At 60.8% G+C, this 113,132-nt stretch carries 106 protein-coding genes, 1 tRNA gene and 7 pseudogenes (1 of these 114 running past the window's edge); 61 read left to right on the top strand and 53 right to left on the bottom strand.

The genetic code is table 11. The features are described 5' to 3' along the window. A protein-coding gene (gene clpA / locus JQ641_RS11150; RefSeq protein WP_211996002.1) for an ATP-dependent Clp protease ATP-binding subunit ClpA crosses the window boundary here: on the top strand, window positions 1-80 show its 3' portion. 2,335 nt of this gene lie to the left of the window's left edge; the window shows 80 of its 2,415 coding nt (coding positions 2,336-2,415); its start codon lies off the left edge, out of view; it ends in the stop codon at window positions 78-80. A 78-nt stretch (window positions 81-158) separates the two neighbouring features. On the opposite strand, the gene JQ641_RS11155 is transcribed toward clpA, so the two are convergent. Further along, entirely contained in the window at window positions 159-515 is a 357-nt protein-coding gene (locus JQ641_RS11155) for a PilZ domain-containing protein (protein WP_211996003.1), read from the bottom strand. A 275-nt stretch (window positions 516-790) separates the two neighbouring features. Here JQ641_RS11155 and JQ641_RS11160 point away from each other — a divergent pair, with 275 nt between their 5' ends. The 9 genes from JQ641_RS11160 to tsaA all read left to right on the top strand — a co-directional run bounded on the left by JQ641_RS11160 (window position 791) and on the right by tsaA (window position 9,150). Continuing rightward, the gene (locus JQ641_RS11160) at window positions 791-2,026 is read left to right on the top strand and encodes a tetratricopeptide repeat protein (RefSeq protein ID WP_211996004.1); all 1,236 of its coding nucleotides are present in this window, start codon (window positions 791-793) and stop codon (window positions 2,024-2,026) included. 167 nt (window positions 2,027-2,193) lie between these two features. Continuing rightward, window positions 2,194-3,123 (top strand): tetratricopeptide repeat protein, encoded by a 930-nt coding sequence (locus tag JQ641_RS11165; RefSeq protein ID WP_211996005.1) that lies wholly within the window; start codon window positions 2,194-2,196, stop codon window positions 3,121-3,123. Between the two features lie 782 nt (window positions 3,124-3,905). Further along, complete coding sequence (locus JQ641_RS11170) at window positions 3,906-4,877, top strand: lytic transglycosylase domain-containing protein (protein ID WP_211996006.1); 972 nt, start codon at window positions 3,906-3,908, stop codon at window positions 4,875-4,877. Window positions 4,878-4,879: 2 nt separating this feature from the next. Then, on the top strand, window positions 4,880-5,881 hold the full coding sequence (locus tag JQ641_RS11175) for a phosphotransferase (RefSeq protein WP_211996007.1): 1,002 nt from the start codon (window positions 4,880-4,882) through the stop codon (window positions 5,879-5,881). 105 nt (window positions 5,882-5,986) lie between these two features. Continuing rightward, window positions 5,987-6,418 (top strand): nuclear transport factor 2 family protein, encoded by a 432-nt coding sequence (locus tag JQ641_RS11180; protein ID WP_211996008.1) that lies wholly within the window; start codon window positions 5,987-5,989, stop codon window positions 6,416-6,418. Window positions 6,419-6,523: 105 nt separating this feature from the next. Continuing rightward, entirely contained in the window at window positions 6,524-7,261 is a 738-nt protein-coding gene (locus JQ641_RS11185) for an AzlC family ABC transporter permease (RefSeq protein WP_349628534.1), read from the top strand. Next, window positions 7,258-7,626, top strand: coding sequence for an AzlD domain-containing protein (locus JQ641_RS11190; RefSeq protein WP_211996010.1), 369 nt, complete (start codon window positions 7,258-7,260; stop codon window positions 7,624-7,626). Before JQ641_RS11185 ends, JQ641_RS11190 begins: the two co-directional genes overlap by 4 nt. 58 nt (window positions 7,627-7,684) lie before the next feature. Continuing rightward, complete coding sequence (locus JQ641_RS11195) at window positions 7,685-8,656, top strand: Bug family tripartite tricarboxylate transporter substrate binding protein (RefSeq protein ID WP_211996011.1); 972 nt, start codon at window positions 7,685-7,687, stop codon at window positions 8,654-8,656. A 2-nt stretch (window positions 8,657-8,658) separates the two neighbouring features. Further along, window positions 8,659-9,150 (top strand): tRNA (N6-threonylcarbamoyladenosine(37)-N6)-methyltransferase TrmO, encoded by a 492-nt coding sequence (gene tsaA / locus JQ641_RS11200; protein ID WP_211996012.1) that lies wholly within the window; start codon window positions 8,659-8,661, stop codon window positions 9,148-9,150. Window positions 9,151-9,244: 94 nt separating this feature from the next. On the opposite strand, the gene JQ641_RS11205 is transcribed toward tsaA, so the two are convergent. The 4 genes from JQ641_RS11205 to JQ641_RS11220 all read right to left on the bottom strand — a co-directional run bounded on the left by JQ641_RS11205 (window position 9,245) and on the right by JQ641_RS11220 (window position 12,352). Continuing rightward, the gene (locus tag JQ641_RS11205) at window positions 9,245-9,673 is read right to left on the bottom strand and encodes an HIT family protein (protein ID WP_211996013.1); all 429 of its coding nucleotides are present in this window, start codon (window positions 9,671-9,673) and stop codon (window positions 9,245-9,247) included. A 47-nt stretch (window positions 9,674-9,720) separates the two neighbouring features. Next, window positions 9,721-10,968, bottom strand: a complete 1,248-nt coding sequence (locus JQ641_RS11210; RefSeq protein ID WP_211996014.1) for a GNAT family N-acetyltransferase — start codon at window positions 10,966-10,968, stop codon at window positions 9,721-9,723. 155 nt (window positions 10,969-11,123) lie between these two features. After that, window positions 11,124-11,870, bottom strand: coding sequence for a glycerophosphodiester phosphodiesterase (locus JQ641_RS11215; protein WP_211996015.1), 747 nt, complete (start codon window positions 11,868-11,870; stop codon window positions 11,124-11,126). A gap of 14 nt (window positions 11,871-11,884) precedes the next feature. Beyond that, window positions 11,885-12,352, bottom strand: a complete 468-nt coding sequence (locus JQ641_RS11220) for a RidA family protein (RefSeq protein ID WP_192733716.1) — start codon at window positions 12,350-12,352, stop codon at window positions 11,885-11,887. A gap of 249 nt (window positions 12,353-12,601) precedes the next feature. Here JQ641_RS11220 and JQ641_RS11225 point away from each other — a divergent pair, with 249 nt between their 5' ends. Then, entirely contained in the window at window positions 12,602-13,471 is an 870-nt protein-coding gene (locus tag JQ641_RS11225) for a cell envelope integrity EipB family protein (RefSeq protein ID WP_211996016.1), read from the top strand. Between the two features lie 101 nt (window positions 13,472-13,572). On the opposite strand, the gene JQ641_RS11230 is transcribed toward JQ641_RS11225, so the two are convergent. Both JQ641_RS11230 and JQ641_RS11235 read right to left on the bottom strand, forming a co-directional pair. Further along, a complete protein-coding gene (locus JQ641_RS11230; RefSeq protein ID WP_249150339.1) occupies window positions 13,573-14,898 on the bottom strand; it encodes a DNA polymerase IV in 1,326 nt (441 codons plus the stop codon). Continuing rightward, window positions 14,877-15,176 carry a DUF3572 domain-containing protein gene (locus JQ641_RS11235; RefSeq protein WP_211996128.1) on the bottom strand — a complete coding sequence of 100 codons (300 nt, stop codon included), beginning with the start codon at window positions 15,174-15,176 and terminating at the stop codon, window positions 14,877-14,879. The genes JQ641_RS11230 and JQ641_RS11235 overlap by 22 nt, the downstream gene beginning before the upstream one ends. Before the next feature lie 266 nt (window positions 15,177-15,442). Here JQ641_RS11235 and JQ641_RS11240 point away from each other — a divergent pair, with 266 nt between their 5' ends. Both JQ641_RS11240 and JQ641_RS11245 read left to right on the top strand, forming a co-directional pair. Next, complete coding sequence (locus tag JQ641_RS11240; protein ID WP_027538546.1) at window positions 15,443-15,808, top strand: response regulator; 366 nt, start codon at window positions 15,443-15,445, stop codon at window positions 15,806-15,808. A 15-nt stretch (window positions 15,809-15,823) separates the two neighbouring features. Then, the gene (locus tag JQ641_RS11245) at window positions 15,824-17,200 is read left to right on the top strand and encodes a PleD family two-component system response regulator (protein WP_211996018.1); all 1,377 of its coding nucleotides are present in this window, start codon (window positions 15,824-15,826) and stop codon (window positions 17,198-17,200) included. Window positions 17,201-17,351: 151 nt separating this feature from the next. Here JQ641_RS11245 and JQ641_RS11250 read toward each other — a convergent pair whose 3' ends face one another. Together JQ641_RS11250 and JQ641_RS11255 are read right to left on the bottom strand one after the other, a co-directional pair. Beyond that, window positions 17,352-18,557 (bottom strand): serine hydrolase domain-containing protein, encoded by a 1,206-nt coding sequence (locus JQ641_RS11250; RefSeq protein ID WP_249150340.1) that lies wholly within the window; start codon window positions 18,555-18,557, stop codon window positions 17,352-17,354. Window positions 18,558-18,646: 89 nt separating this feature from the next. Continuing rightward, window positions 18,647-19,228, bottom strand: coding sequence for a TetR/AcrR family transcriptional regulator (locus JQ641_RS11255; RefSeq protein WP_211996019.1), 582 nt, complete (start codon window positions 19,226-19,228; stop codon window positions 18,647-18,649). Between the two features lie 134 nt (window positions 19,229-19,362). Here JQ641_RS11255 and JQ641_RS11260 point away from each other — a divergent pair, with 134 nt between their 5' ends. Next, window positions 19,363-20,595, top strand: coding sequence for an MFS transporter (locus JQ641_RS11260; RefSeq protein ID WP_211996020.1), 1,233 nt, complete (start codon window positions 19,363-19,365; stop codon window positions 20,593-20,595). 138 nt (window positions 20,596-20,733) lie between these two features. Beyond that, window positions 20,734-21,708 (top strand): hypothetical protein, encoded by a 975-nt coding sequence (locus JQ641_RS11265; RefSeq protein WP_211996021.1) that lies wholly within the window; start codon window positions 20,734-20,736, stop codon window positions 21,706-21,708. A gap of 114 nt (window positions 21,709-21,822) precedes the next feature. On the opposite strand, the gene rpmG is transcribed toward JQ641_RS11265, so the two are convergent. From rpmG to topA, 6 genes and pseudogenes are all read right to left on the bottom strand, one after another. Beyond that, on the bottom strand, window positions 21,823-21,990 hold the full coding sequence (gene rpmG, locus JQ641_RS11270; RefSeq protein ID WP_027537094.1) for a 50S ribosomal protein L33: 168 nt from the start codon (window positions 21,988-21,990) through the stop codon (window positions 21,823-21,825). A 125-nt stretch (window positions 21,991-22,115) separates the two neighbouring features. Continuing rightward, window positions 22,116-23,441, bottom strand: a complete 1,326-nt coding sequence (locus JQ641_RS11275) for an LLM class flavin-dependent oxidoreductase (RefSeq protein WP_211996022.1) — start codon at window positions 23,439-23,441, stop codon at window positions 22,116-22,118. Between the two features lie 258 nt (window positions 23,442-23,699). Next, window positions 23,700-24,438: pseudogene (locus tag JQ641_RS11280) on the bottom strand (NUDIX hydrolase). A gap of 37 nt (window positions 24,439-24,475) precedes the next feature. After that, the gene (locus tag JQ641_RS11285; protein WP_211996023.1) at window positions 24,476-24,916 is read right to left on the bottom strand and encodes a DUF983 domain-containing protein; all 441 of its coding nucleotides are present in this window, start codon (window positions 24,914-24,916) and stop codon (window positions 24,476-24,478) included. Beyond that, window positions 24,904-27,243 (bottom strand): ribonuclease R, encoded by a 2,340-nt coding sequence (rnr, locus tag JQ641_RS11290; RefSeq protein WP_211996024.1) that lies wholly within the window; start codon window positions 27,241-27,243, stop codon window positions 24,904-24,906. Before rnr ends, JQ641_RS11285 begins: the two co-directional genes overlap by 13 nt. Continuing rightward, window positions 27,244-30,003: a type I DNA topoisomerase gene (gene topA, locus JQ641_RS11295; protein ID WP_211996025.1), complete on the bottom strand. Its 2,760-nt coding sequence runs from the start codon at window positions 30,001-30,003 to the stop codon at window positions 27,244-27,246. A gap of 339 nt (window positions 30,004-30,342) precedes the next feature. On the opposite strand from topA, the gene JQ641_RS37820 reads away from it, so the two are divergent. After that, window positions 30,343-30,486: a hypothetical protein gene (locus JQ641_RS37820; protein ID WP_192733705.1), complete on the top strand. Its 144-nt coding sequence runs from the start codon at window positions 30,343-30,345 to the stop codon at window positions 30,484-30,486. Between the two features lie 11 nt (window positions 30,487-30,497). On the opposite strand, the gene JQ641_RS11305 is transcribed toward JQ641_RS37820, so the two are convergent. Continuing rightward, on the bottom strand, window positions 30,498-30,983 hold the full coding sequence (locus JQ641_RS11305) for a winged helix-turn-helix transcriptional regulator (RefSeq protein WP_211996027.1): 486 nt from the start codon (window positions 30,981-30,983) through the stop codon (window positions 30,498-30,500). A gap of 163 nt (window positions 30,984-31,146) precedes the next feature. Here JQ641_RS11305 and JQ641_RS11310 point away from each other — a divergent pair, with 163 nt between their 5' ends. Continuing rightward, entirely contained in the window at window positions 31,147-31,920 is a 774-nt protein-coding gene (locus JQ641_RS11310; RefSeq protein ID WP_211996028.1) for an SDR family NAD(P)-dependent oxidoreductase, read from the top strand. Window positions 31,921-32,106: 186 nt separating this feature from the next. Then, window positions 32,107-32,247: a hypothetical protein gene (locus JQ641_RS11315; protein ID WP_211996142.1), complete on the top strand. Its 141-nt coding sequence runs from the start codon at window positions 32,107-32,109 to the stop codon at window positions 32,245-32,247. 52 nt (window positions 32,248-32,299) lie between these two features. Here JQ641_RS11315 and JQ641_RS11320 read toward each other — a convergent pair whose 3' ends face one another. Continuing rightward, complete coding sequence (locus JQ641_RS11320) at window positions 32,300-32,905, bottom strand: FMN-dependent NADH-azoreductase (protein WP_211996029.1); 606 nt, start codon at window positions 32,903-32,905, stop codon at window positions 32,300-32,302. Between the two features lie 96 nt (window positions 32,906-33,001). Here JQ641_RS11320 and JQ641_RS11325 point away from each other — a divergent pair, with 96 nt between their 5' ends. Beyond that, entirely contained in the window at window positions 33,002-33,403 is a 402-nt protein-coding gene (locus tag JQ641_RS11325; protein WP_211996030.1) for a winged helix-turn-helix transcriptional regulator, read from the top strand. Window positions 33,404-33,511: 108 nt separating this feature from the next. Here JQ641_RS11325 and dprA read toward each other — a convergent pair whose 3' ends face one another. Further along, a complete protein-coding gene (gene dprA, locus JQ641_RS11330) occupies window positions 33,512-34,630 on the bottom strand; it encodes a DNA-processing protein DprA (protein ID WP_211996031.1) in 1,119 nt (372 codons plus the stop codon). Window positions 34,631-34,759: 129 nt separating this feature from the next. Between dprA and JQ641_RS11335 the strand changes: the two genes are divergently transcribed. Then, window positions 34,760-35,998, top strand: coding sequence for an amidase (locus JQ641_RS11335; protein WP_211996032.1), 1,239 nt, complete (start codon window positions 34,760-34,762; stop codon window positions 35,996-35,998). Between the two features lie 94 nt (window positions 35,999-36,092). Here JQ641_RS11335 and plsY read toward each other — a convergent pair whose 3' ends face one another. The 3 genes from plsY to JQ641_RS11350 form a co-directional block, all read right to left on the bottom strand. After that, complete coding sequence (plsY, locus tag JQ641_RS11340; RefSeq protein WP_211996033.1) at window positions 36,093-36,686, bottom strand: glycerol-3-phosphate 1-O-acyltransferase PlsY; 594 nt, start codon at window positions 36,684-36,686, stop codon at window positions 36,093-36,095. Between the two features lie 95 nt (window positions 36,687-36,781). After that, window positions 36,782-38,083: a dihydroorotase gene (locus JQ641_RS11345; protein WP_211996034.1), complete on the bottom strand. Its 1,302-nt coding sequence runs from the start codon at window positions 38,081-38,083 to the stop codon at window positions 36,782-36,784. A 1-nt stretch (window position 38,084) separates the two neighbouring features. Beyond that, window positions 38,085-39,038, bottom strand: a complete 954-nt coding sequence (locus JQ641_RS11350; RefSeq protein ID WP_192733697.1) for an aspartate carbamoyltransferase catalytic subunit — start codon at window positions 39,036-39,038, stop codon at window positions 38,085-38,087. Between the two features lie 141 nt (window positions 39,039-39,179). Here JQ641_RS11350 and JQ641_RS11355 point away from each other — a divergent pair, with 141 nt between their 5' ends. Genes JQ641_RS11355 through JQ641_RS11365 form a run of 3 tightly spaced genes read left to right on the top strand, consistent with a single transcriptional unit; the run spans window position 39,180 to window position 42,391 of the window. After that, window positions 39,180-39,944, top strand: coding sequence for a M15 family metallopeptidase (locus tag JQ641_RS11355; RefSeq protein ID WP_211996035.1), 765 nt, complete (start codon window positions 39,180-39,182; stop codon window positions 39,942-39,944). Between the two features lie 22 nt (window positions 39,945-39,966). Beyond that, window positions 39,967-41,610, top strand: a complete 1,644-nt coding sequence (locus JQ641_RS11360) for an acyl-CoA dehydrogenase family protein (protein ID WP_211996036.1) — start codon at window positions 39,967-39,969, stop codon at window positions 41,608-41,610. Window positions 41,611-41,620: 10 nt separating this feature from the next. Beyond that, window positions 41,621-42,391, top strand: a complete 771-nt coding sequence (locus JQ641_RS11365) for a CPBP family intramembrane glutamic endopeptidase (RefSeq protein ID WP_211996037.1) — start codon at window positions 41,621-41,623, stop codon at window positions 42,389-42,391. Between the two features lie 56 nt (window positions 42,392-42,447). Here the strand turns inward: JQ641_RS11365 and JQ641_RS11370 are convergent, their stop codons facing one another. From JQ641_RS11370 to JQ641_RS11380, 3 genes are all read right to left on the bottom strand, one after another. Then, window positions 42,448-43,377: an AEC family transporter gene (locus JQ641_RS11370; protein ID WP_211996038.1), complete on the bottom strand. Its 930-nt coding sequence runs from the start codon at window positions 43,375-43,377 to the stop codon at window positions 42,448-42,450. Window positions 43,378-43,379: 2 nt separating this feature from the next. Beyond that, window positions 43,380-43,862, bottom strand: coding sequence for a Holliday junction resolvase RuvX (ruvX, locus tag JQ641_RS11375; protein WP_211996039.1), 483 nt, complete (start codon window positions 43,860-43,862; stop codon window positions 43,380-43,382). A 188-nt stretch (window positions 43,863-44,050) separates the two neighbouring features. Then, window positions 44,051-44,986: a cyclase family protein gene (locus JQ641_RS11380; RefSeq protein WP_211996040.1), complete on the bottom strand. Its 936-nt coding sequence runs from the start codon at window positions 44,984-44,986 to the stop codon at window positions 44,051-44,053. A gap of 199 nt (window positions 44,987-45,185) precedes the next feature. Between JQ641_RS11380 and JQ641_RS11385 the strand changes: the two genes are divergently transcribed. Beyond that, window positions 45,186-45,410: a hypothetical protein gene (locus tag JQ641_RS11385; RefSeq protein ID WP_211996041.1), complete on the top strand. Its 225-nt coding sequence runs from the start codon at window positions 45,186-45,188 to the stop codon at window positions 45,408-45,410. A gap of 63 nt (window positions 45,411-45,473) precedes the next feature. On the opposite strand, the gene JQ641_RS11390 is transcribed toward JQ641_RS11385, so the two are convergent. Beyond that, entirely contained in the window at window positions 45,474-46,571 is a 1,098-nt protein-coding gene (locus JQ641_RS11390) for a DUF1963 domain-containing protein (RefSeq protein ID WP_211996042.1), read from the bottom strand. A 69-nt stretch (window positions 46,572-46,640) separates the two neighbouring features. Beyond that, the gene (locus JQ641_RS11395) at window positions 46,641-47,522 is read right to left on the bottom strand and encodes a LysR family transcriptional regulator (RefSeq protein WP_211996044.1); all 882 of its coding nucleotides are present in this window, start codon (window positions 47,520-47,522) and stop codon (window positions 46,641-46,643) included. A 105-nt stretch (window positions 47,523-47,627) separates the two neighbouring features. On the opposite strand from JQ641_RS11395, the gene JQ641_RS11400 reads away from it, so the two are divergent. Continuing rightward, complete coding sequence (locus JQ641_RS11400) at window positions 47,628-48,611, top strand: NAD(P)H-dependent flavin oxidoreductase (RefSeq protein WP_211996046.1); 984 nt, start codon at window positions 47,628-47,630, stop codon at window positions 48,609-48,611. A 26-nt stretch (window positions 48,612-48,637) separates the two neighbouring features. After that, window positions 48,638-49,711, top strand: a complete 1,074-nt coding sequence (locus JQ641_RS11405; RefSeq protein ID WP_211996047.1) for an NAD(P)H-dependent flavin oxidoreductase — start codon at window positions 48,638-48,640, stop codon at window positions 49,709-49,711. 28 nt (window positions 49,712-49,739) lie between these two features. Here JQ641_RS11405 and JQ641_RS11410 read toward each other — a convergent pair whose 3' ends face one another. Beyond that, window positions 49,740-49,907 carry a hypothetical protein gene (locus tag JQ641_RS11410; protein ID WP_192733686.1) on the bottom strand — a complete coding sequence of 56 codons (168 nt, stop codon included), beginning with the start codon at window positions 49,905-49,907 and terminating at the stop codon, window positions 49,740-49,742. Window positions 49,908-50,305: 398 nt separating this feature from the next. On the opposite strand from JQ641_RS11410, the gene gatC reads away from it, so the two are divergent. The 6 genes from gatC to JQ641_RS11440 all read left to right on the top strand — a co-directional run bounded on the left by gatC (window position 50,306) and on the right by JQ641_RS11440 (window position 55,938). Next, window positions 50,306-50,593 (top strand): Asp-tRNA(Asn)/Glu-tRNA(Gln) amidotransferase subunit GatC, encoded by a 288-nt coding sequence (gene gatC / locus JQ641_RS11415; protein WP_211996048.1) that lies wholly within the window; start codon window positions 50,306-50,308, stop codon window positions 50,591-50,593. A 29-nt stretch (window positions 50,594-50,622) separates the two neighbouring features. Continuing rightward, on the top strand, window positions 50,623-50,835 hold the full coding sequence (locus JQ641_RS11420; protein WP_192733684.1) for a hypothetical protein: 213 nt from the start codon (window positions 50,623-50,625) through the stop codon (window positions 50,833-50,835). Then, a complete protein-coding gene (gene gatA / locus JQ641_RS11425; RefSeq protein ID WP_211996049.1) occupies window positions 50,832-52,307 on the top strand; it encodes an Asp-tRNA(Asn)/Glu-tRNA(Gln) amidotransferase subunit GatA in 1,476 nt (491 codons plus the stop codon). The genes JQ641_RS11420 and gatA overlap by 4 nt, the downstream gene beginning before the upstream one ends. Before the next feature lie 4 nt (window positions 52,308-52,311). Beyond that, the gene (locus JQ641_RS11430) at window positions 52,312-52,605 is read left to right on the top strand and encodes a hypothetical protein (protein ID WP_211996050.1); all 294 of its coding nucleotides are present in this window, start codon (window positions 52,312-52,314) and stop codon (window positions 52,603-52,605) included. Further along, entirely contained in the window at window positions 52,602-54,080 is a 1,479-nt protein-coding gene (gene gatB, locus JQ641_RS11435; protein WP_211996051.1) for an Asp-tRNA(Asn)/Glu-tRNA(Gln) amidotransferase subunit GatB, read from the top strand. The genes JQ641_RS11430 and gatB overlap by 4 nt, the downstream gene beginning before the upstream one ends. A 1,594-nt stretch (window positions 54,081-55,674) precedes the next feature. Further along, entirely contained in the window at window positions 55,675-55,938 is a 264-nt protein-coding gene (locus tag JQ641_RS11440; protein ID WP_192733680.1) for a hypothetical protein, read from the top strand. A gap of 72 nt (window positions 55,939-56,010) precedes the next feature. Here the strand turns inward: JQ641_RS11440 and JQ641_RS11445 are convergent, their stop codons facing one another. Both JQ641_RS11445 and JQ641_RS11450 read right to left on the bottom strand, forming a co-directional pair. Continuing rightward, the gene (locus JQ641_RS11445) at window positions 56,011-57,243 is read right to left on the bottom strand and encodes an HlyD family secretion protein (protein ID WP_211996054.1); all 1,233 of its coding nucleotides are present in this window, start codon (window positions 57,241-57,243) and stop codon (window positions 56,011-56,013) included. Then, entirely contained in the window at window positions 57,236-57,688 is a 453-nt protein-coding gene (locus JQ641_RS11450) for a hypothetical protein (RefSeq protein ID WP_211996057.1), read from the bottom strand. Before JQ641_RS11450 ends, JQ641_RS11445 begins: the two co-directional genes overlap by 8 nt. Before the next feature lie 905 nt (window positions 57,689-58,593). Here JQ641_RS11450 and JQ641_RS11455 point away from each other — a divergent pair. From JQ641_RS11455 to JQ641_RS11470, 5 genes and pseudogenes are all read left to right on the top strand, one after another. Further along, window positions 58,594-59,937: an NAD(P)/FAD-dependent oxidoreductase gene (locus JQ641_RS11455; protein ID WP_211996059.1), complete on the top strand. Its 1,344-nt coding sequence runs from the start codon at window positions 58,594-58,596 to the stop codon at window positions 59,935-59,937. A gap of 43 nt (window positions 59,938-59,980) precedes the next feature. Next, on the top strand, window positions 59,981-61,060 hold the full coding sequence (locus tag JQ641_RS11460) for an AI-2E family transporter (RefSeq protein ID WP_249150342.1): 1,080 nt from the start codon (window positions 59,981-59,983) through the stop codon (window positions 61,058-61,060). An 87-nt stretch (window positions 61,061-61,147) separates the two neighbouring features. After that, window positions 61,148-61,729: pseudogene (locus JQ641_RS37825) on the top strand (patatin-like phospholipase family protein); the annotation flags it as partial. Window positions 61,730-61,940: 211 nt separating this feature from the next. Continuing rightward, window positions 61,941-62,318, top strand: a complete 378-nt coding sequence (locus JQ641_RS37830) for a DUF3734 domain-containing protein (RefSeq protein ID WP_349628535.1) — start codon at window positions 61,941-61,943, stop codon at window positions 62,316-62,318. A 323-nt stretch (window positions 62,319-62,641) separates the two neighbouring features. Beyond that, window positions 62,642-62,950 carry a hypothetical protein gene (locus JQ641_RS11470; RefSeq protein ID WP_249150344.1) on the top strand — a complete coding sequence of 103 codons (309 nt, stop codon included), beginning with the start codon at window positions 62,642-62,644 and terminating at the stop codon, window positions 62,948-62,950. 122 nt (window positions 62,951-63,072) lie between these two features. Here JQ641_RS11470 and JQ641_RS11475 read toward each other — a convergent pair whose 3' ends face one another. Then, window positions 63,073-63,609 (bottom strand): PRC-barrel domain-containing protein, encoded by a 537-nt coding sequence (locus JQ641_RS11475; protein ID WP_211996061.1) that lies wholly within the window; start codon window positions 63,607-63,609, stop codon window positions 63,073-63,075. A gap of 398 nt (window positions 63,610-64,007) precedes the next feature. Between JQ641_RS11475 and JQ641_RS11480 the strand changes: the two genes are divergently transcribed. Both JQ641_RS11480 and JQ641_RS11485 read left to right on the top strand, forming a co-directional pair. Continuing rightward, on the top strand, window positions 64,008-64,250 hold the full coding sequence (locus JQ641_RS11480) for a hypothetical protein (RefSeq protein WP_211996063.1): 243 nt from the start codon (window positions 64,008-64,010) through the stop codon (window positions 64,248-64,250). Between the two features lie 408 nt (window positions 64,251-64,658). Continuing rightward, on the top strand, window positions 64,659-64,883 hold the full coding sequence (locus JQ641_RS11485; RefSeq protein ID WP_211996065.1) for a hypothetical protein: 225 nt from the start codon (window positions 64,659-64,661) through the stop codon (window positions 64,881-64,883). A gap of 488 nt (window positions 64,884-65,371) precedes the next feature. Here JQ641_RS11485 and JQ641_RS11490 read toward each other — a convergent pair. Beyond that, a tRNA-Ser gene (locus JQ641_RS11490) sits at window positions 65,372-65,465 on the bottom strand. Window positions 65,466-66,418: 953 nt separating this feature from the next. On the opposite strand from JQ641_RS11490, the gene JQ641_RS11495 reads away from it, so the two are divergent. Next, window positions 66,419-67,975, top strand: coding sequence for a porin (locus JQ641_RS11495; RefSeq protein ID WP_211996068.1), 1,557 nt, complete (start codon window positions 66,419-66,421; stop codon window positions 67,973-67,975). A gap of 240 nt (window positions 67,976-68,215) precedes the next feature. Next, window positions 68,216-68,968, top strand: coding sequence for a hypothetical protein (locus tag JQ641_RS11500; RefSeq protein ID WP_249150345.1), 753 nt, complete (start codon window positions 68,216-68,218; stop codon window positions 68,966-68,968). A 1,461-nt stretch (window positions 68,969-70,429) separates the two neighbouring features. Here JQ641_RS11500 and JQ641_RS11505 read toward each other — a convergent pair. The 3 genes from JQ641_RS11505 to JQ641_RS11515 form a co-directional block, all read right to left on the bottom strand. Beyond that, window positions 70,430-70,774 (bottom strand): addiction module antidote protein, encoded by a 345-nt coding sequence (locus tag JQ641_RS11505; RefSeq protein ID WP_211996070.1) that lies wholly within the window; start codon window positions 70,772-70,774, stop codon window positions 70,430-70,432. 315 nt (window positions 70,775-71,089) lie between these two features. Beyond that, window positions 71,090-72,622, bottom strand: coding sequence for a porin (locus JQ641_RS11510; RefSeq protein WP_211996071.1), 1,533 nt, complete (start codon window positions 72,620-72,622; stop codon window positions 71,090-71,092). 645 nt (window positions 72,623-73,267) lie between these two features. Next, the gene (locus tag JQ641_RS11515; protein ID WP_211996074.1) at window positions 73,268-73,867 is read right to left on the bottom strand and encodes a LabA-like NYN domain-containing protein; all 600 of its coding nucleotides are present in this window, start codon (window positions 73,865-73,867) and stop codon (window positions 73,268-73,270) included. 924 nt (window positions 73,868-74,791) lie between these two features. Here JQ641_RS11515 and JQ641_RS11520 point away from each other — a divergent pair. The 3 genes and pseudogenes from JQ641_RS11520 (at window position 74,792) to JQ641_RS11530 (ending at window position 77,958) form a co-directional block, all read left to right on the top strand. Then, window positions 74,792-75,979, top strand: coding sequence for an FIST signal transduction protein (locus JQ641_RS11520; RefSeq protein ID WP_211996076.1), 1,188 nt, complete (start codon window positions 74,792-74,794; stop codon window positions 75,977-75,979). 699 nt (window positions 75,980-76,678) lie between these two features. Then, window positions 76,679-77,578, top strand: a pseudogene (locus tag JQ641_RS37835) (sensor histidine kinase); the annotation flags it as partial. Next, window positions 77,575-77,958, top strand: a complete 384-nt coding sequence (locus tag JQ641_RS11530) for a response regulator (RefSeq protein ID WP_211996078.1) — start codon at window positions 77,575-77,577, stop codon at window positions 77,956-77,958. The pseudogene JQ641_RS37835 and the gene JQ641_RS11530, both read left to right, overlap by 4 nt. A 1,592-nt stretch (window positions 77,959-79,550) precedes the next feature. Here the strand turns inward: JQ641_RS11530 and JQ641_RS37840 are convergent. The 5 genes from JQ641_RS37840 to JQ641_RS11555 all read right to left on the bottom strand — a co-directional run bounded on the left by JQ641_RS37840 (window position 79,551) and on the right by JQ641_RS11555 (window position 84,923). Then, a complete protein-coding gene (locus tag JQ641_RS37840) occupies window positions 79,551-79,937 on the bottom strand; it encodes a hypothetical protein (RefSeq protein WP_249150346.1) in 387 nt (128 codons plus the stop codon). A gap of 34 nt (window positions 79,938-79,971) precedes the next feature. Next, window positions 79,972-81,000: an HAD family hydrolase gene (locus JQ641_RS11540; protein WP_211996080.1), complete on the bottom strand. Its 1,029-nt coding sequence runs from the start codon at window positions 80,998-81,000 to the stop codon at window positions 79,972-79,974. A 639-nt stretch (window positions 81,001-81,639) separates the two neighbouring features. Continuing rightward, a complete protein-coding gene (locus JQ641_RS11545) occupies window positions 81,640-82,020 on the bottom strand; it encodes a response regulator transcription factor (protein ID WP_211996082.1) in 381 nt (126 codons plus the stop codon). A gap of 66 nt (window positions 82,021-82,086) precedes the next feature. Beyond that, window positions 82,087-82,701, bottom strand: coding sequence for a response regulator transcription factor (locus JQ641_RS11550; RefSeq protein WP_211996084.1), 615 nt, complete (start codon window positions 82,699-82,701; stop codon window positions 82,087-82,089). Next, window positions 82,698-84,923, bottom strand: a complete 2,226-nt coding sequence (locus tag JQ641_RS11555) for a sensor histidine kinase (RefSeq protein WP_211996087.1) — start codon at window positions 84,921-84,923, stop codon at window positions 82,698-82,700. Before JQ641_RS11555 ends, JQ641_RS11550 begins: the two co-directional genes overlap by 4 nt. 501 nt (window positions 84,924-85,424) lie before the next feature. On the opposite strand from JQ641_RS11555, the gene JQ641_RS11560 reads away from it, so the two are divergent. The 8 genes from JQ641_RS11560 to JQ641_RS11595 all read left to right on the top strand — a co-directional run bounded on the left by JQ641_RS11560 (window position 85,425) and on the right by JQ641_RS11595 (window position 91,239). After that, window positions 85,425-86,420, top strand: a complete 996-nt coding sequence (locus JQ641_RS11560) for a formylglycine-generating enzyme family protein (RefSeq protein ID WP_502754947.1) — start codon at window positions 85,425-85,427, stop codon at window positions 86,418-86,420. 102 nt (window positions 86,421-86,522) lie between these two features. Further along, window positions 86,523-88,157 (top strand): arylsulfatase, encoded by a 1,635-nt coding sequence (locus JQ641_RS11565; RefSeq protein ID WP_211996089.1) that lies wholly within the window; start codon window positions 86,523-86,525, stop codon window positions 88,155-88,157. Window positions 88,158-88,261: 104 nt separating this feature from the next. Next, window positions 88,262-89,056 (top strand): DUF2092 domain-containing protein, encoded by a 795-nt coding sequence (locus JQ641_RS11570; protein ID WP_249150347.1) that lies wholly within the window; start codon window positions 88,262-88,264, stop codon window positions 89,054-89,056. Beyond that, the gene (locus JQ641_RS11575) at window positions 89,053-89,355 is read left to right on the top strand and encodes a hypothetical protein (protein WP_211996091.1); all 303 of its coding nucleotides are present in this window, start codon (window positions 89,053-89,055) and stop codon (window positions 89,353-89,355) included. The genes JQ641_RS11570 and JQ641_RS11575 overlap by 4 nt, the downstream gene beginning before the upstream one ends. A 108-nt stretch (window positions 89,356-89,463) precedes the next feature. Further along, complete coding sequence (locus tag JQ641_RS11580) at window positions 89,464-89,703, top strand: hypothetical protein (protein ID WP_211996092.1); 240 nt, start codon at window positions 89,464-89,466, stop codon at window positions 89,701-89,703. Window positions 89,704-89,779: 76 nt separating this feature from the next. After that, window positions 89,780-90,214: a hypothetical protein gene (locus JQ641_RS11585; protein WP_211996093.1), complete on the top strand. Its 435-nt coding sequence runs from the start codon at window positions 89,780-89,782 to the stop codon at window positions 90,212-90,214. A 450-nt stretch (window positions 90,215-90,664) separates the two neighbouring features. Continuing rightward, window positions 90,665-90,931 (top strand): hypothetical protein, encoded by a 267-nt coding sequence (locus JQ641_RS11590; protein ID WP_211996094.1) that lies wholly within the window; start codon window positions 90,665-90,667, stop codon window positions 90,929-90,931. Continuing rightward, window positions 90,919-91,239 (top strand): DUF1254 domain-containing protein, encoded by a 321-nt coding sequence (locus JQ641_RS11595; protein ID WP_211996095.1) that lies wholly within the window; start codon window positions 90,919-90,921, stop codon window positions 91,237-91,239. Before JQ641_RS11590 ends, JQ641_RS11595 begins: the two co-directional genes overlap by 13 nt. Window positions 91,240-91,347: 108 nt before the next feature. Here JQ641_RS11595 and JQ641_RS11600 read toward each other — a convergent pair whose 3' ends face one another. Both JQ641_RS11600 and JQ641_RS11605 read right to left on the bottom strand, forming a co-directional pair. Next, entirely contained in the window at window positions 91,348-93,150 is a 1,803-nt protein-coding gene (locus tag JQ641_RS11600) for a sulfatase family protein (protein ID WP_211996096.1), read from the bottom strand. A 970-nt stretch (window positions 93,151-94,120) separates the two neighbouring features. After that, a pseudogene (locus JQ641_RS11605) lies at window positions 94,121-94,338 on the bottom strand (SOS response-associated peptidase); the annotation flags it as partial. Window positions 94,339-94,480: 142 nt separating this feature from the next. Between JQ641_RS11605 and JQ641_RS38670 the strand changes: the two are divergent. Further along, window positions 94,481-96,382, top strand: a complete 1,902-nt coding sequence (locus JQ641_RS38670; protein WP_211996098.1) for a diguanylate cyclase — start codon at window positions 94,481-94,483, stop codon at window positions 96,380-96,382. A 150-nt stretch (window positions 96,383-96,532) separates the two neighbouring features. Beyond that, window positions 96,533-96,801, top strand: a pseudogene (locus JQ641_RS37850) (DUF1214 domain-containing protein); the annotation flags it as partial. Between the two features lie 204 nt (window positions 96,802-97,005). Here JQ641_RS37850 and JQ641_RS11615 read toward each other — a convergent pair. The 4 genes from JQ641_RS11615 to JQ641_RS11630 form a co-directional block, all read right to left on the bottom strand. Further along, window positions 97,006-98,028: a HupE/UreJ family protein gene (locus tag JQ641_RS11615; RefSeq protein WP_211996099.1), complete on the bottom strand. Its 1,023-nt coding sequence runs from the start codon at window positions 98,026-98,028 to the stop codon at window positions 97,006-97,008. After that, window positions 98,025-98,882, bottom strand: a complete 858-nt coding sequence (locus JQ641_RS11620) for a peptidylprolyl isomerase (protein ID WP_249150348.1) — start codon at window positions 98,880-98,882, stop codon at window positions 98,025-98,027. Before JQ641_RS11620 ends, JQ641_RS11615 begins: the two co-directional genes overlap by 4 nt. After that, entirely contained in the window at window positions 98,879-100,828 is a 1,950-nt protein-coding gene (locus JQ641_RS11625; RefSeq protein WP_211996137.1) for a DUF3604 domain-containing protein, read from the bottom strand. Before JQ641_RS11625 ends, JQ641_RS11620 begins: the two co-directional genes overlap by 4 nt. Before the next feature lie 170 nt (window positions 100,829-100,998). Next, complete coding sequence (locus tag JQ641_RS11630) at window positions 100,999-102,030, bottom strand: SphA family protein (RefSeq protein WP_211996138.1); 1,032 nt, start codon at window positions 102,028-102,030, stop codon at window positions 100,999-101,001. A gap of 465 nt (window positions 102,031-102,495) precedes the next feature. Here JQ641_RS11630 and JQ641_RS11635 point away from each other — a divergent pair, with 465 nt between their 5' ends. The 4 genes and pseudogenes from JQ641_RS11635 (at window position 102,496) to JQ641_RS11650 (ending at window position 105,147) form a co-directional block, all read left to right on the top strand. Further along, a complete protein-coding gene (locus JQ641_RS11635) occupies window positions 102,496-102,753 on the top strand; it encodes a hypothetical protein (RefSeq protein WP_211996100.1) in 258 nt (85 codons plus the stop codon). Window positions 102,754-102,895: 142 nt separating this feature from the next. Beyond that, a pseudogene (locus JQ641_RS11640) lies at window positions 102,896-103,174 on the top strand (formylglycine-generating enzyme family protein); the annotation flags it as partial. A 312-nt stretch (window positions 103,175-103,486) separates the two neighbouring features. Continuing rightward, a pseudogene (gene cax, locus JQ641_RS11645) lies at window positions 103,487-104,625 on the top strand (calcium/proton exchanger). A 48-nt stretch (window positions 104,626-104,673) separates the two neighbouring features. Further along, on the top strand, window positions 104,674-105,147 hold the full coding sequence (locus JQ641_RS11650; RefSeq protein WP_349628536.1) for an ion channel: 474 nt from the start codon (window positions 104,674-104,676) through the stop codon (window positions 105,145-105,147). Here the strand turns inward: JQ641_RS11650 and JQ641_RS11655 are convergent. Beyond that, on the bottom strand, window positions 105,142-105,588 hold the full coding sequence (locus tag JQ641_RS11655) for a hypothetical protein (RefSeq protein WP_211996101.1): 447 nt from the start codon (window positions 105,586-105,588) through the stop codon (window positions 105,142-105,144). The two genes, JQ641_RS11650 and JQ641_RS11655, sit on opposite strands and share 6 nt — an antisense overlap. 300 nt (window positions 105,589-105,888) lie before the next feature. Here JQ641_RS11655 and JQ641_RS11660 point away from each other — a divergent pair, with 300 nt between their 5' ends. Continuing rightward, window positions 105,889-106,131, top strand: coding sequence for a hypothetical protein (locus JQ641_RS11660; protein WP_211996102.1), 243 nt, complete (start codon window positions 105,889-105,891; stop codon window positions 106,129-106,131). 28 nt (window positions 106,132-106,159) lie between these two features. Here the strand turns inward: JQ641_RS11660 and ppk2 are convergent, their stop codons facing one another. The 3 genes from ppk2 to JQ641_RS11675 form a co-directional block, all read right to left on the bottom strand. Beyond that, complete coding sequence (ppk2, locus tag JQ641_RS11665) at window positions 106,160-106,978, bottom strand: polyphosphate kinase 2 (RefSeq protein ID WP_211996103.1); 819 nt, start codon at window positions 106,976-106,978, stop codon at window positions 106,160-106,162. 18 nt (window positions 106,979-106,996) lie between these two features. After that, entirely contained in the window at window positions 106,997-107,506 is a 510-nt protein-coding gene (locus tag JQ641_RS11670) for a hypothetical protein (protein ID WP_211996140.1), read from the bottom strand. 261 nt (window positions 107,507-107,767) lie between these two features. Then, window positions 107,768-108,622, bottom strand: a complete 855-nt coding sequence (locus JQ641_RS11675; RefSeq protein WP_211996104.1) for a metal-dependent phosphohydrolase — start codon at window positions 108,620-108,622, stop codon at window positions 107,768-107,770. 521 nt (window positions 108,623-109,143) lie between these two features. On the opposite strand from JQ641_RS11675, the gene JQ641_RS11680 reads away from it, so the two are divergent. Further along, on the top strand, window positions 109,144-109,437 hold the full coding sequence (locus JQ641_RS11680) for a hypothetical protein (RefSeq protein ID WP_211996105.1): 294 nt from the start codon (window positions 109,144-109,146) through the stop codon (window positions 109,435-109,437). A gap of 76 nt (window positions 109,438-109,513) precedes the next feature. On the opposite strand, the gene JQ641_RS11685 is transcribed toward JQ641_RS11680, so the two are convergent. Beyond that, a complete protein-coding gene (locus tag JQ641_RS11685; protein WP_211996106.1) occupies window positions 109,514-109,861 on the bottom strand; it encodes an addiction module antidote protein in 348 nt (115 codons plus the stop codon). A 134-nt stretch (window positions 109,862-109,995) separates the two neighbouring features. Between JQ641_RS11685 and JQ641_RS11690 the strand changes: the two genes are divergently transcribed. Then, complete coding sequence (locus tag JQ641_RS11690; RefSeq protein WP_211996107.1) at window positions 109,996-110,805, top strand: outer membrane protein; 810 nt, start codon at window positions 109,996-109,998, stop codon at window positions 110,803-110,805. A 162-nt stretch (window positions 110,806-110,967) separates the two neighbouring features. Here the strand turns inward: JQ641_RS11690 and JQ641_RS11695 are convergent, their stop codons facing one another. From JQ641_RS11695 to JQ641_RS11705, 3 genes are all read right to left on the bottom strand, one after another. After that, complete coding sequence (locus JQ641_RS11695; protein ID WP_211996108.1) at window positions 110,968-111,141, bottom strand: hypothetical protein; 174 nt, start codon at window positions 111,139-111,141, stop codon at window positions 110,968-110,970. A 238-nt stretch (window positions 111,142-111,379) separates the two neighbouring features. Then, window positions 111,380-112,321 carry a hypothetical protein gene (locus JQ641_RS11700; RefSeq protein ID WP_211996109.1) on the bottom strand — a complete coding sequence of 314 codons (942 nt, stop codon included), beginning with the start codon at window positions 112,319-112,321 and terminating at the stop codon, window positions 111,380-111,382. A gap of 25 nt (window positions 112,322-112,346) precedes the next feature. Beyond that, the coding region (locus JQ641_RS11705) for an MBOAT family O-acyltransferase (RefSeq protein WP_211996110.1) at window positions 112,347-113,132 on the bottom strand (786 nt) is incomplete at its 5' end.

Raw genomic sequence — 113,132 nt, forward strand, 5'->3', positions numbered from 1 at the left:
CGCGAAAGCCGAAATCGGGTCCCAATGGCGGGGGCGGCTCCAATGGGCCGGCCTCGCGGGGGCCGCTGGTCAAGGTCTGAGCGGCTCTAACTGCTATGAATTGAAAAAGCCGGCGGGTGACCGCCGGCTTTTTGCTGGGCTGTATCTAACGGGACGGGTCAGCGTTCGCCGAGCAGTTCGTTGATGCGGCGCTGAAGCTGCCGCTTCTTGATTTCGCTCTTGCGCAACCGCTCCTCCAGATCGGAAACCGGCGGGGCGGGAGTTTCGCCGCTAAAGGCAAGACCGACGAAATTATCGCGCCACCACACCACCTTGGCGAGGAAGGAGCGGCCTTTCCGTGCGATGCGAAGCGAGATCTGTTCCTTCGGAAGGTCCATGGTGCTACTGAATTCGACGCTGGCGCCCTTGTCGGAGATGTTGCGGACGATGCATTCACGGCTCGCGCCGTTCTCGCCGATTTCCGCGACGCCGCCGTAAATCACCTTGTCGCGCGCGTTCTCGCGTCGGTCCTGCATCGATATCTCCCGATCAAAGGAAGACTTTTACGCCGCTTTATCGGCCGCGAAAGGCTTTGGCCGCCAAAAAGCGCCGTTAACGTAAACCAACATCGGCGCGATGGCGGCGATTCAGGGCCGTGCGGAGCCCTGAGCAGATCGCCCGGACAAAAGTCGCCTCTGAAGCAGGCTAATCCGCCCGAAACGCGAATTGGATAAAATCCGGAATATCTCCTTGGCCTTATTTTATCACCTCAAGCTGTACCTCTGCTTCCGTTCAACGACGGGAGGTTGGTATGTTTCGGCGCGGTGGTATCGCACTCTGGGTGCTCGTCGTACAGCTAGCCTCAGGTCCGTCGCTCGCGGCTGACCAATGTTCGCTGGAACTCCTGCAGGCCAACGCGGCCCGGGCTGCCGAGGCCTGCACGTCGGTACTGAATGCGGACGAGACCACGACGGCCTCCCGGGTCGCTGCCCTGAAGATCCGCGGCCGTGCCATGCAGCGTTTGGACCGCTATCCCGATGCCATCGCGGACTATGAGACGGGTCTGCGGATCGCACCGGATGATGCCGAACTGCATTTGCGGCGCGGATGGACAGCGTATGACGAACTGCTTCGTGGAGGAGGATCTTATTTCGATCCGGGGCTTCAACCTGCGCTTGATCTCGCGCTCAAACAGGCCACTCAGGCGTTGAAGCTCAAGCCCGGCTACCCCGATGCTTATTTTCTGACGGGTGCCGCGCTTACAATGGCCGGTCCGGACAGATTTGCTGAGGCGAAGGCGGCTCACGATGAGGCGATACGGTTGGACCCGAACAACCCGGCAATGTGGTTCGGTCGCTTGATCATGCTGGAAAAAAATCGTCGATTTCACGAAGCGATTGAGGACGCTGACGTTATCCTCCGGCTGCCCGCAGATCTGATTACCAAACCGCGGGCGGCGGAATCCTATTTGAAGTCGACCACCCACCGCATCGCAACAGCGATAAAGCGGGCCGAAATGCTAAGGAAGCTTGGACGGACAAACGAGGCTTGGCAGGCTTATAATATGGCGGCCGAGCTTGATCCCGATCCGATCACATACTCCCGGCGTGCCGAATTCAGGCTGTCGCAGATTGGTTTTTTTCCAGGGATGCCACCGCCACCCTTGGATGCCGTTCAGGCCGATCTTGATAAAGCGCTTGCACTCGATCCTGATTATTGGGTGAGCCACGAGCAGCGGGGGCACCTTCTTGTTATCCGTGAGCAGTACGACGCGGCCGCCACGGAATTCGCCCTTGCTCTCAAGCAATATCCCGAGAACGGGGGCATGCGCTGGTCCTACGCGATGGCACTGCGAAAACTCGGACGAAGCGAGGAGGCGGCAGGGGAGGGGATCACGGCCTTCCGGATGGACCGCGGTTTCATGTTTCAGAAACTCGGCATGTTGAGGAGGCTCGGCTATCTCGCGGCCATTGCGCCGGATGCAGATCCGCGCCCGGCGATCATGGACGCGGCTCGCGCCTGCATGTTGGACGAAAGGTGCGGCTAATGAGGCAGCTTAGGTCGATCGGATGCTACATAGCCATCGTCATGGCCGGGGCATGCGGGTTTGCGCCGGTATGGGCGGCCGGTTCTCAGGAGCCAGAGGCGGGGTTCATTGAGCCGCGCAATAGTCCTTGCTTGCTCGCCAAATATAACGGGGGCCAGCCGTGCAAATTGCCGGAGCTCGCCGCGGGCGGCGATATCGCGCAGCAGGCGGCCGCGCGCCTCAGCCGTGCCCGGTTCTACATTGACATGGCAGACAGGCAGAACGCGTTCGTTGAGGCCGATGAAGCGCTGAAGCTTACCCCTGACGACGTCGATATTCGTCATCTCGTCGCGCGCCTGGCGATGTCGGCGGGGAACAACGCCCGCGCCGACCGCGAATTCACAATCGCGCTGCAGCAACGGCCTGACGATGCGAACATTCAGGCGTCCAACGCGACGCGTTTGCTGCTTACGAGCGAAACACAAGCGTTGCGCGCGTTCGACAAGATCGTTTCGGCGCATCCCGAGCATCGCTATTCCCGAAGATCGCGGGCGCAACTGTTGATCAACGCGGGACGGGCTGGGGATGCGATCGCCGATCTGGATGTCCTGCTCGCGGAGGACAGTCGCGATCCCAATCTGCTCGCGCTCCGCGGCAACGCCAACATCAGAGCGGGTAACGCGTGGCAGGCGGTGGCCGACTTGACCGAAGCGCTCAAACAGGATCCGGGACGATACGATCTGGTGAGCGCCCGGGCTATCGCAAACGAAATCCTTGGCGACGACAGCGCGGCGCTGGCTGACTACGACACGCTTCTGGGACCGATCAGCGGCGGCCCGCCGAAATACGCGATCGGGGGCGACGAGCTTGCGAAGTTTCGAATGCAGCGGGCATTCGTCTCCGTTCGGCTGAAGCGGTTCGACGATGCGGCGGCGGAAGCGGTCAGTGCCTTGGCGGCGGGCGGTCGCCGCTCGTTCCTGCGGGCGCAAGTCTTTCTGCGTCAGAACGGCTTTCCGGAAACCCCGCTCGACGGTCAGTCGTCGGAGGATCTCAGAAAGGCCATGCAAGCTTGCATGGGCCTGAATTCCTGCTTCGAGAAGATCAGCGGCTCACTCTAGGGGTAAGAATATGGTTGGACGCGTCTCAATATCCAGATTGCTATCGATTGGGTTTGTGCTTGCTGGTGCCGTCAATGGACCATCGTTCGCTGAAGGCGCCGCAATCGAATCCAGATTGAAGGGGGCCTACGCGCCCTGGTGCGCGAAACACGGGTCGCTGTGCATCAGTCGGGCAGACGATCCCGCGATGACGAACGGCTCGTTCAAGCATTTCGAGACAACCTATCGCACCGCCACGGCAACCGGACCTGCCAGCGCCGTCCAGATCAGCGTTGCGAGATCCGAGCGCCGGTAAGGCTTGGAAAGCAGCAGGACACCCGGATCAAGCCGGATCGCCGCGCCCCGATACGACGTGCAGCCAGATCAATTCGGGTTCCCACAAAAGGCAAATTCCGTGCGGAGCGTCGATCGACGTATTCAGGGGACGCTCGAAGAATGCCATCATGCCTGTCGCCGTCAGCGATTGGTTGTGGTTGGCTTTCGGGATTGACTGATTTCGGGGCCAATTGCCTCGCGGTCGGCAATTTCGGCTCGTATTCCCGGCGCGCGCGCGAGGCCGTGATCGTCGGGCGGACGAGTGGTTCGTCGTCAACGGTGGCAGGCCAGATTTGACCAGTCTTCCGCAAGGGTGGAACGCACGCGTCAATTTGCTCGCGCGAATTGCAGTTGATCGGATTTTTCCACGAATCACTGAAACTGCTTGAAATATTTGGGCTAAGTTCCTCAATTGTCGGGGTCGTAGTACGGTGGGAACAGGTCGAAGGCTTCGCACTGGATTGTGCATGTTGGCGACGCTGGCGTGCCTGGGGCAGGCTGCCGCCGAAGACACAACATCCGCGCCGACCGATGCGGCGCGGCCAGGCGTCGAGGAACCCGTAAAACAGCCAGACGCGACGCCGCCAGACGCGACAGCTCCAGAGAAGCCCAAGGAGACCGCGCGCGAGAGCGATACGCGCGAGGCGCTGTGCCTGATGGTGGAATCGGCGGCGAGGGCGGCAAACCTGCCGCTGGAGTTCTTTGCGCGCGTGATCTGGCAGGAGAGCCGGTTTCAATCCGATGCGGTGGGGCCGGTGACCAGGAGCGGGCAGCGCGCGCAGGGCATCGCGCAGTTCATGCCGGGAACCGCGAACGAGCGGCGGCTGCTCGATCCCTTCGATCCCGTGCAGGCATTGCCGAAATCCGCCGAGTTCCTCAGCGAGTTGCGCGACCAGTTCGGCAATCTCGGCTTAGCTGCGGCGGCGTATAATGCCGGCCCGCGGCGGGTGCAGGAATGGCTCGCCGGCACCGGATACATGCCGCAGGAAACCCGCAACTATGTCGTTGCCATCACCGGCTCGACGGTCGAGGAGTGGGCGACCGCGGGACGGAACGGCAAGATGCCGGAAGCCGCACCAGCCTCCAGTTGCCGCGAACTGATGGCCTTGCTCAAGCGCGCGCCCAATCCCTTCGTGACGGGCCTCGAACAGCGCATCACGCTCTCTGCCGCGAAATTGTGGGGTGTGCAGCTCGCTGCTGGCTTCAACCGTGACAAGGCGCTGGCCATGTATGCGCGCGCGATGAAACGGCTGAGTGCCGTGATCGGCGACCAGGATCCGAGCCTGCTCAGTTCGGTGATGCGCAGCCGCGGTACGCGTGCCTTCTACCAGGTGCGGATTGGCGCGGACACGCGGCCTGCGGCCGATGATCTGTGCAACCGCATCCGCCGCGCCGGCGGGGCGTGCTTTGTGCTGCGAAACAGGGGCGTGCCGGGGTGACCATGAGCAAAGACGGTTTCGACGTGTTCTCGATAACCCATCGCGAGACCGCGCGCTCGGCGCTCGCCGCCGCTTTTGGCTCCGCTCCGGTCGGCGCGATCACGGCGATGACAGGCGGGGCGACGACGGCATCGGTCTATCGTGTCGAAGTAGGCCAACGGCGCTATTTGTTGCGGATCGAGGGCGAGCCAAGCCCGCTGCGCAATCCGCACCAATATGTCTCGATGCGCATCGCGACCGAGGCGGGGATTGCCCCTGCCATCCGTTATCTCGACGAGGCGGCCCGCGTCGTGGTGATCGACTTCATCGAGCACCAACCGCTGAAAACCTATCCGGGCGGGCCGCCCGCACTGGCGCAGGCGCTGGGAGAGCTGTTCTCGCGGCTGCAGGCCACCTCGACCTTTCCCTATTACGTCAACTATGGCGACATCGTCGCGCGCCTGTTTGCACATGTGCGGGGGACCGGTCTGTTTGCCGCCGGCATGCTTGATGCGCATGTGGAGCGTCTCGAACTGCTCCGGGAAGCCTACGACGCAGGCGCGTCAAGGCTGGTCTCCAGCCACAACGATCCCACCCCGAACAACATCCTGTTCGATGGCGAACGGCTCTGGCTGATCGATTGGGAGTCAGCCTGCTGCAACGATCCCCTCGTCGATGCGGCGATCGTGCTCAATCAGTTCGCGCGTTCTCGGGAATTGGAGGATGTGCTGCTGAAGGCCTGGTTCGGCCGCGCGCCTGACGCGGCGCTTCGTGCCCGGCTGGCGTCGGTCCGCGCGCTCACCTGCCTTTTTTATGCAGGCGTCATGTTCAGCGCGTCGGCCGCGGCGTCATGGGCGAAGGACGACACCGATCTTTCCGTCCCAACTCCCGAGCAGTTCCGCCTTGCGATCGACGAAGGACGGCTCACGCGCGGTGCGGTCGGGACCCGGCACATTCTCGGCAAGATGTATCTGGCGTCATTCCTGTCTGGTGTTGCTGCGCCGAAGCTCGAAGGCGCGGTCTAGCAGCGGCTAAAATTCACTGGGTGAATGGCGACTATACGATCGATCGATTGGACGAATAGACCCCATCTCGGGCATGTCAGTTGCACCCCGCAACGGAGAATTCAGATGGGAACCATCGAGAACAAGGACACTATCCGGCGCATCTATCAGGCGCTGGAGACCGGCGATCGCAGCGTGTTCGGCGCGTCCGTGCACCCCGACTATGTCTGGCGCTTTCCGGGCCACAGCAGCTGGTCGAAACGCTTTTCTGGTCAGGAAGAGGTTCGTACCAAGCTGCTGAAGCCGCTGTTTGCGCTGTTCGCGACCGAGTATCGGGCGCAGGCCATCAATCTGGTCGCCGAGGGCGATTACGTCGTGGCCGAAGTGCGCGGCGACGTACAGACCAAGAGCGGCCAGCGCTACAACAACGAATACTGCTTCGTGTTCAAATTTCGCGGCGACAAGATCGCCGAGGTGGTCGAATATTGCGATACCGATCTCGAGGAGCGCGTGCTGGGCAATTACGATGACGCCGTCAGGCTGATGGCGGCGTCGTAGGGCCACGGACGGGCGGCTGCATGCCAGCCCTGAGGCGGCCTCGCTTGACGCCGCCTTGTTTCACCGCCGTTATGCCTGCCAGGATTCACCCCCGGCCGGCGATACGTGGCGCTCCCTCCGCTCGACTCTGTGACATGGCAAAGCCCGTTGCGCACCTTCGCATTGGGTATGCGCTCGGTTGCAACGACGGTTTTGACGCTGGTGCTGTTTGCGACCTATGTCGGCATCGGTGCGCTGGCGCATGACAGCCATTTCAGCCTGGGGTGGGTGCTCGGCAGCACGGTTCTGGTCTGGGCGGGCCCGGCGCAGATCATCCTGATTACGACGCTGGGCTCCGGGGCAACGGTGGTGCAGGCCGCGATCGCGGTCGCCGTCAGTGCCATCAGGCTGTTTCCGATGGTGGTGTCGGTGCTGCCGACCATGCGGACAGCAGGCACCAAGCGTCGTCATCTCGTGCTCGCGGCGCATTTCATTGCCGTCACGCTGTGGGTCGAATGCCACCGGCTGTTGCCGCTGGTGCCACGCGAGCGGCGCATCGCGTTCACGCATGGGCTCGGCTGCGGACTTCTCTTCGTCTGTCTGGTCGCGACCACGGTCGGGTACGGCCTGGCTGCCAACCTGCCGGTGCTGTTTGCGGCAGCGATCCTGATGCTGACGCCGCTGGCGTTCCTGCTTTCCACCGCGCGCAACTGCCGGCAGATTTCGGACGTGCTGGCGTTGGTGCTTGGGCTCGCGCTGTATCCACTTGTCGCGACGCTGCAGACCGGCGTCGACATCCTGATCTCTGGCATATCGGCCGGCACGATCGCCTACGGCGCGCACTGGTGGCGGGCGCGCGCATGAGCGATTGGCTCGCAAACTCGCTCAGTAGTTTTTTTGGTGACCCCCACGCGCTGCTGGTGCTTGTCATCGCGGGTTTCCTGCCCAACGAGGTCTGGCGCATGCTCGGGCTCTGGCTCGGCGGCGGCGTCGACGAGGGCTCGGAAGCGCTGATCTGGGTGAGGGCGGTGGCGACCGCGATCCTCGCCGGCGTCATCGCGCAGATCCTGGTGCAGCCACCGGGCGCGCTGGCGAGCGTGCCGGACTGGCTGCGTTACGGCGCGGTCGCCGCGGGCTTTGCGGTGTTCATGCTGACGCGGCGCTCGATCTTCGCCGGCGTCGTTTCGGGCGAGGTTGCAATGGTGGCGGGAAAATGGTGGCTCGGTTGATTGCAGCCGCCGCATAATCCGGTAGTGTCCGGCAACGCGAAAAATGTAGGGAAACGACATGAATTGGCGCGCAGTGGCGGTCTTGGTTTGCGGCATCGTTCTGGCCGCGCCGCAAGGGCAGGCGGCCGAATATCCCACGCGACCGATCAAGCTGATCGTGCCTTATGCAGCGGGCGGCCCGACCGACGTGCTCGGCCGCATGGTCGGCGAATATCTCGGCCGCGACCTGAAGCAGCCGGTGGTGATCGAGAACAAGGCCGGCGCGCAGGGTGCGATCGGCGCCGAGGCCGCGGCGCGGGCCGAGCCCGACGGCTACACGCTGTTCTTCACGGCGGCATCGATCTTCGTGCTCAACCCGATGCTGTACAAGAAGCTGCCCTATGATCCGCAGCGGGATTTCCGGATGCTGGCGCTGATCACCGATCTGCCTGTGGTCATGGAGGTTCATCCTTCCGTGCCCGCCAAGACGGTGGCGGAGTTCGTGGCTTACGCCAAACAAAACCCCGGCAAGCTCAATTTCGGATCGGCCGGCACCGGCGGCACCATTCATCTCGCCGGCGAGATGTTCAAGCAGATGGCCGGCGTCGACATGGTTCATGTCGCCTATAAGGGCGCAGGGCCGGCGCTGACCGATCTGATATCGGGCAATATCCAGCTGATGTTCGACACGCTCGGCACCGCGCTGCCGCCGGTGAAGGGCGGGTTGCTGCGCGCGCTTGCGGTCAGCTCCGCACAACGTATCTCAGATTTGCCCGATGTGCCGACGATGGCCGAGAGCGGCTATCCGGAGTACGGCGTCAGCGTCTGGTACGGCGTTTCCGCGTCGTCAAAACTGCCTGACGATATCGCGCGAAAAATCACCGCAAGCCTCGACAAGGCGCTGGCCGATGATACGTTCCGCGCCTCGCTGGAGAAGGTCGGTTTTCCGCCGCTGCGGCCGCGCAGCCAGGCTGAGATCGACCAGTTCATCGCAACCGATCGCGCGCGCTGGGCGGGCGTGATCAAGGCGCTCAACATCTCACTGGATTAATTATGGTTCGGGAAAGCGAAGTCCGCGAAGGCGAAATCACCGTCGACATGCCGCCGGCCAGGGATGCTGGTTTGGTGTTCATCGGCCGCATCCGCACGCCCTGGAAGTCGCGGCTGGAAAGCCCGCGGCAGGGCCGTCATGACGGCCCGGTGTGCCGGCTGGAGATCTTCGAGCCCTGGGTGCCCGCGCTCAAGGGCGTCGATTTCTACTCCAACCTCGAAGTGCTCTATTGGCTGCATCTGTCGCGCCGCGACTTCGTGCTGCAAAGCCCGAAAAACAACGGCAATACGCGCGGGACATTCTCGCTGCGCTCGCCGGTGCGGCCCAATCCGATCGGCACGTCCATCGTCAAGCTGGTCGGCGTCGAGGGCAACGTCGTGCTGGTGCGCGGCCTTGACTGCCTCGACGAGACGCCGCTGATCGACCTCAAGCCGGACCGCTGCGAGTTCACGCCGCTGGCGCCGCCGCAGCCGGGCGATTTCGAGACGGAGTGATTTCTTTCGTCATTGCGAGCGCAGCGAAGCAATCCATTGTCACCGCGCATGCCGAAGGATGGATTGCTTCGCTTCGCTCGCAATGACGGGGTAACTACCCCTTCAGCGCCGCGATCAGCTTGGTCGCGTTGTCCTCCAGCACCTTCACGTCTTCCTTGCGGCTGGCGGGCGGCAGCATGGCGACGCCCTCGTGGCGCGGCAGCACGTGCATGTGCAAATGGAAGACGACTTGTCCGCCGGCGGGTTCGTTGAATTGTTGGATGGTGATGCCGTCGGCGTGGAACGCCTTCATCGCGGCAGCGGCGATCTTGTGGGCGCCGCGGGCGACATGGGCGTAGTCGTCGGGCGTGATGTCGAGGATGTTGCGGGCAGGGGCCTTCGGGACCACCAGCGTATGGCCGGGCGAACGCGGCATGATGTCGAGGAAGGCGAACACATGCTCGTCCTCATAGACCTTGTGGCAGGGAAACTCGCCGCGCAGGATCTTTGCGAAGATGTTGTTCGTGTCATAGGTGGCGGACATGGCGGCTCCCTCGGTTTCGTCTCATTCTCAGGTCGGTATTATCAAGGTCAAGCCTCGTCGGCGGCCTTGCGGAACGGCCCGGCCTCGGTGAGTTCCCGCCCGACCTCGGCGACGTAAGCGCGTTCGCGCTTCAAATAGTCTGATATCGCCCGGCGCAGGTCGGGATCGGCGATGTAATGCGCCGAATAGGTCGTCTGCGGCAGATATCCGCGCGCCAGCTTGTGCTCGCCCTGCGCGCCGGCTTCCACCGTTTTCAGGCCGCGCTCGATCGCAAAGTCGATGGCCTGATAATAGCAGACCTCAAAATGCAGGAACGGATGATGCTCGACCGCGCCCCAGTTGCGGCCGAACAGGGTGTCTCCGCCGATGAAATTGATGGCGCCGGCGATCCAGCGGCCATTGCGCCGCGCCATCACCAGCATGACGTCGCGGCTCATGCTCTCGCCGATCAGCGAGAAGAATTTTCGCGTCAGATACGGCCGGCCCCATTTGCGCGAGCCGGTCTCCATGTAGAACGCAAAGAAGGCGTCCCAGGCTTCCTCGGTGATGTCTGCTCCGGTCAGGCGGTGGATGGTGATGCCGGCGGACACGGCCTCGCGCCGCTCGCGCTTGATCGCCTTGCGGTGGCGGGAGTTCAGCGATCCCAAAAAGTCGTCAAAGGTCTTGTAGCCGTCATTGTGCCAGTGGAACTGCTGGTCGGTGCGCTGCAGGAATCCCTGGGCGCCCAAAAACTTCGCTTCCGCCTCGCGGGCAAACGTCACGTGAACCGAGGAGGCGTTGGTGGCGTTGCACAGCGCCATCAGACCTTGCGAGAGCGCGGTGCCGATCCGCTCGTGGTCGACGTCGCCGCGGATCAGCAGGCGCGGGCCGGTGGCGGGTGTAAACGGCACCGAGGCCTGCAGCTTAGGGTAATAGCGGCCACCGGCGCGCTCATAGGCGTCGGCCCAACCGCGGTCGAAAACGTACTCGCCCTGCGAATGCGATTTCAGATAGCAGGGCACGATGCCGGCGATCTTGCCATCGAGCCGGGCGAGGAGATGCCGCGGACCCCACCCCGTGCGGGCGCAGGCCGAGCCGGAGGCTTCGGCGGCGGAAAAAAAGGCGTGTGAAATGAACGGGTTATAGGCAAGTTCTGAGTCGACGGACGAATCGCCTGACGTGCCGGGTGAAGCCAGCGTATCGAGGTTTTCGAGGCTGTTCGGATCGCCCTTCGGATTGGCGCAGGCGTCCCATTCCGCAGCCGGGATATCGCTGGCTGAGGGGACGGCTTCGAGGGTGATTTCGGATGACGCCATCGAGAATTCGCAGCCGGTCCCTTGCGATCAGCCATCGCGATGGTGACCAAGTCAGGCAAAGATCAAGTCAGGCAAAGATGTTGCATTGCGCCCGCGACTTCAAGGCCATGCCGTGCGGATCAGGTTCCCGGCGGGAAACCTTAGGGCCCAAGACGTCAGGGAACAAATCCCTCAAAGATCATCTGGTCGGCGTAGCTGATGGCGCGGGCGCGCTGGTCCGGCGTGCGCACGGTCCAGGTCAGCAGCGGCAGGCCGAAGATATTGCGGGCGATCCAGGGTGCAGCCGCCGGCAGTTCGTTGACCCAATAGGCGACGAAATGCGGCCGGGTGCGGAAGGCGTGGCGCAGATGCGTCATGCCCCGGCGCTGTGCCACTGAGGCTTCCGGCCATTCGTCCTCGGTATATTCGCGCTCGGCAACGATGCCGCGCGCGCGCGAGGGGATCAGCTCGCGCAACGCCAGCACCTGGTCCGGGTCGAACGACATGCCGACCGCGGGGCCGGAGTAGGTCGCGAGCACCTCGGCCATCCGCGTCACCAGCCTGCGGTCGCCGTCGAAATGGCTTTTGACCTCGATCACCAGCGGCACGCGGCCGGCGACCAGCGTGCAGAGGTCGCTGAGCGTCATCATCCGCTCCGGCGTGTTCTTGAATTTGACCGCTTTCAGTTCGGCGGCGGTCTTGCCGAGCAATGCGCCCGAGCCCTCGGTGAGGCGGCCGAGCGCATTGTCGTGATGCACCATCGCCTCGCCATCGGCGGAGAGCTGGATATCGACCTCGATGGAGAAGTTTCCCGCGATCGCCGCCTGAACCGCGCCCGGCATGTTCTCGAGGATGCCGCGCGCAGCGTCATGGAGGCCGCGATGGGCGACCGGCCGTGCCGTCAACCAATTAGGCGCGCGCATCGCGCGCTTCCTTTTCAGGATACCTCGAACACGCCGTCGACTTCGACCGCCGCGTCGGAGGGAAGGGAAGAGACGCCGACGGTGGTGCGGGCATGGCGGCCCTTGTCGCCGAAGGCGGTGACCATCAGGTCGGACGCGCCGTTCAGCACCTTCGGCCCGTCGAAATAATCCGGAGCCGAGTTGACGAAGCCGCCGAGCCGGACCACGCGCACCACCTTGTCGAGATCCCCGAGCGCGGCCTTGATCTGCGCCAGCAGATTGACCGCGCAACCCTGCGCAGCGGCATAGCCCTGTTCGGTGGTGACGCCGGCGCCGAGCTTGCCCTTGGCGATCAGCTTGCCTTCGGCATCGGCGCACACCTGGCCGGAGACGAATAGCAGGTTTCCGGTGCGGACGAAGCCGACATAGTTCGCCATGGCGGCGCGGGGCTCGGGCAAGGTGATGCCTTGTGCCGCCAGCTTCTGTTCGACCGTGCCCGCCATGTTTCGTCCCCGTTTGAATTGACCAACACCTGAACCTTTTCAGGTCCGCATTGTTTCGCGCATCACGTTCGAGGTTGCAAGCGAGGGCGGATTGGAGGCGGACACTGCAAGCGGCGGCAATTCCGAGAAACAGGCCGGAAAACGTGGCATTCCGGCGTCAAATTCCTGCGATTTCGTGACGCCGCCCTAGTTGCGACGCAATAGAGCCGACAGTAATGTATCGAATCTTCCGCTTCACAAGGAGAACACATGGCTCGACCGTTCCGGATTCCGCCTCGTGCTTGGGTGCTGACAATCGCAGCCGTTGCAACAGGATCGGTTTTCCAGGCCGGGCCAGCGCTGTCAGCCGCAAGCGGGCCATTCCTTGCCCATCAGGCGCTCTACGAACTCAACCTGGTCAAGTCGCGCGGCTCCAACGCCATCAACGGTGCGCGCGGGCGCATCCTCTACAATTTCTCCGGCAGCGCCTGCGAGGGCTACACGTCGGAATTCAGGCAGGTGTCGGAGCTCGACAGCGGCGAGGGCAAGCTGACGCTCAGCGATTTGCGCTCGACCTCCTGGGAGGATGCCGCGGGCAAGAGCTACCGCTTCAAGATCGACACGCGGATGAACGATACGGCATCCGCCCCGGTCGACGGCGTCGCCGAGCGGACCGGCGATCACATCACGGTCAAGCTGAAGCAGCCGGTGGCGAAGACGTTCAACCTCGAAGGCAAGATCGTGTTCCCGACCGAGCAGATCCAGCTCATCATTGCGGCTGCCCGCGAAGGCAAGTCGGTGCTGGAACTGATGGTCTATGACGGCTCTGATAATGGCGAGAAGGTCTACAACACGCTGTCGGTGATCGGGCAGCCGATTCCCGGCACCAAGACCATCGCTTCGCCCGATCCCTCCACCGCGAACGACCAGATGAAATCGCTGACGCGCTGGCCGGTCACGGTGAGCTATTACGACCGCGACGCCAAGGCCAAGGACGGCGAACAGACGCCCGTCTATGCGATGTCGTTCGAACTGTTCGAGAACGGCGTCTCCCGCGCGCTGATGCTGGATTACAATGACTTTGTCATTTCAGGCGCGATGGGGAAGTTTGACGTCAGGGATTCGAAACCCTGCAAATAGCTTCGTAGGGTGGGCAACGGCGCGCTTGCGCCGTGCCCGCCATCCTTGCTTGGACATGCTTGGTGGGCACGCTGCGCTTTGCCCACCCTACGGCACTTCCGTCATTCGTCTTCTTCCTCGTCATCCTTCGCCGGCCCCCCATACGCGATGCCCCTGATCACAGCGGCGTTGCCGAACTTCTTGCGCAAATCATCCATGGCGCGTTCGGCGTGGGCCGAGCGGCGGTCCAGCATGTCTGTGTCGTCGGCCTGCGAGCCTGCGCGCAGCGCGCTGACGCCGGTGCCCATCAGGCGAAAGGCGGTGCCGTCGATCTCCTTCGCCAGCAATTCACGGGACACCGCAAAGATCTTCGCCGCCAGTTGCGTCGGCGCCTGGATCGACTGCGAGCGGGTGCGCTGCCTGAAATCGGCGGTCTTCAATTTCAGCGTGATGGTCAATCCGGAAAGGTTGCTGCTTTTGAGGCGCGATGACACCTTCTCCGACAGCCGCCACAGCGTTCGCTCCAGCGTCGCGAAGTCGCGGATGTCGTTATCGAAGGTGGTCTCGTTCGAAATGGTCTTGGCGCCGCGATCGGGCACCACCAGGCGGTCGTCGATGCCGCGCGCCAGCCGCCACAGCCTGCGGCCTTCGCTGGCGAACTGCTTCATCAGATCGACCTCGTCGGCGCGCTGCAGATCCGCGATGGTGCGAAAACCGCGCTGCAGCAGCTTTTCCTGGGTCGCGGGGCCGACGCCATAGATGAAGCCGACCGGCCTGTCGGCCAGCATCTCGCGGGCTTCGGCCTGGTCGAGGGCGGCAAAGCCGCGCGGCTTGTCGAGATCGGAGGCGATCTTGGCGAGGAACTTGTTGCAGGACAGGCCGACGGAGACGGTGATGCCGATGTCGCGCTCGACGTCACGGGCGAAGCGCGCCAGCACTTTTGCGGGAATCATGCTGTGGACGCGCTGGGTGCCGGAAAGGTCGAGAAACGCCTCGTCGATCGACAGCGGCTCGACCAGCGGCGTCAGCGTCTGCATGGCGTGGCGCACCTCGCGGCCGACCCGGACATATTTGGCCATGTCCGGCCGAATCACGATCGCCGCGGGACAGAGCGCCAGCGCCTTGAACATCGGCATCGCCGAGCGCACGCCAAACGTCCGCGAGATGTAGCAGGCGGCCGAGACCACGCCGCGCTTGCCGCCGCCGATGATGACCGGCTTGTCGGCAAGTTCCGGGTTGTCGCGCTTTTCCACCGTCGCGTAGAACGCGTCACAATCGATATGCGCCATCGCCAGCGCCGGCAACGAAGGGTGGCGAACCAGGCGAGGGGAGCCGCACTCGCTGCACCGCCTGGCTTTGATATCGAGGTCGCCGAGACAATCCCGGCAAAAACAGCGCGGACCATCGCCTGCCTGCGCCAGGGCGCTCACGGCACGTCGCGCTCCCAATGCGGGTCGCCCAGCACCTGACGGGCGGCGGAGATGTTGGTAGGATGGAGCTCGGAAGCGGCCGCAAACGCCTTCACGGTTGCGTCATCGCGCAGCACGAAATCCAGCACGCTGGCCAGAAATTGAGGGTCGGCGGCGGCGGTCCGGAGCGTCTCCGGGCCTAAACCGCTCTCGACCAGAAACAGGCCCAGCCGCTCCGGATCGGACGCAATGAAGGACAGCGCCTGAACCGCAACGATTTCAGCTACTTCCCGGGGGTTGTGAACAGGCTTTTTCAACAGATGGGTTTGCCTTTCCGTTAACTTATGGTCTCTAGTTTGACGGCCATCATGCCCGAGTCTGCGGAATGTGTTCAAGCAAGTGGAAACCGCTTCGCGAAAAGATGGCACTTGTTAGTAGAAAAACAGGACTCGGATTTAACGGGTTAGAGCGAATCTGGCGCTAGTTTGATTTCACTTTTCTACAAGCCCGGAAAGGCGGTGCGGAAGCACCCAAAGGCCGGGCCTGTTCTGGAAACCAGTTCTTGGGACAAGGGAGGGACGGGATGGCCAAAACCGTCCTGATCGTGGAGGACAACGAGCTCAACATGAAGCTCTTTCGCGACCTGTTGGAAGCGCATGGCTATCAGACCTCCGGCACCAGCAATGGCTTCGAGGCACTGGATCTCGTTCGCAAGCTGCGCCCCGATCTGATCCTGATGGATATTCAGCTGCCGCAGGTGTCGGGTCTCGAGGTGACGCGCTGGATCAAGGACGATCCGGAACTGCGCGCGATACCGGTCGTTGCGGTGACGGCATTCGCCATGAAGGGCGACGAGGAACGCATCCGCGAAGGCGGCTGCGAAGCGTATCTGTCCAAACCAATTTCGGTCGGCAAATTTATTGAGACAGTACGGCGTTTTATTGGGTAGTGGGAGTGAGTTTCGATGTCTGCGCGTATCCTGGTCGTCGATGATGTTCCCGCCAACGTCAAGCTGTTGGAAGCCCGTCTGTCGGCCGAGTATTTCGATGTGCTGACCGCCACCAACGGCGCCGAGGCGCTGGATGTCTGTTCGCGCGCAGAATGCGACATCATCCTGCTCGACGTCATGATGCCCGACATGGACGGCTTTGAGGTCTGTCGCCGGCTGAAGTCCAACCCGGCCACGCATTTCATTCCGGTCGTTATCGTCACCGCGCTCGACAGCCCGGCCGACCGCGTGCGCGGGCTTGAGGCCGGCGCCGACGATTTCCTGACCAAGCCGGTGTCCGACGTGGTGCTGATCGCGCGCGTCCGTTCGCTGACGCGGCTGAAGATGATGACCGATGAGCTGCGCATGCGCGCCATCACCTCGCTCGAAATCGGCATGGAAGCACCCGAGCGCACCGCCGTGGCCGACAAAGGCATTGGCGGGCGCATCCTCCTGGTCGACGACCGCCCGTCATCCTACGAGCGGCTGGCGCCGCTGCTTTCCGCCGAGCATACCGTCGATGTCGAGGCCAATCCGGCCGAAGCGCTGTTTCATGCCGCCGAAGGCAATTACGATCTGCTGATCGTCTCGCTCAGCCTAGAAAACTACGACGGCTTGCGGCTGTGCAGCCAGGCGCGCTCGCTGGAGCGGACCCGTCAGGTGCCGATACTGGCGATCTCCGACGCCGACAACAATGCGCGGCTGCTCCGCGGGCTCGAGATCGGCGTCAACGACTATCTGCTGCGCCCGGTCGACAAGAACGAACTTTTGGCGCGCGCGCGCACCCAGATCCGCCGGCGCCGCTATACGGATCATCTGCGCGACAACGTGCAGAACTCGATCGAAATGGCGATCACCGACGCGCTGACCGGCCTGCACAACCGCCGCTACATGGAGAGCCATCTGGCCACGCTTGCCGAGCAGGCCTCGAGCCGCGGCAAGCCGCTGGCGCTGATGATCCTCGACATCGATTTCTTCAAGGCCATCAACGACAATTACGGCCATGACGGCGGCGACGACGTGCTGCGCGAATTCGCGGTGCGCATCCGCAAGTCGATCCGCGGCATCGATCTCGCCTGCCGCTATGGCGGCGAGGAGTTCGTCATCGTGATGCCGGAAACCGACCTGCATGTCGCAGGCATGGTGGCGGAGCGGCTGCGCCGTTCGATCGTGAGCGAGACTTTCGCCATCGCCAAGGGCACCAAGCGTATCGAGGTCACGGTCTCGATCGGGCTGTCGACGCTGGAGCGCAAGGGTGAGCCGGTCGCCGACGTGCTGAAGCGCGCCGACACGGCGCTGTATCGCGCCAAGCACGACGGCCGCAACAGGGTCGTGGTTTCAGCGGCGGCGTAAGCGCCGGCGTTGACCCTGGCTCGGTGTCATCACCCGCGCATGCGGGTGATCCAGTACGCCGCGGCCTCTCGATTCAATCGCTAACGTCTCTGGAATACTGGATCACCCGCATGCGCGGGTGATGACGGCATTTGTATCGGTCGCAGTCTTGCTACCGCCCGCGCTTCACCGCGTCATACGCCAGCCGTTTGAATTCGAACGAGAACGGATGGACGAACGCCATGTGGCGCTGCGCCATCATTACGCCCGCCATGTTGTGTTTCGGCGAAATCCACCATTGCGTGCCGGCGACGCCGCCCCAATAGAGCTCGCCTGATGCATCCGGATGGTCGAACGGCGTCGGCTTGACGATCAGGCCGCCCGCCAGCGTGTGCGCCTTGCCGACCTGTTCGCCCATCAGGGCAAAGCGGATCCACTGGCCGTCCGGCAGCTGGTTGGTCAGCATCTGCGAGATCGTCTCCGGCTTGAGCAGCGTGTTGCCGCCTGGCAAAAGGCTCCGGATCAGCGCCACCATGTCGGGCAGCGTGGTGACCAGACCGCCGCCACCGTCGAACCGCGCGACCGGGCGCAAATACGCGCCGGGGTAGGGCGCTTTCTCCGATCGCGTCAGCCCGGGCTTCAGGGGCTCCATCAGATCGGCGCCGACGTAATAGGCGACAAGCCGGCCGTGATCCTTCTCCGGTACCACGAAGCCGGTGTCGACCATGCCGAGCGGATCGAAGATGCGGCTCTTGACGAAGACGTCGAACGGCTGGCCGCTGATGACCTCGACCAGTCGCGCCAGCACGTCGATGGCGACCGAATACTCCCACGACGTGCCGGGATGATAGATCAGCGGCAGATCCGCCAGCACATCGACCATGTCGGCGAGCGTCGTCGTGGGGTTGAGCACGCCGCGCTCGGTGTAGGCCTTGAAGATGGTGCTGCCGGGATCGAAATAGCCGTAGCTCAGTCCTGAACTATGGCTCATCAGATGGCGGATGGTGATCGGCGACTTGGCCGGCTCGGTGTCGTCGAGCGACGTCGCGCCGGGGCGCAGCACCTTCCGGTTCGCGAACTGCCGGATGTACTTTTCGACCGGATCGTCCAGCTTGAGCCGGCCTTCCTCCATCAGCAGGAGCGCGGCGCTGGAGGTCACCAATTTCGTATTGGAGAACGCACGGAAGATGTGGTCGGGGCGGAGCGCCGTCTGCGCTTCCTTGTCGGCCCAGCCGACGCAGTTGACGTCCACCAGATCGCGGCCGACCAGGACCGCGGACGACACGCCGGCCAGAATGTTGCCGTCGATATAGCGCTGCATCGCGGCGTGGGCCGGTTTGAAGTCGTAACCCTTGGCGGTCACCGTCAAGTCTTCCATGGTGTTTCCTTGCTTGCGCCGTTTGTTTGGCTGTCGTTCCCAGCGTTAGCAGGGACGGCGATAGAGGGTCAACGCGCGCTGATCTGTGGCTATTGCGCAGTCTCCCCGCCGCCGACTTTCACCCCGGCATGCCTGAGCAACACCGTTGCGGCTTCTTTCGCCGCCCGCGCCATCGCCGGATCGTTGCGAACCAGATCTTGCGCGATGCAGCCGTCGACGAGGACGGCCAATTGCGTTGCCAGCGCCTCGGCATTCCCGACGCCAATCTGCAGCAGCAAATCGCGAAACCAGAGACGGCGGCTTTCCTTGAACGCGATTGCGATCTTGCGGACGGATTTATCCTCGCTGCCGAGTTCGGCCACCGCGTTGACGAACGGGCAGCCGCGAAAATCCTTGGCTGCAAAACGCCGCTCCAACGCATCGAAGGTGCCGAGAATCTGTTCGACCGGCGGCTTCTCGGACGGGCGCGGCTGCACGAAGCGGCGTGCCAGATAGGCCGAGATCAACGCATCCTTGGATGGGAAGTGGTTGTACAGCGTGCGCTTGCTGATGCCGATTTCGGCCGCGATCGTGTCGACGCCGACCGCACGAATCCCCTGCAGATAGAACAGCCTATCCGCGGTTTCGAGAATCCGGTCCTTCATGTCCGGTTTGGCGGGCAGGGGTGCCATGCGCGTGCGCGATATCCTTCAGCCTTGACAGCAGACGGCCCTTATAGCCTTGTTACACAGGTCTGTGTACCTAAATCAGACCGCAAACGCAGGACGCGGCTTTTGAATCGCGGCCGCTAGGGAGAATAAAAACAATGGCCCTGCTGCAAATCCTGCGTCCAACACTCCCGATCCTGATCGGTGCCTCCGTGATGCTGACCCTGAGCATGGGCCTGCGGCAGAGCTTTGGTATTTTCATGCAGCCGCTGACGAAGGACATCGGCATTTCGGTGTCGGACTTCACGTTGGCGCTGGCCGTGCAAAATCTCGCCTGGGGATTCCTGCAGCCGATCGCCGGCGCCATGACGGTGCGCTACGGCTTCCGCCCGATCATGATCGTGGGCACGCTGATGTACATCGTCGGCCTTGCCCTGATGGCGACCGCGCACGGGATGATCCCGATCCTGATCGGCGCGGGCGTGCTGATCGGCGCTTCGCTCGCCTGCACCGCCAATGCGATCGCGATGTCGGTTGCCGCGCGCGCCGTGCCCGCTACCGTGCGCAGCACCGTGATGGGCATGGTCTCGGCGGCGGGGTCGCTCGGGGCTCTGGTCTCGGCGCCGATCGGGCAGCTGTTGAACGAGGGTTTTGGCTGGCGCGTCGGCGTCGCCGGCTTTGTGATCCTGTCGCTGTTCATGCTGCCGGCGGCCTGGTATGCGGGCAGGGCCGACAAGATCCCGCTGCCGCCCAAGGCCGCCGACGACATCGGCGACGCTTCGGCTTCGACCGCCGCCAAGATCGCGTTCGGCAACGCATCGTTCGTGGTGATGACCTGCGCCTATTTCGTCTGCGGCATGCAGCTGGTGTTCCTCACCACGCATCTGCCGTCCTATCTTTTGATCTGCGGCCTTGATCCGATGCTGAGCGCGCAGACGCTCGGCATGATCGGCGGCTTCAACGTGCTGGGCAGCCTGTTCTTCGGCTGGGCCGGCCAGCGCTGGAACAAGCTGGCGCTGCTCGGCGGCATCTACATTTTCCGTTCGATCGCGCTCGCCTGGTATTTCATGCTGCCGGCAACGCCGGCAACCACGCTGCTGTTCGGCGCGATCATGGGGTTCCTCTGGATGGGTGTCGGCCCGCTGGTTGCGGGCGCCGTCGCCGAAATGTTCGGCCTGAAATGGCAGGCGATGATTCAGGGCCTAGCCTTCATGAGCCACCAACTCGGCTCGTTCCTCGGCGCTTACGGCGGAGGGCTGATCTACGACCAGCTCGGCTCCTACACCATGGCGTGGCGGATCGGTGTCGCGCTGGGACTTGCGGGCGGCATCATCCAGGTCGCGTTCGCGCTGATCAGGCCAAGCGAGCCGCCAATGGTCGCTGCGAGATAGCCAAAAAAGGACCTCGGCAAGCCGAGAGGGTTTGAGGGCATGCACGTCCAGCGCTGGCGCCGCGTAAGGCTCATAGCAGACCTTTACTATAGCTAGAGGTAGAGTATCTTGCTTGGCTTCTACTCCAAGGAGTGGACGATGAGCCGAGAGCTGTGGGCGACATATTCAGTGAGAGACCATCTCACACCACGTAACCTTGCCGTCGATGTTGTTCTGTTCGACCGGCTTGTGTTTCCCGTTCCGGCGGTCGGATATTTTCCGGACAATAGCGGGCCTCCCAACAAGAACGGTCCAGTCGACTGGAAACCTGATCTCGCGGAATGGGCACGGTGGGAGAAAGGAGGGTGGGATCCTGCCGCGCAGCACAAACTTCTAGACTTGCTAAGTCCTGTCATCCGCAGGGTGTCCTGGAATAGCGAGGGCAAAATGGAAGACGAATACCGAGCGGAAGCTGCAAGGCTGGCTGCCCAAGGTGTTCCGGACTATGCCTTTGCTGCGACCCGAACGCTGTTGACGCGAGATTTGCCGGCTTACGTCGATGGCGTCGCGTTAGGACCCGCTTATCGCTCTTTCAAAGAATTCGAGAGTGAAGGCGGCAACCATACTCCCGGTGGAAGACAGGTCTTGCCTCGGCAGCTACTTGCCAACGTGCTCGCTGCGGAGCTTCTCGTTCCAGATGTCGACGACGACAAGCTTTCTGACGAAAAAATGCTAACCGAAGTAGTTGAATTTGTTACCGGGGATGCAGAATTTCGGAAGCGACGCACGGCCTTCATCGATTGGCAGCAAAACTTCATCCGCGATGGCACGACGGATCGAGAGTCGATCGACCGTGCGGTCAAGGAAATGCGCGAGTTGGTGGATTCAACCAACACCGCCGCCAAAAAGTTGACGATAAGGAAAGTCGCCCGGAATCTTTTTCGGCTTGCGCCGTCAGCCCTCGGCGTTGCGGGTGCCGCGTTGGGTGGCGGACTCGAGTTTGCGGCGGGAGGCGTTTTTCTGTCAGTTGGGGCGATCGCGGTGGACGAAAAGGTCTTCAAATCCGCTGAACAGTTACAATCTCCAGCAGCCGCTTTTGTCCATGATGCGCGCCGTCGGTTCGGTTGGAAATAGACGGCCTCGCGGGGCACCATTGGGCTGCGGCCATCGCTCGCGCTCGCATCTGCAGAATCAAAACGGGGCCCGAAAAGGGCCCCGTTCAAAACAAGTCAGCAGCGTTTCGAACGCTTACTTGATCTTCGATTCCTTGAACTCGACGTGCTTGCGCGCGACCGGGTCGTACTTCTTCTTGACCAGCTTGTCGGTCATGGTGCGCGAATTCTTCTTGGCGACGTAGTAGAAGCCGGTGTCCGCCGTGGAAACGAGCTTGACCTTGATGGTGACCGCTTTGGCCATGTTCAAAACCCTTGATGTGTGAAAATCGGGTGCCAGCCAAATCGGCCCGCATTTGTGCGGCAACCTAGCTTCTGATCGCCCAAAGTCAAGGTTTTCAGCGGCGAATCCGGTCCAAATCCGGGCAATTAACCCTCAAAGAACCGGTTTTTCGGCCTCGGCAGCCCCAAATTCTCGCGGAGGGTCTTGCCTTCGTATTCTTTACGGAAAATCCCGCGCTTTTGCAGTTCCGGCACCACCTTGTCGACGAAATCGTCGAGGCCGGCGGGCAGGAACGGGAACATGATGTTGAAACCGTCGCTGCCGCGGCTGGTCAGCCATTCCTCCATCTGGTCGGCGATCGTCACCGGGGTGCCGACGAAGGAGAGCCCACCATAGCCGCCGACGCGCTGGGCGAGCTGACGCACGGTCAGCTTGTCGCGCGCCGCGACATCGACCAGGCGCTGGCGGCCGCTCTTGCTGGCGTTGGTTTCGGGAATCGGCGGCAACTGGCCGTCGGGATCGAAACCGGAGGCGTCGGTGCCGAGCTGAACCGACAGCGAGGCGATCGCGCTGTCGTAATGCACCATGCTGTCGAGCTTTGCGCGCTTCTCCTTTGCCTCATCGACGCTGTCGCCGACCACGACGAAGGCACCCGGCAGGATGACGAGATGCTCGGGGTTGCGGCCGATCTTTTCCATCCGGCCCTTGATGTCGGCGTAGAGTTTTTGGGCATCGGCGAGAGAGCCGCCGCCGGTGAACACGGCTTCCGCGGTCTCTGCCGCCAGCTGCCGGCCGTCGTCGGAGGCGCCGGCCTGCACGATCAGCGGCCAGCCCTGCACGGGGCGGGCGATGTTAAGAGGCCCGCGGACGCTGAGATATTTTCCCTTGTGATTGAGCACGTGCATTTTGGTGGGATCGAAATAGAGGCCGGATTCGACGTCGCGCACGAAGGCATCGTCGGCAAACGAATCCCACAGGCCGGTAACGACGTCATAGAATTCACGCGCCCGCTTGTAGCGCTCGGCATGCTCCATATGGTCGTCGAGCCCGAAATTCAGCGCGGCGTCCGGATTGGAGGTGGTGACGATATTCCACCCCGCGCGCCCATTGCTGATGTGATCGAGCGAAGCGAAACGGCGCGCGACATGATAGGGCTCGTCGAACGTGGTCGAACCGGTCGCGATCAGCCCGATATGTTCGGTGGCGCCGGCCAGCGCCGACAACAGCGTGAACGGTTCGAACGAGGTCACGGTGTGGCTGCGCTTGAGCGCATTGACCGGCATGTTCAGCACGGCCAGATGATCGGCCATGAAGAAGGCGTCGAATTTTCCGGCTTCGAGTTTCTGGATCAGTTTCTTGATACGCGGGAAACTGAAATTGGCGTCCGGCCAAGCCCCCGGATAGCGCCACGCGCCGGTGTGGATAGAGACCGGCCGCATGAACGCGCCGAGCTTGAGTTGCCGTTGTGCCATCGCCCCGTTTCCGTGTTCGTTGGTGTTGGGGAAAGAGATAGGCATGGCAGGTGGTTGCGCCATCGGCGGCAGGCAGAAGAATTTTGCAATTTAAGGGATGGGGGGAGAAGGATTCGACGCCGCCAATACCGTCATTGCGAGCGAAGCGAAGCAATCCATCGCGCGGCGCAGACGGATAGATGGATTGCTTCGTCGCTATGCTCCCTTGCGCAAACGCTTTGCGTTTGTCGCAGGCAATGACGGGGAGAGAGCCGGGCCCTACGCCCCCAGCACGTCCTTTTGCATCTTGCCGCCGTAGAAGTGGAAGAACGGCACCGGGGCGTCGTGGCGCAGCGGGCCGGTGGCGAGGCGGCGGTCGAGTTCGGCGAGCACGGTTCTTGGTCATGGCATGCGCATCGGCGAGCGGTTTCGAGCCGATCTCGACCCAGACCAGCTCCACCAGTTCGGCATCGGCGTGGATCACGCCCTCGACCTTGTGGGCGATGGCGGAAGCGTCGGCGGTGAAGAATCGGGTGTCGAAACGACGGACGCGGCCGGGCGGGGTGATCGCGCGTGCGATCAGGAACAGGCTGGACGGATCAGGCAGCAGGCCGGCATCCGAGAACGGCTGCCAGGCGCCTTCGAGTTTTACGGGCTTTTCGACCTTGCGGCCGAGGCAGAGTCCGGTCTCTTCGCAGGCCTCGCGGATCGCCGCAACCGCCAGCGCACGTGCGCGCGACGGCGCGATCTTCGGGCTGCCCTTCAGCAGATTGGCTTCGAGCTCGCCGGTGATGGGTGCGGCAACGGGAATGCGGTTGTCAGCCTTGTCGACGCGGCCGCCGGGGAAAACATATTTGCCGGGCATGAACACCACATTGTCGTGGCGTTTGCCGACCAGCACCTTCGGCTTGTCGCCGCTCCGGTCGATCAGGATCAGCGTCGCGGCATCCTTTGGTCGAAAATAGGGATGGTGATCGGCTTCTTTTCCTTCGACGATTGCAGGCGCTGCTTCGGTCATTCCATCCCCGTTCGGTCTTTTGTTGTTTTTGGTTTAGCTAGACCGGCGGAATGTCGCTAGGGGCATTTTCGTCAAAGCCATGCATACGCAGCGCCCATTGGAAACCGACCACGGCGCCCTTGACCGGTTGCAGCAGCAACAGCGACGAGAGGAAGGTGAAGGGCAGGTAGATAGCCATTTGCAGCCAGATCGCCGGCGAATAATTGGTTTCCACCCACAGCACGACCGGTACCACGATATGGCCGACGATGACGATCACGAGATAGGCCGGCAAATCATCGGCGCGGTGCGGCGTGTAATCGAGCCCGCAGGTCTTGCAGTGGTCGTCGACCTTCAGGAACGCCCGAAACAGCTTGCCTTCGCCGCAGCGCGGGCAGCGGCACATGAAGCCGCGCTTCATCGCAGTCCAGAGGTCGCGCTTTTCGCCCTTCACGGATTCCCTGGTCCAGACTGTCGTCGCGGGGTTCACCGTTTCCATGACTTGCCTCTCTTCGATTTGCCGGGCTTGCCTTTACCGGACTTGCTTTCCTTCGGATGCGGGCTACGGCCCGGACGCGTCTTCGATGGCGTGACCGGGGCTTTCGAACCTTCGCGGCGGCCGCCCTGTTTTCTGCCGCGCGGAATGACCTTGCCTTCAAATAGTAATTCGAACCGCAGCGCGCCAGCTACTGGTGCTGCTTCTACCAGACGTACGTCGAGAACGTCCCCCAGCCGGTGCATGGCACCGCTGCGTGAGCCGACGAGCGCGTGGCGCGTCTCGTCATAGTTGAAATATTCGGTCCCGAGCGTGCGGATCGGGATCAGCCCGTCGGCGCCGGTATCAGACAACTTCACGAACAGTCCGGCGCGGGTGACGCCGGAAATGCGGCCCTGGAACGTCGCACCGATGCGGTCGGCGAGGAAATGCGCGATCAGCCGGTCGGCGGTCTCGCGTTCGGCCTTCATGGCGCGGCGTTCGGTGACCGAAATCTGCGCGGCGACTTCGCTCAGCGTTTCCAGCGTTTCGGTGTCCGGCAGCGCGCCTTCGCCGAGGCCGAGCGCGCGGATCAGCGCGCGATGCACGATCAGATCGGCGTATCGCCTGATCGGCGAAGTGAAATGCGCATAGCGCCGCAGGTTGAGGCCGAAATGGCCGTAATTCTCCGCCGAATATTCCGCCTGCGCCTGCGAGCGCAGCACCACTTCATTGACCAGCGGCTCATAGTCCTCGCCGCGGACCTGGCCCAGCACGCGATTGAACAAAGCGGGGCGCAACGCGCCCGCTTTTGCAAACGGCAGGTCGAGCGTCTTCAAAAATTCCTGGAGGTTATGAACCTTCTCCTGGCTCGGCTCGTCGTGCACGCGATAGATCAGCGGCAGCGCCTTCTTCTCCAGCATTTCGGCGGCGGCGACGTTGGCGAGGATCATGAACTCCTCGATCAGCCGGTGCGCATCCAGCCGCTCCGGCACGATGACGCGATCGACGGTGCCGTCGGGCTTCAGCAGGATCTTGCGCTCGGGCAGATCGAGATCCAGCGGATCGCGCTCGTCGCGCGCCAGCTTCACCAGTGCATAGGCCGTATAGAGCGGCTTGAGGATCGGTTCGAGCAGGGGACCAGTCGTGTCGTCGGGCCGGCCGTCGATTGCGGCCTGCGCCTGCGCGTAGTTCAACTTGGCGGCCGAGCGCATCAGCACCCGGTGAAAACTGTGCGACCGCTTGCGGCCGTCAGGGCCGATCACCATCCGCACCGCGAGCGCGCCGCGCGGTTCGCCCGGCACCAGTGAGCACAGATCGTTGGAGATGCGCTCGGGCAGCATCGGCACCACGCGGTCCGGGAAATACACCGAATTGCCGCGCGTCAGCGCGTCGCGATCGAGCGCCGAAGCCGGGCGCACATAGAACGCGACATCGGCGATCGCGACATGGACGATGTAGCCGCCCTTGTTGTTCGGATCGTCATCGGGCGCGGCATGAACCGCGTCGTCATGGTCCTTGGCGTCGGGCGGATCGATGGTCACGAGCGGCAGCTCGCGCCAGTCCTCGCGGCCCTTGAGTATCGCCGGCTTTGCGTCCTCGGCTTCGCGCAATGCTGATGGTGTGAAGGCCTGCGGAATGTCGTGGGCGTGGATCGCGATCAGGCTGACCGCTTTTTCGGTCGCGAGCGAGCCGAGCCGCTCCTTTACCTTACCCGACGCAAGCCCGTAGCCGCGCGTGCGCACCAGATCGACGCTGATGAGGTCGCCATCCTCGGCGCCGCCGGTGTCGGAGCTTGCGATGTTCAACTCCCGACCGGCCTGCTTCTTGTCGACAGGGATCATCCTTCCGCCGCCATTGGGCAGCTTCCGAAAAATGCCGAGCAGGCGGGTGCGAGCGTGGTCGATGACCTTGATGACGCGTCCGCGATACGGCGTGCCAGCAGTGTCGTCGGTCTTTTCGACGCGGAGCAGCGCGCGGTCGCCGACCCCGGCGGCGGTGCCCGGTTGCGGACGACGCGGAACATGGATTCGGATCTTCGGTGCCGCGCCAAACTCCTCTTCATCCCATTCGGTGGGGGTGGCGAGCAGTTCGCCGTCGGTATCGCGGCCGGTGATGTCGGCCATCACGGTCGGCGGCAGCGCGGCGGGCTCGAGAACCTTGCGGCCGCGCTTGGCGATGGTGCCTTCGTCGGCGAGTTCGCGCAGGATTCGCTTCAGCTCGACGCGGTCGGCATTCTTCAGACCGAACTCGCGGGCGATCTCGCGGGTGCCGATCTTGCCTGGATTCGCACGGATGAAGGCAACGATGGCGTCCCGGGCCGGAAAGCCATTGTCGTGTTTTCTCTTCACTTATCCCCGGGCCTTGCCCGCGCTCTTCTTCGCAGGCGTTTTGGGTGCTGCTGCAGGTTTTGCCGCCGACGTCTTGGCCGCAGACGCGACCGGCGCGCGCGCCTTGCTGACGGCTTCCGATTTCGGTTTTGCAGCGGCCTTCTTCACCGCGGCTTTTTTGGCCGGCTTCGGCGCGTCTGGATCAACGGGCGCCTTGGCCTTGGCGGCCTTCTTCGGTGCGGCTTTCTTCGCGCCCCGCTTCGGCTTGCCGCCGCCCTTGGCGGCGCGTTCGTCGATCAGTGCAATGGCTTCGGCGAGCGTAATCGTATCCGGCGTCTTGTCGCTCGGGATCGTGGCGTTGACGCCGCCGGCGGTCACGTAAGCGCCGTAGCGGCCGTTCTTGACGGCAACACCGCCGAGGCTCGGGTGCTCGCCGATCGGCTTGCCGGGATCGGCGCCGAAGCGACGGCCGCTCGGGCCCTTCAAGATCTTTTCGGCGATAAGCGTCACCGCGCGATTGAGGCCGATGTCGAACACCTCGTCACCGGCTTCCAGGCTCGCATAGGTCTTTTCGTGGCGCACGAATGGGCCGAAGCGGCCGATGCCGGCGGTGATCGGCTCGCCAGTCTCGGGATGCTTGCCGATCTCGCGCGGCAACGACAGCAGTTTTAGCGCAAGCTCGAGCTCCATATCGCCGGGCGAGGAGCCTTTCGGAATACCGGCGCGGCGCGGCTTTTCGCCCTCGGCATAATCCTTCTGCTCGCCGAGCTGGATGTAGGGACCGAAGCGTCCGGCCTTCACCGTGACGTCGAGATCGGTTGCGGGGTCCTTGCCGAGCACGCGGTCGGCGCTGGCCTCGCTGTCAGCGGCAAGCGGACGGGTGTGACGGCATTCCGGATAATTCGAGCAACCGACAAAGGCGCCGAACTTTCCAGCCTTCAAATTGAGCCTGCCGGTGCCGCACGTCGGGCACTGCCGGACATCGCCTCCGTCAGCGCGAGGCGGATAGATGTGCGGGCCCAGCATGTCGTCGAGAGCATCGAGCACCTCAGAGACGCGAATATCCTTGATGTCGCTGACTGCACCGGCGAATCCGGTCCAGAACTCTTTCAGCACATCCTGCCAGGAAATCTCGTTGTTGGAGATGCGGTCGAGCTGTTCTTCCAGATTGGCGGTGAAGTCATATTCCACATAACGCGCGAAGAAGTTTTCGAGGAACGCGACCACGACGCGGCCCTTGTCTTCGCCGTGCAATCGCTTCTTCTCAAGCTTGACGTAGCCGCGGTCCTTCAGGACCTGCAGGATGGAAGCGTAGGTCGAGGGACGACCGATGCCGAGTTCTTCCATTCGCTTGACCAGCGACGCTTCGGAGAAGCGCGGCGGCGGTTCAGTGAAATGCTGGGTGACGGCGAGATCCTGCCGCTTCAGCGCTTCGCCCTCGCTCATCGCGGGGAGGCGACGGGAATCCTCGTCTTCCTCGTCATCGCGGCCTTCCTGGTAGAGCGCGAGGAAGCCGTCGAACTTCACGACCTGGCCGCTGGCGCGCAGGTCCAGCACGCGTGAGCCGGCCTTGGCGGCGATATCGACGGTGGTGCGTTCCAGTTCGGCGGATTCCATCTGGCTCGCGATGGTGCGGATCCAGATCAGCTCATAGAGCTTGGCCTGATCGGTATCGAGACGCCGGCGCATTTCGGCCGGACGGCGCGACATATCGGTCGGGCGAATCGCTTCATGCGCTTCCTGCGCGTTCTTGGCCTTGGTCTGGTACTGGCGCGGCGCCTCCGGCACATAGGCGTTGCCGTAATCCTCGCCGATCACCTTGCGGGCCTGGGTAATGGCCGAGCCGTCGATCTGCACGCCGTCGGTACGCATATAGGTGATGAGACCGGTGGTCTCGCCGCCGATATCGATGCCTTCATACAGGCGCTGCGCGATCCGCATCGTATGCGCCGGCGCAAAGCCGAGCTTGCGGCTGGCTTCCTGCTGCAGCGTCGAGGTGGTGAAGGGGGCCTGCGGATTGCGGCGGGCGGGCTTGGCTTCAACGGTCGAGACCGTGAAGTTGGCGGCCTCGATCGCTTTTTTGAGGTCTTCGGCTTCAGCGCCGGTGCCGATGTCGAGCCGCTGGATCTTCTTGCCGTCGGCGCCGACCAGCCGCGCCTCGAACGTATCGCCGCGCGGCGTCGTCAGCGTTGCCACCAGCGACCAGTATTCGCGCGGCACGAATTTTTCGATTTCGAGTTCGCGGTCGCAAACCAGCCGCAACGCCACCGACTGCACGCGGCCGGCCGAGCGGGCGCCCGGCAGCTTGCGCCACAGCACCGGCGACAGCGTGAAGCCGACCAGATAGTCCAGCGCGCGGCGCGCCATATAGGCGTCGACCAGCGCGCCATCGATCTGGCGCGGCGACTTCATCGCATCGGTCACCGCCTGCTTGGTGATGGCGTTGAACACCACGCGCTCGATCTTGTGGTCCTTCAGCGCGCGCTTCTCTTTGAGTACTTCGAGCACGTGCCAGGAGATCGCTTCACCCTCGCGATCAGGGTCGGTTGCGAGAATCAGTCGGTCGGCGCCCTTCAGGGCCTTGGCGATATCGTTGAGCCGGCCGGCCGCCTTGGGGTCGACCTCCCAGATCATCTGAAAATTGGCGTCCGGATCGACCGATCCGTTCTTGGCGGGGAGGTCGCGAACATGGCCGAACGAGGCCAGAACCTCGTAGGAGGCGCCCAAATATTTGTTGATCGTCTTGGCTTTCGCCGGCGACTCCACAATGACGATATTCATGTCATTCCAATAGCTTACGGGAAAAGATTAAGGCCGGTTCCGCGAGACTCGCGGCCGCCGTTTCGACCCGAACATGGGTGGTGAGGCGGCCCCTGTCAAATCGACAGATATTGAGCAGGGGCCGGAAAGGGGTCTTTGACGCCCGGACTTATATACAGGAAGTTGCGAATTGCGCCCTAGAGTTGCGCCCGCAAAGGGGTTATTTCTCGTCCATATTATATGGGATTGGGTGCATTTTATTTGAGCAAGGCAGGGGGCGGCCGGAAGCGCACCGTTTCGGGCGGTAATCGGCGATATCAAGCGGATGAATCAGGTGAGGAGGGCGGCCCCGACGAGGCCGTGGCCTTCATCGCGGAGACCGTTGCCGAATTGACAAAACTCGCCGAGCGCCACCGGCTTGAGGTCCTCAGCCATTTGCTCGGGATGGCGCTGCTGGAAGCCCAGGAACACCTGCGGCTGCGGAGCAAGCGCAAGCTATCGTAGCCGGCGTCTGTTCAGGCCGAAATGGACCTGAGCTTCCGTGATGACTTGACGTCCGCGCGCGGCTTGAGCGCGGTGTCGGCCGCGCTCAATAGCCGCCCGTCCTGCGAATAGAGTTCGAGCTTGCGAACCGGGCGGCCCTTTTCCTTGTCGACCAGGATAGTCGCGATTTCCTCGGGCCGATCGTCGAATTCCTCGCTCCACTGGCGCAGAGCTACCAGGATCGGAAACACGCCGCGGCCTTTCGGCGTCAAAAGATATTCCTGATAGGCGCTGCCATCGGAGGCGGGGGCCAGCTTGAGGATGCCCTGATCGACCAGCGCGCGCAGGCGCACGGTGAGGATGTTCTTGGCGAGCCCGAGACTTTTTTGGAATTCGCCAAAGCGGCGACTACCAAATAGCGCCTCGCGGATGATCAGCAGCGACCACCAGTCGCCGATCGCATCCAGCGAGCGCGCGATCGGGCAATCGTCGTTCTCAAAGCTCGTCCGTTTCACCATGGCCATCTCCGCGGATTTTTTGTTTGACGCGTTTTCTTCACGCGAACCGGACTCCACTTCGCTCGAAAACGCTTTGGACGATCACAGCCTTGTGTAGTTGCATTATAAAACCAGATACTCTAAATGGCAACTTAGTTTAATAATGCAACCACTGGAGGCTCCCGTGAGACTGACGAACAAGACGGCGTTCATTACTGGCGGAAACAGCGGCATCGGACTTGCGACGGCCAAGCTGTTCGTGGCGGAGGGGGCGCGGGTCGCCATCACCGGGCGCAACAAGGAGACGCTGGAGGCGGCTGCCAGGGAACTCGGGCCAAATGCGCTTGCGATCGTCGCCGACGCCACCGACATCGCCGCGACCGAGGCTGCGATCAAGCAGGCGGTTGCGAAATTCGGCAAGCTCGACGTCATCTTCGCAAATGCCGGCATTGCCGGCGGCACGCCGCTTGGATCAGCCACGCTCGAGACCTTTGAGAAAGTCATCAGCACCAACATCACGGCGGTGTTCTTCACCGTGCAGGCCGCGGTGCCGCATCTCAACGACGGCGCCTCCATCATCCTGAACGGCTCGGTGATTTCGGTGCTCGGCAATTCCGGCTATTCCGCCTACGCGGCCAGCAAGGCCGGCGTGCGCGCGATGGCGCGGGTGATGGCGTCCGAACTGTCGCCGCGCAATATCCGCGTCAACGTGGTCTCGCCGGGTGCGATCCGCACCCCGATCTGGGGCGCGGCACTGGCGACCCCCGAAGCCGAAAAGGCGTTCGAGCAGCGCATGGGCGCCACCACGCCGCTCGGCCGCATCGGCGAGCCCGATCACATTTCGAAGACGGTGCTGTTCCTGGCCTCCGACGATGCCGCGCATATCCAGGGGCAGGAGTTGTTCGTCGACGGGGGTGCTACGGCCTCGCCGAGCGGCGCGCCGATCTATCGCGGGTAGGCGAATATCCCGGCAACATCGAAGCCGGCCGGCGGGTCCGATGACACCGATCTCGGACGCTGGCCGGCTCTCGCGCCCTGCGGCGGATTGGCGCTGAGCCAGAACGCCCATTGAACCATGCGTGTAACTGCTTGAGATTTCGAGGACAGGAGTTTCGTAGACAACCATCAACCGGTGAGCCCAGTCGTGCCGAAGACCACTGGCATCTCCTCGACCCCGGCGGAAAATTCGGACACCGCGCAATTCGTTTCAGTCGCGCTGTTTTCGGGTGTCGGTCTCCTGTTCTCCTTGATTGTCGTTATCCTCCGTATCAACGGCGTGTTCTGATAGGAGCGGCTGCCGTCGCGCGTCTGGTGACGGCAACCGCTCTCGCACCAACTCAGGCTGCGTTCAGGTTGCCCGCGGCTTTCAGCGCGCCGGCGACCGCTTTTTCGCGATGCTCGGGACCGACCTGGATTCCGTCGGCGGAGATGAACTCGGGACTGGCGATGCCGATGAAGCCGAACACCCAGCGCAGATAGGTCTCCAGATGCTCGCCGACGGCGGCCGGCGTGCCCGGGCCGTAAAATCCGCCGCGCGAGATCGCGACGATGACCCGCTTGTTGCCGGCCAGACCTTCGACACCCTGGGCGCTGTATTTGAACGTCTTGCCCGCCACCAATATGCGATCGATCCAGGCCTTGAGCTGGCTCGGAATGGTGAAATTGTACATGGGCGCGCCGAGCACGACGATGTCGGCGGCCAAAAACTCTTCCAGCACCGCCTGACCGGCGGCGAGGTCCGGCTGCAGCGACGCCTCGGGGGCGCCCTGGCCGGCCGCAAGATGCGAGCCCGACAGATGCGCCAGCGGCGTCAGGGTCAGGTCGCGGTAATTGACCTCGAGGCCTGATGTGGATTGGCGCAGCCGGTCCACGATGGCGGCGGAAACCTGGCGGCTGACGGAATGGGGGCCGAGGACGCTGGAGTCGATATGCAGAAGTTTCATTTGAGTCACCCTTGGTATTGATTTGTAACTGGCGCTATATGAGTGACTGCCCTAGAACCCCGCAAGAACGCACATTTTTGAAACCCGAGCACATCCATGAGACCCGAGCACATCAATGTGCCTGTCCTTCCCCCGAGCCCGCACGCCTCGGGCGATTGCCGCGCCGTCGCCTCGGTGCTGGCCCGCGTCGGTGACAAATGGAGCGTGTTCGTGATCATGCAGCTGATCGGCGGACCGCAGCGCTTCAACGAGCTCAAGCGTGTGATTGGCGGTATCTCGCAGCGAATGCTGACCCTGACGCTGCGCGGGCTGGAGCGCGACGGCCTGGTTACACGCACGGTGTTTCCGACCATTCCGCCGCGGGTCGACTATGAATTGACCGCTCTCGGCCGCGGGCTTGCGGAGCCGGTCAAGGCGCTCGGCCAATGGGCGTTCGCGCATCTGCCGGAAATCGAAGGCGCCCGCAGCAGTTTCGATGCGCGCAACGACAAGCGCTAACCTGGTCGTCGTAAGTACTAGGGTACTGCTAGTCCTTGCCTGTCTTACTTTGCATGGGGTTGTTTTCGCGAGTTTTTGTTTCGACCCTTTCGAAGAGCCACTGCGCTTCTAAACCAGTGACACCAATCCGCCGCCGTGGCGCTCCAGCCGTCCGGCGAGCTCGAGCTCGAGCAGCACCGACCGGACGATGGCGGGCGAGGCGTCCGACATCCGGATCAGATCGTCGAGGCTGATCGGGCTTGGCCCAAGCAGATCGATGATGTGCTTGCGTTCGCCGGCTCCCGCGTCGAAATCCAGCGGCTCACCGTCGGGCTCGCGCAGTTCAATAGCGACCGGCCGCTCCATGATCGGCGCGACCGCGTTGATCACGTCGGTCGCTTCCGTGGTCAGCGTCGCGCCCTGCTTGATCAGATCGTTGGTGCCGGCGGCGCGGGGATCGAGCGGCGAGCCGGGGACCGCGAACACTTCGCGGCCCTGTTCGGCGGCCATCCGCGCCGTGATCAGCGATCCCGATCGATGCGCGGCTTCGACCACGACGACGCCGAGCGAAGCGCCGGAGATCAGGCGATTGCGGCGTGGAAAATCGCGGGCGCGGGGCACGTGGCCGAGCGGCATTTCGGAAATCGCGCCGCCTTGTTCGAGCAATGCGGCCAGCAGGTCCTCATGCTCGGGCGGATAGATCCGGTCATGGCCGCCGGCCAGCACCGCCACCGTGCCACTCGCAACCGTTGCCCGATGCGCGGCCTGGTCGATGCCGCGTGCCAATCCGGAGATAACGACAAAACCGGCTTCGCCGAGGTCGCGCGCGATCTGGCCTGCGAATTTCAATCCGGCGCCGGAGGCATTGCGCGAGCCGACGATCGCAATCATCGGCCGCATCATCACCTCAGGCGCGCCGCGGACGCCGAGCAGCGGCGGCGCATCGTCCAGCGTGGCCAGCCGCGGCGGGTACCCGGCTTCACCGGGCGCGACGAGAGCGACGCCGATCTTTCGGCCAGCTGCGAGTTCACCCCGCGCGTCGTCCTCGCTGCAGATGCGCCCCGATCCTGACGCGCCGCCACGCCGCGCCAGATCGGGCAGCCGCTCCAGCGCGGCGCGGGCGCTGCCGAAATGCCGGAGCAGGGAAGCGAAGGTGCGTGGGCCGACATTGTCGGAGCGAATGAGCCGCAACCGGTCGATCCGCTCGGAATCGGTGAGGTGGGGCGCGCTGGGCGTACGGTCGTGCATGTCGGTGCAGCTTTGCCCAACCGGAGATTGCAAGCAACACCTGTTCTCACGGCTGCCATGCCCGCTGATGCGTTGCTCCGCTCCGGTCGGCTCCGTAAAACCGGTTGGTCCGCCGCAGGAGGAATGTCCATGATCTCGCTCGCCGACCTTCAACGCCGTATCGCGCAGGGCGATCTTTCCGCGGAAGCCGCGATTGCCCAGTCGCTGGAGGCGATCGGCGCGCACGAGAAAACGATCGGCGCTTTCGTCTGCCATGATCCGAACATCCGCGCTGAGAACGCCGGGCCGTTGCGCGGCGTCGCCGTCGGCATCAAGGACATCATGGATACCGCTGATTTTCCGACCGAGATGGGCTCGTCGATCTACAAGGGATTTCGATCGCGCGGGGATGCGGCTGTCGTGATGGCGCTGAAGGCGGCAGGGGCCAGCATCGTCGGCAAGACCACGACGACGGCGTTCGCATCGTCAGATCCGACCGCGACGCTCAACCCGCGCAACAATGCTCACACGCCGGGTGGATCATCGGCAGGCTCGGCAGCCGCGGTCGCGGCCGGCATGATCCCGTTGGCGCTGGGCACGCAGACCGGTGGCTCGGTGATCCGGCCGGCCTCGTTCTGCGGCTGTGCCGCGATCAAGCCGTCCTACCGCCTGCTGCCGACCGTCGGCGTGAAGTGTTATTCGTGGACGCTGGATACCGTCGGTTTGTTCGCCGCCGGTGTTCGCGACGTCGCGCACGGCCTTGCGGCGATGACCGGCCGGGACGAATTTCTGCCGCAGGCGTCAGTGCCGACGCCGCGTATCGGCGTCGTGACCCAGGACTTTGCCGGTGCACCGGAGGCCGAAGGCGTCGAGGCTCTGCAGATCGCCGCCAAGGCTGCGGAACGGGCAGGGGCATCCGTGCGCACGCTGGCGATGCCGGAGATCATAGCCGAAGCATGGCGCGAGCATCCGACAGTGCAGGAATTCGAAGCGCATCAGGCGCTCGCCTTTGAATACCGCGTGCATTACGACGCCGTCGCGCCGAATCTGCGTGGACGGCTGGACGAAAGCAAGGGCATGCTGCCTGCCGCCTATGACGGGGCGATGCAAGTTACACGTCAGGCCAGAATCGCGCTGGCAAAAGTTTTCGAAGACGTCGACGTGCTGCTGGCCATATCAGCCCCGGGTGCCGCACCTGCGGGATTGGGTTCGACGGGCGACGCCCGCTACAACCGGCTGTGGACGCTGATGGGAACGCCCTGCGTCAACATTCCCGCGCACATCGCCGCCGGCGGATTGCCGGTGGGCGTGCAGGTCATCGCGCGCTATGGCGAGGACGCGAAGGCGCTCGCAGCGGCGCGGTTCGTCGAGGAGGCGCTGGCGCGGTGAGGAAGTGCGTAGCCCGGATGAGCGAAGCGACATCCGGGGAAAATCTGCCAGCGCCCCCGGATATCGCTGCGCTCATCCGGGCTACGGTTCGAGCTTATTTCGCGCCGATCCGGCTCTCGGTTCCGGTCTGCAGGCGCTTGATGTTTTCGCGGTGCGCGTAGAACAGCAGGAGCGTCATCACCGCAAACAGCGAAGCCAGCGCCGGGTGGAGGAACCACCACAGGAACAGCGGCGTCACGAAGGCTGCGATCAATGCCGACAGCGACGAGTAGCGCGTGGTGATGGCGGTCGCGATCCACATCACGCAGAACACGATGGCCGCAGGCCAGAACAGGCCGATCAGCACGCCGATATAGGTCGCGACGCCTTTGCCGCCTTTGAACTTGAGCCAGACCGGATAGAGATGGCCCAGAAAGGCGCCGAATCCGGCCAGCATCGCGGCGTTGGGGCCGCCATAGTAGCCGCAGACGACGACCGCGAGCGTGCCCTTGAGCGCGTCGCCGATCAGCGTCCCGGCGGCGAGGCCCTTGCGGCCGGTGCGAAGCACGTTGGTGGCGCCGATACTGCCGGAGCCGATCGAGCGCAGATCCTCGGTGCCGGCGAACTTGGTCAGCAACAGCCCGAATGGAATCGAGCCGAAGAAATAGCCCACGAAAAACGCAACGATGAGGAATGGCTCAAACGTCATCGCCGTTGCTCCCGCCGCGGAGTGCTTCGCGCACGTCTCTTTTTGACGCGTTTTCTTGACGCGAACCGGTGCCCGCTTCGCTTGAAAACGCTCTATCAGACATGCTCATAGACCGTCCGTCCGCCCACGATAGTACGCACGACGCGGCCCGAGAAGCGGGCTTCGTCGAACGGCGTATTTTTGCATTGCGATTTGAGGTCGTCGCGGTCGAGCACCCAGGGTACGTCGGCATCGATCACGACGACGTCGGCAGGGGAACCCGCGCGCAGCGAGCCGCCGGGCAGGCCCAAAATCTCGGCCGGGCGCGTCGACATCGCGCGGATTAGCGTCTTGAAGTCCATCTCGCCGTTGTGGATCAGCCGCAGGGCCGCCGGCAGCATGGTCTGCAGCCCGACCGCGCCGGCGGCGGCTTCCGCGAACGGCAGCCGCTTCACCTCGACGTCCTGCGGATTGTGATCGGACATCACGACGTCGATCAGGCCGGAGGCCACGGCCGCGACCAGCGCCAGACGGTCGTCCTCGGTGCGCAGCGGCGGCGACAGTTTCAGGAACGTCCGGTAGGGCCCGATGTCGTTTTCGTTCAGCGTGACGTGGTTGATCGAAACCGACGCCGAGACTGCAAGTCCTGCGTCGCGCGCGCGCTTGAGGATTTCGAGCGACTCGATGCAGCTCAGTGAGGCCGCGTGATAGCGGCCGCCGGTCAGCGCCACGAGGCGCATGTCGCGTTCCAGCATCACGGCCTCGGCGGCATTGGGGATCCCGACCAGGCCGAGCCTTGCGGCGAACTCGCCCTCGTTCATCACGCCTTCGCCGACCAGATCGGGGTCTTCGGTGTGGTGCACGATCAGCGCGTCGAAATCGCGCGCATAGGTCAGGGCGCGCCGCATCACCTGCGCATTGGTGACGCTGTGGGCGCCATCGGTAAAGGCGACGGCGCCGGCGGCCTTCAACAGGCCGATCTCGGTCATTTCCTCGCCGCCCATGCCCTTGGTCAGCGCCGCCATCGGGTGGATGTTGACGATCGCGGTGTCGCGCGCCCGGCGCAGCACGAAGTCGACGGTAGCCGAATTGTCGATCACCGGCGAGGTGTCCGGCTGGCAGATGATGGTGGTGATGCCGCCGGCGGCTGCCGCTTGGCTCGCGGATGCAAAGGTTTCTCGGTGGCTGGCGCCGGGTTCGCCGACAAAGGCGCGCATGTCGATCAGCCCGGGGGCGACGATCTTGCCGGCGCAATTGACGATGTCGGTGCCTTCGGGGACACCGGCCGCACCAATGCCGCGCTTACTATCGCGGATCATGCCGTCGGCGATCAGGACGTCACCGGGGCCGTCGAAGTCGCGCGAGGGGTCGACAACGCGGGCGTTGGCCAGGAGGATGGGGCGGCGATCGGTCAGCATGTCAGGCGTTCGGCAGGTTGCGGGCGAGTGCTTCCAGCACCGCCATCCGCACCGCCACTCCCATTTCGACCTGTTCGCGGATCAGCGATTGCGCGCCGTCCGCTACGAATGAATCAATCTCGACGCCGCGGTTCATCGGGCCCGGGTGCATCACCAGCGCGTCGGGCTTTGCGTAGGCGAGCTTTTTCTGGTCGAGACCGAAATAGTGGAAGTATTCGCCGGACGACGGCACGAACGAGCCGTTCATGCGCTCGCGCTGCAGCCGCAGCATCATGACGATGTCGGCGCCGTTGAGGCCCTCGCGCATGTCGCGCGCCACCTCGACGCCCATCCGCTCGATGCCGCGCGGCAACAGCGTGGAGGGCGCCACCACGCGGACGCGGGCGCCCATGGTGTTGAGCAGCAGGATATTGGAGCGGGCGACGCGGGAATGCATCACGTCGCCGCAGATCGCGATCACGAGGCCTTCCAGCCGGCCCTTGTTGCGGCGGATCGTCAGCGCGTCCAGCAGCGCCTGGGTCGGATGTTCGTGGCTGCCGTCGCCGGCATTGATCACGGAACCGTCAACCTTGCGCGCCAAAAGTTCCACCGCACCCGAGGCGTGGTGGCGCACCACCAGGATGTCCGGATGCATGGCATTGAGCGTGACGGCGGTGTCCATCAGCGTCTCGCCCTTACGGATCGAGGACGAGGATACCGACATGTTCATGACGTCGGCGCCAAGCCGTTTGCCGGCCAGTTCGAACGAGGATTGGGTTCGGGTCGAGGCCTCGAAGAACAGGTTCACCTGGGTGCGACCGCGCAGCGAAGTGCGCTTTTTGTCTACCTGGCGGTTGAGCTCGACATATTCCTCGGAAAGGTCGAGCAGGCCGGTAATATCGGCGGCGGAAAGCCCCTCGATTCCCAGCAGATGCCGGTGACCGAGGACGAAGGTCGATTTCGATGCAGGGGTCATTAAAACGAGAGCTATAGGCAGACTTCCCAAGCGGGGCAAGTGCGAATAGGGGGCTTGCGAGTTATCCCCCGGTCAGTCGCCGCGCAGGGTAAAGAGGGTTGCCGCAATTGAGCCGCGTTCGGCGCGCGGGGAAGGCGTCCAATGCAGAAATGGCACGTTATTTTAGCGATCGGATTAACCGGTCTTGGCCTGTCCGGGCCGCAGACTGCAAAGGCGCAGGGGCTGCCGGGCGGCTTCCTCTACCTGCGCGATATCGATCCCAGCATCATCCAGGACATGCGCTACGCCACCTCGAACAACTTTGTCGGCAAGCCGCTGAGGGGGTATGACGCCGCCGAATGCGTCGTGAAGCGCGAAGTCGGCCTGGCGCTGAAGAACATCCAGCAGGAACTCGCCAGGCAAAAGCTGTCGTTGAAGATGTTCGACTGCTATCGGCCCGAGCGCGCGGTCGCCGACATGGTGGCGTGGTCGAAGAACGGCAGGGAGACGCAAGCCGATCGCCGCTTTAGCCCGGCCTTCCGCAAAGCCGATTTGTTCCGCCTGGGCTATATCGCGACCCGGTCCGGACATTCGACCGGCGCCGCGCTCGATCTGACCCTGGTCGATCTGACTGCCGATAATTCCGCGAAGTTCGATTCCAGCAAGGCCTACGCCGACTGCACCGCGCCCGCCGAGGCGCGGGCGCCGGAAGGCAGCGTCGATATGGGTACCGGCTATGATTGCTCGGACCTCAAATCGCATACCGCCGCCCCCTCGATCACGCCGGCACAGCGGAGATCGCGGAACACGCTGGTTGCCGCGATGGCCCGGCAAGGGTTCGTGAACTATTCGAAGGAGTGGTGGCACTTTTCGCTGCCGGGGGTCGGCCGGCAGGCCTATGATTTCCCGATTGCGCGACGGAATTGATTCCCTGAGATCAGGATCCGCCATGAGCCAGGCATCGTTCGCGACCCACGAGGTCTTCAACCAGTCACCGCCGTTCGAAGATGTCGACCTGTTCGCGGTCGACCGGCCGCTTGCTGATGCGGTTGCTGCCAATGGCGGCGCTTCGGCGCAGCAGGAGCTATCCGAATTCGGCAAGCATTGGGGGGCGGCGGCGATGGCGGCGCGAGGCCGTGCCGCCAATGAAAACACGCCAAAACTGCGGACCTTCGATTCCCGCGGCAATCGCCGCGACGAGGTCGAGTTTCATCCGGCCTATCACGAACTGATGGCCCACTCGGCGCATGCGGGCGTGCACAATTCGACCTGGAGCGCCGACGGCAAGCCGGCGGGCGGTGCTTCGGAAGTGGTGCGCGCCGCCAAATTCTACATCGCCTCGCAGGTCGAGACCGGGCATCTCTGCCCGATCACCATGACGCGCGCATCAGTGGCGGCGCTGGCCGAGCAGCCGGATCTGCTGGCGAAGGTGATGCCGGTGCTGGCGAGCCGTTCCTACGATCCGAACTTTGCGCCGTGGTGGACCAAGCGCGGCATGACGGTCGGCATGGGCATGACCGAGAAGCAGGGCGGCACCGATGTGCGCTCCAACATGACGCGCGCCGAGCGCGACGGCGATGGCTATCGCATCACCGGCCACAAATGGTTCATGTCGGCGCCGATGTGCGACGCGTTTCTGGTGCTGGCGCAGGCGGGCGGCGGCCTGAGCTGTTTCTTCATGCCGCGCTTTGCGCCCGATGGGTCCGTCAACGCGATCCGCTTCCAGCGGCTGAAGGACAAGCTCGGCAACCGCTCCAACGCCTCATCAGAAGTGGAGTTCACAGGCGCCTATGCGGAGCGGATCGGCGACGAAGGCAAAGGCATCCGCACCATCATCCAGATGGTGCAGCTGACGCGGCAGGATTGCGCGATTGCGTCCGCCGGCCTGATGCGCTCGGGCCTCGCACATGCGCTCCACCATGCAAGGCACCGCAGCGTGTTCCAGAAGCATCTTTCCGACCAGCCGCTGATGCAGGCGGTGCTGTCGGACATGGCGCTGCATGTCGAAGCCTCGATCGCGCTGGTCATGCGCCTGTGCCGGGCGTTCGACCGGGCGCCGTCAGACGCCAAGGAGGCCGCCTATATGCGGTTGCTGACGCCGGCGATCAAATACTGGGTCTGCAAGAGCGCGCCGGGCTTTTTGTACGAGGCTATGGAGTGCCTCGGCGGCAACGGCTACGTCGAGGAGGGGATTTTGGCGCGGCATTACCGGGAGTCGCCGGTCAACGCGATCTGGGAAGGGTCAGGCAATGTGATGTGCCTCGACGTGCTCCGGGCGTTGTCGCGCGAGGCCGAGGCGGCATCCGCCGTGTTGCACGAACTCACCGGTGAAACGCTGGGTCTGCCGGGGGCCGGCGAGGCGGTCGGTTTTATCGGCAAAGCTTTCCGCCGGCCCGACAGCGAACGCGTCGCGCGGCTGGCGGTCGAAAAACTGGCGCTGCTCGCAGCAGCAGCAGCGCTCAACGCGGTGTCGCCTCGGCATGCGGAACTGTTTGCCGCCACGCGCCTTGCCGGGAATCATGCCAGCATGTACGGCGCGGTCGATCTTGCCGGCGCCGACGTAACTGGTCTGCTGGAACGGGCGCTGCCCTGAAAGTCAGTTGATGGATTCCCTCAGCCTCCCGCAATCGCCCCCTCCCGTCGCGTCCGCGCTGCGTCCACCCCGGATATGGAAGTTCTGGGGCACGGCGCTGTGGGGACTGTTCATCTTTGCCGGCATGTTTGTCGGCCAGGCCGTGGTCATCGCTTACTTCGTGTTGCGGCAAGGTTCGTGGGATCTTGCGGCAGCGATCCATGTCGTCGGCGCCGGGCTGACGATCTCGCTGTCCGTGATCATGGGAATGCCTGCGGTGCTGCTCGCAGCCTGGGTCGCGACGCGCGCCTCGCGCACGCCATTTGTCGACTATCTCGCGCTGCGCTGGACCACGTGGCAGAATTTCCTGATCGGCGCCGTCTCACTGGCCGTGCTGGTCGGCGGCTGGGATCTGCTGTCGCGTGCGCTCGGGCGCGAGGTGACGCCGGGCTTTATGGGCGATGTGCTGAAATCGGCGCAGGCCGACGGCGCGCTATGGCTGCTCGTGATAGCGTTCTGCGTCGCTGCACCGATCTCGGAGGAAATTATGGCGCGCGGTTTTCTCTACCGTGGCTGGTCGGAATCGCGCCTCGGGGTGCCCGGCGCCATCTTCCTGTCGTCGCTGGTCTGGACTTCGATGCACCTGCAGTACAGCTGGTTCTTCTTCGGTGAGGTGTTCACCATTGGACTGTTGCTCGGCTATTTCCGCTACCGCACCGGTTCGACCTGGCTGACGATCGTGCTGCACGGTCTCAACAACACGGCGGCGACAATTCAAACTTTCTGGCTGGCGGGCAACTAGATTCTTTTTTGACGCGTTTTCTTCACGCGAACCGGTGCCCACTTCGCTCGAAAACGCTATAATATCGCCGCGATCGCAATCGCGCTTGGCATCGTGATCGCCGCCAGAATGGTCTGTAGCGTGATGATCTGCGCCAGCAAAGGCGCATCGCCGCCCATCTGCCGGGCCAGCACATAGGCGCTCGAGGAGGCCGGCACCGCCGCGCACGCGGTGACGATCGCCAGGTTCGAGCCTGACAGCCCGAACCACAGCGCCAGCGCGACGGCGATTACCGGCATCAGCACCAGCTTGAGGAATACCGCGACCGACGCCGCAAGGCTGGGGCGGAACAGGCCTTCGAGATGCAGGCCGGCGCCGGTCACCAGCAGGCCGATCGCCAGCGACGAGCGGCCGAGCGCGTCGGCGACGTCATGCCAGAGCTTTGGCAGGGGGAGGTGGGTGACGTTGATCAGCAGCCCGATCGCGCAGGCCCAGATCAGGGGATTGCGCACGACCGTCATGGCGATCGATCCGGCCGATTGTTTTTCGGTCGAGGCGAACTGCGCGAGCACGCTGACGCTGAACACGTTGACCAGGGGGATGATGGCGACCATCGCGACCGAGGCCAGCGCCAGCCCGGCATCGCCGAACAGGCTGCCCGAGACGGCGAGCGCCACGTAGGTCTGCCAGCGGATGGCGCCCTGGAACACCGAGGTAAAGGCGGGTCCGTCGACTGCGCCGCGGGCGAGCAGGGGCCGCAGCGCCAGGCACAGCAGCGACATCAGCAGCGCCGACAGCATTAGCGCGCCGCCGACGCCTGCGACCGGGACCTTGCTGAGGTCGGCCTTCACCAGCGTCTGAATCAAGAGCACCGGAAACAGCACGTAATAGGTCAGCCGCTCCAGCCCGTGCCACTGCGTCTCCAGCCGCATCAAGGTCCGCTTCAGGATGAAGCCAAGCACGATCAGCAAGAACACCGGCAGCAGCGCCGCGACCACCACCGCCATCTTCAGCGCTCGCCGCGCAGTGTGGCGAGCCGGTCCAGCGCGCCCTGCAGGATGAAGATGGCGGCATGCTCGTCGATCACTTCGGCGCGGCGGGCCCGGCTGACGTCCATCCCGATCAGTTCGCGCTCGACGGCTGCTGTTGAGAGCCGTTCGTCCCACAGGCCGATCGCCAGATCCGTGAGTTTGGAAAAATTGCGCGCAAAGGCGCGGGTCGATTGCGCGCGCGGACCCTCGCTGCCATCCATGTTGATGGGCAGGCCGAGCACGAAGCCAACGGCGTTACGCTCGCCGGCAATGATAAGCAGCCGCGCAGCGTCGGCCTTGAAGGCCTTACGGTGGACGGTTTCAACGCCGGTCGCCAACCTGCGATCGGCATTGGAAACCGCGACGCCGATAGTCTTGGTGCCGAGATCGAGGCCGACCAGCGCACCGCGCTCGGGCCAATGCGTGACCGCTTCGATCAGAGGGAGGATGAGGGCGGGCATGGACCCGCATAACACGCAGCTAGAGCGTTTTCCAGCGAAGTGGATACCGGTTCGCGTCAAGAAAACGCGTCCAATCAAAATCTAGAGCTCCGTTCCGATTCAATCGGAACGGAGCTCCAGTCTGACATGCAAAGCCGGAAGCGGCGTGGCGTCCATGCGAGAACGCCACGCCATCCGTCGAGATCGTCTTACCGGATCGCGACCGGGTTGATCATGCTCTGCACGCCGCCCTTGAAGCGCGGCTGGCCCAGCACGAACAGGAACTCGTAGGCCTTGTCCTTGGCGAGGTCGGCGGTGTTCATGTTTTCGAGAATGTAGGTGCCGTTCATCGGCAGCAGGATCTGGTGCACCTCGAAGATGTTCTTGGTCTCGAACGGGACCGCTTCGAGCCCCCAGGTATCGGCGCCGACCGCGACCACGCCTTTGCCGGTGAGGTACTTGGCACCTTCGACGCCCAGGCCGGGTTCGCCGGCGCCAAAGCGCTTGTCGTCCTTGCCGATCAGGCTGAGCCAACCGGTGTGGAAGATCACGACGTCGCCCTGACGGATTTCGACGCCTTGCTTCTTGGCGACTTCCTCGATCTCCTTGACGTTGAAGGCAGTGCCTTCCTTCACCACGTCGGTGCCGTAGTGAGCGGCCATGTCGAGAAGCACGCCACGCGCCACCATCGGCGGGATTTTTTCGACGCCAAGTTTCTTCAGACCAGTGGGATCGGCGAAGTCGAGCAACTTGTTGCCGTTATAGTAGACGTGCTCGACGCCGATATGGCCGAGACCGTCGAGCTGGCTGCCGACGCCGACCCAGCCCTCGATGATGTCGTCATTATAGGTCAGCTTGCTCGGTCCCAGGCCAGGACTGCCGGCCTGACCGGGTTGCACGACGGTGATCTTGAAGGCGCGGGGCGGATAGGCCGGCGTTGTGGAGTCGACGGGAATGCCAAGCGCGTAGGTCTTGCCGGTCTTGACGAGCCCGGCCGCCTTCACAACCAGCTCCGGGGTCATATAGTTGGCGGCGCCGAGTTCGTCGTTCGGTCCCCATTTCGATTTCGTCCAGTCTTGAGCGCTTGCCGTTGCAACCGATCCCAACAAGGCAGCCGAACAGCACAGCACGAACGCGTGGCGCATCGCAGATCCTCCCAGAGTTGACGTTATGGTTCTTGGTAGTCAGCGCCTCATACTAACGTAGTAGTGTGCGGCGATCCAAATATTTTGATGCGGCTTTCGCGAGGGAAGGCGCGCGGCGCGGCCCGCATTTCCTTGTTACAAAAATGTGGCGACGAAATTTCGCACAGCGGAACGGGGCGCGCGCGAGGGAGGCGACGCGATGGATGCACTGCAATTGTTGGGCTTGTTCGCGGTGACCGCGATGCTCATTTGTTATGCGCTGGAAGACCGCAGCCACTGGTCTATCCTCGGCTTCGCCGGTGCGTGCGCGCTCGGTTCGGTCTACGGTTTCTTGCAGGGCGCCTGGCCGTTCGGGTTGGTCGAGGCCGTCTGGGCCGTTGTTGCGCTGCGGCGCTGGAGCGTCAGGCGGCGGCTGATTGCATAGGCCATCCGCGTCATGTCGCAACTTCGGCGCCGTCGAATGGCCGCTGCTCCAAAGAGGCTAGCATCAGTAGCATTGCATGATCACCCGTGCCTCTTCAAAGCGCCGAGCGCGCAAGGCGTCGCGATGGATCCAGACATAGAGGTTGCCCACATCACCCCACATCATGTTGGCACGATCGTCGGATGCGATTTGCAGCAGCAGCAGCCAGTTCGCCGCGTCGGATTTCAACAACTCGGCCGCCTTCGAATTCCGCGCGCTGAGGTCCAGTCCCTTGCTGACGAGCGCGCATTCGGTTTGCATGTCGCCCTGAATCTGGAGCGGATGCCCGCCGAAGCGGTGATCATGACCGCCCCGGGTGACGTCGTACCACCAGGCTTGAACGGATTTCTCCGCCTTGGCTTTGATCTCGCAGGCATTCCAATCGGGCGAGCCGAAATAGGGAGGCCACATGCCGGCATGAAGCGCGCACCGCTGCGGCCGGAAGCCGGCGGTCTGCTTGTGAGCCCATAATTCGGCCGGCGGGCTTGCTCGCTTTAACGAGTGGGTGGGCGTCAAATCATGGATCAGCCGGGCCCCCGTGATATCTGCCGGTCGATCGCCCCCGGGCCGATGGTCGGTGTCATAGAAAAAGAAAAGCCGCCCCTCGCGCGGGATATCCGGATCGACGGCTCCCGCACGCCAGATTTCGGCCAGATCGACCTGCGCGATGAACTGTAGCGGCGCCGGCTCCGCGGTCCGCCTGATATCGTCGACCAATGAATCGAGGCCAAGTTTGCTGAAATCGACCTTTGCGGATTCGGTCGCGAAGGCTTCGAATTCGTTGGGCGGCAAGAGCTTCCGGAATTCTTCGAGCGTCTCGGCCTGTTCAGCCATCATGTCTTGCGGGTTGAAGAGTGTCACGCCAGCCTGCATCTCTTCGACCCGCTGCTGATGATCGGGATATGGAGGACGCCAGGGCCATGGCATCGTGACCGGAAGGTCGGGCGTTCCGCCTATCTTGGTCGCGCCCAAGGCAATCCCGGCTTCGTCGTCGACCTCTGCGGTTTCGAGCCAGATGTACGGCTTCGACCTTGCGGCCAGGGCCATTGCGTCAGCGGCACGGACCCCCGCCGCGCGCAACGAGTTTTCGATCTCTGCGGTAGTCTTGAAAAGGGTTCGCATCGCGGTCTCATCATGTCTCACGAGATTTCGTGAAACGGTAGACGACAGACCCGCGGACCAGGTTCAATCTCAGGCGGCAATGACCTCGCCATTATTGTTCAGGCAGGCGGCAAAGCCTTGCAGCGCGCTATATTGATGTGCGCTGCGGCGCTGGATGAAGAGGGTGTCGACTCCGGACTGAACGGCCTTCAGCTTGTGGACGTTGACGGTCTCGTTTTTTCCGACAACGGCACGGGGCAGCAGCGTTACACCCATGTCAGCGGCGACGCAGCCGATCATGCCGTCGAGCGTGCCGAGCTCGAACCGCGCCGAAGACGGCCAGCCGAACTCCGAGAAAACCTGTTCGAGCCGCTGGCGGTAGCTGCAGCCGGTGCGGAATACCAGGGCGGTCGGCCCCGACTCCGGCGTGCCCGCGCGCAAGGCCGCCAGACTTGCCCAGCGCCGCGACGTCACCAGCACCAGTTCTTCCGTGAAGGCGATTGTCGAACTGAGATCGGCGTGATCGATCGGACCAGCAACAAAGGCGCCGTCGAGCGATCCGTCAAGCACGGCCGCGACCAGGTCTGCGGTCGGCGCGGTACGCAGGCTCAAGCGCACCGCCGGAAAGCGGCGGTGAAATTCGGCGAGCAGGGAAGGCAGCCGTACCGCAGCGGTGGTCTCCATCGAGCCGATCGACAACGGCCCCTTTGGCTCGCCATCGTCGCGCGCGGCCAGTACGGCTTCGCGTGACAAGGCGGCCATTCGTTGCGCATAGGGAAGCAAGCGGCGGCCGGCGCCGGTCAATGTCATGCCGCGGCTATGCCGCTCGAACAATGCGGTGCCGATCTCGGTCTCCAGCGCTTTCACGCGCTGGGTGACGTTGGACTGCACGGTGTTGAGTTCGTCGGCGGCGCGGGTAATGCCGCCGAGGCGCGCCACCGTCGAAAACGTCACGAGATCGCTCAATTCCATGGACCGCTCTCCGTTTCATTATAGCGATGGGAGAATTCTATAGTATTCATTTTATGAGAATGATACGTCGGCCTATCGTGTCTGTCCAGATAGAAGGGTTTGGACATGTCGATCAGCACGCCATTGACGGCTCTCCTGGGCATCACGCATCCGATCCTGTCGGCGCCAATGGACGTGATCGCCGGCGCACGGCTCACGGCGGCGGTTAGCGCCGCCGGCGGCTTTGGCATTTTGGGTGGCGGCTATGGCGATAAGGCCTGGCTGGAGCAGGAGACCGCCAAGCTCAAAGACGTGTCCGCTCCCTTTGGCATCGGATTCATCACCTGGAGTCTCGCCAAGCGGCCGGAGCTGATGGACATCGCGCTCGCGGCACGGCCGCGCGCGATCATGCTCTCGTTTGGCGATCCAAGACCGTTTGCGACAAAGATCAAATCCAGCGGCGCGCTGCTGATTTGCCAGGTGCAGGACGAGGGCATGGCGCTGATGGCACTCGACGCCGGTGCCAACCTGCTGATTGCGCAAGGCAGCGAGGCCGGCGGACACGGTGCCTCCCGCACCACCATCGACATCGTGCCGGCGATTGTCGATCTCGTGGCGGGCCGGGTGCCGGTTGCGGCGGCGGGCGGCATCGGTGACGGCCGCGGGCTGGCGGCGATGATGATGCTGGGAGCGTCCGGCGTACTGCTCGGCACGCGCTTTTACGCCAGCCTGGAATGCGACGGCGCCGATGAAGCCAAAAAGCGTATCTGTAACGCTACCAGCGGCAGCAGCATCAGGAGCATCATCTTCGATATCTCCCGAAACAATATCTGGCCGGCGCCGTTCAACGGCCGCTGCCTGATCAATGATCACGCGCGCCGCTGGATCGGACGCGAGGTCGAGCTGATGCAAAACGTCACCGCGGTCGCGGCCGAATATGCCGCCGCCAGAGCCGCCGGAAATTACGACGTCGCCGCTGTGATCGCCGGTGAGGCCGTCGGCCTGATCCATGACATCCCGCCGGCGGCCGTGATCGTTGACAGGATCGCCACGGAGGCCGACCAGATACTGGCTGGACGGCGCAACTCTTCCGCAGCATCAAGAGCCTGATTGCACTCATTCAAGCGAGCAGAACCATGTGGCCAGACCGCCGACTTCTCGATCTCTTCAAGACCGAATTTCCGATCGTGCTGGCGCCGATGGCCGGCGTGATGGACCAGGAGCTGGCGATCGCGGCGGCCCAGGGTGGCGCGCTGGGTTCGCTGCCGTGCGCGATGATCACGGCGGAAAAGGCGCGTGAACAGATCAGCATCATGCGCCAGCGCGTCTCCGCGCCGATCAACTTGAACTTTTTCTGCCATACGCCGGTTGCAGCCGATCCCGCGCGCGAAGCTGGATGGAAGGCGCGGCTCGCATCCTATTACAAGGAGCTCGGCCTCGATTCCGCAGCGCCCGTCACTGCCGCGAACCGCGCGCCGTTCGACGAGGCGATGTGCGCGCTGGTCGAGGAGATGAAGCCGGAAGTGGTCAGCTTCCATTTCGGCCTGCCGGATGCGGCGCTGGTCAAGCGCGTCAAGGCGGCGGGCGCCATCGTGATGTCGTCAGCCACGATCGTGAAAGAGGCGATCTGGCTCGAGGAGCACGGCGCCGACGTGATCATTGCGCAAGGTGCCGAAGCCGGCGGTCATCGCGGCATGTTCCTGACCGAGAATATCGCCCAGCAGCCAGGCACCTTCGCGCTGGTGCCGCAGGTCGTCGACGCCGTGAAGGTGCCTGTCATCGCGGCCGGCGGCATTGCCGACGGGCGCGGGATCGCGGCGGCCTTTGCGCTCGGAGCTGCGGGCGTGCAGATCGGCACGGCCTATCTGCGCTGCCCGGAATCGAAGGTGTCCGCGCCGGCGCGGGTAGCGCTTGCCCAGGCGAGTGATGACGCCACCGTGATTACCAACGTGATGACGGGACGGCCCGCGCGCGGCGTCGCCAACCGCGTGATGCGCGAGGTCGGGCCGGTTTCGCCGGATGCGCCTGATTTTCCGCACGCCGCAACCGCGCTCGGTCCGCTGAAGGCGGGCGCCGAAAAGCTCGGCAAGGTCGATTTCACCAATCTGTGGGCCGGGCAGGCGGTGCGGATGGGCCGCGAGATGCCGGCCGCAGAACTGACGCGGGCTTTGGCGGGCGCGGCGTTGGCGAGGCTGAGTTCGCTGGCTTAGCGTCCGGCGGCTGCCGGGGTCACCAGCGCTAATGCGCCGGCTCGTCGCGTTTGACGACGTCCAGGTGCTCGACGGCGAGCGATCGATAATGCGCGGCCATCTCTTTGTAGTGACGTTGCGAGATGGGATCGGTGGCGCTTTCTGCGCGCCGCTCGAACATCTCGGCTTTTTCCTGAAGTTCTTTCGCTTTGGACATGACGTTGCCTCACGTTCGTCAGGCTAGACACGCCAGATATAGGATCGCGGCGCCAAGCACGCCACCGATCGACCACAGAGCAGGATCCCAACTTTCCGTTACACTGTCGTGTTCCGTTGTCCGCATGGCACGGCCTCCAGGGTGATGGCCGAGTACACGCCGCGACTGTTTCAAAACGACTGCGTCAGCCCGCTAAATGGTTTCGTCGGCAGCTTTTCCCTGTCGAAACCCCGGACTCTCGGCGCGGGTCGCCATGGCGGCGCTTTGACCCCCGCCTTTGAGCCCCGTTTGGCGGTATTTTGGCCCCAAAATGCCGGCAGGGCGGTTCCCGTGGTTGCGGCGCAAAACCGGGCTCTGCTATACGGCGGGTGCGATCCCCCGATTGAGGCCTTATATTAATGTCCGTTGATGCCGCTACCGTTCGCCGCATCGCGCACCTTGCGCGAATTGCGGTCGCCGAGGCCGAAGTTCCCCATCTGCAGGGCGAACTGAACGCCATGCTGGCGTTCGTAGAGCAGCTTTCGGAGGTGAACGTCGACGGCGTCGAGCCAATGACCTCGGTGACCCCGATGGAAATGAAGAAACGTTCTGATGTGGTCAATGACGGCGAGATTACCGACGATGTCGTCAGAAACGCGCCCGACACCGTGAGCCATTTCTTTCTGGTGCCGAAGGTCGTGGAATAACTTCTTCTTTGTTCGAGATCGGAATTCCGATGTGCATGCTCTGCGACGATGAAAAGGCCTATCAGGCCTACATGAACTATCTCGACGCGATGGAGCGCCAGGGAAAGGTCGCCGATCCCGATAAGGCGATGGACGCCGTGCTCGACGCGCTCGAGGCGTCCGAGCTGACGCGGCCCAAGCAAGACGACCCCGCCAACGACAAGACCCTGTCTCCGTTCTTCTGCAGCCCGATCAATAAATGACCGATTTGATTTCGATGACGATCGCCGAGGCCAGGAATGGCCTCGCGAACAAGTCTTTCACCTCGCTTGAACTGACCGACGCGCACCTTGCCGCGATCGAGGCGGCGCGCGCGCTCAACGCCTTCGTGCTGGAAACGCCGGACAAGGCCCGTGCCATGGCGCGCGCGATCGACGCCAAGATCGCCAAAGGCGAGGGCGGTCCGTTGGCCGGCATTCCGCTCGGCATCAAGGACCTGTTCGCGACCAAGGACGTGCGCACCACCGCGTGCTCGAAAATCCTCGGCAATTTCGTGCCGCCCTATGAGTCGACAGTCACTTCGCAGCTCTGGCGCGACGGCGCCGTGATGCTGGGCAAGCTCAACAACGACGAGTTCGCGATGGGCTCCTCGAACGAGACCTCGTGCTTCGGCCCGGTGGTCAATCCGTGGCGGCGCGAAGGCTCCAATACCTCGCTGGTGCCGGGCGGCTCGTCGGGCGGCTCAGCTTCCGCGGTGGCCGCACTGCTTTGCATGGGCGCAACCGCGACCGATACCGGCGGTTCGATCCGCCAGCCGGCGGCGTTCACCGCCACCGTCGGCGTCAAGCCGACCTACGGCCGCTGTTCGCGCTGGGGCATCGTCGCCTTTGCGTCGTCGCTCGATCAGGCAGGGCCGATTGCGCGTAGCACGCGCGACGCCGCGATCCTGATGCGCTCGATGGCGGGGCACGATCCCAAGGACACGACGTCGGTCGATCGTGCGGTGCCGGACTACGAGGCCGCGATCGGAAAATCGGTCAAGGGCATGAAGATCGGCATTCCCAAGGAGTACCGCCTCGACGGCATGCCGGCGGAAGTCGAAAAGCTCTGGACCGAAGGCGCGGCCTGGCTGAAGGCGGCTGGCGCGGAGCTGGTCGAGATATCGCTGCCGCACACCAAATACGCGCTGCCGGCCTATTACATCGTGGCGCCTGCCGAGGCATCGTCTAATCTGGCGCGCTACGACGGCGTGCGCTACGGCCTGCGCGTGCCCGGCCGCTCCATCGGGGAGATGTACGAGAACACCCGTGCCGAAGGTTTTGGCGACGAAGTGCGCCGCCGCGTCATGATCGGCACCTATGTGCTCTCCGCCGGCTATTACGACGCCTATTATTTGCGCGCGCAAAAAGTCCGCACCCTGATCAAGAAGGATTTTGAGGACTGCTTCGCCAAGGGCGTCAACGCGATCCTGACGCCGGCGACGCCGTCGGCGGCGTTCGGCATCGGCGAGAAGGGCGGCGCCGATCCCGTGGAAATGTATCTCAACGACATCTTCACGGTGACCGTGAACATGGCGGGGCTGCCGGGTATCGCGGTTCCTGCCGGCAAGGATGCGCAGGGGCTGCCGCTCGGCCTGCAACTGATCGGACGTCCCTTCGACGAGGAGACGCTGTTCTCGCTCGGCGAAGTGGTCGAGCAGGCGGCCGGACGCTTCACGCCGGCCAGATGGTGGTGAGGCCATGGCAGATTTCAAGGCCAGCCTTTCCAATGACGCGCCGCCGCCGGCGCTGAGCCCGTCACTCACCGCGTTGTGGTGGGCTGCCAAGGGCAATTGGGACGCGGCGCATAAGATCGTTCAGGACGAATCCTCGGCGGAAGCGGCGTGGGTGCACGCCTATTTGCACCGCGTGGAAGGTGATCTCGGCAACGCCGGTTACTGGTATCGCCAGTCCGGCCAACCAGCGGCGATCGATTCGCTTGAGGCAGAGTGGGACCGGATCGTCTTTACACTGCTGTTGGGAGAACGGACATGACGGCGGCGAGCGGCAAGCTGATCAAGGGCCAGACCGGCGATTGGGAAATGGTGATCGGGCTCGAGGTCCATGCCCAGGTCACTTCCCGGTCAAAACTGTTCTCGGGTGCCTCGACCGAGTTCGGCGGCGAGCCGAACACCCATGTCTCGCTGGTGGACGCCGCGATGCCGGGCATGCTGCCCGTGATCAACGAAGAATGCGTGCGGCAGGCGGTGCGGACCGGGCTTGGCCTCAACGCGCAGATCAATTTGCGCTCGGTGTTCGACCGCAAGAACTATTTCTATCCGGATTCGCCGCAGGGCTACCAGATCAGCCAGTACAAGTCGCCGATCGTCGGCGAGGGCGAGGTCGTGGTCGAACTCGACGGCGGCAAGCAGGCCACCATCGGCATCGAGCGGCTGCATCTGGAACAGGATGCCGGCAAATTGCTGCATGACCAGAGCCCGACCATGTCCTATGTCGACCTCAACCGGTGCGGCGTGGCGCTGATGGAGATCGTCTCAAAACCCGACATCCGCGATGCCGAGCAGGCCAAGGCGTACGTGACAAAGCTGCGTTCGATCCTGCGCTATCTCGGCACCTGCGACGGCGACATGGAGAAGGGCTCCTTGCGCGCCGACGTCAATGTCTCCGTGCGCAAGCCCGGCGGGCCGCTCGGCACCCGCTGCGAGATCAAGAACATGAACTCGATCAACTTCATCGGCCAGGCGATCGAGTATGAGGCGCGGCGCCAGATCGAGATCATCGAGGACGGCGGCGCGATCGATCAGGAGACCCGGCTGTACGATCCGGGCAAGGGCGAGACGCGCTCGATGCGCTCCAAGGAAGAGGCGCACGACTACCGGTACTTCCCCGATCCCGACCTGCTGCCGCTCGAGTTCAGCGACGCCTATGTCGCCGGCCTGAAGGCCGATCTGCCGGAATTGCCGGACCAGAAGAAGATCCGCTTCATCGAAGGTTTCGGATTGTCGCCCTACGACGCCGGCGTGCTGGTGGCCGAGCGCGAGAGCGCGGACTTCTATGAAACCGTGCTGGCCGGGCTCAGCGACAAGGCGCGCGACGGCAAGCTTGCCGCCAACTGGGTGATCAACGAGCTGTTCGGACGTCTCAACAAGGAAGGCCGTGATATTACGGCCTCACCGGTGTCGGCGGTGCAACTCGCGGCGATCGTCGAGTTGATCGGCGAGGGCACGATCTCCGGAAAGATCGCAAAGGACCTGTTCGAGATCGTCTGGCAGGAAGGCGGCGACCCCCGCGCGCTCGTCGAGACGCGCGGCATGAAGCAGGTCACGGACTTGAGCGCGATCGAGAAGGTGGTCGATGACATCATCGCCGCCAACCCGGACAAGGTCGCGCAGGCGAAAGCCAAGCCGCAACTCGCCGGCTGGTTCGTCGGCCAGGTGATGAAGTCGTCCGGCGGCAAGGCCAACCCGCAAGCCGTCAACGATCTCTTGAAGGCGAAGCTCGGCATCTGAAGCGTCCCGTAACGGGACGCTTTCGTCGTCGCTGACGTTGCGATCGACGCGCACAAGCGTGCATCGATCTCGCATCGCGGATCAAAATCATCGTCACGACGGACAACCGGCCTTGCGAATCGGTCTCCGCGATTCGTCCAAAAATTCGGTTCTGGCGAGCGCCGATGAGACGTGGAGGCTCTATCCACGAAAATTTTTTTATTGCCAAAATTCGCGACTCAGAGTCCGCGCAAGCGGCTTTTGGGCCGTCTCACCGAGTCGCGATGACGTCGATTGTGCAATGACCATCGCATGCGTGAATCGCCAAAACATCTATAGTGCAAGCGTTTCCTTCAATATTGACAAACGCCGACGTTGGTCGTTGCTGCACTTTTTGCATCGCTGCGCGAGCTTGTTGCGCCGCCGCCGAACGATGCTTCGAGCGCGCCCTCGCATTGCCGCGTCAACACTTCCTTAAGCGGGACGCTGTTTTTTTGAACGTGTTGGTGTATTCGGGATGTAGTGCACATCGATTCCCGAGTGCACGCAGCGAACTAAGCCATCTCACTTACATTAGGAGGGCAACATGGCCAAGAAAGCTAAGAAGGCAAAGAAGGCGAAGAGCGCAGTGAAGAAGACTGCGAAGAAGACCCGCAAGGTCGCCAAGAAGAAGAAGTAAGCTCTCGTCTTTGAGAGAATTGCCGGCGGCTTGATGCCGGCGCGTCACTCGAGCCTTCAGACGGTTTGCTTCTCGGAGCAAACATAACTCCGACGGCTCGGTCGACGAAAGAGGGTGTCGGCGAGACATCAGGTCAAACGGCTGGATCGACTTTCGGAAGAGTTCGCTTTTCCAAAACCGGTCCGGCAGAAGAAACAAGTTTTCTTCGTTCGGTGCGGAATCTTTGCTCCGCAATTTCATCGGACCAAAGCCCGATTGAAATCTGGTCCTGACGTGTTCGCCGACGCCCTCGTTCCCCGGAACGCCTCCTGTTCCCCGGAACGTCTAGCGCTCCGATCGCCGCGCCTTTGGTGCCCGGCACTTCCCAAATCCCCTGGGTTCCTGTCCTGTCCTGACCGCCCACGGCCTGCGCCGGGCGGTCGCAGATCGCGCCCATGCGCCGCCGCGTATCGGTTACGCCGCGCGCGCCCCGCCGATCCGGTGCGGGAACTTTTGCAATACCAGGTCTTCGGTTTTCGCCGATCACGACACGCGCGAGATGCGAGCCGTTGCAATGGTTATCGTTCTGCCAAGCGGCAGGGTAAACCGGTCTTCACGAATCCTCACTTGTTGCTGCGGCACAGGCACTTCTGCGATTCCCCGCCGGCGCCCAGGCGCCTCGCGTTTACACCCCGTTCATCGCGATATTTAAACTGCCCTTCAAATTTGATGGGCCATGATCATCCCAACAAGCCGGCAAACGGCGAGCGCATGATCCGCCAAAGTGTAGGCGGTTTGGCGATCAGATCATGCGCTCTTCTTAAAAAAGGGCGCGCGGTCGGACGCAAAACCGGGTTCCACTTTTGCTGACCGCGCGCTGGAATAACAGGACGTTTTGACAGTGGACGGGGGCCGCGCTCGGGGGAGGGCGGCAACAATAAAAAGGGGAGACTTTCGATGTTTCAGGGACAATTCGATCTGGAGACGGCGACACCGGTGGAAACCGCAATCCCCGACTTGCTGTTCGAGCGTGGCCTGTACTGGGCGAGCGGCCGTTCCGGCGTCGTCAACCTGGTCGCCGCCCATAAATGGTTCAATCTCGCCGCCCTGAAGGGCCGCGCCGACGCGATCTCGATGCGCCGCGAAGTCGCCGAGATGATGTCGGACGTCGAGATCGCCACCGCGCAGCGCGAAGCCCGCGCCTGGATGACCTCGCACTGAGCTTGCGAGCCGTCACGGAGCGGCCGGAGTGCCTGCGTCCGTGTGCCGGCATCGGCAGCATTCGAAAAAGGCTCAGTGCCCGCTCAGCACCAGTGTCTTGACGGGCAGCAGCAGGGCCTGAATCCGCAACAGCAGGGCGTGCACGAGGCCGGTGGCGTCGACGACGTGCAGCGCGAAGCTCTTGAACGCGCTGAGCTTGCCTGACGCGATCCGTTCGTGATTGCTGGTGTAGGCGTTGGCGATACAGCTGCTGCCGGGCGTCACGCCCTCCAGCCCGCCCTGGTAGATCGGCTCCATGAAAACGAGAATGGTCCCCGGACGTGCCGTGCTCTGCGCCTCGATCAGTTGTTCGCCGCCCCTGAACTGGCCAGCCGCGATGTAGTCCTGCACAACGGTCACCACCATCGGAATGATCACCCACGGCTTGGAAATGCAGGTGGCTTCGGCGACCATTCCGACTTTCATGACCTGACCCTCGATCTGCCCAAACCCTGCCATGAGAGCCCTCCGTCCCGCGCCCTCCGGAATCAGAACGCCGGCCGTCCGTATCATTGGATTGACGATATCGCCCGGTCTCAGCCCGAACTGCTCGACCCGCCCGTCGAACCCTGCACGAATAAAGGTCTTGTCCAGGTCGACCTGGGCTTCGGCCAGCGCCGCCTCCGCGCTTGCTTTCTCGGCGGGAAGAAGGGCGGTGACCCGGACCGCGGCCGATTGTTTTGCAGCATTGGCGGCATCAAGCGATCCTTGCCGGCCCGCCTGCAGCACCGTAAGCTTTTCGATGTCGCGCTGCGGGACGATGCCGGGATTGCGTTGCTGGAGATCCCGCTTGGTGTTCAGTTCATCGGTGGCTTGCTGATAATCGCCCTGAGCCTGCAGGATCTGCCCTTCCGCCTTGAGAACGTCGGCCTGCGCCGACAGCATGGCGGCATCGACTTCGGCGATTTTGCGCTTGGCCGTCAGTAGCGCTGCCTCCTGCTTGGCGCTGTCTAGTCTGAAAATCACCTCACCCTGTTTGACGTTCGCGCTGACATCGATGTTAACCTCGGCGACCCGGCCGGCTACTTCGGTCATGATCGGAACTGTCCGAAAATACATCGTCGCCGAAGTGGTCGAGGGATGATAATAGAAGATCATCGTGATCAGCGCGACCGTGAGCATCAAGCAGGTGATGATGCCATATCGCAGCTCGAACCAGACCGAATAAAGCGTGATTTCGTGGCCGATGCGCTTTCCCTGCCGATAGCGGCGATAGAGATAGTCCGGCAGTATCGTCACCAGCGAGCAGAGGATGATCTCAAGCATGAGCCTTTGCCTCACTCTTGGCCTCACTCTTGGCGGCGGGGGCGTGCGTGCTGGCGTGGCCTGCGGTTTCTGGGACCGGCTCGGTCGGATCTGGTTCGGGCGGACCGCCGGCCATCTTCTCGACCGATCCGGCAATCCTGCGCAGCGGCGTGCTGAAGTCCGGCAGGTCGATCATGGCGAGGAACAGGCCAATCACCCAGAACAGGTGGTTGTGCGTAAACAGTGCCAGCAGGCCCAGCACGGCCACGATTTCAAATTGCAGCTTCTGCGTTTTGTGGGCCATCCGCTCCGGCATCGTGTGCAGGTGCAAATAGAGATTGCCGACCCCGACGATGGCGGCAATCAGGATAATGCCGACAACGACCATCAGGACGTCGGTATCTCCCGGTGCGGTGATGAAGCCTGGCAGGTGATGCGGTGCGGCAGGATGAAGGGCTTCACTCACGCAATTCTCCACTTCGAAAAGGAGGCCGAATAGCCAGCAATGCGCGAACGAAGGCATGGACAGCCGCCCGGCTAGGCGCTGCCATCTTTTACGTAAAGCGGGACCTTGGCAAGCGCGCAACGTGTCACTTTGGATGAGCGTTTCAGCTCTTATTTTTCTTCCGCAACGCGAAATTAGTCGGTTAATTCCGATGGTCAGGCCCGAGTGAAGCGATCCGCGGACACGCCGACTACCCAGCTGCGACCTGCGTTGCCGCGCGCACAACAGCGATCTGTATGCGATGGGTGCGACAAAACAACCCGAGGGGCAAATCATTTCTGATTTACGGAATTCGTGTCAAGCGCCGGAAAGACGGGTGCGGTGGACACTGAAAGTCACGATGAAGAACGTGGCAGAAAGCGTACGGCGAAGTCGTGTGGTCTTGGCGACCCCGTTGCTGGCGTCACGAACACGATATTAAGTCGTAAAGCCATTGCGCAGGGAAGGCCGGGTGTTCTCCGCTGGACCTGTATGATCGTGTGCACTTTGTTTTGTGCAACCCGCACACGGGACCGCGGTGCAGCGCGCACCCGGTCTTCCCTGCGCCCTCTGATTGGAGAGGGTAAAAAATGACGCAAAAAGCTCGGGCATCTCATGCCGCGAAAATGTAGAACGTCGCGTCATCAGAGCGGGCGTCATCGCCCATACTGCAGAGCAATGATGACAACAGACTCCCGGGGTGGCAGTGTTGGGGGCAATAGCGGCGTATGCGGCCAGGTCCATGGTAGCTCAATATGGACTGCGCCAAGCCGCCGATGATCCGGCCCATTTGGCATCTGCCGAATAACCCAGATGGGGAGACCGCCTGACGTATCGAGACCTCTTCGCGAAAAAACAGTTTGCCTGTCGCAGCCGGAGACCGCGTCATGATCAACCAGAACTGGTGGTTTACGACCCTGCTGATAAGGCAGTTCAAATACTGTCCTCCGCTCAACAAGGACATCAAGTGCGACGTCTTGATCGTTGGGGGAGGGTTCAGCGGGATGAGTGCCGCGGCGGAATTCCTCCAAAAGGGATTCAAAGTGGTCCTGATCGACAGGAACATTGTCGGCGGAAGCTCTTCAGGCCGCAGCGCCGGATTTTTGACTCCCGACAGCGAACTGGAATTGCATCAGCTGGTCCGCAGGTATGGACCGGACGCGGCGCGCGAAATCTGGGCGATGCCCTGCCGGGGCATCGACCGCATCGTGCAGGCGATCAAGAAAAACAACATCGAATGCGGACTGCTACAGCAGGATTCGCTTTTCCTGGGCATCGGCAAGGGCGGCATGGAGGCCGTTGCGTCTGAGCGGGAGTGCCGCGAGAGCGTCGGATTCACGGATCAACAGGTCTATGACGAGAAAGAATTAAAGGGGGTTCTCGGCGCTGAGGGGTTCACCGCAGGAATCCGCTATACCGGCACCTATGGCGTCAATCCGTTGGCGTGCCTGCAGGGCCTCAAGGATATTCTGATCGATAACGGCATGCAGGTGTTCGAGAGCACCGAAATGCTGCGGCTGGACGACCACACGGCATATACCCACGGCGGCAGCATCACGGCGGACCACATCATCATTGCCGTCGACAAGCTGAAGAGTTCCCTCAGTCCGCTGGCCGGGGAAATCTTTCATGCCCAGACCTTCATGAGTGTCACCGAGCCCCTGACCGACAAGGAACTCAATGTTCTGTTCCCGGGCGGCAAGCAGATGCAATGCTGGGACTCCAAGCTTGTCTATTCCTATTTCAGATTGACGGGCGACAACCGGCTGCTGCTCGGGGGCGGCAGTCCCTTGTCGACTTTTCTCCCGTCCGCCTATAACGGACCCTTCATCATCAAGAAAGTGATCAAGGAGTTTAAGGGACGCTTCCCCCATTTGAGGGATCTATCCTTCATTCAATTCTGGCCGGGCCTCATCGACACCACCCGGGATCTGCTGCCCATCATCGTGAAGCCGCCGGGCCAGCCGCATCTGCAATTCATCCTCGGCATTGTCGGGCTACCCTGGGCGACGTTCGCCGGCAGTTTTGCCGCGCGAAATATTTTGGGCGACGCTGTTGAGGACTACGCCAAGTACTACCCGTATTTCTCAAATCGCCGTCATTTTTCGCTGCCGAGCGGATTGGCGAAGATCGTCGGGAAGCCTGTGCTTTTCTCGCTCGCCAATAGCTGGGCCAAATTCTACCAGGTGGACACCCATCGGAAGCCGGTAGCAATGAAGGATGAATTCTAGCAAGCTGTCACAAGGAATGCAGCATACTCCATGGGATGTCCGTTTGAACGAAGACCACAAAATCGATTTCGAACGGCTCAATTCGACAATCATTGGATTGGCAATTCGACTGGCGTTCTTGGGCGCCATTCTCTTTTTGGCATTATCGATCGTTCGTCCGTTTCTGGAGACCATCGCCTGGAGCGTCGTATTGGCGGTGGCGCTGTATCCGTTTTTCGATTGGATGGCGAATGGCCTCGGTGGGCGCCGGAAATTGGCAGCGGCACTCATCACGATCCTGCTTCTCTTGATCGTATTCGGGCCTGTAACCTGGCTTGGTTTGGATTTGGTCGAAGTTCCGCGCATGATTTACGCGCGCCTTGACTCCGGAGCGATATCCGTTCCTCCACCGGATGAGACCGTCAAAAAATGGCCCTTGATCGGCGAGCCGGTGTTTCAATTCTGGGAGCTGGCATCAACCAATCTGACCGGCGCGCTTGCTAAAATCGCACCTCATCTCAAGCCGATTGGGGGCACCCTGCTTGGTGCAGCCGGGAGCGTGGGAGCCGCCATCCTTCAATTTCTGGCCGCCGTAATCGTAGCCGGATTTCTGCTTTCACCGGGTCCGATGCTGGTGGAAGCCGTTGCCGTTTTTTTGCATCGGCGTGTCTCGCAACGCGGCCGCGAATTCATGCAACTGGCCGGCGCAACCATTCGGAACGTGTCCCAGGGGGTTATCGGTGTTTCGCTGCTGCAGGCGCTGCTCGCGGGCATCGGACTCATGGCGGTAGGGACGCCCGGCGCAAGCCTGATTGCGTTCGGCGTTCTCATTCTGGGGATCATTCAAATTGGCCCAACCGTGATTTTAGTTCCGGTCGTGATCTGGGCGTGGATGACAAAGGAGACAGCTACGGCGCTGATCTTTACGGCCTATATCGTGCCCGTAAATCTGATCGATAATGTCCTCAGGCCGATCATATTCGCCCGTGGTTTGAAGACGCCGATGCTGGTGATCATTGTCGGCGTCATTGGAGGGACTCTGTCGAATGGCATCATCGGTCTTTTCGTTGGTCCGATCGTGCTGGCCGTCGTCTGGGATTTGCTGGTTGCTTTTGTTCGAGACGGCGATGCCAAGTCAGCCTAGCTCATTTGTCCATCAAGGTACCCGAAGGCAGGCGGGCACCGGTCGCGCAGGGAACACAGACTTGCCACTGCAGGGGGAGGTCCGATCATGGGTACCGAGCCGAGTCCGGAAGCCAAACAATTTCGGGTCGAACGTTCGCGCTTTGAGCAAACCGTTCTGTTGCTGCAGGGCGGAGGTGCACTCGGTTCGTATCAGGCCGGCGTCTACCAGGCGCTCGCTGAGGCCAATTTACATCCGGACTGGGTTGCCGGCATTTCGATTGGTGCGGTGAATGCGGCGTTGATTGCCGGGAATCCGGCAGAGAAGCGCGTCGAAGGACTGCGGGAGTTCTGGGAGGCCGTGAGCACGCCGCCGCTGGGCGTGCCTTATCTCAAATCGGTCCACATCAAAGACGATTTCACCCATCGCCTGGTCAATCAAACCCGGGCGCTCGGCATCATGATGTTCGGCGCGCCACACTTCTTCACGCCCCGTCCGCTCTCGCCGGTGTTCTGGCCGTCGCCAGATGCCGACCAACTCAGTTTCTATGACGTCGCTCCGCTGAAGGCGACGCTCGAGCGCCTAGTGGATTTTGACCGGCTCCACGCCGGCGCCATGCGCTTCAGCGTCGGCGCGGTGAACGTCAAGACCGCGAATTTCGCCTATTTCGACACCACGACCCATCGTATCGGTCCCGCGCACATCATCGGCAGCGGTTCGCTGCCGCCCGGCTTCCCGGCTACCGAGATCGCGGCGAGTACTATTGAGATGGTGGGCTCGTTTCCAACACGCCGCTGCAGTGGGTTCTCGACAGTCGGCCGCGGGGCTGGACACGCTGGCCTTCCAGATCGATCTGTGGAGCGCGCACGGCAAGTTGCCGCGCAATCTCGGCCAAGCCGACGTGCGGCAGAAGGAAATCCAGTTCTCCAGCCGCACGCGTGCGGCGACCGATCAGTACAAGCGGGCGCAGAAGCTCCGCATCGCCTTCCCAGTCTGCTCCCGCCGAACTGCTGGATCGTCCGAGGTGAAAATGCTTGCAGCGGAGGCTGACGAAAAGGTCTGCAATATCGTGCAACTGATCTACAACACCCAAAACTACGAGGGCATTGTGAACCCTTCCTTCTTGGGTTCTAACGCGCCGTCGATCGCCGCTTTGCGTCCCGATTGGCGACTCCCTGCACGCTCCCAGCATCATGGGCCGGATCTATCAGGGCTTAACGTCAGCTACAAGGTTGCGCAGGATCTGGCCTGTCCGAAGTGCGCAGGTCCTCGGGGATGAGTGATGAGTAGGGGCTGGTAGGTTCAATGTGAGCACCGAGCGGTGCTCGTCGACGACTGCAAGCCTTCGTATCGCTGGAATTGCGAATCCGGTCCAGGCAAACAAATCCGAGCCGGCCGGGGACGCCAGGAAAGTCGGCTCCGCCTCATCACCGATACGGAACAGAAACGGCCCCAGACTCGGGATTAGGACGCTGAGGCCGTTTCCATATGTCCGGTATCCTCCAGACGGACGTTCAACGCCGCTCATTGCCACTTGTTCCCGCTGGAACTTAACAGGGTTGTCGCGGTTGTGTGCAGGACAGGGCAACAGCGTGGGCGCGGATGATGAAATGGATGCTCGTGGTCCTGGTCGGCGGCATCACCCCCGTGAATACAAACCTGGTGTTTGAAAAGTTCTCCGAGTGTCTCGCCGCGGAAGAACAGATGCGCAAGCACTATGCTGATGCATTCGAGGCCTGGGACCGCGGAGCTGCCGTCACCTTCGAGCGTCGACGCGAGTACGCCAGAGCACGCGATTTGCAAGCCAAGCGGCTGCTGAGCAACGTGGGCACGTGTGTGCCCCACGGAACAGGCGATTCCCAGCCGGCGCCGCCACCAACGTCGGCGCCTCCGGCCAGCCCCCGAAGTTAGCGTTTGTCGTCATCCGGATAGGATCCGGAGAAAATGACGTTGCGCGCAGCGGCGGAAGTCCCCCGGCTGTGATCATCGTCAAGAGAAAGAGGGGGCCCAGGATGGGGCCCCCAATATCGAGCTTAGTTGTAATCCGAATATTTGAACTGCGGCATCGCCTTGAGCTGCTCCTTGGTGCCGCTCATCACGGCATGATCGGGTACCCAATCATTGGCGCCGGCCGTGCGCGCGGGGGCGGGAGCCGTGGCCGCGCCGGTAGTGCTATCACGCGTCGTCGCCGGTGCGGTTGTCGTCGCCGGAGCAGTTGAAGCGGTCCGGGCGGGCTCTTCCAGGAACTTCAACTTGTCCATGGAAACGGCGATGTCGTGCTCGCCCATTCCCAGGAAGCCGCCGACGCCGATAACGACAGCGGCGACCTTGCCGGTTTTGTCCAGGATGATTTCGTTGACATCACCCAGCTTCTCATTGGCTTCATTGTAGACGTCGAGGCCCATGAGCTTCGACGCGCGCCAGTTTCCCTTGAGCATCATCTTGTTGGAAGCTGCCGGGCTGGTGGTCGCGGCCGGGGCAGCGCGATCAGCGGGCTGGGCGGTCTGGGCATAGGCCGGAGCGCTAACTACGGCAACGCTCAAGAGAGCGGCAGTGACGAGAGTCTTCATTACATCCTCCAGTGTTTAAACAGTGCTTGGAGAACAGAACAGAAGATCAAATGTTCCAGAGGAAGCCGACAGCCGCTGTACACGACGTGGCGGGACGGTCACGGCACAGCCGCTTGCGCACTAGACCGGGAACAGGTGGCAATAGGGAAACTTGGTCCCTTTGGTAGGCAGTTTTTTTCCTTGCTCGGCATCTTTGATTTGCGGTGGTTCATTCAACATCAGTGGCCGCGGAACGATTGGTACTCGCACTCGCTTGCGTTCGTTATCAACCGATGGAATGGCAGCATAAGCGTGCAGCTTTAGTCTGATCCGAACGCCAGGAACTTATCCTCACTTCCTCGCTTTTCCCTGCACGGTATCGTTCAGGCCTCTGACCTGCAGGCCGCAGGACGTCGACGATGGAGAGCACTTTAGTCAGGCGCGACCAGTTCAATGTCACTCCGCAAGGCATCGTCCATAAGCCGACCGACGCAGCCTTCACGCCATACCCGGGCGATCCCTTTTCGGGAATCGAACGATCAGGTCAACTCGCAAACAAGCATCCGAGTGGAAGCGGCTTCAGGGCTGAGGACGTAAGGCGGATGATGCGCGAGCTTTGGGCTGAATACGTCACGAGCAATCCGCAACTGTTTAACCTGTGAGGCGTCCGCGGGCCGGACGGGATCGAGGTCGTCAAGGCGGGGCTCACGGCATCGCGCGTCGCTGCCGCAGCGAGGTCCCAAAAAGAACGGCCTCAACGCACGGGGGGAAGCGCGCTGAAGCCGTTTAGGGGTCCTATGTCCGTGTCCATCAGACGCGGGATAACTTCAGGCATTGCCACTTGTTCCCGGAGACGGTCGGAAAAATCTGCAGCATCCTGGTGAGCCGAAGCAGCATTTTCAGCCGCTTGAGCCATTCCTGTAAAGTTTCGCGCCCGGCACAAAATATAAAACTGGCGATCCCCCGTACCGAGGCGCACGATCAACGTTCACAGCCCGTCTTGCGGCTTTCATTTGTGACGAGGACGCCTGGTAGCGCTCCCGCCTTCCTCCGATGGAAAGGAGTGCGTCATGAAAACAGGGCGTCGTTTCAAACTCTCAAAATCACCAACAGAGCGCCTTCTCGAAGAAGCGCAAAATCTGCGCGACGAGGCGAAGCTCCTGCCTCATGGACCGCTCCGCGACGCGGCCCTGAGAAAGGCGCGGCAGACCGAAGCGGCGGCCCATATGGACGCCTGGCTCAACTCGCCCGGCCTGCAGCCGCCGAAGAAGGACGATATCCCGGGACCGAACTGATTTTGGAAACAGCCTGACTGGCGAAGTCGCCCAGGACGATCGCTTGCGTGCGGCGTGCATGTTCCAGCTGGTCGGCAAAGCGACGGACAGCATCGTTTCAGGCCTGCTGCCGATCCGAATTGCTAGGCCGCCTTGTTTGGCAGCGACTTCGAAGTGCCGGTTCCGATTGTTCGCCCACCATGCAATCAACTTGTTCTTCGCAACGCGTTGCTAACCCTGACTTGAGCCCGCCGGAGATCTCACCCGGCGGGTTTTTCATTGGCGGTTTCCGACGAGGTGCTCGAGCCGCTGCGCGAACAGACATCCGGGTAGATAGAGGGCGGATTCGTCGTTCGCGCTCATCGGGGCGATGATATCTGTTCAATCAGTGCCGGTCTAAGACTGAGATGGGGGCGCTGAAGCAGCTTGAGGGCAGGGGACTGTGCACCAGCCCGCCGTCGCTGCTTCGCAGATGTGGCCTGCCACCCGAAGCCCGTCAGGGCGAAGGGTGGCGGAGCCGGAGGGATTCGAACCCTCGATAGGGCTTTACAACCCTATAACGGTTTAGCAAACCGCCGCCTTCAGCCACTCGGCCACAGCTCCGTAGGGGCGGATATGCCCGACGCGGGGGCGGGCCGCAAGCGGCAGATTCAGGTTACGCCGGTGCCATTTAGCGACGCTGCCGCGTCCCGGCACGGCTGGTACGCCAATTCGCATCTTGCGGCGCCGGTTTGAGAGCCTTCCTTGCGGCTTCGGAATCCCCCGGGCGGCCAGGTGGTCAGGCGGCCTCCATATAATAAAGCCGGCTTTGGGATCATTTCCCGCGTGTGCCGGCTTTGACGTCTTCAAGGTGCGGGATTCGCTCGTTCAGGCGACGCGCTGTCGTCGATTCGGCGCCAACTACTGCGGATTCGGATGAGACGGGTTGCCCACAAAGGCAAAGGCGCGTTTCGGGCGCCAGTAATAGCGACTCTTGCAATCCTGGGGCGGTTCCGCAGAGCCGTTCGGGCCCTGAGCCTTTATATGCGGCGATTGATATATGGCGGCGAACGGGCATTGCGGCGGTCGTTTCGCCGATCCCCATTTCACCATGAGTGTGACGGTCTGACGGGGATTCGGTGATTTTGGGCACTCGATTCGACGCCGCAACACGTCCGAAGAGGGAAAACCGCCCGTCGGCCGGTCGTCAGCGACAATGCGGGAGGCAAATGGAACTTTCAAAAAATGTCTATTTGAAACAATTAGTTATGGAGAAATCCCGATCACGTCCGCGTGTTATTTGTGCAACACCCTTTGGAAAAGGCGCTGAGTCATGCGTCGGGAAGCGGTTCCTTTGTTGCGTGTGCAGAAGTCCTCGGTAATTGTGATCTCGCGACGGAGGGGGGCATCCCGAGGTCGTCCCGTTAGGTGGTTCGCTTAAGTCCCTCGCGTTAAGCGGGAGTGGTCCGAAGGCGCGAAGCGACTAAGCGGGTTTCATGGGATTAAGGGAACCAACCTTAGGGTGTTTGCACCCGGCGGATCCGGAACCTTCCCTACAGAGCAACTTGGAGGTTATCATGAAGATGGTTAAGAGCCTTATTCTCGGCTCAGCGGCGGGTCTGGTCGCCATGAGTGGAGCTCAGGCTGCCGATCTTCCCGTCAAGGCCAAAGCGGTCGAGTACGTGAGGATCTGCTCCCTGTACGGTGCTGGTTTCTACTACATCCCCGGCACGGACACCTGCATCAAGCTGGGTGGTTATCTGCGCGTTGAAACCGTGCTTAACAGCAACTCGGTGTTCGGCGGTGCCTACCAGACCCAGGCCGGCGCTCGTAATCGCCTGTCGAACTATTACACCGCTCGGTCCCGTCAGGATCTGAACATCGATACGCGCACCGCGACCGAATACGGCGTCGTCCGTACCTACTTCGATGCGACGTTCTCTTGGACCTCGGGTTCGTACGGCGGCAACGGCCTCGGCGGCACGGTCTACTCTGCGAATGCCCAGGCCGGCGGCTTCGGTGGCGTTGGCAACCCGTCTGACGGCGGTCTCTCGGGCGGTTCGCTCGGCGTCTACCATGCGTTCATCCAGTTCGCTGGGTTCACGATGGGTAAGACGATCTCCCAGTTCGACGCTCCGTGGGTCAACTACCCGGGCAACAACTTCGACGGTCTCGTCGGCGGCAGCGGCATGGTCACCGGTGTGAACCAGTTCACCTATACCGCTCAGTTCGGCAACGGCATCTCCGGTACGGTGTCACTTCAGGATCCGACTGCCTATTCTCAGGGCAACCTGATTAACACGTCTGCTGGCCTCGTCGCTCCCGCGACCTTCTTCGGTGGCACCTATGGCGCCAGCGATATCGGCGGCACAAGGGCTCCTGACATCATCGGCGTGGTCAAGGCCGACCAGGCTTGGGGTATGCTCCAATTGTCGGGTGTGGCTCATAACCTTCATGCTGCCTATTATGGTGGTAGTGAAGTCACCGGTCATCCCAGCGACACGTGGGGTTGGGCTGTTCAGGGTTCGTTGCAGATCAAGAACATCCCGACAGGCGCTGGTGACACGATCAACATCCAGGCGGTCTATACCGACGGTGCAAGCCGTTATAACTTCCAGAACCTTGCTCCGCAGGGCTTTGCGATGTACGGCGGCACCGGCGTGCCGGGCGCGTACCAGAGCGTTGGCCTCGCTGCGGTAGCAGACGGGATCTTCGGATTGGGAACCGGCATTTCCAAGGTTCAGACCTGGGGTATGCGCGGTGCCTGGAACCACAACTGGGATCCCTACTGGAGCTCGTCGCTCTACGGTGCTTACGCCCAGCTTAAGTATGGCAACGGCGGATCTGCTCTCATCTGCGGCCCCGGCGGCACTCTCACCGGCCTCGTAGCCGCTGCGGGTATCACCAACTGTAACCCAGACTTCAACGTCGCCCAGATCGGTGTCATCACCCGCTGGACGCCTGTGAAGGGTCTGACCTTCTCGGCGGATGTCATCTACAGCCACCTCGACCAGAAATTTGCGGGCGTGGTTGCTGTGCCAGCCCAGGCTGGTATCGCGAAGCCGGCAGCTGTATACGAGCTGAAGGACCAGAACACGGTCAGCATGCTTATCCGCGCTCAGCGCAACTGGTAATCCAGTTCTTCTGATCAAGCACTAACAGAGCCCCCGGCAGGAAATTGCCGGGGGTTTTGGTTTGGGCTGAGTTCACTGACCTCGTTCTTTACAGGTGTCACCTGCTCTCGGTCGCCGGAACGACGATCACTCGGCAGAGAAAGGCCGAATGTGAGCTCCAGAGGCAAACCTTTGTGGGGCCCGATTACTGGCCGACATGCTTCCAAGGGTTGGCCTGACTCTGTTGCCGGCGTTATAGTGATGTGGCGTAACAAAGCCGCCAACATCGATATTGAGATGAACAATCACGATAATAGTACGCTCCACCTCAAATTCCGCTGTCCTCCAGAGCTTGAGGGCTCTCTGCCTTCGCCTGTGCCGGCGACCCAAGGCGTTCCTGACTGGCTCAAAACGATGCCGGCCAAGGCTTTCAGCACGATCAACATGGGCGAGGAGGAGACCGTAAAGCGATGCCCACCGTTCATCGATGCAATGACGCACGGTTTTTTGATACCGTTGCTCTGCGACTTGAGGGTCGCGAACGGCCAAATCACCTGGGACAACGAAATCCCACCGGGTGGTGCACTCGATTTTCCCCGTTCGCCGATCGGATTTCACGATGAGGGGCAGGTTACCGGTACGCCACTTTTTGAAGCTGACCGCCTCGTTATCAAATTCCACAACCTGTGGACCATCGAAGCTCCCGAAGGCTACGGTGTATTCTTCACGCATCCCGTTAATCGCTTTGATCTGCCTTTCACCACTCTAAGCGGTCTGGTCGATTGCGACCGCTATCACGATACCTGGGTGCACTTTCCGGCGCATTGGCATAACCGCGACTTCGAGGGTCTCATCCCAAAAGGAACGCCCATCGCGCAGTGCATTCCCGTCAAACGAGAAAACTGGATGGCGCAAATTTCGTCCTTCACGGAAGAAGAGACGCGGCGGGTTGGCGCATTGCAAAAGCAGATAAAAAGACAGCCTGGACTGTACAGGCGGAATTTCAGGGCGTAGCTACTCAGGTCGGTTTTGGCGGAGAATTTTGCCACCGCAATCGGCCGGAAAGAGAAGCGGCATGTGAGGAAGCGGAAAGCGCGTATGCAGCGCGGCCGAGCATCAGAGGCCGTCCGCGTAACGCACGGCGGTCCCGCCACCAGCACGCTCCACCATATCCGGTGGGCACGCGGCCAGGTTGGCGCGGTCAACGGATCCTAGGGCGCTGGCCGAGTGCGTGGCGGAAGGCATCGGCAGCTGCCGAGTGGTCGCCGTCAAGGAGCAGTGCCCGTCCGAGTTCTGGCAGATGTCCGCGCGTGCCGGCGCTGCATCGCGAGCAACAATCAGAATCTCGCCAGCCGCTGCGCAGTTCATCCGGACCAACAGTCCCTTGTAGGGTCCGAGGTCGCCGGATTTCAGTCGGTCCGGTCGTCGGGTGCGTGCCATCCAAGCAATATGAACTCACGCCACGGCACTTTCCTATTCGTGAGATGTGATAGTGATCAAAATGCCCATCTCGTCCCCCAAGGCAGGCCTCCCGGCCGCGTTGGGAGCGGACTTCGCCGCCCGGCCTCGCCTGAGACGGTCGCGTCCTATCTGGCGGCTGAAGCCTCAATCGCGAAACCATAAACCATAGGGCGGCAATTGTGAGAGGCTGCGGACTGGAATTCGACGTGGAAAAACAGACCAGGAGGGCGAAGGGCGTTCGATCGCCAATCCTGGGAAGACGTCATTTGCCCAGTAAAGGCATTGCGAGCCTGGCCGGTCGCTACGAAGATTGAGACCGCGCCCATCTTTCGGCCGATCGATAAGGCCGGGACGGCGCGGCCCTTACGTCTTACATGCGTTCGGTTGCCAATTTTTTGTGAAAGCTTATGCGGAGCGGGCTGGCTTCGACGCGAAGACCTATTTAGGACATTCACTCCGTGCCGGCTGTTTTTCATCGGCCGCAGCAAACCGGGCGAACATCTTCAAGATGATGGATCAGCGGGTCACATCTGTCGAGAGACCATGCGGGGCTATGCGCGGGACGGGGAGTTGTTTCAAGATCACGCGGGCGCGGGCTGCTTTCATCAAAGTGCTAAGTATGCAGGAGTTGATTATGGGTTTCGAAAACTGACAAGAGTCCTTCGGTACTACGAGAGCGTCCGCGAACAAGCCGAGGGCGGACGCACAAAAGCCATTTCACAGCGAACCTGAGCGTACGCGCACGAGCGGACAAATTACGCGAGGTAATAGCATGGGGCGACCGGCTATCCATCTTACAAACCTTGAGACGTCCAAATGGCTCGGCGAGCTCCTCTAGACGCTGGGGCCGTTGTTTTAGAAGACTTCGCAAATCCCCGTCATATCCCCCGCTAAGCTGCAAAGCACCAGACCGGCGGACGACTTCGCAAACTCCGCATGTCCGCCTCGCTCGTCCAGAGGAAAGACTATTATATTGCCAGCACACGGAGCCAAAGGCCAAATAGAGTTCTTGCGTCAGGCGTTCGATGTTTTGCGTCGAGGTCGTTTAGCGGGAGTAGACGGCTGCGGCTTCACGAGCAATTCGACACCGAGTACTGCAAGAAGCTTTAAGATCCCTCCAAGCCTTGGGTCCTTGTCGCGCTCGAATCTGTGGTAGAGGCTCGCCCGATTTAGCCCAACCTTTTTCGCGAGGACCGTGACATTCTGGGCCCGGACTACATTGCTCATTGCGCGTAAAATGAAGGCGAGATCTTTTCTTGCGAACGCTTCGTTGAGATGTTGGGCAATCATTTCCGGATCATCGCGGTACTTTTCAACATTATCGCGATAATTTTTAGCCTCGGAGGCTCGTCGGGCCATCGGTCGTCTCCTCGCAATATGCCGATTTTTAGATTGATGCACTGATTTAGTGAAGCTGGCGACTTTGTTCTAGCCGTCTTCACCGAGCATCGCCGGGAACGCGCTTGTGTCCTGAAAAATGCCGTGCGTCAGGCGGGCCTGCCGCTGCCGACGCAATCAACCAGTGGACGGCACGACCTTGAGGTCGAGTAGTTGCAAGCTGGGATGCTGTGGTTCCCAGTGGTCCAAAACACGCTTGAAATCTCGGAGATGGCGTGCGGCGGTCGTCGCGGCACCGCATCGCTTCGACCAATGCGCGGACGTCGCCTCGTCGTCTTACCAGTTACGCTGGGCGCGGAAGGCGAGTGACAATGTGCCCTGGTCCTTGAGTTCGTAGAAGGCTGCCGGCTTGACACTGACGGCCGGCAATGCGGCGAGGCCGGAATATTGCTGATCCACCAGCGTGTACATCAGCTCACCCGTGAAAGTGAGGTTCTTCACGGGGGACCAGCGCGTGTTGGTGCCGATCTGCGCGACGTTGAAGTTCGGATTGCAGGTCGAACCGGGTGTCAGGAAGGTAGTGACGGTGGCGCAGATATAACCTCTTGCCGTGGCATTGTAGCTGATCGACGTGTAGGAGCCGAACAGCGCTGAATTCCACTGGCTGTTCCAGTTGTGCGTGTAACCAGTACGAAAGCCCCACAATTTGGTCGTCTCGATCCCATTGCCGGTCGTGAAAATGCCGTCAGACACGCCCCCAATAGTCAGGCTCTGGTAGACGCCAGCCAGGCCGCTGCTGCCATACATGGCGACGGTGGGTGCGACCAGACTCTGCCAGACGTAACGGCTGGCACCGTCCGAATAGCCAACTGAAATATCGATGTCGTCGCCCGGACCAGTCGGCAGGTTCTTGATCGTCAAGGCCAGCTGACCAGCCCAACCCCATTTGTCGCTGGGATGGCCTGACGTTTCTGTCCCGCCGTAATAGGCCGCGTGGATGTTGTGCGCGGCCACCGAGGCCTGGAACATGCCCCAGGCCTGCTCGACGCGAAGCATGCCGACGATGTCGGGAGACCGCGTGCCGCCGAAAGCATTGGCACCATACCCGCCGGCCTCGAAGTTGGCCGCGGTGAGGCTGGATGTGTTCCACAGATTGGTATGGTAGTAGGTGACCTGATCCTGCAGCGAGATCGTACCGCTGACGCCCTGACCAAAATCCGCCGTGTAGGAAAACTGGTTCACGCCGGTTTGGTCGGAGTGACCGCCGAGGAGCGCGTCAGTGATGTTGGCGGGATAGCCGGCGAATGGTGCATCGAACTGGGATATTGCCCTGCCGATCGTGAAGCCGGCGAACTGGATGAATGCGAAGTTGAGGGCGAACGAACCGCCTGAAAGCCCGCCGTCGGAGGGATTGCCAACGCCACCGAAGCCACCGGCCTGGGCAGCAGCAGAGTAAACGGTGCCGCCAGCGCCTGTGGCGGCATAAGTACCCGAGGTCCAGGAGAAATTCGCATCGAAGTAAGTACGGACCACGCCGTATTCGGTCGCGGTGCGGGTGTCGACGTTGAGGTTTTCGCGGGCGCGAGCGAAATAATAGTTGCTCAGCCGGCTTTTTTGACCGGCCAGACCACTCCAGGCCGGGGTGCCCTGAATACCGCCGCCGTTGAAGGTGACATCGGCGCGCAGGTAACCGCCGAGCTTGATGCAGGTGTCGGTACCCGGGATGAAGTAGAAGCCGTTTCCATAGAGGGAGCAGATCCTGACATATTCGACCGCCTTGGCCTTGACCGGAAGGTCCGCTGCATGGCCTCCGCTCAAGGCGACAAGACATGCTGCTGTGCCGAGCACCGCGCCGTTGATTATCTTCATGGTCCGCTTTCCCTCTCATTCGGAAGCAGTCTTCGTCAGGCCGAGCTCCGCAACGATTCCGCTAATTTAGCGCTCAGCATCTACGTAACGATCTTCGCAACGCAATGACGAGACATCCGGCAGATGTTTCTTCGGACTTTTTCTTGGCGACTGTCACGCGAAAGGCACACAGAACCGGCTGGCCTCTAAATGGAATTACTGGTCCCCGTTGCTTGCATTGCTGTCATCCCGGTGTCTTGCGATCTCGCGACGGAGTACCGCCAGTGATTGGTTGAAGGGCTTTCGCAAAAAGCGATTGAGCGGTCTTCTGGCGATGAGAGGCGACCGGTTGCACACTCCCCCTTTCTAATCCTACCTGTTGCTGTGGGTCAGACTGGGACCTGCTGCCCCGGCGACCCGACTTCCGCCAGACCGGACATCACCGGCTAGGTAGGTAATGTCGGTTTCGTGCCGGGAGCAGCGGCTTCGGTAGCGACCTGCGTGACCTCGATCGTCGGATGGATCGGCTCAATGACCAAGTTCCGGATTGTCATGACCGGACCCGACCTCGGTGCCGATTTCGTGTCACTATCACCGTAGCGAATGCTCCGCTGAGGACCGGTTGTCGCTCAGGCGCCGGGACGAGCCGTTCAGTCGTTAATCGTGTCATCGTCGGGCGGGGGAATTTCGCGGGGCGCTCTGGATTGTGGCACTTGTTGGAGCGCGGACAGGGCGCTCGGAATGGTCACGGCCGAGCTTGGACTGCAACTCTACAAGGTCCATAAAAACGTCAGCTTGGCGCCGCAATTCGTCGGCGATCATCGGTGGGTGGCTCGTTATAGTCGAAATGACAGTAACCCGGACGCCGCGACGCTGGACCGCTTCCACGAGCGAGCGGAAGTCTCCGTCACCCGAGAACAAGAACATCTCGTCAACTTGCTCGGCAAGCTCCATGGCATTGACGGCAAGTTCGATGTCCATGTTTCCCTTCACCTTGCGGCGACCACTCGCGTCAACAAATTCCTTAGTCGCCTTGGTGACGACGGTGAAACCGTTGTAGCTGAGCCAATCTGTCAACGGGCGGATCGAGGAATACTCCTGATCTTCGACGATTGCCGTATAGTAGAACGCGCGCAGTAAGACACCGCGCCCATCAAATTCCTTGAGGAGGCGCTTGTAGTCGATGTCGAAGCCGAGCGTTCTCGCCGTCGAATGCAAGTTTGCGCCATCAATAAAGAGCGCGATGCGGTTAGATTGGATGGACATCTGATGTCGACCAGCACTCATTTGCTAACAGCTGCGAAAGCGAAATTACGCCGCGCGCTCTGCTTGGATTAAAAATAAATCTCTAAAGCGCCGCTGTGAGGCAAGACGGTTTAGTCGACCTACAAGTTATACCTAATAACTTTAAGGTTCAAATATTTTTTGTCATGTAGACGATGGAAGAAAATGTTCCACAATTGGATAATCGCGCGTAATATAAAAATATGCTGTAAGGTCTTGAACCTACAAGGAGAACCGGCCGACCCATGTACAGGGACCTAAATGATCGCAATGCTGCCTCACCTGCCTGTGTTTGAAGTGCGCCTAAAAAGGCGTGGTCGTCGATGGAGGTGGACTGTTTGTACCGCCGACGGGCGGGTAGTGATGGAGGGCTCTGAAAGCCGTCGAATTGCCGCCAGCTACAAAGCCAATAGAGCCATCTTCCTGATGTTGCTGTGCGTTCCTTCCTCCGATGTCCAACCGCGCGATGGTAAAGTTGCAATGCGGCACACCTATTCGGATGACTCTCGCTCCAACATTTAGACCGTGTCTCACGCGAAATCTTGGGGCCTATTGTCCTGCGAGCCGGTCTTCAGGTGAACCAGGGAGTGCATGAAGCGATCCTCCGGTGCGTAAAGCACTTGATGGTATGTGGGCGCCCCTGTAGTAGCGGGGCTCGTCCCAGGGGCGATATTGGACCACGGTCCAATATCTTGCCGAAGTTCGCGCTCTTAAGCTTGAGCGTATGTTGCGTTTTTTGAGGTTATTCCGCTTGCGATGCGCCGCGCTTCTTTCCGGCAAGCTACGGTTGGCGTATCGTCCAAGTCGCTCCGCCTGATCTTAGCGAGCGCTCGTTAATGTCCGCCATCCGAGAGAAGCAGGTAAACCCGAGGAGGCGAAGTCTTCGTCAAATGAAAGGTCGCGCCGATGGGTACGAATGCCGGTGTTGGGATGAGCCATCATCGAAATCCTAAGGTAGCCGGGCGCGAGGCCGCCGAAAGAGCATTGGCGGCGGCCGGGATCGACCGACCCGACTTCGTCTTTATGTTTGCTTCCGTCGGATACGAACAGCGCGCACTCTTAGATGCCGTCCGCGTAGCCACCGGTGGTGCTCCACTGGCCGGCGGGTCTGGCGGGGGAGTCATCGCAGGTTTGGAAGCCGACGAGTCGAACTTCTCAGTAGCTGTGATGACGATCAGCTCCGACGAATTGAATTTCAAGAACGCAATGGCCTCCGGCCTCAAGGCCAATTCGGAAGCGGCGGGAAGGACCATCGCCCAGAGCTTAGCTTGCGAGGTGCAGCCTGACACGCTTGGGCTGATTATGCTCGGCGACGGGTTAACCCTGAATTTTGACCGCTTCGCTGCGGGCCTCAAGAGTGAATTGCAGCTTGATCGTCACCTGCCTTTGTTTGGGGGTACCTCGGCCGACAACATGGAGTTTAAACAAACTTATCAATACTGCGACGATCAGATCACATCCGACGGTGTGGCCTGCGTTCTGTTGTCGGGATCTGCCCGGCTTGCTTGGTCGGTTAACCACGGTTGTCTTCCCATCGGCGGCGAACGGAAGGTAACTCGCTGCTCCGGCAATGTCATCTACGAGATTGACGGTATGCCGGTTCTCGACGTCCTAAAGGAATATCTCGTCGGTGATGAGATCGACAATTGGAGTAAGGCGGTTCTGAGCCTCTGCATGGCATTCAAAGCGCCCGAACAGATCAAGGGCTACGACGACTACTTGATCCGCTTCATGCCGACAAAAGATGACAAGGCCGGGTCAATCACAATCCCGACCGAAGTTGAAGAGGGCACGAGCATCTGGATGAGCCGGCGCGACCACGAAAAGATATCGGCCGGCGTCGAACGCATTGGCGAAGAAATCAAGTCAACATTAGGTAATAACGCCCCGAAGATGGTGTTTCAGTTCGACTGCATAGGACGCGGGAAAGCCGTGTTCCGCGATCAGCAAAAAAGCCAAATACTAGAAAAGCTTCAGCAAAAAATTGGGCCCACCGTGCCATGGATAGGTCTCTACACCTATGGAGAGATTGGTCCGATAGGAGGGCGCGACTATTTCCATAACTACACCGCTGTAGTATTAGCAGTATACTGAGTTAGCCAATGTCCAGTACCGCTATACTTCCGCGTTTGATGGAAAGACCGTAGCGTGAGTGAGATTGATCGGCTTCGGGTCGAAAACCAGCGCCTCTCGGATGAGGTCAAGCGCCTGGTGACAACCGAGGTTCAGCTCTACGAAGTGCAAGAGCATCTCGATGGCCAGATGAGCGCGTATCGCCATCTCTATGAGCTTGGTAAGAAATTCAACACAACCGTCGACCTCACGACGATCCTGCAGCTCGCCGCCAAATTCGTTTTATACGAACTCAATTTCGAGCGCTGCCTCTTTCTTCTGAAGCAATCCGGCGCGAACAGCTTCTCCATCGAGACGATGGATGGTTACTATAACGATGCCGAGAGTACCGTCATCGCGAGGTTGGCACTCCCCACCGCCTCATTGGCGCTCGCACCACTATATGCCGGCGTTGAACGGGTACTGTGTTTGCCCGATTGCCGCCGCAGCGAGCTGACCTCGCTGCGGCGTCTCATCGGTATGGACGAGTACGTCGTCTTGCCGTTGGGCGGGGAACCGAAAAATCCAATTCGCTTGCTGGTCGCGGGAAATACAGCGGGGCAAGCGCCTTATCAGCGCCGGGTTGTCCAAGAAGGCGAGGCGCTACTCGGGCTAGCCAACCTGGCAAGCCAGACCTCTACCGCGATTAACAATGCGAACTTCTACCAAGCGCTCGAATGGGAGCGGCAGTCACTCGAAGAGAAAGTCCGCGAACGCACACGGGAACTCTCGCGATCGCTGGAAGAATTGCGCGCGGCGCAGGATCGGCTAATCCAAACTGAAAAACTTGCCTCCCTAGGGCAACTCACCGCCGGCATCGCCCACGAAATCAAGAACCCGCTTAATTTCATCAATAATTTCTCCGCCCTGTCGGCGGAGCTGGTCGACGAACTAGGCGAGGTCCTCAAGCCCGCGCCATTGAACGACCTGATGCGCCAAGAAACTGACGAAATCGCAAAGCTGCTAAAGGGCAATCTTGAAAAAGTAGTGCAGCACGGCAAGCGCGCCGACTCGATCGTCAGGAATATGCTCATGCACTCGCGCGATGGCTCGGGTGACCGGCGCACTGTCGACATCAATACCCTGGTTGGCGAGAGTCTCAAGCTCGCATACCATGGCGCCCGCGCGGAGAAGCGGGTTATTCAGATTAGGCTGGAGCAGGATTTCGATCCCGCCGCCGGCGAAGCTGAGCTGCTGCCGCAGGAGATCACACGCGTGCTGCTCAACCTGATCTCGAACGGTTTCTATGCGGCAATGAAACGCAAGGCGGAAGATGACCTTGAGGGTTATGAGCCTGCGCTTACCGCCGCGACCAGAAACCTCGGTGACCGCGTCGAAATCCGAATTCGCGACAATGGCGCGGGCATTCCGTCCGAGGTGAGGGAAAAGATGTTCAACCCATTCTTCACTACCAAGCCGCCGGGCGAAGGGACCGGTCTCGGGCTTTCGTTGAGCTTCGACATCGTTGTCAAGCAACATGCCGGATTGATTGAGGTTGACACTCAACCCGGCAAATTCACCGAATTCAGGGTCATCCTTCCGCGCTCCGCCCCCGCGGGCAAAGCTGAGGCACATACATGAAGCCTCTTATACTCGTAGTCGATGATGAACCCGACGTCGAAGATTTATTTCGCCAGCAATTCCGACGCGACATCCGTGCCGGCCGCTTTACAATGGAGTTTGTTAAGTCGGGAGATAGCGCCCTTAAGAAAATTGGTGACGCTAATGCGGTGCCTTTGATGCTGATTTTGTCCGACGTCAATATGCCCGGTATGAGCGGGCTTGAACTCCTACCAAAAGCGAAAGCGTCACGACCGGATGTTCCGGTTATCATGATCACGGCCTACGGCGATGGCGACACCAGACGAATAGCTTTGGAAGGAGGTGCAGAGGCCTTATTGACTAAACCAATCGACTTCACGGCGCTCCGTAGCGAAATAGATGGGCGACTTAAAGCCTAAGCAGTAGGTCCCGTTTGCCATGACCGTTTTGGGTCGAGTCTGTTAGGCAGGCGGATCGCCGGTCCTCCATCGCTCCACACGCGTTGGTTCCACCTCTGGCAAAGAGGGCCGTTCCCTTCGCGGATGAGCGCTTCGCCGGCGGCGCGCTTTCAACCGCGCTTGCAGCCAGGATGTTCGTCATCGCGCGAGTTCTTTCTTGAGCGGAAGGAGAGCGGGGTAGGGTGGAGTTTCGGCGCATAGTTTTGCAGTTTTCTAAGTCAGCGCCGGCATCGTAAAGCGGAATGTCCGCGAACAAAGCCCATTCCTCGCTGCTTGGCTCTCTGCCCATTGGGTAGTGGGTCGTATTGATTGTGGCGGGGTTTGGCCTGGTATGTTGACAATTTCCACCGCATATTTGGGGGATGACGAACGGCACCGTAATCACCGTCCATTTTTCCTGCGCATGTGGGATGCACTATACTGCATCCCAAGTGCAGATGCCCGAAAGGCGAGAAGGGCGCTTTCATTGCGACGGCTGCAAACAAATTGTCAATGAATGGGCTGGTCATTATCACCTTTTTGATTGGAAGCGCATCATCGCCCAGCCGGGGAGGGCGGGTGAGAAGATATGACTCCCAAACGCCCCACGACCCCAACCAGTTCGCGGGTCGATCATCGACATCGCGACGGGGGAGATGCCTGCCCGGACCTTACGCCAGAAGAGCAGGGTAAGGCCCTTGGATGCAGTGGCGTTGAAAAAAGGCTTCCGAGGGTAGCATCATTTTCAGGGCTCACTTTTCGAAATGGCCCACTACCGATTTTTGATAAAAACTGCCGAATGATGCAGTAGCTCAATACAAAAGGCCCTAAAGCCAGGCTTTGTATGGTGGAGGGGACGGGAGGATCATGACCTAGACTTAGAGCGAATTAGTCCATATCTTTCAGAGGCCAGCGCAGCGCTCGATCGACGCAGGGTGCAGCGAGACGAACTTCGTCACCCCGTTCTGGCGTCAGATTCCATCTCGACCGCCTTTCGTCCTTGCATCGAGCCGGGAGGAGCGCGTCGATATATCCCGACCCCTCCATGGCATCGACCATCACGGTGGACCGAAGTTTGTCCGGCATTTTTTCGCCATCTCGGTCCCCTTGTATAACTTTGGATCTCCTTGCGTTCTCGCGCGGCGCGGGGGGCGTTCTGAAAACACTAGCAATTCTGGTCTGCGCCCAGTTCTTGGATGCTTGGGCTATCGGGGCTTTCGCTCATTAAGAGGGCCGCTGCGCGGATCAATGATCGAAGCATTGCATTTTCCGTGAGTGCCCTGCTGATTGGAATTCGCCGCGGCGACCTAATAGCAAGGCGGATACGGGTAATAGCCGCACGCCGGCGGAGGAGGATACGGGCGGTAAAGGGAGCGCCGTAGGCGGACGCAACATGGGCTGCCGCCCGCAGCGCCAGCATATATTGCGCTGCGGAAAGCCGAGCGGCGGGCGACCCCGGCAAACGACAGCGGCGTGAGTGGCCGGCCGATTATATCGATAAAAACCACCGCAGGTCCGTCCCCACCAGCGAGATCGCCCTACAGAATTTGAACGCTGAACTGAGCTTGTCGCCCTCAAGCTTCGGATTTTTCAGTACAACCGCCGCATCCTTGACCGAACCGTCCTTGCCCAGGACGGAGACCGTTGCGTTCGGCGGGTTCTTTCGGCGAAGCTTCCTCACCCGAGGCCCATTCAGCAATCACATCGGCGGTGTGGTGTCCCGCGGCGCGAACGGGACGATCGGCAAAAATGATCGAACTCGGCGTCACGCCGTTCAGCACCCGAGTTTCGACTTGGAGGGTTGCATTGCGCGAATTGAGTACGGATCGGGACGGCACAATCTCGGGCTTGGCAGCGGCAGTCGGGTTCATGGGGGGCGATGGCGTATTTGGCCGAAGGCCGCTGCCGGAGAGTACGGTCAGGCCGAATAAGACCGCCATTATGATGTTCGTATTCTTCATATCTGCTTCTCCGGTCGGAATCGTTTTAGGCTGGCTAATCAAAAGCGAAGATCCGCTTCCAGTCCTTCTTCATGTCGACTACCGTCCAATTGTTCACCTTCGCCGCGTCGAGCGCCGCGTCGAGCTTGCCGAAGTGTGAAAGGCGATCGTAGGCATATTCCCGCACCTCGTCGGTGTGATGGACGATCAGACCGAACCGCGCACCACTGGCGCCGAGCGTCGCCCATTGCAGCATTTCGAGATCGCCATCGGAATTGCCGAAGGCGGCGATCGGACGGCGGCCGATGTGCTCGTTGATGCCGACCGGTTTTCCGGCCTTGTCGTCGATGAAGTTGATGTCAGGAAGCCGGAAAAGAGTTGGTGCACCGTCCTTCATTTCAAATCGGGTCTTGATCGAAGATCCGATCACCTGCTCCGGCGGCACGCCGTAGATCCTTTCGGTCCACGGCCGCATAAACTCAATTCCGCCGCCCGACGCGATGAAGGTCTTAAAACCGCTGGCGCGCAGGTAGGCGAGCAGTTCCAGCATTGGCTGGTAGACCAGTTCGGTATAGGGTCGTTTGAAGCGGTGATCGCGCGTCGTCGCGAGCCAGTCCGAGGAGATTTTTTCGAACTCTGCCGTGGTCATGCCGGCATGTGTTACCGCCACTAGTTCAACCAGTCCTTTCTCGCCTGATGCCGCCAGCGCCTTGAAATCGTTGTCCAGCACCGCTGCGAACGGCTGCTTGGTCTTCCATTCCGGATGCATAGGCGCCATCGCCTTCACGCGGTCCAGTATGAAGGCCAGTTGCACGTACATCGGCTGCTCGACCCAGAGCGTTCCGTCATTGTCGAAGGTCGCGATGCGCTTGTCGGCCGCAACGAAGTCAGGCCCGCCTTGCGTCGTGACGCGCGCGACGAAGTTGAGGATCGAGGTCTTTGTCGCGCCATCCTTCCAAGACGGCAGCGGGTCGGATGGTGCCTGCGCCGATGCGAAACGAGACGAAGCAGATAGGATAGGGAGGGTTGCGAGCGAAGTGAGCAGAAATCGACGATCAAGGAGGGGAAACCGAGATGCACTCATGATAAAGGTCCCTTTGGACATTAACGAGGACGGTGCCATCACGCGCTAGCCGCTGTTTATCCTATCCGCCAGTTGCCGATTGAGCTTGATGCCTCGCTACAGTTAGCGCTGCCACGGCTTGAGACGGTACGTTATGGAAGGAGCCTATTGCGGAATATTGGACCCTGGTCCAATATTGTACCCCACGCATGCTCATAATACCGCGATTGACCGTGATCTCGGGCGGGACGTAGATTTAACAACGCGCGAATTGGCAATACGGCGTCGCCGGCTATCTCGTCTTCACCCCTACATCCATCTGGAGGCAGGTTTGCAGGCTGACATAGCTCGGCGTGCCTCCAATGCTCTCCTGGGAGACTCAACTCTTTTTGCTGGATGGGGCAAATTTTGACCATTGGCTTCCGAGCTGCTTCCGGGCCGTCGGTTCATCGTTGACGCAGGACTTCAGCGATTGGACGTCATTAAGTCCGGCCGTTGCGGCAAGGTCGAGCTTGCAGCTCCGAACAATGTCGAACGTCGGCACCCGATCGGCGACGGTGACGACAAGTTGCGAGCTCAAGGCGATCATCGAAATTGAAACAGGCATTTTCGTATCTCCACTCGATATTGTTTTTCCAACGTGAGCTTTCGAACCGAACTCTAACACTCCTCGCGAGGAACATTAATCGCCCGATCGATAGCGGCAAGTAAGGTGCTATCCTGAAGGGGCTTCAATAGAAGGGCCGCCGATCGAAGGTTGTCCTGATGCGGTGCCGCGTCGTGGTGGGCTGTGATCATGATCGTCGGGATAATGAAGCCCTTCCGTATTAAATGTTCTTGCAGCTCCTGCCCGTTCATAGCGGGCATCTGAAGATCGACAATCAGGCATTTGGGAGGGCCGTCGGGCAACGAAGCAAGAAACTCTTGCCCTGATTCGTATGCGTGAACCTTGTAACCATGGGATCGCAGCAGCCTGCTCAGCGCCTTGAGCACGGCCGGATCATCGTCGACCACAGCGATCCAGGGAGAACTCTCCACCATAAAGGATTATTGCGCCCGGTTCTTTGCCGGTCGAGTTGACCGTTGGTCCAATAGGCCACGGATTTGCTATTTACCTATTCGGGCTTTTTCAGCCAGCCGGACCAAGTCGGCAACGCCTCGAACGCCCAGCTTTTCCATCATCCTGCCGCGGTGCACCTTGATGGTCTTTTCTACGGTACCAAGATCGCCGGCAATTTGCTTGTTGAGCCGGCCAGCGATCACGTGCACGAGCACTTCGCGTTCTCGCGGTGTCAGCGTGCTGATCTTCGCCTGGATTGAGTCCAGTTCTGACTCGGCCAGTCGGTGCTCGGCATCGTAGGTCTTCGCGCGCTCAACTGCTTGAAGCAAATCCGTCTCCTTGACCGGCTTGATCAAGAAATCCAGTGCGCCGGCCTTCATGGCGCTCACACTGGTTGGAACGTCGCCCTTTCCGGTAATGAATATCACTGGTCGGTGCGAGCCCCGAGCAGTCAGCGCCTGCTGGAGGCTGAGACCGTTCAGGCCCGGCATACCGACGTCCAGTACGGCGCAGCCAGGTGCCGCGGGGTCGTGCTGCTCAAGGAATTCTTGCGGAGACGAGTAGGCCTGGACTCCATACCCCTTGGCGCGAAGCAATCGCGACAGTCCTTTCCGCACACCAGCGTCGTCATCAACTAAATAGACAGTAAATTCATCTGTCATGACGCCGTAGCCTCCCAGCTCGGTAACGAAATCGTTGCGATAGCGCCCCCGCTCGCGTCGCTCACGAGAGCAAGCCGCCCGCCATGTGCCTCTATGATGGCTGAACAGATCGCGAGGCCAAGACCGAGGCCGTGCTCCTTTGTGGTATAAAACGCTTCAAATAAACGGTCTTGAGCCAAGGCACCAATGCCGTGCCCTCGATCCTTTACGCACAGCTCAACCGACCCGCTCTCCATCCCGCGGGTTGAAATCAGGATATACCGCTGATCGACCGGGGTCGCAGCCATGGCATCCATTCCATTCATGACAAGATTAAGCAGGACTTGTTGCAATTGGACGGAATCTCCTCTTGTCAGGAAAAGCCTGTTCTCCAGGTCGAACCTGATCCTGATTTCGCGGCCGATCAGTTCGCTGTGCAGGAGGCCGGCTGTGGATCTGACAAGGTCATTGATGTTGACCGCTTCCAGCTTGGGCTCACCCTTTTTCAGAAGTTGACGGAGGCGTTGAATGACTTCGCTGGCGCGGTTGTCTTCATGAACGATGTCCTGGAGGGCGTCCCGGATTTCTTCGAGGTCTGGCGATTTCTGTCCCAGCAAGTGCAGGGCCGCCTGGGCGTTCGACAGTATGGCAGTGAGCGGCTGGTTGATCTCGTGGGCTATCGAACCGGAGAGTGCGCCTAGGACGGACACCCGCATCAGGTGCTCAATTTCCATGCGTTGCAGGGCGGTCTCGGCTTCGGCCGATTTTTGGTCGGTAAGGTCGACGAAAATGCCCCCTAATTGGTTTGTCTCACCGTTGCCTTCCGCATATGGGTGCGTTCGCATCCGGATCCAACGCACCTCACCGTTCCGCAAGACAATTCGCACGTCGCTGGCGGCGGGCCGTTGCGTCCCGTTTGACTTCCGAATCGCGCTGTTTGCGGTTTCGAGATCATCCGGATGAACCGTCGCAAGGAGCGCCCCTCGGGTAAGCGGTATGTCAGGCGGAAGCCCGAACAGGGCCCTGCAATGTTCGGTGACCCACAACTCGTCCGTATCCCGGTCGAGCTGCCAGAGTCCGATATTTGCCGCAGTGGCTGCAAACGTCATCCGATCGTCGCTATCCCTTAGCAGCGCCTCGGCGCGCTGCCTCCTGCGCCATTGAATCAGCAAGGCACCTAGAAAGGCCGTTTGTAGGCCGAGCACGGATAGCGCCGCAACAACGGTGCCGCGATGCTGATCCCAGATCGTCGGAGGCTTAAATAAAACGACAGTGCCAGGAGGCAGATTTCTTTCCTTCAGATTCCAGCGCTCCATTGCCCGGTGATCGACGCGGTAGTGCTGGTTCGGGTTTGTTCGAGGCGCGAGCGTCGTCGGATCCGCGCCCTTCATGATCTCGATAGCCATTTCGGCCGTCGCAGTGCCAATCGATTCGAAGGTCTCGACAAAGCCGCCGACCGCACCCTCACCGATAAATGTATCGTAAGGCCCGTAAACCGGGGCAGGTGACAGCCCGGCCAATTCGGTCGCAATCTGCGCCGGCACGAAGGTCTTCCCGTCACCGTCGACGAAAATCGTCAGAACGATCACGATTGCATCTTTGGGTACCTTCGACAATTCAGCAATGAGTTCAGCATAAGGAAGTTCGAACAGGAATGTCGTCTCGAATTTGCGCCCGTGCTCTTCGATGACCCTGCGCGCGGTTGATTGCCAACGCCGATCGGCCTCGCCGCGACCGGCGATGACATACAGGCGACGAGCCTCCGGTTGAAGCCTCTCCGCCAGCAAGAGCGTTTTCGCCAAGTCGAAGGCTGTTATAATTCCGGTAATCCCCGGTGGCGGTCGCAACGCCGCGTAGCTCTGGGGCGAGATTGATGCAAAGACCACTGGGACTTTGGGGAGAAAGTCTTGATACTGGATGACGAATGGCAGTGCGGCGCTGCCAATCGTCATCACCAGATCCGGGGGATGCTTGCCGTATTTGTCGCGAATAAAGGTCGCCGTTCGCAGCGCATGGGCTTCGTCCATATTCCGGGACAGATCGAGAAATTCCGCATCTATCTCAACTGATTTCGAGTACTCGACCAGCCGCTTACGAACGGCCTCCGCAATCATGCTGGTGGCGGGAAATGAGTAGTTGAAGGCGTGAAGCATAAGAATGCGCGGACGCTCCGCAGCGCAGGCTTCCCCCGCGAGACAAAAAAGGAACCCGATGCTGCACAAAGCAATGCGCGTCGTTGTCATTTTGGAAGAGGCCGCACTCAAACATTCCAGTTGTAACTTACAGACTAAAACTGGCACCCACGGTTAAGTGTTGATGCTATGCACGATACCATGATTTTCCGCGCGTAACCCACTACGCCGCTGAAGATTCGTAAGCAGGGGGCTTCCAACAATTGATGCTGTCGTTGCGGCGATCGGTCGCGGATATGGGGCGCTTTCATTAGTCGCGGCATGGGACACCGAGCGCTTCCTAATGGTTTGTGGCACAAACTGCATATCGGTGTGATGCGAACGTCATTGCGCGCGGTAAGATGGCTTCCAAAGCGCCTCCAGCGGTTCGACTGGTGGAAATATTTCGTCAGACGAAAACAGCCGACGATGTCTCCCCGATATCACCCATACCGGGACTCCTTGAATCGTTTGATGTTGGACCACGGTCCAATAGCTTGTGGCAGGGCGCCTACGTAGCGTGTGCTCGTCTCGGTTGCTGTTTTGGCGATCCACCGGGAGGCAACGCTCGAAATGTCGGCGCTTTTTCCTGCACTTGCGGCCCAGGCCGATGCTTCTGTTGATAATGCCCCCTCGCAAGGCGAGGGGATGATCTGGATACCTAGCGGCACTTTTCGCATGGGATCGGACCAGCATTATCCCGACGAAGCCCCGGCGCACCGCGTTAGCGTCGACGGCTTCTGGATCGACCGCTATCCCGTGACGAACGGTCAGTTTCGCGAATTTGTGAGCGCGACGGGCCACGTTACCTTTGCGGAAGTTGCGCCGGACCCCTTGCATTACCCGGACGCTCTTCCCGAACTCATTTTCGCCGGTTCATTAGTTTTCGTTCCGCCCAGGCGTCTGTCGAATCCTCAAGATTGGAGCCAGTGGTGGACCCTGATGCCGGGAGCTAATTGGCGGCATCCTTACGGCCTTGAAAGCAATATAGATGGCCTAGACGACCATCCTGCCGTTCACATCAACTATGATGATGCGCTGGCATACGCGAATTGGGCCGGCAAGTCTCTCCCGAGCGAAGCCGAATGGGAGTTTGCGGCCCGCGGAGGACTCGAAGCCGCAGAATATGCCTGGGGTGACGAGTTCATACCCGGCGGGCGTCACATGGCCAATACTTGGCAAGGAAACTTTCCTGCCGAAAACTCCCTAAGCGATGGTTTCGCTCGAACTTCGCCCGTGAACGCGTTTCCAGCGAATGGTTTTGGCATCCACGACATGATCGGCAACACTTGGGAGTGGACCACCGACTGGTACTCCCCGAAACACAAGGTCGATGCCAAGAAGGCCTGCTGCGTTCCACAAAATCCGCGCGGTGGCCGCGAAGAGGAAAGCTTCGATCCTCTTCATCCAGCCAGCAAAATTCCGCGAAAAGTCATCAAAGGTGGCTCGCATCTTTGCGCGCCCAACTATTGCCGCCGCTATCGCCCCGCAGCGCGGCATGCCGAACCTGTCGATACGTCAACAAGCCATCTCGGATTTCGTTGTGTCCGGAGATCGTCGTGTATCTGAGAAGCACTGAGGTCGTCAAACAGGAGAAAGAAAATGAAAACTCCCAAAGAAAGAGCTGCAGACAGGGGCGTCAGTCGACGTAATACATTGCTTGCCGGCACCATGCTGGCCGCCTTTGCCCTCGACGGACTTCAATTCAGCCAGGCACAAGCTCAGCAACAGCAGAGCAAGCCGAACATCATCATGATTATCTCCGACGACACCGGCGTTGGTGACCTTGGGCCGTATGGCGGCGGCGAGGGGCGCGGCATGCCGACGCCCAACATCGACCGTCTGGCCAGCGAGGGCATGATGTTCCACTCATTCTATGCGCAGCCCAGCTGCACGCCGGGACGCGCGGCCATGCAGACCGGCCGCATTCCGAACCGCAGCGGGATGACCACCGTTGCGTTCCAGGGCCAGGGTGGCGGGCTTCCGGCTGCGGAGTGGACGCTGGCCTCGGTCCTCAAGACCAGCGGCTACAAGACCTTCTTCACCGGCAAATGGCACTTGGGCGAGGCCGATTACGCAATGCCCAATGCACAGGGCTACGATGAGATGAAGTATTGCGGTCTCTATCATCTCAATGCCTACACGTACGCCGATCCGACCTGGTTCCCGGATATGTCTCCCGAATTGCGAGCGATGTTCGCGCGCGTGACCAAGGGCGCGCTGTCAGGCAACGCCGGCCAGCAGGCGCGCGAAGAATTCAAGATCAACGGGCAGTACGTCGATACGCCCGTGATCAACGGCAAGGAAGGCGTGGTCGGAATTCCATTCTTCGACGGCTATGTCGAAAAGGCGGCGATCGAATACCTGGATCGTAATGCAAGCTCCCGCGAGCCCATTTTCATGAGCATCAACTTCATGAAGGTGCATCAACCAAACATGCCGCATCCCGACTACATCCATAAGTCCTTGTCGAAGAGCAAGTATGCCGATTCCGTGGTCGAACTCGACGCGCGTATCGGCCGCATCATGGACAAGATCCGCTCGCTCCCCAATGCCAACAATACGCTGGTGTTCTACACCACCGATAACGGTGCTTGGCAGGATGTCTATCCCGACGCCGGCTACACTCCGTTCCGCGGCACCAAGGGCACCGTGCGCGAGGGTGGCAACCGGGTTCCTGCGATTGCCTGGATGCCCGGCAAGATCAAGCCGAACACGAAGAACCATGAGATCCTCGGCGGCCTCGACTTGATGGCTACCTTCGCTGCTGTGGGGGGCGCCAAGCTTCCGACACAGGATCGCGCCGGACAGCCGATCATCTTCGACAGCTACGACATGTCGCCGGTCCTGTTTGGCACCGGCAAGTCGCCGCGCAACGAATGGTTCTACTTCACCGAGAATGAACTGTCGCCTGGTGCCGCGCGCGTCGGCAATTACAAGGCCGTGTTCAATCTGCGTGGCGACGACGGCGCGTCGACCGGCGGCTTGGCGGTCGATACCAACCTCGGCTGGAAGGGGGCCGAAAAGTATGTCGCCACAATCCCGCAGGTGTTCGACCTCTGGCAAGATCCACAGGAGCGCTACGATATCTTCATGACCAACTATACGGAGCGCACGTGGACTATGGTCACCATCAGCGAATCTATCAACAAACTAATGAAGACGTACATCGAGTATCCTCCGCGCAAGCTCCAAAGTGAAAGCTACACCGGACCGCTCACGCTCTCTCAGTACGAGAGATTCCAGAACGTGCGCGAGTCTTTGGCAAAGGAAGGCTTCAAGCTGCCGATGCCAACCGGTAACTGACGGATAACGATTTCCCGGTGTGACATCACTGGCGTAGACGTAAGGTGCCAGCTACTGTCGGCAGAAGGCCACCGATGTTGACGAATTCAACGGGAGAAAGCGCGATGAAGAGTATGAAGCGAGTGATACCACGGCGCGGAATATTGATCGGGGCGGCGCTGATGATGAGTGTCTCCTTCATTCCCGCGGCGAATGCTCAGAACGGCGACGCCGAAAAGCTGCTCAAGGGAATGGCGGACTATGTTTCCAGCCAGAAAACCCTGGCCGTGACCTACGACTCCGATATCGAGGTGATTACGTCAAAGCTACAGAAAATCCAGTTCACAAGCTCTGGACAGGTGCAATTGAGCCGCCCGGACAAGCTTCGTGCCACCCGAACGGGTGGTTACCGCGATGTCGAGATCGTGTTCGACGGTAAAATGCTGACCGTCAACAACAAGGACGGTAAGGACTACGCCCAGATCGAGGCCCCGGGTACCGCCGAGGAATTGATTGATGTGTTGCGGGAAAAGCATGGGGTCGTAGCGCCCGGTGCCGACCTGCTGCTTACCAACGTCTTCAATGTGATGATGGCTGACGTGGTCGAGGCCGCCGTGATTGGTAAGGGCGTGATCGACGGCGTAGAGTGCGACCACCTCGCATTCCGTAACGTGGAAACAGACTGGCAGATCTGGATCGAATCCGGAGCCAAGCCGATCCCGCGCAAGTACGTGATTACCAGCAAGGGCATCGGCGAAGCGCCGCAATACACCCTGCGGATCAAGGAATGGAAAACCGATGTCGCGGCCGACGCCTTTGCGTTCAAGGCGGATCCATCCTTCAAGAAGATCGCGCTCGGCGATCTCTCCGATATCGACGAAGTCCCGCAGGGCACCACCAAGACCGGAGACAAGAAATGATCCGAACAACATTATTCCGACTGTCGTTCGCAACCGTCCTCGGCGTCGGCGCCCTTTTCTGGGGAGGTCAACTGCCTCTCGACGGACAGTCATCGATGGTGTCGTCCGCCGAAGCCAGGATCGGCCGTCCGCTCACGCCGATGAGTTACGCCGGTGTTGCCCGGCGCACCACGCGCCGGGCCGTAGTCGGCGGAGCCGTAGTAGGTGGCGCCGTCGCGGCCGGAGCCTACTATGGAGCTGCGGGAGCATGCTCGCAGGTCGCGGACGCCTACGGGCGGATCGTCACGGTCTGCCGGTAAGTTGTTTCTGAACGACGAGAAGAGCCGCAGCGCTTCGGAGCGCTGCGGCTTCGCAACCCGCATTCGCTCAAAGAAAGCAGTCAGCGTTTCCGAACGGAGGAGGCACAAATGAAGCTCTCGATTTCATTGTCAGCGCTGCTGATAGCCGGGTTCATGGTCGCAAGCAGTGAACCGGCCAGTGCCGTGGTCTACTGCCAGTACATTAGTTATCCGGCCAATTGCATCGTCAGACCCGGCGTCCGGTTGGTGGCGCGGCCAGTCGCGCGCGCCGTGGTGACTCCCGGCGTCGGTCGGGTGGGAACGCCGATGAATCGCGGCGGTCCGGTCAATCGCGTCGGCCGGCGCTAAAGCGCGTCAATCTTCAGGAAGCCGCCATGCCTGAAAACAGCTCGGCGTCTCATTGCGTCTCATCAGGGGAAAAGTCATGAAAAAGCTCGGTAGAAGCGTCGCTCTGGTTGCCTTGCTCGCAGGCGTAGCCGGTTTCAGCACACCATCGCGGGCCGAAACCGGTCAGGTTGCCGTCGTGTTCACGAAAGGCGGCTTCATTGTCGGAGCTGGCGGCGGTGAGGGCGTGCTGACCTTCCGAGGCAAGCGCTATCCGTTCACTGTATCGGGCATGAGCATCGGCTTTACGATCGGAGCCTCAACAACCAAGCTGGTCGGACGGGCCGTCAATCTGAATAGCCCGGCTTCGTTTGAAGGCAGTTACAGCGCGATCGGAGCCGGCGGTGCGGTTGCGGCCGGGGCTGCAGGCGTTCAATTGCAGAATGCCAATGGCGTGATCTTGCAGCTCAGCGGCCCGAAGGTCGGCGCTGAAGTGTCGGCTGCAGTGGGCGGGGTAACGGTTCGTTTTAAATAGGTGTGAGGCGTTCAGTTCGCGCCGAGCGGTCGCGCCTCAGGGGTCAGATATTCATCGAGAAAATCAAATGTCTGTAACGAAACTCATATTCTGTTGCGTCGGGATTTATCATTGCGGACCGGCCTTTGCCCAGGTCGAACTCAAGACCTATGCGAACCCCTTTACCCAACCGGGTGATCGGCCAGCACGATAGGGGCGAATCGCGGTGCTTGGAGACCAGGCCCATTTGAAATGGCTACCTGCGGCAAATGCCATTTTTGGCTTGCTAGTTGCACCCTGCAAGTTATGTGCGGGCTACCCATTGGGGACTTGTATTCCACTAGGGAGTTAGCAGCATGAAGCATCACGCTAGATTTGCAGCCGGCTTGGCCTGCCCTGCATTGATACTGTCCCACTTCGAAAGCGCCCAGACCACCCGCCATCCCTCCTTCGCTCATCACGCCGGACCGGGTGGAGACTCGGATCGGCACCCTTGAATTCAAGGACGGCGCGCCGACGGTGGAAACCGCAGAGAAGGTCCGCGACACGCTCGACTTCACGCGCGCGCTGAACGTGTACAACAACAGCTTCCGCGGCGCCTCGGCATATGCGCTGGGCAAGGGCTTTCAAAGTATCGGCGCTGAAGACAACATCCCAGTCATCTTCTCCGAGTTAATGGATGCACAGTCGCTATTCTCACGGCCAACGCCGATACCGTCTACTACATGGCGGTGGTGAACCTGTCGAAGGGGCCGATGGTGGTAGAGCAGCCACCCAAGGGCTGGGCACCATCAACGACATGTGGTTCTCGTGGATCGTCGACATCGGCTTTCCTGGACCCGATCGCGGCGAAGGCCGGGAAGTATCTGCTCGTGCCGCCCGGTTACGACGGACCGCTGCCCGAAGGCGGCTTCTATATAGCGCGGTCGAAGACTAATCGCGTGCTGTACGCGGCGCGTTCGTTCCTGGTCAACAACGACCCCAAGCCGACTGTCGAAGGTTGGTTGAAAAACGCTTCTTCGGTGGGCAGAGAGGGCGCACTGTGAAAGGCGGCCCTACGCTCATAGCCGTCGAGCGTCAGATTTCCTGCGGGAATGCACGTAGCCAGGTTGATCGCCATCGGCTTGCAGCCCGGCGTAAATTCAGCTCCCGGTTCAGGCGCCTGACATTGTTTCGGCCGTGACCTCCCAACCGGCATCTATGCCACCGGGAAGCATCTGCCCGCGATCCTCACCAACCTCTGCGTCGATCAACCGATTCAGCTTCTCATTCATGGCGACAACGAGTTCCCGGTGTTGCTTGCTATTCATCGCGAGATTGTTCATTTCGTATGGATCGGCTTTCACATCGAACAGCTCTACATCGTTCATCAGGTAGAGGTCTTCGAAAGTCGTGGGGCGGTTGTGTTGCTTCGGCGAAAAATAGCGCGTGAATTGGTACCGCCCATCAAACACCGACCGTACCGCGCCACGCTTCATCATGTCGGGGCGGATGCCCGCACTTTTGAGATCGCTCGATTTGCCTCCCTGTTGCATGTAGGTAACGGCTTTGTTGAGAAAATCCCCGTCGAGGTAAGCGAACATGTTGTAGTTGAAAAGCGCGCCGTCGCGAGCGGCCGTGAACTCGGCGCGCTGAGGAGCCGCGAGGAGTCCGGACAAATCCTTCCCGGGAAGGTCTTTGACAATCCTGGCCCGCTTGTCCGGTGCGACCGCGCTAAGCCCTATCAGCGTCGGCGCGATATCCACGTGCGAGGTGACAGCCCGACACTGCTGCCCGCCTGCGTGCGCGGGGTGAGCGATGATCAACGGTACGTTGTTTTGCTCGCGGTACGAGACTGCACCCTTGGCGTGAAGTTGATGCGCGCCGTCCATGTCACCATGATCGGCGGTTAAGATCACGATCGTCTTGTCGGCAAGACCGGAGGCGTCCAACGCGGCCAGAACGGTCTCGATGTTGCGATCCACATCGCGCATGCAATTTAGATAATAGTTGTGGCGCCGGTGCCAGCGGGAACCCTCGTTCGGGATGTGGCCGACCAGCGCGTCGTGGGCCTTCAGGAAATCACGGTGCGCCGGAGGGCGACCCGGCGCGTCAAGTGCCTGAAAGTGACTCGCCGGGAGCTTGAAGTCCCACTGCTTCGAATAGAGCGGATCGACCGGATCGCGCGCGACGCGCTTGATACCGCTTTTTGTCTGGACCACCGTGCCGGGGGCATCGGTGTTGTAGTACATTACATCATGCGGGTTGACGAGGTTGACGGCGAGGAACCAAGGCTTGCCTTCCTGTGACAGATCGCGTGCCTTGCCGCGCAGCCAGTTGACGCCCATTGCGGCGATGATGGCGTCGTGCAGGTATCCGCCCTGCGTGTGTGCGATGATGTCGCCCACGCCGAAGTAATCGGCGAAGCCGTACGCCTCCATCTCCTCCGTGAAAATCTTGGTCAGATGGCCATGTTCGTTGACCGTCTCAAATTCCCTGGTCAGATGCCACTTGCCTTTGTAGGCCGTGTAGTAGCCGGCGTCGCGCATCATATCGCCAAGGGTCGGAATCTCGGTCGACATGCTCTCGATCCAGGGGAAATTCGTGTTGTCGAACATTCGCGTTTGCTGGATGTGCCGCCCGGTATAGAGCACCGAGCGGGAAGGCGTGCACACGCATGAACCGATGCGGTGATTGACGAACGTTGTGCCTCGTTTCATCAATCGCTCGTGCGCAGGCAACCGATAACCCGCCGGGAGTTCTCCGGGCCGGAACAATCGCTCCTGGTCGACCAAGAGGAACAGGATGTTGTAGGGCTGCGCGCTCTCGCGGCCTGCCTTGGTCGAGCTAACCGCCGCATGGACTTGCCCGCTCGCGTCGGCCCCCGCGCCGAGTCCCAGAGCCATCGCACCCATTCCAGCCGTGCGCAGGAAGCCTCGACGCGAGTCAGCCGGGCCCTGCGGATGATCGTTACTCATGTCCTATCCTTTTCTTAGTCAGGACGCATTGCGGTAGATAGTTGATCTTCAGCCGGTCGATCTTGCCCATTGAACTTGAAGGGAGCGCGGTCGTGGGACGCCAGCAAAGTCCAGGCACACGCAAGTTGTTCCCAAGATCGTTCAATTTACCGCGCGGCAGCAATCGGAATGAGGTGCCTGGCCCCACCTGACGGAGCAGTCACCAGTCTGGCGCAAGGATCGAGCGGTAGCTATGCAAAAAGCAGCCAAGCCTGCGGCATCATGTCCGTAGTTGGCACATTTGAGACGTGCCCGCCTAATTTGAGAATGTCCGTTCACCGGGGTAGACCGGATTCGCCGTGGTCCGGTCAAAACGACGCGAATGACCCATAGCCGTCCTTCGCGCATGTAGCGCTTCCGATGCACTATTCGCACCTGCATGTGTGCGACTGCCATCTCCCCACTGCCGTCCTACCTCGCCGAAGACGCGGTAGTCGGACTTCCCTTTAATGATGTGGCCGCCCCGCGGATATTTCGGTCGTTATGGCACGTTTGACGTGCCGACGTACCCTGCGAATGTGCGCTGATCCGGGTCGACCGGAAGTGACTGGCCGACCGTCAAAACGACGCGATTGACCCCTTCCACGCGTCCCCATTTAAAAATTTGCTACCAATTGGTGTCAGCCTAGCGCCATTGCAGATAGGTCGCGACGAGCGGCAGCGAATTCCGAAAGGCTTTAACCCGACCAGCCCGGTTGGCGGTCTTTCCGTGGGGCCCGGTATGATCAAAGGGTTCGCAATTGCCTCTTGGTGCTGCTTGGTGCAGTGCAGCTAGATCCGTATCTCACTCACGGTAGGTATACCGACGCCGGCATGTCGATGGTGCGACACATCAGGCACTCTTTTCGCGTTTGAGGTGCCTGGCGTGAGATGGGCAAGGCTTGAATGCCACCGAGCGCTCGGGTTCGACGATCATGCCACTGCGCGGTCCTTATTTATCCGCACCGCGCGCGACGATCCTCAGGGGCCGCTGCAACACCTTAGCCTCGTCCCACATCGCGCGCATCCAGACGCCGCGCACCTCATCGGTCGTCAAGATCACCGGCATGGCCTTCAGGTGGATCGGCTCGAGGACGGCGTTCGACGCCTGGGTCAGGAACCGTAGAACGAGGTGAGGCCGGGGGCCGGTTTCAACTTCGGACCGCGGTCGCATTTCGCTGCCGATTGGGAAGCGCGAGCCATTTGCCTCAAATTAACGGTGCGAGTTGGAACTCGGCTCTACTAAAGAAGCGGAAACTCGACGTTGAGACGGGTCCCCTAGTCTGTCCAGCAAACAAGGACTAAGCATGTCGTGCCTAAGGTCGTTAAGTCACCATTAACCGTCATCGCGGTGCTACTCTGCATCACCCTGGCGAGCATCTGGAGCCTGATCGCCTGGAAGTCGGTCCAGGCGCGGACGGCAGCGTTTGCCAAGGCGGGGTCCGAAACGCTGGGGCTGACCCATTCCTTGGCGCAGCACGCCTCGAAGACTTTCGGCGCTGTCGCGCTGGCGCTGTTCGGCGCCCGACAGTACGTCGAGCACTCCGACAGATCGGCGCGCGCCTCGGCGGAGATCAATGACTTGTTGGCGCAATACGTGAAGAACGTCCCTCAGGTGCGCGAGCTTGGTGTTCTCTCAGACAGCGGCAGCTGGATTTACTCGTCCTTTGAAACCGTGCCGACAGTGAACAACGCGGATCGCGACTACTTCAATTATCACCGGTCGCATCCCGAGGACGGAGATGCACGGATCAGCGAGCCGCTCATTTCCCGCGTCACGGGTAGGCCGACCCTGCTAATGACGCAGCGTCTTTCGCACTCCGACGGATCCTTCGCCGGCGTCGTGTTTGCCGCCGTGGACCTTCAATATTTCCGAACCTTCTATGGTGGCTTTGAGGCCGACCAAACCCGTTCGATCACGCTGATGAAGACTAACGGCAAGGTACTGATCCATCGGAACGAAGGCGAAACCGGCAAAGACGTGGCCGGAACTCCTCTATTCTCCAGCCGTCTGAAGAACTCCGCCAGTGGGCTTTATTCGATCGTCTCACTCTTCGACGGGCAGACAAAGCAGTTCGCCTACGAATTGCTGCCGGATTTTCCGATCGTCATCAGCGTGGCGGTGGCCGAGGAAGCAATCTTGGGCGCATGGCGAAAGGACCGCAGCTTCGACATGTTACTGGCGGGCGCCATCTCCTCGCTCCTGGTCGTGCTGGGTGGGGTTCTCGCGATGCAGTTCCGGAAACGCGCCGCAATGGCGAAGATGCTGCGCGAACGCGAGCGCGGGTACCGGCTGCTCGCCGAGAACGTTGAAGACGTCGTGACCCGCGTCGATAAGAATGGGAAGCGGCTGTACATCTCGCCCTCGATCGAGAAGCTGCTCGGCTGGTCGGCCGCGGAGATCATCGGTCAATCGGCATATGGCAATCTTCACCCAGGCCATCGGGAGATCGTCAAGGCCGTCCTTGAGGGACTGGGACCGGACAATCCGACGGCCGCCTGCGAGTACCTCACGTGCCGCAAGGACGGGACCTACGTCTGGGTGGAAGCCCAGATGAGCTACGTCGCCGATCCAAAGGAGCCGTCTCCGGAGATCGTCGCCGTCGTAAGGGACATCTCCAAGCGAAAGGCTGCCGAAGAACAGCTGATGGCCGCCAACGAGCGGCTCAAGGAGCTTTCCGAAACCGACACTCTTACCGGCATCGCGAACCGGCGAAGGTTTGACGACACGCTCGCGCGCGAGTTCAACCGATGCCAGCGTTCGAAATCCGATCTTTCGCTACTGTTCGTCGACATCGACAAGTTCAAGTCCTTCAACGACACCTACGGTCATGGAGCCGGCGACGACTGCATCCGCCAGGTTGCGGATGTGCTCGTGTCCAATTTGAAGCGACCCGGCGACCTTGTGGCTCGCTACGGTGGTGAGGAATTCGCGGTGTTGCTTCCCGAAACCGGTGCGGATAACGCTGAGCTAGTCGCGGAAGCCCTGTGCCAGGCGATCGCCGATGTGGGGCTCGCGCACGCTGGAAGCAGCTATGGCCGCGTGACTGTCAGCATCGGAGTTGCGGGAGCTCGATGCGATGCGAGAACGAGCGCCGCATCGATTATGACGGCTGCCGACGGGGCCCTCTATGTGGCGAAGGAACAGGGTCGCAACCGTGTCTGCGTTGCTGCCGAAAGCCCGAGCCTGACGCTGGTACGGCCAGCGGGCTAGGCCTCGCGGAGACGCGTGCCCGCGATCATTCAGGATCGTCGCGGTCGCGGGCGCCTTACCGACGAGCTCCTACACTCTTGCGTTGGTTGTTTGAGTATGTCGCCCCAGCACGCCTGCACCCCGATTTGTGAGATGTCGTACAACCGAGGGGCGGTCACGCTCTACGACACCCAGACGCGTTCGCAACTCCAGACCAGCCAGAAATTCCCCACAGTCGGAAGCCAGACTAAGGGGATCGAGAAGAACGCGGATGGCTCATACGACATAAATTCGCGCCGAAAGCGCCGGCCGGCAAAGAGGGCAACTGGCTGCAGACATTCCCGGACAAGAGCTGGTTTTTGCTCCTGCGCATGTATGGGCCACTCGAACCTTGGATTAACAAGACTTGGCGGCCGAGCGAGATCGCAATGGTTCCATGAACGCGTCGGCGCGTTTGCTTACCGGACAGTAGCCGCGCGCAACGCGACAGCGTGTGGTCGCCGATCATGCCGAGGTGACTTCTGCTATTGGCACCTTTGAGACATGCCCGCCTATCCTGAGAATGTCCGTTCACCGGGGTAGACCGGAAGTCGCCGTGGTCCACCCATAGCGGACACCGGTCTCTTACACCGCCCTTAACCCCGCTACACAAAAAGGGCCGTCGTACGCTCAACCAGCCAGTAGGCCGCCATGATGCCTATGGCGTAGGCAACGGTCACATCGAGCCGGTCAAGAGATGGCTGTATACGCCCAGGTTCCAATAGTTTTGACACCACAAAGCGTAATAGGGATATCAACGACAAGACTGCGGCAACGAAAACGAGCTGCCCAATCTCCACCCCAACATTGAAAAACAGCAGCGCGACGGCGATCGAATGTTGAGGCAATCCCACCTCAGCCAGCGCGCCAGCAAATCCAAAGCCATGCAGGAGGCCGAAGGAGAAGGCAACAAGCCATGGGCGGCGCGCGGTCAAACTCGGCTTCCCACCGCGGGCGTTCAGAATCTCGACCGCAACCAGCATGATGCTGAGTGCTATCGTTGCCTCCAGGGGCGGTCCTGCAACATTCACGAAGCCCAGCGCCGCCGCTGCAAGGGTAATGCTGTGCGCGATCGTGAATGCCGTCACCGTGATGGCCACGCGCCTCCAGCCTCGTACGAGAATCACCAGCGCCAGCACAAACAGCAAATGGTCGAAGCCGAAAAGAATGTGTTCGACACCTAGGTGGAGATAGGTCGCTGCGATTTCCCAAGCGCCGGGCACGGCTTGAATGATGAATGCCGTCTTCGTTGGAGAAAGCCGTTCGGTCTGTACTGCGCCGGCGAGACTTTCGATCCGAACCAGTACATCAGTCGATGTGGCCGAAAGTCCGTTGATGGATATCAGCTGCCCTATAAATCCTCCGTCCCGCCGAATGGTGCGGCGTTCAACATAGACTCCGTCGTTGAACGATGCACGGGGCGGCCCTACATCTTGAGTGCCCTCGGGCAGCTTGACGTAGATCGCGAGCCGCAAGTCGTCCCCGCGCGCGGGGATTTTGAAAAGCAAATTGTACTCGCCGGGGCTGGTCTGGCGCATTTCCAGATAGCCAGGCCGAAGTTCATCCGAGATCGCGGGTTGCGCCAGCAGCACCGCCAGAACAGCAATGAACAAACGAAAACGGGTCATCGACCAACGTCGGCTGACGCCGCCTTGGAAGGAGGCGCTTCGACCACGATTTCGTAGCGCTCCCGTAGCGAGGCATACAGCTTCTGTTCTGCCCCAAGGCGCTGCGCGTTCGCCCACTCTCGGCGGACGGCCGGCCGGACATCATCGAGCGACGGCAAGCTGCCGGAAACTCGCTCGCTGATGAAGACGAAATGCTGCCCAAAGCTCGAAGAAACCGGCCCCTGCCAGCGCTCCTTTTCCATCGCGAGTACCCGTTTGGCGAAGCGTTCTCCAAACTGGTTCGTTACCTTTGTTGCCGAGAAGCCACGAAACTCCTCGCCAAGCAGAAAGGGATCGCCGAGTGCCGTCGTATCTACAGCCGCGTCGGCGCCAGCCAGGACGCTGGCAACCTGCTTGCTATCGCTCTCGATGGTATTCGGGCGCCGCCTGGCGCTCAGGAAGACGTGACGGAATGTGATTTGATCGTCGGATTTGAAGCGCTCCGGATTGGACGCGAGGTAAGCGGCAAGCTGCTCGTCGCTCGGTTCGGGCATGTCCGCGGCGAGAAATTCCATCTTCTGCCGCACGCGGCGACGAATGATGACGTCGTCTCGGTCGAGCCCGGCCGCTTTGCCCTCGCGGTAGAAGACTTCGTCGCGAATGTAGTCTTCGATAAGGCCCTGCAGTTCCTGCTCGCTCGGCGGCCGCCGCCACGTCCGCACAAATCCGTCGCCGAGATTGGCTATCCGCGAGGCGGAAACGACGATTTTCTCGGGCGCCTCATTTCGCTTGCCAACGAGACCGTAAAGCGCGAACAGCGCCGCACCAATCGCAAGAAACTGGAATAACGGTTCTCTCAGCAGCCGAGCGATCAAGGCGTGTACCAGATCGGTGAGGTATAAGCGCGTTCGGTGGTTGTCATTCTGACTTCCGCCGGCATTTTGACACTGAAGTATTTTGCGTCATAGGCCGTCCAGCGCGGCGTCGGAATTTCGATCACCCGCACATAGTAGAACGCGCGCAATGCGGGGTCGAAATCGGGATCTTTCCATACCGTGATCATCTCGCCCGCGCCGATCGTGTTCGTCCACGTCGCATTGGCGACATCGACCGTGCTACCGACGGATGTTCTGCTGCGGCCCTCGGCGTCGATCGTGCGGCCTCCAGACACTGCGACATCATAAATGCGTTCCTGCGCCTGCCCGTCCTTGCCAACCCAGCCCTTGATGACCTGGATCCGGTCCAGATTTGCGCCGATCGGATCCTTCAATGCGGCGACAAGGAACGAAGGCGATTTTCCCTTTGGCGCATCGCTCAAATCGCCACCCATCGGTACACCCTTGGTGTAGCCAATTCGCGCCGGCGTGCGGTTGTTGGCATCGGCATCCTCGAAGTCCCAGCCGCCGAAGAAGCGAACCGCCATGCGCGACCCAGTGGTGGCGTAGGTCTCGCGCCGCTTCATAGCGTCGAAAATTGCCTCACGGGTATTTTCAGTTGCCCATACCGCGGCGTACCCCGCCGCCGTCGTCTCCCAGCCCATGATAACGGCAATATTGGTCTTGACGAAGGGATGCATCGCCCGGACGGCGCTTGGTTCGGCGGAAGATGTCTTGCCGAAGAAGTTGTCCTCCTCAACGGCCGCGAGCGCGGTATGCGTATCGGTGCTGCCGACCAGGCCGAACTTGTATGGATTAACGCCGAGTTCGACCTCCATCTTGAGACCGTTCTTGAGCGCCGAACGGACATACTCGAATTCGAGCATCTCCGGCTTTTTCACTTCGGTCAGATCTAGGTTGCCCTTGTCCCATCGTTCGTAGTTTGCAAATTCATCATTGGGTGAAAGAAATGGATGAGTCTCGCCATCGCCCTTCATTTGCGTGGCTTCGTAGAGCGGCTCCCAGCGCATGCGGTTCTCCGCATATTCGCGGTCGATCCGCTTGCCGTTGAACGATTCGATGATCGGAAACATCCGACCGTTGCTCAGATTTCCGTTGTGCGCCAGCGCAAGAATTTCGGCGCCGGTCTTCTCCTCAACCATCGCCATCCACTTCCAGAGATCGCGGGGATTTGGACTGCCAAGCGGCGGCTGCGTGGTGTAGGGTTCGACGAGGCTCGCCTTGGCTCCGTTGTCGCGCCAAATGACATTGCGATGAAGATTGTTGCCGCCCGCGTTCGACGTCCACTCATAGCCGATGAATGCGGTGAAACGACCCGGCTCATTGGCTTCTTCGGCGGCTTTGATGGTTTCGCGCCAGGCGCTGCGATAGGCCGGCGTACCCGGCGTCGGGAAGCCCTTCGGCAGTTGGCCTTTGCCGAAGCTCACGATGATATCCATCGCCGCCTGCGCACCTTTGCCGGAACTGATCTCGTCGTACCACTTCCGCCCCTGCGGCGTCGCCAACAGGCCGGGATCGCCCCCGATCAGTTGCGGGAAAAAGCCCATGCCGTCCGAATGATCCGCCACCACCATGAAATCCAGCGGGCGCGAGAGCTTCGCGCGTTGTCCGCTGGAAGCGATGACTTCCTCGCCCTTGGCAAAGCGATACGCGTCCTTTGGGCCGAGCCGGGCGCCGAATGCGCCGGCGTCCATCGAATATGAGGTGTGCGTGTGGGTGTCGCCGAAGTACGGCCGGGTCGGAAAATTGCGCCCCGCATAGGGCGAGTAGGGCGGCTTGGACGGAAACACCTTATCGGCCGTTTCCTTGTCGAGCGTGCCGATGTCCGTGGTTAGATCATCCGCGGCAACGGCAGTGGCAACCAGGCATGCGGCACAAACGCCGGCCAGCGCGGCTCCGGAGATGGAGGACAAACGGAACATCATCGGTGCCCCTATCACTTCAAGTAATGGCTTTAAAAAATTTCGAGCTATAGCGATGTTAGGCCTTCCCGAAACCGCTTGGAAGCCCGTAGTGCTTATTTGGTCAGGCACACTACCGTTTCCGGACGCTTGGCGTAACCGGCGCCTCCATCCGAGGACGCCATATGATCGCATTACTTGGTGGCGATCCGGCGGGTGGGTGCCACAGTGCTGGTGGGGGCCATCGGCGAAATCGAGAATGTCAGCCAGGTGTTCCATCCCGACGGCCGGTTGGCGGCTTCAAATTCGCCGTAGCCCTTCAGGTTCAGGTATCCCTGCATGTCGCCTACCGGAAAAAGAAATCCGATCTGCGGTCCGATTCCCAGAACACGCGATCGGAATCCGCCCAGGATCGGATGGGCGCCGAAGTCATCCGTGATTTGTTGATATCCATATCCTACCAGACCGACAAACACCTGCTTCGACAGAAACTTGGAAGCACCCCAGTCGATGTGGAAATCGATGCCGCTCTGATAATCCCGATCCTTGTTTATGAAATTGTAGGTAAAGCCCGCGACCGCCGAAAATTCGTGCCCGGTTGCTGGATTGAAGTAGGTGTAGCCGCCGCCCCCATCGATAGCGGCGTGACCAATGCCGAGATTGGCAAGGCGGGTTCGATCATAGGCCCCGACAGGAATGTCGCCGGTCACATAGGTCATGAAGTTGTGGACGCCGGCGTTCCACTTCAGTGTTGCCTGCGGATACAGGTCGCCTACCGACGTAATAGAATCTCCAAGGAAGCCGGTTCGTGTCGCGAATAGGGGGCCAACTGCCGCCGTCAGCGTGCCGTCGATGCTGGCGCTCGACCGCCCGAACAGGCCGGTTACACCAATGGCCAGCTGCCCACCGAGCACCGGCGTCGCGAAAGTATAGGTGGGATTGAGCAGGATGAGATCAGCCTGCGCATTCAGGTTGAGGTTTAAATTTACGTTGACGGTCCTCGGAATCCTGGCGATCTCAATCTCTCTTGCCGCCGCCGCAGCGCCGGACGCCCCTACGGTGGTGTGATAATACACCTCGGCCATCGACCAGCCCGGCACGGTTGGCACTGCTGCGAGGCTGCCGAAGCGGCCGGGGACCCAGTACGATACCCCGGCTTGGTCGGCCAGTACCGGCTCGGGCAGCACCCCGAACATCAGCGCTGCGAGCGCAAAACCGGCGTGCATGAGCCAGCGGCCTCTCCGTTGCTCGGATTTCGCGTGCGCCATGTCTTAGCCTCCGGAGCGAACCGTGTCCGCACATCGAGTGAATGCCTCACGGCCACCCGGCACAATGACAAAAAAGATCGTTGGGAAAGTCTCTCGATCTCTGTTGCCCGAAAAACACACGGAAGTTCAGGCTCTGGTGGCGCTGCGCGGACGCAGTCATCTGCGCCACACCCAGTTGAGGGGCCTTGGTTGCTGTTGACCCCAGGCTGAATATCGCCTCCACTCTATTGCGATCAGGTTGCCCTAGTCGGTGTCAAGCCAAGCGCATACCGTCGCGGTGTGCGGGCCAGCACTTCTTCAAGCACCGAGAATGAGCGCCTTGAAAGTGGCGTCGGAATCAACGTTTCCGCAGGCCGAGCTAGAAGTCGACGGTCCTCACGCAAATCAAAGGGTCCTTTAGGGGTCCGAGAGAGGGAGACCAAGATGAAGCTTTCGATCGCGTTATCAACGCTGTTGATCACCGGCTTTATGACCGCCAGCAGTGAACAGGCCAATGCCGTGGTTTATTGTCAATACGTTTCCTATCCGTCCGGCTGCATCGTGAGGCCCGGAGTCGTGCTGCGGCCGCGGCCGGTGGCCCGAGCCGTGGTGACCCCGGGCGTAGGTGCCCGTGGTGTGGGCGTGCGGGCGGGGACACCGATGAATCGTGGTGGCCCCGTAAATCGGGTCGGTAGGCGCTGATTCAGAAGCGTCACGCGTTGGCGCATCCCGACGGATACCTTCAAAACCGCATGTTCGTCGTTGGGGCGACCGCTACCCGCGTTTAATTCAGCGGTGTTAACAAGCGTGTAGGCCGATTGTGGACTAGCAAGGCTACGATCCAATGAGCGAAGGTACCCTTGCACAAACGCAACTGATTTCAACCCAGGCGGCGCCTCCTCTTGGGATGATCGGGATTGAGGGCAGAATCTTTCGGATGGGATCCGATAGGCACTACCCGGAAGAGGCGCCTGTCCATCGTGTCAACGTCGGTGAATTTTTCATTGATCGCAGCCCGGTGACGAACGGCCAGTTTCGTAAATTCGTCAATGCGACCGGCTACCTCACGTTCGCGGAGATCAAGCCAAATCCAAAAGATTATCCCGGGGCGCTTCCGCACATAGCAGGGCCGGCTCGAAGTAATCATGCATGCGGGAGGAGATGATCGAATAGGTCGGTAGTTGTTTCGGTGCATGAGTCCGTTGTTGGCACCTTTGAGACATGGCGACCGGTCCAGACGATGTCCGTTTCCAGGGGAAGAGCGGAAGTTCGCGGCGCGCTGTCAAAGTGACGCGATTGACCCTCAACGGACATCAGCGGCGCGGCTTCTGAACCTGCCCCGCCTGTCCGATTTCGCATAGACAGTCGCCAAACTCCCCTACAGATTAAGCGAGCGCTTGCGAGCGCAACGACTCGAAAGCATGGAGGGGGTGCCATGAATATGTTGCTCAAAAAGATCCGTCACAACCCTCTGCTGGTTGTTGGCTTTCGTGCCCATTCTGTTCGTTGCTCAGAAGCTGAAGCCGGAAGCGCACACGCTGCTTTTTGTGCTCTCCGTCCTGGCAGTCGTGCCACTGGCAGCTCAGTCACGCCACCGAATCCGTGGCGGCCAAGACCGGCGATACCGTTGGCGGCTTGCTCAACGCCACGCTAGGAAACCTGACCGAGCTTGTCATCGCACTGACCGCATTGCGTGCAGGGCAGTATATGCTGGTGAAGGCATCCATCGCCGGGGCGATCGTCGCCAACACGTTGTTCATGTTGGGCGCGTCGTTTCTCCTCGGCGGGCTCAAGCACCGCGTGCAGGAATACAACAAGGCCAGCGCCCGGTTGCAAGCGGGCCTGCTCCTTCTGGCCACGGTCGCGATCTTGATCCCGTCGGCAGTCACCGAAGCCGATTCCGTGGCGGGCTCGGCCTTCACCGAGACGCTGAGTGTTGGTCTGTCCGTGTTGCTTATCGCCGTCTATGGCCTCGGCCTGTTGTTCTCGCTCAAAACCCATCGCGATTTTTTTGCCGGCGCGGAGCACGCGGGGGCGGGCGAAACGCCGTGGCCGCTGGGCCTGGCGCTGGCCACATTGGCCGGCGTCACCGTACTGGTCGCACTGGTGAGCGAAGTATTCGTCGAGTCGGTGCAGCACGCCGCGGTGGCATTCGGGATGACCCCTGCGTTCGTGGGCTTCATTGTGGTGGCACTGGTAGGCGGCGCGGCGGAGGTGGCCTCGGCGTTTTCGGGCGCGCGCAAAAATCGGCTGGACCTGAGCGTGGGCATCGCGCTGGGGAGCGCATCCCAAATCGCGCTCTTTGTCGCTCCGGTGCTGGTATTGCTCAGTTATGTCATCGGCCCGACACCGATGAGCCTGCAATTTTGGCCGGGCGCCGTCGTCATGATGCTCATCGCCACCATGACCGCCTCGCTGGTGACCAACAGCGGACGGTCGGCATGGTTTGTCGGCGTGCTGCTACTGATGGTCTATCTGATTTTCGCCATGACGCTCTACCTGTTGCCGCCCAAATCAGCCAGCGAAGGCGCAGCACCGCACAAGACAACTGGGCTCGATCCAGCGCGCACATGACGAGGGCAAGTTCACGTCACTTGACGCCACCGCGCCGGAGCGATCCTTATGCTGCGCCAATTTCTCGCAAGTATTGCGGTCAGCGCGGGCAACATCGCGATCCACGCAATTGTGATGGCCGCCGTCCTATGGGTGGCGCGCATCGCGGAAGAGCGCACCACGTCGCGCCCATCACTTCGACTGGTCGGCGTCATGATTGCGACCGTATCGGTCTTGATGGTCGCGCATATCGCTGAAGTAACCGTTTGGGCATTGACCTACAGGATCGTGGGGGCGGCACCGCCTGGCACTGATTTCATCTATTTTGCCTTTGTAAACTACACAACGCTCGGTTACGGCGACGTGACGCCGGTTGAGACGCTGGCATTTACTCGGGCCAATGACGGCGATGAACGGCGTGCTGCTGTTCGTCTGGTCGACCGCCGTCATTTTCGCGGTGCTGCGGGCAGCAGTGATGGCCCAGACCGAAGAAAGCAAGAAAAGCCTATCTTGATGACTCAAGAGACTGCATCGCAATCATGAAGGGCAACGGAAGTACTCGGTCTTGAGTTCCTGCATTCCGGGGAAGAGGCGGGTAATCTTGTTTTCATTGTCAATCTTGAGGCTGAATTGAACTGTCGCGAGCGCAACATCGGTCGAACAACTGGCAATGAGGTGCAACACGTCACCGTCTTCCTTCTGTGTCTTGATGAGGCAGGTCGCGATTTTTCCCCTGAGCCTGTTTTTCTCATAGACAAATCCGCTGCCATACACATCCGCATCCTTGGCGAATGCCAGGTTGGCACCACTCCCTGTAAAGATCTTCTTGCACGCCCCAGCATCAGTGACCCAGGCCCCGGTCAAATCCCTTGACTGGGCTGCAGATGCAATAATTAGCGGCCCTATCAAAACGGCAAATATCCCGATCGCGAGACGAATGCGATACGTTGGGCTAAACCATATGCTCCGAACCGCTTCAGCCATGTCTAATTCTCCGTTGTCGTCGCTTACGAGGTTGGCTCTCTTCCAGGCCCGGTCGGGATAGTATCAGGGCTTGGCAGCAACCGGTCATAGCAGCCTCCATTGCTCCCATGGGGGCGCGCTGAAGGTACCAAGCTTATTCGATGAAGATCAAGGAAAGCCCGACGTCAGGCCTGATCCTGCTGTCCTGCTGCGGCATACCCGAAAAGGCGTCGGTCACGGACTGTTGACAGCAGCTCATTGTGACGCAACCTTGCATCAAGTGCCGCAGGGCATGGAAGTCAATCTGAGGCGACGCAAGCAATGAAGGTTCGTTTTGCAACGATTTGCGTGATGCTCGCATTGATCGCAATGCCGGCGCACGCGGCGGGCCGCCCAAGCTCAGAGGAGCTCGCCGACTGCAAGGCCCTCGCCGACCATGCCGCCGAGCTTATTCGCGCCGGTCAAACAGTCATCACCACCCGCAAGCAGCTTCGGCGTTGCATCAGAATCCAGCGTGCGGAGCGGCGGCGTGCGAGCCGGGCAGCGGGCGGCAACCGAAACTGACAACGCCGCGGCCCAAGCTACAAGGGAATCAACCTGCCACTGGAACGATTCTCAGAGAAGCGCGAAGCGGCTTGCCGGGGGTAACCTTGCGTTTCGGCAACTTGACATCCCCCCGGGGCACTTTCTCGTAGGGAATATTTGAGAGCAGGTGCGAGATGATGTTGAGTCGCGCCTGCCTCTTGTTGTCGGACCGAGCGATAAACCATGGCGCCCACGCGGTGTCGGTCGCCTGGAACATGTCGTCACGACACCGCGTATAATCATCCCATCGCGTATAGGAATCCAGATCCATCTGGGACAGCTTCCATATCTTTCGCTTGTCGTCGATCCGGGCTGCGAGCCGGTTGGTTTGTTCCTCCGGACTGACCTCGAGCCAGTACTTGAAAAGTATAATTCCCGCTTCGACCATGGCCTTTTCGACGTTAGGGACCACCCTCAGGAAAGCCTTGGCATGATCCTCCGTGCAAAAACCCATCACCCGTTCGACCCCGGCGCGATTGTACCAACTGCGGTCGAAGATCACGATCTCGCCCGCAGATGGAAAATACGGCACGTAGCGCTGAACATACATTTGCGACTTCTCGCGGTCCGTTGGCGCGGCCATGGCAACGACGCGGAAAACGCGCGGGCTGACTCTTTCCGTGATGGCCTTGATGACACCTCCCTTGCCGGCGCCGTCTCGTCCCTCGAAGACCACGCAGACCTTCTTGCCCTCGTGCTTCACCCATTCCTGAAGTTTGACGAGTTCGACGTGCAGCTTGCGCAACTTCTCCTCGTACTCCTTGCGCTTGAGTGCCGGAGCGTTGGTGTCCTCGCTCTTGCGATTCTTCTTGGCTACCTGGTTCATAATTCAGTCCCCCAGCTGTCAGCGCTTCGCTTCTTCCCAAGTCAGGAAAAAGCCGACATCTCCCGGCATGCCCGCCGGCCAATCCACGATCATCGCCTTCAGGCCGTAGCCTTGGGGTTGCAGGTGGTCGCGCCAGAACTCGAAGGCTTGAAGCGGCCTGCCGAGCAAGGTGGTCGGCCATCCCTTTTCCAGATTGTTGAGCGCGCGCCCCTTGTCCGAGCACAACGCATTCGGGAAACGCATGACCAGAACTTCCTTATTGCCCTTTAATGCAGCGTTCCTCAGTTGGCCGAGCACCCGCCGCTTTACCTCAGCAATCTTTTCAGGTGTGACCGCGACAGGCTCCATCAACGACTTGATGAGCTCCGCGCGCGCTTTGGCGGCCATATCACCGACGTCTTTCGACACCTTGGCCATCTCAGTCTTCATCACGTAGTTGCGCAGCTCCGTAGCCGACATGAAGCTTTCGTCTCCAAGCTCTTGTGCGGAGTCCGAGCTACCCTGTTGGATCGTTGACTGTGACGACATGACTAACTCCACTTGGTTGAGGAGCAGGATGATGGTGTCCTGCATGCGGTACATTCGCTTAGCTGGTCACGATGGCGCTTGTGCGGTGCTATAGCCTTTAATAGTCGCTATACTAAACTGCTTTCCGCACAATTGACTATGCGAAATCCGGCCGTTCTCGCTGTCCGATGTGACATGACCTTCACAGTTGAGCTCTCAGGAAAGTGCGGAGAAGCCGCCCGATCCGGCGAGGGACCGAGAGATTTGTTACGCTCGAAATTTCTATCGCTGTGGCCCAGACAGCTTCACCTCGCGTTCAGCCCGAAAAACGTTGCTGTGGAGGTTCGCGATCCATTGGCGACCCCTGGAAGTCGCATTGAGATAGCGGATCGCAAGCTGTATTTGCGGCGCGACATTGGTCAAGTAGAACTGCGGAAACTTATAGACGATGTCGGCAGGCGTTGCGTAGCCTAGCCTGTTGTTCAGGCCGATCTCCTCGAATTCGTAGAAAAGCGCATTAGATTTCCGCATGTAATTTGGGTCGCCTAGCTGGCCGATCAAGTCGGCTGCTCGCAATAGTAACCCTTCCTCTTCATTAAGATCGTCGGTGTCGGCCTTCGGTGTCGTCTCATAGGGAAACCGGGTGTATTCGATCGCCTTGGCAATTCTCGACGCGTCAACTCCCTCCACCGCATCGAACCGTTCAATCACAAAAAGCTTTGAGCGATCGACGTGGTACGACGCGAGCGCGGCGTCTGAAGATCCCACGGGCAACTGAATCTTGCGGCCGCTGACGTCCGCAACATACGCGTCATCCTCGTCGCCCTGGACGATGCCGCGGACGTAACCGATGTCATGGGTCAGGCAGGCTAGGATGAAATTTGTGTAGTCGTCTGCCGTGGTGGCTCGTGCCAACGCTCGGCCAATCAGGATGTCGTGGCCCACCAGGGTCACGAGCATCGTATGTTCGATGTTGTGGTACAATGCGTCACTGTTGCCAATGCACTCCAATGCCAGCTTGGCTGCAAAGGGCAGGAGCTCTGTCAATCCAGCCTGCGAAGCCACGAATCGCCCTCTAGTTTCGTGCGCCAGGAATGAACCCAAGGCTTCCGCGGTGAGTTGAGGAATTGTGATCATCTTGGCTCCTCATGCTGTGGTTTGCATCACGATCGACAAGGCAGTTGGCGCGAACATATCTCGCAGCGGCTTCGACCAGCGCGCGCGAATAAGGATGGCGGGAACGTTACAACGGCCGCATATTGATGCTGGCGGCCCAAAATGACTTCGTCCAGAACGCAGTGAGAGAGTTTGGTGATTGTCTATGCAAAATCGGATAGCAACGCCTCGCCTGGGTATATACCCGCAAAACTACGGGTTTTTGTTTCCCGGCAATCCATTGAACCCGCCGGCAAAGCCGACTTTCCGGTTGAGCATCGGGATTCGCCGCCTCAACCATCGACCTCGCGTGCCTTGAGCGCAGCCCCAGCATCTCTTCCCGAGGCTGGGGCCGTTTGGTTTTTTTGGACAAGTAGAAAAAACCAGCTGGTTGCATTCATAATGTGGACACCAATCGAATAAACATAATTTTCGGCGTGGCGGCCCGCGATCGAGCAGCCAAGACGGCGGGGTTGCACCGGTGTTTCAGCACGGACGCGTCGGTGACGGCAACCACACTTGCTGAAGCGTTTAAGTCGTCCCTCCGTTCCGCCGTCCGGCGGCAAACTGAAGTCGACAACGCGATGGTGTCTCTGAAAACAGCAATCGCGGCGTCGCAGCATGGCAACGCCGACAATTTAGTGTTGGTCATGGGCCAGATTAAGCACAGCGATCAGAGGGTCGCTAAAGCTCTCGAAAAGCGGCGTCACCCGGTTTGTCGCGGAAGCACCGAACCGGCGACCGTTCGCGAGCATTGGGTGTTGGCAGGTAAACGCTCGATGTATCAGCCGCGCTAGCAGCGATTCTGGCCCGGCACGCCTTCAGACACCTTACGGAGAATGTGCCTGGCATCGCGACAAGTCCTGTACCGTCTCAGGATACGAGGGGGCCCTTAGGCTTGGGCGGTCGTCCAAGCTTTGGCCGCGGCGCGCGTTCTTTAGGTGGGGTTGGCATTACTGATAAACGAACTCCCAGTCCATCGAACAAAGCCATGACACGTCCGAGTTGAGGGTCGATCTCACCGCCAAATGTTTTGTACAAGTTGTCTCGGCGAAGGCCCGTTTCGCGCGCCATCGCCTTTACGTTTTGGGCTCGCATTACCCGATTCAGCGCAATTAGGATCTTACGCAGGTCATTTTTGCGAAATATATCATCTAGATACGCCGCAATCGCTCCCGGGTTGTCGCGGTAGAGTTTCGGGTCAAATTCGTCGTCTGACATCAAGCCCTCAGCGCACTTTGCCGTTTAGTGTGGCATCCCGGTGACAGCTGTCCAAGCCGAATTGCGTATACTCCTTTCATTGAATTTTGGAATCGGTGCGACGCACCCGGCGCGACAGGTAGGGAAATAGTGACATGAAGAAATTAGTGCTCGCTCTGGCTGCGGTAGCGGCAATCACCGGATCGGCCTCGGCCGCTGACCTTGGGGCTCGTCCGTATACCAAGGCGCCGCCCCCCGTGGTTCCTATCTATAACTGGACCGGATTTTACATTTTCGGCGGTGGCGGTGGCGGCATCTGGTCTGCAAACGGCGGCGTGGATGTCACCGGGGGCCCCTGCATCGTTTGCACCAACACCCGCACTGGCGGCGACGGCTGGTTCGGCACGGTGGGTGCCGGTTACGACTGGCAGAGCGCGAACTGGGTGCTCGGTATTTTCGGCGATGGCACCTTCGGTAGCCTGAAGGGCAACATCGGTGATTCGAGCTTCACCGCTCCTGGCAGCCTCATTCCGGGCATCGTCGGCACCACGAAAATGGAGACGGCTTGGGCAGCTGGCGCACGCGTCGGTTACCTTGTCGCTCCGAACGTCCTCTCCTACGTGAACGGTGGTTATACGGGCACGTACTGGACGGGCAGCACGCTGCTGGGTTCAAACACCGGTACTCCGTCTGGTCTCCACACTGACCGCTTTAACACTCAGGGCTGGTTTGTGGGCGGTGGCGTCGAGAACAACCTGAACATCTTCGGAATCAATGCTCCGGGCTGGTTCATGAAGACTGAATATCGCGCGGCCTATCTTGATCGCAAGAACCTCCAAGAGCGGGTCGATGGCACCAATCTCCCGACCGGCTTCGACATCACCTTCAAGCCTTTCGTTCAGACGATCAGCACTTCGCTGGTCTATCGCTTCAACTGGGGTGCTGCGACCGGAACGCGGTACTGATCTCCCGATTGATCAACTTAAAAGCCCCGGCATCGTCCGGGGCTTTTTTGTTGGGCGCGCCGACGACGCAAAAAACTACCCGCTCGGCTTGGGCCAATGGGCCTGCCTGTCGGCCTGACGATGCCCGTTTCTCGCCTGAAACCGGAATCGCGTGGCAGAGGCTCAATCCGACGTGATTGGCACCTTTGAAATAACCGGGCAGGTTTTCGGTTTTTGTTGCCTAAGCGCGGTTTTCACGGCGTTGGGCATCGGCAGCGCGGCACGTGCGATCAGGGGGCGACGTGACGATGGTACGTCGACCATCGCATCCATTTCGGCTTTGTCTGCAAATCCCATTGCCGTCCATCGAAATGATCCGGACGTGCAGCGAGGGTGATCCATTGATCCAGACTTCCAGCTGGATGCGAAACCCACCTTCGTCGTAGCCGCTCAGTCCACCCAATTCCTCGAACGCCGATGTTCGCGCCGTGTTGGATAAATCCGTTTTGAGCGAAAGACCCTCCTGCAAACCTACGCGTTGGCGTGACGTGCAATTCCAAACTCCACCAGGTAGCCTCGAAATGGCGACTTTGAGTTAGCGGGCAAGGTCTGAGGATGTCCGCTTTACCACCTCGCTACCAATTTTCCGCTCGATCGCTCTCTCCAAAGAGCGGGCCATGATGATAGCCGATCGTTCGTCAAGATGTGCTCCATCGGTCCATCGGATCTCGTCGGATGGATAGTCCAGTGATAACCATCTGCCGTGGTCGTGCCCAAAGGCCTCTGCCATCGCTGACCGGCCCGTGGTCATATATCGGGACCGCGCGAATGCGGGGCCCAGAGGAAGTTCGTAAAAGAACACCGAAATGCTTTGCTTCTCGAGCGTTTCCACGAGGTGCTTCAGTTCGGCTACATGTCGAAGGATAATCTGATCGTGATCCGGATTGTTCCACTCAGCCAGGATAGCAGCGAGCGCAAGTGGGTTGTATTCGGGGGCTGGCGGCTTTCGTAGAATTGCCTCTTCCAGAGCCGATTGCCGAAGAAGCGCAGATTTGTCATCCCTGTCAAAGCGTCGCCAATCGTCGAGCCTTTGCTGGTACAACGCGGCTAATGTGCGAAGGGGCCTGAAATTCATGGGGGCTCGCGCAGGCTCCGCATTACTCGTGCGGACCCTCTCAACCATTGCCTGGTCGACACCGCGAGAAAGAGTATTGGTCTCGATCGCTATGAGCCGCGGCCGAACAGCAGTAGCTGCCTCAATCATTGCTGCCCCGGTCAACGGAGATCCGCCAGGCAGCGCCAGATTTCGAACGTAGAGTTTATGAAAAAATTCTTCGTGCAGTCGCACGGTGAACGAACTGCCCGTTAACGCGATCGGAGCAACTGGACTATTGAGATAACGATCGGCAATCTTGGACAGTATTTCATCCGTCGTGGTCGAGGGAAAGTCCGGGATGTCATTGAAGAGCCGAGGAGCTACCCAGCACATTGCCAATACTGCGGCACATGCAGCGCTCGCCTTCACAAACCAGCTCATCGAGGTCGTACGGTCCATGTCCAACCTAGAACTGGAAATATATGAACGCTGTGTCGGGGCCGGCTTCGATTAGCATCAGAGCTGCCATCGCGCCATACACATAGGGATCCAGGTTACCTCGTAGCACAACGAGCCTCTCCGAGGTGATAAAATGCTGTATGAGAACTGGCAGCGCATAGATCAGCGCCAGACTTCGGTAAATGCGCGCAGGGTTGGGCACGGACTGATCAACAAACATGCCAGAAATATAATCCATCGCATGCTCGAAATTCGGGAGTTTGAAGAAAACCCATAGGAAGGAGACGCATAAAAAAACAACAAGCATGCGAGCCGCAACGATCACGCGACGCAGAGCGGCAATCGTCGCAAGTTTTTCTATCAAGGGCAGGAACGGACGCTCAATCACCAGAAGGAGGCCGTGCATTAGCCCCCATGCCAGGTAGCTCAATCCGGCGCCATGCCAAAGACCACCCAGGCCCATCACGATCATTAGATTGAGGTACGTCCGTCCTCGACCATGGCGGTTGCCGCCTAACGGGATGTAGAGATAGGTGCGGAGCCAGGTTGACAGCGAGATGTGCCAGCGCGTCCAAAATTCAGCAAACGACTGCGAGATATAGGGCAAGTTGAAATTGATTGGCAGACGGTAGCCGAACAGCAGCCCCAGCCCGATCGCGATAGCAGAATATCCGAAAAAGTCGGCATAGATTTGATAGCTATAGAGGAACAGGCACAGCCAGCGGTCGCTGCTTCGAAGCGCATGGTATAGAGGAAAATCCATGTTGGTCGTAAGCGTGTTGAGGTTGTTCGC

Origin of the sequence: Bradyrhizobium sp. JYMT SZCCT0180, from assembly GCF_018130165.1 — a bacterium.
Taxonomy (GTDB): domain Bacteria; phylum Pseudomonadota; class Alphaproteobacteria; order Rhizobiales; family Xanthobacteraceae; genus Bradyrhizobium.

Bases quoted from the DNA above. Each gene is read 5' to 3' on its own strand.
- JQ641_RS11510 (WP_211996071.1), bottom strand. From the start codon at position 72,622: ATGAAGATAATCAACGGCGCGGTGCTCGGCACAGCAGCATGTCTTGTC.
- JQ641_RS11305 (WP_211996027.1), bottom strand. From the start codon at position 30,983: ATGGTGAAACGGACGAGCTTTGAGAACGACGATTGCCCGATCGCGCGC.
- JQ641_RS11370 (WP_211996038.1), bottom strand. From the start codon at position 43,377: ATGGCGGTGGTGGTCGCGGCGCTGCTGCCGGTGTTCTTGCTGATCGTG.
- JQ641_RS11580 (WP_211996092.1), top strand. From the start codon at position 89,464: ATGAAGCTCTCGATTTCATTGTCAGCGCTGCTGATAGCCGGGTTCATG.
- tsaA (WP_211996012.1), top strand. From the start codon at position 8,659: ATGGTTCGGGAAAGCGAAGTCCGCGAAGGCGAAATCACCGTCGACATG.
- JQ641_RS11690 (WP_211996107.1), top strand. From the start codon at position 109,996: ATGAAGAAATTAGTGCTCGCTCTGGCTGCGGTAGCGGCAATCACCGGA.
- JQ641_RS11255 (WP_211996019.1), bottom strand. From the start codon at position 19,228: ATGGCACCCCTGCCCGCCAAACCGGACATGAAGGACCGGATTCTCGAA.
- JQ641_RS11155 (WP_211996003.1), bottom strand. From the start codon at position 515: ATGCAGGACCGACGCGAGAACGCGCGCGACAAGGTGATTTACGGCGGC.
- JQ641_RS11390 (WP_211996042.1), bottom strand. From the start codon at position 46,571: ATGCGAACCCTTTTCAAGACTACCGCAGAGATCGAAAACTCGTTGCGC.
- JQ641_RS11615 (WP_211996099.1), bottom strand. From the start codon at position 98,028: ATGACCCGTTTTCGTTTGTTCATTGCTGTTCTGGCGGTGCTGCTGGCG.
- JQ641_RS11245 (WP_211996018.1), top strand. From the start codon at position 15,824: ATGTCTGCGCGTATCCTGGTCGTCGATGATGTTCCCGCCAACGTCAAG.
- JQ641_RS11550 (WP_211996084.1), bottom strand. From the start codon at position 82,701: ATGACAGATGAATTTACTGTCTATTTAGTTGATGACGACGCTGGTGTG.
- JQ641_RS11395 (WP_211996044.1), bottom strand. From the start codon at position 47,522: ATGGAATTGAGCGATCTCGTGACGTTTTCGACGGTGGCGCGCCTCGGC.
- JQ641_RS11265 (WP_211996021.1), top strand. From the start codon at position 20,734: ATGAGCCGAGAGCTGTGGGCGACATATTCAGTGAGAGACCATCTCACA.
- JQ641_RS11445 (WP_211996054.1), bottom strand. From the start codon at position 57,243: ATGCTTGAGATCATCCTCTGCTCGCTGGTGACGATACTGCCGGACTAT.
- JQ641_RS11470 (WP_249150344.1), top strand. From the start codon at position 62,642: ATGATGAAATGGATGCTCGTGGTCCTGGTCGGCGGCATCACCCCCGTG.
- JQ641_RS11360 (WP_211996036.1), top strand. From the start codon at position 39,967: ATGAGCCAGGCATCGTTCGCGACCCACGAGGTCTTCAACCAGTCACCG.
- JQ641_RS11320 (WP_211996029.1), bottom strand. From the start codon at position 32,905: ATGAAACTTCTGCATATCGACTCCAGCGTCCTCGGCCCCCATTCCGTC.
- JQ641_RS11410 (WP_192733686.1), bottom strand. From the start codon at position 49,907: ATGTCCAAAGCGAAAGAACTTCAGGAAAAAGCCGAGATGTTCGAGCGG.
- JQ641_RS11555 (WP_211996087.1), bottom strand. From the start codon at position 84,923: ATGACAACGACGCGCATTGCTTTGTGCAGCATCGGGTTCCTTTTTTGT.
- JQ641_RS11285 (WP_211996023.1), bottom strand. From the start codon at position 24,916: ATGGAAACGGTGAACCCCGCGACGACAGTCTGGACCAGGGAATCCGTG.
- JQ641_RS11250 (WP_249150340.1), bottom strand. From the start codon at position 18,557: ATGGAAGACTTGACGGTGACCGCCAAGGGTTACGACTTCAAACCGGCC.
- JQ641_RS11515 (WP_211996074.1), bottom strand. From the start codon at position 73,867: ATGTCCATCCAATCTAACCGCATCGCGCTCTTTATTGATGGCGCAAAC.
- JQ641_RS11505 (WP_211996070.1), bottom strand. From the start codon at position 70,774: ATGGCCCGACGAGCCTCCGAGGCTAAAAATTATCGCGATAATGTTGAA.
- JQ641_RS11545 (WP_211996082.1), bottom strand. From the start codon at position 82,020: ATGGTGGAGAGTTCTCCCTGGATCGCTGTGGTCGACGATGATCCGGCC.
- JQ641_RS11350 (WP_192733697.1), bottom strand. From the start codon at position 39,038: ATGACCCCTGCATCGAAATCGACCTTCGTCCTCGGTCACCGGCATCTG.
- JQ641_RS11495 (WP_211996068.1), top strand. From the start codon at position 66,419: ATGAAGATGGTTAAGAGCCTTATTCTCGGCTCAGCGGCGGGTCTGGTC.
- JQ641_RS11195 (WP_211996011.1), top strand. From the start codon at position 7,685: ATGAATTGGCGCGCAGTGGCGGTCTTGGTTTGCGGCATCGTTCTGGCC.
- JQ641_RS11260 (WP_211996020.1), top strand. From the start codon at position 19,363: ATGGCCCTGCTGCAAATCCTGCGTCCAACACTCCCGATCCTGATCGGT.
- JQ641_RS11175 (WP_211996007.1), top strand. From the start codon at position 4,880: ATGAGCAAAGACGGTTTCGACGTGTTCTCGATAACCCATCGCGAGACC.
- JQ641_RS11335 (WP_211996032.1), top strand. From the start codon at position 34,760: ATGATCTCGCTCGCCGACCTTCAACGCCGTATCGCGCAGGGCGATCTT.
- JQ641_RS11400 (WP_211996046.1), top strand. From the start codon at position 47,628: ATGTCGATCAGCACGCCATTGACGGCTCTCCTGGGCATCACGCATCCG.
- JQ641_RS11480 (WP_211996063.1), top strand. From the start codon at position 64,008: ATGGAGAGCACTTTAGTCAGGCGCGACCAGTTCAATGTCACTCCGCAA.
- JQ641_RS11670 (WP_211996140.1), bottom strand. From the start codon at position 107,506: ATGTCGTCACAGTCAACGATCCAACAGGGTAGCTCGGACTCCGCACAA.
- JQ641_RS11630 (WP_211996138.1), bottom strand. From the start codon at position 102,030: ATGCACGCCGGTTTTGCGCTCGCAGCGCTGATGTTCGGGGTGCTGCCC.
- JQ641_RS11170 (WP_211996006.1), top strand. From the start codon at position 3,906: ATGTTGGCGACGCTGGCGTGCCTGGGGCAGGCTGCCGCCGAAGACACA.
- rpmG (WP_027537094.1), bottom strand. From the start codon at position 21,990: ATGGCCAAAGCGGTCACCATCAAGGTCAAGCTCGTTTCCACGGCGGAC.
- JQ641_RS11475 (WP_211996061.1), bottom strand. From the start codon at position 63,609: ATGAAGACTCTCGTCACTGCCGCTCTCTTGAGCGTTGCCGTAGTTAGC.
- dprA (WP_211996031.1), bottom strand. From the start codon at position 34,630: ATGCACGACCGTACGCCCAGCGCGCCCCACCTCACCGATTCCGAGCGG.
- JQ641_RS11180 (WP_211996008.1), top strand. From the start codon at position 5,987: ATGGGAACCATCGAGAACAAGGACACTATCCGGCGCATCTATCAGGCG.
- JQ641_RS11455 (WP_211996059.1), top strand. From the start codon at position 58,594: ATGATCAACCAGAACTGGTGGTTTACGACCCTGCTGATAAGGCAGTTC.
- JQ641_RS11405 (WP_211996047.1), top strand. From the start codon at position 48,638: ATGTGGCCAGACCGCCGACTTCTCGATCTCTTCAAGACCGAATTTCCG.
- JQ641_RS11380 (WP_211996040.1), bottom strand. From the start codon at position 44,986: ATGCGCCACGCGTTCGTGCTGTGCTGTTCGGCTGCCTTGTTGGGATCG.
- JQ641_RS11190 (WP_211996010.1), top strand. From the start codon at position 7,258: ATGAGCGATTGGCTCGCAAACTCGCTCAGTAGTTTTTTTGGTGACCCC.
- JQ641_RS11655 (WP_211996101.1), bottom strand. From the start codon at position 105,588: ATGGCTGAAGCGGTTCGGAGCATATGGTTTAGCCCAACGTATCGCATT.
- JQ641_RS11440 (WP_192733680.1), top strand. From the start codon at position 55,675: ATGTTTCAGGGACAATTCGATCTGGAGACGGCGACACCGGTGGAAACC.
- JQ641_RS37840 (WP_249150346.1), bottom strand. From the start codon at position 79,937: ATGAAGAATACGAACATCATAATGGCGGTCTTATTCGGCCTGACCGTA.
- JQ641_RS11685 (WP_211996106.1), bottom strand. From the start codon at position 109,861: ATGTCAGACGACGAATTTGACCCGAAACTCTACCGCGACAACCCGGGA.
- JQ641_RS11565 (WP_211996089.1), top strand. From the start codon at position 86,523: ATGCTGGCCGCCTTTGCCCTCGACGGACTTCAATTCAGCCAGGCACAA.
- JQ641_RS11530 (WP_211996078.1), top strand. From the start codon at position 77,575: ATGAAGCCTCTTATACTCGTAGTCGATGATGAACCCGACGTCGAAGAT.
- JQ641_RS11540 (WP_211996080.1), bottom strand. From the start codon at position 81,000: ATGAGTGCATCTCGGTTTCCCCTCCTTGATCGTCGATTTCTGCTCACT.
- JQ641_RS11560 (WP_502754947.1), top strand. From the start codon at position 85,425: ATGTCGGCGCTTTTTCCTGCACTTGCGGCCCAGGCCGATGCTTCTGTT.
- JQ641_RS11600 (WP_211996096.1), bottom strand. From the start codon at position 93,150: ATGAGTAACGATCATCCGCAGGGCCCGGCTGACTCGCGTCGAGGCTTC.
- JQ641_RS11595 (WP_211996095.1), top strand. From the start codon at position 90,919: ATGGCGGTGGTGAACCTGTCGAAGGGGCCGATGGTGGTAGAGCAGCCA.
- JQ641_RS11365 (WP_211996037.1), top strand. From the start codon at position 41,621: ATGGATTCCCTCAGCCTCCCGCAATCGCCCCCTCCCGTCGCGTCCGCG.
- JQ641_RS11695 (WP_211996108.1), bottom strand. From the start codon at position 111,141: ATGGGATTTGCAGACAAAGCCGAAATGGATGCGATGGTCGACGTACCA.
- JQ641_RS11205 (WP_211996013.1), bottom strand. From the start codon at position 9,673: ATGTCCGCCACCTATGACACGAACAACATCTTCGCAAAGATCCTGCGC.
- JQ641_RS11325 (WP_211996030.1), top strand. From the start codon at position 33,002: ATGAGACCCGAGCACATCAATGTGCCTGTCCTTCCCCCGAGCCCGCAC.
- JQ641_RS11570 (WP_249150347.1), top strand. From the start codon at position 88,262: ATGAAGAGTATGAAGCGAGTGATACCACGGCGCGGAATATTGATCGGG.
- JQ641_RS11635 (WP_211996100.1), top strand. From the start codon at position 102,496: ATGAAGCTTTCGATCGCGTTATCAACGCTGTTGATCACCGGCTTTATG.
- JQ641_RS11385 (WP_211996041.1), top strand. From the start codon at position 45,186: ATGGATGCACTGCAATTGTTGGGCTTGTTCGCGGTGACCGCGATGCTC.
- gatC (WP_211996048.1), top strand. From the start codon at position 50,306: ATGTCCGTTGATGCCGCTACCGTTCGCCGCATCGCGCACCTTGCGCGA.
- gatA (WP_211996049.1), top strand. From the start codon at position 50,832: ATGACCGATTTGATTTCGATGACGATCGCCGAGGCCAGGAATGGCCTC.
- JQ641_RS11700 (WP_211996109.1), bottom strand. From the start codon at position 112,321: ATGAGCTGGTTTGTGAAGGCGAGCGCTGCATGTGCCGCAGTATTGGCA.
- JQ641_RS11650 (WP_349628536.1), top strand. From the start codon at position 104,674: ATGCTGCGCCAATTTCTCGCAAGTATTGCGGTCAGCGCGGGCAACATC.
- JQ641_RS11225 (WP_211996016.1), top strand. From the start codon at position 12,602: ATGGCTCGACCGTTCCGGATTCCGCCTCGTGCTTGGGTGCTGACAATC.
- JQ641_RS11625 (WP_211996137.1), bottom strand. From the start codon at position 100,828: ATGATGTTCCGTTTGTCCTCCATCTCCGGAGCCGCGCTGGCCGGCGTT.
- JQ641_RS11215 (WP_211996015.1), bottom strand. From the start codon at position 11,870: ATGCGCGCGCCTAATTGGTTGACGGCACGGCCGGTCGCCCATCGCGGC.
- gatB (WP_211996051.1), top strand. From the start codon at position 52,602: ATGACGGCGGCGAGCGGCAAGCTGATCAAGGGCCAGACCGGCGATTGG.
- JQ641_RS11420 (WP_192733684.1), top strand. From the start codon at position 50,623: ATGTGCATGCTCTGCGACGATGAAAAGGCCTATCAGGCCTACATGAAC.
- plsY (WP_211996033.1), bottom strand. From the start codon at position 36,686: ATGACGTTTGAGCCATTCCTCATCGTTGCGTTTTTCGTGGGCTATTTC.
- ppk2 (WP_211996103.1), bottom strand. From the start codon at position 106,978: ATGAACCAGGTAGCCAAGAAGAATCGCAAGAGCGAGGACACCAACGCT.
- JQ641_RS11575 (WP_211996091.1), top strand. From the start codon at position 89,053: ATGATCCGAACAACATTATTCCGACTGTCGTTCGCAACCGTCCTCGGC.
- JQ641_RS11430 (WP_211996050.1), top strand. From the start codon at position 52,312: ATGGCAGATTTCAAGGCCAGCCTTTCCAATGACGCGCCGCCGCCGGCG.
- JQ641_RS11585 (WP_211996093.1), top strand. From the start codon at position 89,780: ATGAAAAAGCTCGGTAGAAGCGTCGCTCTGGTTGCCTTGCTCGCAGGC.
- JQ641_RS11485 (WP_211996065.1), top strand. From the start codon at position 64,659: ATGAAAACAGGGCGTCGTTTCAAACTCTCAAAATCACCAACAGAGCGC.
- JQ641_RS11275 (WP_211996022.1), bottom strand. From the start codon at position 23,441: ATGGCACAACGGCAACTCAAGCTCGGCGCGTTCATGCGGCCGGTCTCT.
- JQ641_RS11355 (WP_211996035.1), top strand. From the start codon at position 39,180: ATGCAGAAATGGCACGTTATTTTAGCGATCGGATTAACCGGTCTTGGC.
- topA (WP_211996025.1), bottom strand. From the start codon at position 30,003: ATGAATATCGTCATTGTGGAGTCGCCGGCGAAAGCCAAGACGATCAAC.
- JQ641_RS11660 (WP_211996102.1), top strand. From the start codon at position 105,889: ATGAAGGTTCGTTTTGCAACGATTTGCGTGATGCTCGCATTGATCGCA.
- JQ641_RS11500 (WP_249150345.1), top strand. From the start codon at position 68,216: ATGTGGCGTAACAAAGCCGCCAACATCGATATTGAGATGAACAATCAC.
- JQ641_RS11345 (WP_211996034.1), bottom strand. From the start codon at position 38,083: ATGCTGACCGATCGCCGCCCCATCCTCCTGGCCAACGCCCGCGTTGTC.
- ruvX (WP_211996039.1), bottom strand. From the start codon at position 43,862: ATGCCCGCCCTCATCCTCCCTCTGATCGAAGCGGTCACGCATTGGCCC.
- JQ641_RS11160 (WP_211996004.1), top strand. From the start codon at position 791: ATGTTTCGGCGCGGTGGTATCGCACTCTGGGTGCTCGTCGTACAGCTA.
- JQ641_RS11210 (WP_211996014.1), bottom strand. From the start codon at position 10,968: ATGGCGTCATCCGAAATCACCCTCGAAGCCGTCCCCTCAGCCAGCGAT.
- JQ641_RS11240 (WP_027538546.1), top strand. From the start codon at position 15,443: ATGGCCAAAACCGTCCTGATCGTGGAGGACAACGAGCTCAACATGAAG.
- JQ641_RS11220 (WP_192733716.1), bottom strand. From the start codon at position 12,352: ATGGCGGGCACGGTCGAACAGAAGCTGGCGGCACAAGGCATCACCTTG.
- JQ641_RS11675 (WP_211996104.1), bottom strand. From the start codon at position 108,622: ATGATCACAATTCCTCAACTCACCGCGGAAGCCTTGGGTTCATTCCTG.
- JQ641_RS11520 (WP_211996076.1), top strand. From the start codon at position 74,792: ATGGGTACGAATGCCGGTGTTGGGATGAGCCATCATCGAAATCCTAAG.